Below are 96,936 nucleotides of genomic sequence, written 5' to 3' on the forward strand. Positions count from 1 at the left end.
ACGTTCAACGCCGAGCAGAAGATGACGCTCGAAGACGGCACCGAACTGACGCCGGCACTCGGCATCGGCGCATTCGCAGACAAGACGCTGGTTCACGAAGGCCAGTGCACCAAGGTCGACGCCTCGGCCGATCCGGCTGTCGTCGGACTGCTCGGTTGCGGCGTCATGGCCGGCATGGGTGCCGCGATGAACACCGGCAACGTCGGACGCGGTGATTCGGTGGCTGTGATCGGGTGTGGCGGCGTTGGCGACGCAGCGATCATGGGTTCACGCCTGGCCGGTGCCAATACCATCATCGCCATCGACCGGGATCCACGAAAGCTGGAGTGGGCCACGGAACTTGGTGCCACGCACACGATCAATGCGACCGAGGTCGACGACGTCGTCGAAGCAGTTCAGGAGCTGACCGGAGGTTTCGGCGCCGACGTGGTTGTCGACGCAGTCGGCCGTCCCGAGACCTGGAAGCAGGCGTTCTACGCCCGCGACCTCGCGGGAACCGTAGTGCTGGTGGGAGTTCCGACGCCGGACATGAAGCTGGAAATGCCGCTGGTGGACTTCTTCTCGCGCGGCGGAGCCCTCAAGTCGTCGTGGTACGGCGATTGCCTGCCCGAGCGTGACTTCCCCGTTCTGGTCGACCTGTACCAGCAGGGGCGTCTGCCGCTCGAGAAGTTCGTCAGCGAGCGCATCAAGCTCGACGAGGTCGAGAAGGCATTCGAGACGATGCACCGCGGCGAGGTTCTCCGTTCGGTGGTGGTCCTGTGACATTGCGAGTCGATCGCGTCGTCACCTCGGGCACGTTCAGCCTCGACGGCGGAACATGGGACGTCGACAACAACATCTGGCTGATCGGTGACGACAACGAAGTGGTGATCGTCGACGCAGCTCACACCGCGCAGCCGATCATCGACGCTGTCGGTGGACGCAAGGTGATCGGAATCGTCTGCACCCACGGCCACAACGACCACGTCACCGTTGCGCCGGAGCTGGCCGAGAAACTCGACGCTCCGATCTACCTGAACCCGGCCGACGATGTCCTCTGGGAGATGACTCACCCCGGGGTGAAGCATCTGAGCTTGGAAGATGATCAGCGTATTGCTGTGGCGGGTACGGACATTCTGGCCATCCACACACCGGGCCATTCCCCGGGGTCGACCTGCCTCTACCTGCCCGAGGCGGGGGAACTGTTCAGCGGCGACACCTTGTTCTCCGGTGGACCCGGCGCAACGGGGCGGTCGTACTCAGACTTCCCGACCATCATCGGGTCCATTCGCGACAAGCTGTTCGCGCTCCCCGCCGAGACCAAGGTTCACACCGGTCACGGCGACGGCACGACGATCGGTACCGAGGCGCCGCATCTCGAAGAATGGATCCGCGCCGGATCCTGATGTGGTCAGAAGCGAAGTGGGGACGCCGGTACCGGCGTCCCCACTTTTGTCACAACGCTGATGCCCAACCGGCGGTGTCGTTCTCACCCGGGATTGCCATCAGGCCGTGCCACAGTTCGAGGATCTCGAACCATTCTGTCTCGGATCGGCTGAGGGGACGGACGGATTCGTAGCCGGCGCGCAGGCTCTGCCGTACCGCGATCGGTGTCGGTCGCCAATCGGTGAACAGGGTGCCCAGATAGACGCTTGCCTTGGCCAGGTCGCTCACCCGGTGGTCGATCACCACGTCGTCGAAGTCGAGTACTCCGGTGGTCCGAGAGTTTCGAGTCAAGATGTTGGCTGCACGGAAGTCGTTGTGTACCAGTTGAGTTTGGTCATCGAGCTCGGACGCACGCGCCAGGAGGCCCACGAGCCTACGCGTTGCCTCAGGCGCGAACCCGCGGTCGAAATTCTCGAGCCAACCACCGATGCGCTCCTTCAACCCGGTGCTGCGCGACGAGAAAACCGATCCGTCGACATGGGTGGCGCCGAGCGTTCGGTGTATTTCTGCCAGACATGCTCCTGCCGAACGGACCGCCACGCGGTCCTGCACGTCCAACCAATCTCCCGCCAACTCCGGCAGTACGGTGAATGACACTGCGCACGAAGGCCCTTCCAGTGTTTCCCGGTCCAACAGTGTTTCCCGGTCCAATCCGTTCAGGGACGTGATTGGTGACGGAACGGGCACGCCCTGCGCGGCGAGTGCGCTCAGCAGGCGCGTCGACGCCTCCAGGTTCGCGAAGCGCTCTGTGTCGCGCGACCACTTCACCACCAGCCCACCTCGGTCGCTCGCAACCCACACAATCGCGTTCTGGTGACTGATCGCCATTCGCGAGCACTCGAGGGCCGTCAATCCCCAAGTCTGCTCGAGTACCGCCGAGACCCAATGGGTGGCTGCGCCGAAGCTGTTGAATCCGAATCGCTGCTTCAGAGCGGCTTCCGGCTCCACCGACTCCCAGAGCATGGACAACCCGAGTGGCAACATGCCGTTCGACTCTAGTGGGGGAAGTTCGAATCGAGGTGTCGATCTCGGAAGCACCCGAAGACGCCTTGGCGACAGCTGCAGTTCAGCCGCCTTGACTCAGTTCGCTGAAGATCAGGTTGGTCTGGGTATTGGCGATGGCCGGATCGTTGAGGTGCGCGCTGACGAAATCGCGAAGCCGAGTGGGGGATTCACACGACACGTGCACCAGGAGATCACGGTCCCCACTCATCAGGAACACTCGCTGAACGGAATCCAATCCGCTCAGGTGCTCGGCAATTTCCGTCATCCGACTTCTGGCGTGGGAGTGAATCAGAATCGACACCATCGCCGAGATCTCGAGGCCGAGTAGCTCGAGGTCTATGTCTGCGTGAAACCCCTTGATGACGCCCGATTCGCGTAGAGCGCGCATCCGCGCCAGAGCGGTCGACGGCGCTATCCCGACCTTCTCGGCGAGTGCGTTGTTGGGGATGCGTGCATCCCGGACGAGTTCGCGGAGAATCGCCGTATCGACGTCGTCGAGCCGAACATGATTCGGCCGAGCTGCGGCAGCTGCCCGTTCGATCGCATTTATCATCCGATTTCTCCCTGCCGTCGCGAAAATATTCAGCATCTATTGACCGCGCCCGTCGATGATCCTAGCTTTTGCCAAACACATCGAATTATCAAACGGTCGAGATCTACACAGTCGACTGTTGCGACGAAGGGGTCTGGATGCTTCCGAGGATCGGCCGACACGCGGGCGACGGACACACGGGCGACTGGAGGGCGCGGTTGATCGACATCAGCCCGCCGATCTCCGAATCGACGCCCGTGTGGCCAGGCGATACCGCCTTCACCCGCGATGTCACGTCCGACCTCGGCGGCAGTGACGCCGTCACCATCAACCGAATCACCACCACTCCGCATATCGGTGCTCACGCCGATGCACCGGCGCACACTCGCATCGACGGCGCGACCATTGGTTCCGTTCCCCTCGAGCCCTATCTCGGCGAAGCACTGGTGGTCGACATGACGGGGGTCGACGGTGCCGCCTGCATCAGGCCCGTCGAAGAGACGGTGGAGCGACTCGGCGGCCATCTGCCGCAACGGCTGATTCTGAGGACGTACCCGAAGTACCCACGCGAGTGGGACAACGACTTCGCCGGTGTTTCTCCGGAGCTGACCCACTGGTTCGCCGACCGCGGTGGAGTTCTGATCGGAATCGACGGCGCCTCGTTCGATCCGATGGACAGCAAGACCATGGACGGGCACCACGCGGCAAGCGATCGTAGCGTCGCGATCCTCGAAGGACTTTGCCTCGACGACGTCGACGAAGGCTACTACGAGTTGATCGCACTGCCGCTGAAGTTCCTCGACCTCGATGCCAGCCCGGTACGGGCCGTGCTCCGGACTCTGCCTTCATCACCCTCAACGCCGACACATGCAGGAGAAGAATCGTCATGACATCGACAGCCACACTTTCGTTGGAAGACTGCGTCAAGGCCGACGCAGTGGATCCCCTGAGGGAGTTCCGCCGCGAGTTCGCGATTCCGGAGGGCGTTCTCTACTTCGACGGAAACTCGCTCGGCGCGCGTCCCATTGCCGCGCAGGAATGCGCCGCGAGAGTGATCGGCGACGAGTGGGGCAACGGCTTGGTTCGCAGTTGGAACGAGGCTGGATGGTTCGACCTCCCGGTCCGCCTCGGTGACAAACTTGCCCCGTTGCTGGGAGCAGGTGAAGGCGAAGTGGTAGTGACGGATTCGACGTCGATCAACCTGTTCAAGGCATTGGCCTCTGCGCTGTCCATCGCGGCTGCTCAGGATCCCAGCCGGAAGGTGATCGTCTCCGAGCGCGACAATTTCCCCACTGACCTCTACATTGCGGAGGGCATCATCTCGCTGCTCGATCAGGGATACGAACTACGCCTGATCGACCAACCGGGCGACCTCACCGAAGCAGTAGGACCGGACACCGCCGTAGTGATGTTGTCGCACGTCAACTACCGCACCGGAAACCTGTATGCGATGACGGAAGTCACTGCAGCAGTGCAGGAACGTGGCGCCCTCATGATCTGGGATCTCGCACACTCGGCCGGCGCCGTCACTGTCGATCTGAGCGGTGCCGACGCCGACTTCGCGGTCGGGTGTACGTACAAGTACCTCAACGGTGGTCCGGGTTCGCCTGCATTCATCTGGGTCAACCGTCGCCATCAGAACACCGGAATCCAGCCGTTGTCCGGGTGGTGGGGGCACGCGCGACCGTTCGCGATGGAGTCGGCCTACGAACCCGGCGCAGGAATACGGCGCTTTCTGAGTGGTACTCAGCCCATCACGTCGTTGTCTCTCGTCGAGTGTGGTCTTGACGTCGCGCTCAAAGCTGACATGGCCGACATCCGCAGCAAGTCGCTCGCGCTGGCCGATCTCTTCATAGACCTCGTCGAGGAGCGTTGCGCTGATTACGGTTTGCAGTTGATCACGCCGCGCGAACACGAGCGTCGTGGATCGCACGTGAGTTTTGTTCATCCCGAGGGCTATTCGATCATGAAGGCTCTCATCGCGCGGGGCGTCATCGGCGACTACCGCGAACCCGGAGTGCTGAGGTTCGGCATCACTCCGCTCTATCTCGGATACGCCGACGTGTGGAACGCCGTCGACGTGTTGCGAGACATCCTCGAGAACAAGTCCTGGGATCGCCCCGAATTCCGCGAGCGCGACGCAGTCACCTGATTCTTCCAAGTTTCCGCGGACCGGGAGGTACCGCCTTTCGCAAGGAGCTTTCATGAGTGATTTCAAAAACATTCAGCAGCGAGAATCAGGTCTCAAACGCGAACTCGGCCCCAAGCAGATGAGCATGATCGCGCTCGGCGGTGCAATCGGCACCGGACTCTTCCTCGGCAGTAAGTTCGCCATCGGATTTGCCGGCCCGAGCGTCATCATCAGTTACGCGATCGGCGGGTTGATCGCCCTCCTGCTGATGGGTGCCCTTGCCGAAATGACTGTTGCACATGCGACATCAGGTTCGTTCGGTGCGTACGCAGAATTCTACGTCGGACCGTTGATCGGCTTCCTCGTTCGCTATCTCTACTGGTCATGCATCGTCCTCGCGGTCGGGACCGAGGTCACCGCGATCGGTGAATACATGCAGTTCTGGTTCGCCGACGTACCGTCGTGGCTGTGGATCGTGTTGTTCTCCGGAGTGCTGATCGGCGTGAACATGTTCAACGTCAAGGCCTTCGGAACGATGGAGTACTGGTTCTCGACGATCAAGGTCTTCGCGATCGTGGCGTTCATCGTGATGGCAGCGTACGTCGTGTTCGGTAGCGGAAACCCGGACTACGGATTTCACAATTACACGGCCGGTGGCGGATTCTTTCCGAATGGTTTGTCCGGCATGTGGTTTGCCGTGATTGTATCGATCTTCAGCTACTTGAGCATCGAGATGATCGCCATTGCGGCCGGTGAGGCGGAAAACCCCGCGGTGGCGGTGAAGAAGGCATTCCGTGTGACGATCGTCCGACTGTTCGTCTTCTACATCGCAACCCTTGCTTTGATTCTGGCAATCGCTCCGATGGACAAGATATTGAGTGGCGGAAGCCCTTTCGTTACGGTGATGCAGGTTGTGAAGATTCCGGGCGCAGACAGTGTGCTGAACTTCGTGGTGATCATTGCCGCGCTGTCCGCGATGAACAGTCAGCTGTACGTGTCTTCGCGAATGATGTTCTCGCTCTCCCGTGCTGGTGACGCGCCGGCCATTCTCGGCAAGGTCAGGGCCAACGGCTCACCGGTCAATGCCTTGCTGCTGTCGACGTCGGGTATCGCCGTCGCAACCATCGTCTACGTGCTCTTTCCCGAGCAGGCATTCACCTTGATGATCTCGCTGTCGATGTTCGGGGCGATGGCGACGTGGCTGCTGATCTTCGTGACGCACTGGTTCTTTCGCAAGCGGATGGCAAGCGAAGGACGAACCCTCTCGTTCACGATTCCGTTCTTCCCGGTGGGGACGATACTGGGTGGTGTCCTCATGGTCGCGATCCTCGTCACGACATTGTGGGTCGAGGATTTCAAGATGACCTTGGTGTTCGGGGTGCCGTTTGTTCTTGCCGTGATCGGCATCTACTGCTTCACCCGATCACGTCGGGCGCAGAGTCGAGCGGTAACGGCTGAACAGGTTCAGGACGAGATCACCGGCACGGTGGTCAAGCGGGTTCCCTGACTTACATTGGCAATCACAGGGTTTCGGCGAAAAACTCCATAGTGCGGGTCCAGGCGAGGGCAGCAGAATCCGGGGCGTAGTGGCTGGCCGAAGTGTCGTTGTTGAACGCGTGGCCGGCGTCGGCATAGCGGTACACCCGGGCGAGATCGGACGCGGTTGCGCGCAATTGCTCGACGCTCTCCGGCGGGATACTCGGATCGAGGTCGCCGTAGTGACCGAGCCACGGGACCTGCAGTTGCGCTGCAAGTTCGGTGCCTGCGGCAATCCCATCCCATCGGGCTTCTGCAACGCCGCCACCGTAGTACGTGACAGCGGAATCGACGAGGGGTACGGCGGCACACCACAGGGATGCGGTGCCGCCCATGCAGAATCCGAGGGAGCCGACTTTGTCTGCTCCCTCGGATCGGCTGTAGTCGACGGCGGCACGTACGTCGTGGCCGATGCTTGTGCCGTCGAGTGCCATGAGCGCATCCTTCGCGGACGGGAAGTCGGTGAAGGAGGTCTGTGCGCCGCGATGGTAGAGATGCGGGGCGACGGCAAGGTAGCCGCCATCGGCGAGACGCTCGAGGATGCTCTCGATGTGCTTGTTCACGCCCCACGCTTCTTGGAGAACCACAACCGCATGCTTCGGTTCTCCTGGCGAATCCGGTCGGCTGACGGTCAGCGGCACGTCGTGTGTGGTCGTCGTGAAAGTTCCCATATCCAGACTGTAGGCGAGCCCAGACTGTAGACGGACCGTCGAATTAGACTCGTCAAATGTTGAGTTCCGCCGTACAGCCGATCATCTTGGGCAGTTGGCCGACGCCCGTCGAACCTCTGGCGCGTTGCGCGCAGGCACTCGGATTGGGGCCGGAAGACCTGTGGATCAAACGTGACGACGTCACCGGCCTGGGCGGTGGCGGCAACAAGATCCGAAAGCTGCAGTACACCTGCGCTCAGGCTTTGGCCGTCGGCGCGACGACACTGATCACTACCGGTGCACCGCAAAGCAATCACGCTCGCTTGACTGCGTCGGCAGCAGCCCGTTTGGGATTGCGTTGTGTGCTGGTGCTCGGTGGTGCCGAGCCGGAATCCGCGCAGGGAAATCTCGTTCTGGATGCACTCGCGGGCGCTGAGATCGTCTGGGCCGGTGGGGACACGGCATCCGCGCTCCACGCCGCGGTGCAGGCCGTCGCGGACTCGGGCGGTGTACCTTTTGTCATTCCCTTCGGTGGTACCAGCGCGGTGGCTGCGCAGGGATACGTGGACTGCGCACGCGAGATCGAACAGCAACTCTCCGGCGTCGATCGCGTCGTGGTTGCACTCGGATCGGGTGGAACGATGGCAGGCCTTGTCGCGCATCTGGGCGTCGACAGAGTTGTGGGCGTCGACGTCGGGGCTGTTGCCGACCCGGTGTCGACTGTCTCTGGGTTGTTGGACGAGATGCCTGGTCCGACCGTGCGAGCCGCAGATCTTCAGATCCTGCGAAACCAAGTTGGACAAGGATATTCGACGCTCACGGAAGCATCAGCCGGCGCGATCCGATGTTTGGCTCGTACTGAGGGCATCTTCCTCGACCCGACGTACACCGGCCGAGCCTTTGCGGGATTGATCCAACTCGTGAAGGACAAAGCCATCACGGCGGGATCAAAAACGGTCTTCCTGCACACCGGTGGGTTGCCTGGCCTGTTCGGACATCCCGAACTGTCGACGCTGCGGTGAGCGAGCAGATCGACTACCCGCTCAGCAGTCCGCTCGACGAACTGTCCGAGTGGCAACGCGTAGTGCGACCGCTGCGCGTCAGTGCCGACGGGTATCTGCGTTTGGCGACCAATCGGCTGTCAGTCGACTCCGACTACACCTGGGAGATGCACCGCCACAGCGATCACGAATTGCTGTGGGCGATCGACGGTGTTCTCGAGGTCCGTACTCCGGAGACTGTGTACACGGTGCCGAGCGGGGTCAGTCTGTGGATCCCGTCCTATGTTCCCCACGAGGTGACGGCGCGTAGCGGCACAGAATTGTCGTGCACGTGGTTGGTGGCATCCGATGTGACCGGGTTGGATCGTGTGGTGGCCTTGTCCACCCCTCCACTGCTCGAACAAGTACTCGATCACCTCACCCGAGACGACTTGACGGACGCGGCGCGTCGGCGAGCCGAGGCGTTTGCCATCGATCTCGTCGAACCCGTTCCACGACTGATTTTCGATGTACCGCTGCCGACGACGCCGTGGCTTCGGCAGATCGCAGACCAGTTGGTTGCCAGCCCGGCCGACACCCGATCGGTCGAGGAGTGGGCCACCGACGCAAAAGTCAGTACGAGGACTCTCACACGACGGTTTCCGGCCGAGACCGGATTGACCTTCTCGGAATGGCGTATGCGATTGCGGGCTCATCACGCGATGCAACTTCTGGCACTCGGTCGAAGCATCTCGTTTGTGGCGCGGAAGACGGGTTTTCGTTCCGAAAGCGCGTTCGGTGCGGCTTTTCGTCGAACGATGGGCGTGACACCGGGGGAGTTTGCAAGCCTGATCGATCATCCGCGCGCGCCAATGACCGATTGGCTACAGGACTAGTCCGAACAGCGACTCAAAGCATCTCGATCGGACTTGTGCCGTGCCGCAGAATGAACTTAGGGTTGGCTAAACAATCACCCTGTAGGAGTTCTGCGTGCGCGCAATTCGATCATTTTCTTTCGGTTCCAGAGTCATTGCAGCGGCGGCGGTTGCCGTCGTAGGTGCGATGGTGGTGACCGGCTGTTCCTCGTCGTCGGCCGACTCCGAGCAGACGGACGTCCGGACCGTCGCGTCGGCGTACGGGGACATCGAGGTTCCGGTTTCACCTGAGCGCGTCGTCGCCGCGTCGTACGACACTCCTTGGCAGCTCATGTCCCTCGGAGTGAAACCGGCTGCTGTGCAGGACTACGGCAAGTGGATCAGTGAATTCACGCCGGAGCAGCAGGCCTTCGTCGACGGGCTCCCGACCATCGGGCCTTTCGGGGAAATGAACTTCGAAGCGATCGCTGCGGCGGATCCCGACATCATTGTCGGCGACGCCGACGAGGTGGACCAAGCGGCGTTCGACCGTCTGTCCGGCATTGCACCCACCGTCATCGTCAAGGGAGAGAGCCGAGGCGACTGGAAGAAGATCACCACCGAGCTTGCTGAGGCAATTGGCAAGACCGACGTGCTCGAGTCGACGCGGACTGCTTACGAAGAGAATCTCGAACGTGTCCGTGGCGAGTACGCCGACGTGATCGCGACCAACAAGTGGATTCACATTTCACTCGGAGACGCGCCCGGCGCTTTCTCGGTTCAGCAGCCCACCGGTGCGATCGGCAATTTGGTGGTCAACGAACTCGGATTGGCGTACGGGCCCGGTGTTCCGACCAATTACACCGATGCCGGATACGCGTCCTATCCGATGGAGCAGTTGGCCGACATCCTGAACGGCGTGACGGTCGTGCTGTATCCGCTGAACGCGGACGGGTCGACCAGTGCGGCGGTTCAGGCGGTCCTCGACGACAACCTCTTCACGAGGCTGCCGGCGGCGCAGGCCGGGCACGTCTTCGGATTGCAGTCGAGCGTCACAGACTTCGTGACTGCGAACGGTTGGCTGAACGAAGTGAAAACGAAGGTGTTTGCAACGCTCTGACGCTTGCTCACCTTTTCACTGCGTGCCCGCAACTGACCAGTTGAGGGCGCGCAGTCTTTTTGGTCGCCACTACGAGCGGAAATCCTGTCCTCTGCTTATGATTTCTGTCACTGCCGGTTACCGTTACTTCGACGAGGGCGACGCGGTTCGACCTTGCCTTGGCAGGGATCATCGATCCTCGGCGACGTGCGGAGGTGGTCGCCATCCCCGCAGATCCGTGGGGTATTTTGTCCGTATCTACTGTCGGGGTGAGCAGTGATGTGCGGGGGAGTTTCTGGTGAGTACAAGCGCTCGTGCCGTCTTTCGAGCAGGGCGCTCTGGATTTCGGGACCATACCCGTCCGGGCATTAGTTCTGGTTTGCTGAGCGTGAACGGTGCGTGGGGCGAATCGTTCGAGGGGACGAAAGGCGAGATCGGCGAATGACAGCGACTTCCGACGCACGGCGTACCGAATCGAACGCTGTCCAGAACACCGACTCGCCGTCCGGCGAAAATCCGCGCTGGCGCGACCGCAAGAGGTACCTGTGGCCGCTCGGATTGCTGATTCCACTCAGCCCGTTCATCTCCTGGTTTCTCGTCGACAACCTTCGTCTCGGATTGTTCTGGGCGACCGGCGCGTGGCTACTGGTCATCGTCATCCCGATCATCGACATGCTGGCCGGTGAAGACGGCGAAAGTCCGCCGGACGATGCGATCCCACGACTGCAGAAGGACCGCTACTACCGCTGGTGCACTTACGCGTTCCTCCCCTTGCAATACGCCGGTCTGGTCTTCGCCTGCTGGTGCTGGATCAACGCTCCGATGGGAATCGCGGAGAAGATCGCGATGTCGTTCACGGTGGGCGTCGTCGCCGGCGTCGGTATCAACGCGGCCCACGAGCTCGGCCACAAGAGCGAGAAGATCGAACAGTGGCTCGCGAAAGTGGCGCTTGCGCAATCTCTCTACGGGCACTTCTACGTGGAACACAATTTCGGCCACCATGTGCGTGTAGCTACTCCGCAGGACCCGGCCAGCTCACGGTTCGGTGAGAGCTTCTGGAGGTTCTTGCCACGAAGTGTGTTCGGCGGGCTGCGTTCGGCATGGCGCATCGAGAGCGCTCGACTCCAGAGGAAAGGCAAACGAACCTGGAGCTTCGAGAACAATATTCTCAACGCTTGGGCGATGAGTGTTGTCCTCTTCGCGACGCTGATCGGTATCTTCGGTTGGGAGGTCGCGCCCTGGCTCCTGCTGCAGGCAGTTGCCGGATTCACCTTCCTCGAAGCCGCGAACTACCTCGAGCATTACGGCCTGCTGCGTGGCAAGCGTGCCGACGGCTCGTACGTTCGCTGCAGCCCCGCTGACAGTTGGAACAGCGATCACGTCGTGAGCAATCTGTTTCTCTACCAACTGCAGCGGCACAGCGATCACCACGCCAACCCGAAGCTGCGGTACCAAAGTCTGCGTAGCGCGGCCGAAGCGCCGCAACTTCCGGCCGGCTACGCAGTGATGATCGTGATCGCGTGGATTCCACCGCTGTGGCGCCGGGTGATGGATCAGAGATTGTTGGACTACTACGACGGCGACACAGAACGAATCAACGTCGGCTGATCCGCATCCCTCTCTGAACTGTTCGGAGTTGCCGTCTCAGCGACCGTCGTCCCACACGGTGTTGCCGCTTGCAGTCGTCGACGGGTAGTCCTGGACGGCGTCCCAATGCTCGACGATTTTGCCGTTCTCGTCGAATCGGAAGATGTCCATCGAGCCGCTGCCGGCCGTTCCCTCACCGGACGAAGCGAAGGTCTGAACAAAGACGAAGTCGCCCTCGGCTACCGTCCGTGGAAACTTGGTGGCCTTGTCTTCGGTAACGGGTTCGATCCCGGCCAGTGCGGTGACAAATGCGTCCTTGCCGTCAGCGAACGAGGGGTTGTGCTGCGTGTAGGTCGGACCGACCAGCTGGTCGGCAGCCTCGGCGGCTTTGCCTTCGTTGAAGGCGAGCTGCAGGAACGTCAACGCGTTGGCCGTGTTGCGCTCCAAGACTTCTGACGACTTGGACGGCGACGAGGTGGGTCCGTCGAACATCGTGTTCGGATTCGCGGACGTTTCCGGCACGTCTTGAATGGCATCCCAGTGTTCGACGATCTTGCCGTTGTCGACGCGGAAGATGTCGAATACCGCCTGGCCGCGGTCGCCGGGTGCAGACGTGGTGTGGGACTGGAGGGCAACCAGATCGCCCTCGGCGAAAACGCGAGTGATCTCGGCATGCAATCCGGGTGTGGCCTCGACGTAACCGCCTATGCCGCTGACAAATCCGGCTGCCCCATCGGCGGCGGTGGGGTTGTGCTGGATGTAGACGTCGCCAAGGTACCGGTCGGCGGCTTGCTGAACCTGACGGCCGTTGAACGCCAGTTCGTAGAAGTCCGTGACGACGGTCTTGTTGGATTCGAGTTGATCGCCCTGTTCGGCAACAACGCTCGTGGACGTCGTAGAACTGCTGGGCGTTGCGGATTCCGCGTCGTTGGAGCACGCGGTGAGCAGGAGTGCGGCGGCAGCGGGAACAGTCATCCAGGCTGCGCGCCTACGAAGGTTGCTCATATTCAGTGTGCGACGGTGAAACGCTGGCGACGGTGGGCCGGAGTCTCGATCTCGTCGACAAAAGCGTGTGCGTAGTCTTCGCCCGCGATGGCGGAGTTGCCCTCGGCGTCCGTCAGGAGAATGTCGCCACCCAACTGGAACGATCCCTTCGGGGCGACGCCGGCATGGGCACCGAACGCAGCGGCCGGGCTCACGTAGAACCAGTCGACATTGCTGTCGGTCGCGCGGAGCGCATCGAGGACGTCGGCGTGAGCGAGTGCCTCACCCTTGTATGCGTCCGGGAAGTCGGGGGTGTCGACGACGCGTGGCCCACCCTCGGAGACCAACAGGCTGCCGGCGCCACCGACTACGGCAATGCGAGCACCGTTGCGTGCGGCGGCATCTGCGAGGGGAGTGACGGCGTCGAGCAGGCGCTTGCCGTCGATCTCGCGAGCGGGGATGGCAACGACAACGACGTCGTTGTCTGCCGTGATCTGCTCCACGATCGTGTTGTCGTGAACAGAACCCTGCACGACATTCGTGTCGGTTCCGGACTGCGCGCTGCGAGCGACGACGGTTACCTCGTGGCCGCGTGAAGCGGCTTCTTTCGCGATTGCGCTTCCTGCAAAACCGTTTCCACCGAATACTGCGATCTTCGACATGGGGTGTGCCTTTCCTTGATGTCGTCGTTGTGCTTGTAGTAGTAAATTTATTCACCCCGAGGTGCATTGTCTCGGTCAGATGCGGGCATTCCTTGGTGAAAAACAGACATCATGATGACGATGGGCCGACTGCTTCGGGTCGACGTTGCGAACCGTAGGGTTGGTACATGACTCTCACCGCCGACAACAATGCAGGTCCAGTGGCAATCGAGCGCTCGGACGTCGAAGCTGCGCGGACTCGTATCGCGGGACTGGCGCGGCGTACTCCGATCTTTCGCACTGCGCTACCGACGCCACAGGGTGAGGTACCGGTTCTGTTCAAGCTCGAGTACCTCCAGCACGGCGGTTCCTTCAAAGTGCGCGGCAGTCTCAATGCAGTGGAACGAGCGGTCGCCGACGGCACCATGCCCGATGCCGGCGTGGTGATCGCGTCTGGCGGCAACGCTGCAATCGGGGCCGCGTGGGCAGCGCGGCGACGAGGACTCACCTGCACAGTGGTGGTGCCGGAGACAGCGCCTGATGCCAAGGTGAAGGCTCTCGGAGAGTTGGGTGCAACCGTTCACAAGGTAGGCGACCGGTATGCACTCGCTGCTGCCGCTGCGGCGGACATCGCACGCACCAGCGGTGCGCTCGAACTGCATGCCTACGACCTGCCCGACATCGTCAGTGGGGCCGGCACCATCGCTCTCGAGCTCGAAGACGACGCATCCGGACCGATTACGTATTGCGTTGCAGTCGGCGGCGGCGGATTGGTCTCTGGAATCGTCGCGGCGGCTCGTCCCGAAGATCACGTGGTAGCCGTCGAGCCGACCGGGGCTGCCACCTTGCGCACCTCGCTCGATGCGGGGCGTCCGGTGGATATCGAAGTAAACAGTATCGCCGGAGACTCGTTGGGGGCTACACGAATTGGTGCCATCGCCTGGGAGACACTGCATGAGAGTTCGGTAGACAGTGTTGTGGTCGAAGATGATTCGATCCGGCAAGCGCGGGCATTCCTGTGGCAGGAGTTCCGGATTCTGGTGGAGTTGGGAACCGCAGCAGCATTGGCTCCGGTTCTGAACGGAACGGTGTCGCCGCCGTCCGACGGTGAACTGTGCGTGGTTCTATGCGGAGCCAACACACATCCGACCGACCTGTAATTTCAGCGTATTTGTTTGCCTGCGTGTGAGAAAGTCGCAGGTGGGTACCTCTCGCAGTATGAGTACCAGCAGCATTATCTGGATAATTGTTGCCGTGGTCGTGGTGATAGCGATCGTGGCCGCACTCCTGTGGGTGGCGCGAAACAGGCGTGACGAGCGTCGTCACATCGAGGCAGAACAGATCCGCGAAGACGTCGCAGACAAGTCACTGCAAGTAGGCGAGCGCGAGGCGCGGGCAGAAGAGACAGCAGCCAAAGCGCGCATGGTGCAGGCTGAGGCCGACGCCAAAGCGGCGGAAGCGTCTGCGCTGCAACATCATGCAGCGCAGCATCGGAAAGAGGCGACGAGTTCTCGCGACGAACTGAACCAGCAACGAGATCATGCAGACGCGATCGACCCCAAGGTTCCCAACCCCGAAGAACCGCGGTCGACGCCGGATCAGAACCCTCGAAACCCTTGATCTCGAAACACTTGATGCAGGCGTTCGAGGGAAGCGTCTGCCCGTATATGGTTCGACGATCATGATGAATAAAGAATCGTCACCGCACGACCAGAAGAGCGTCGCGTCCACGGCGGCTGACGTCACACAGAACAATGTCTTCGAGCGCTTTGCCCGTGCCGGATTCGTCGTCAGCGGTGTGGTTCATCTGCTGATCGGATATATCGCGATCCGCCTTGCTCTCGGTGGATCCGGGTCTGCGGACCAATCGGGTGCGATGGCCGAGTTGGCAGGAAAGCCAGGGGGTGTCTTCGCTCTGTGGGTCGGCGTCGTGGCCTTCCTTGCCATGGCGTTGTGGAGATTGGCCGAAGCTGCGTTGGGAAGCTCGTCGTCGCCGTCCTCTGACGACAAGAAGAAAGAGTTCTTCAACCGCGCAAAGGCTCTGGGCATTTCGCTCGTCTATTTCGGTTTTGCGTTCACTGCATTCGGATTCGCCCGCGGTAGCGGGAAGTCCAGCAGCGGTCAGAGTGCGGGGATCACGGCGCGTTTGATGGAGAACACGCTTGGAACTATCGCATTGGTGATCGGCGGGATCGCGATCATTGCCGTTGGTGTGTACCACGTGTACAAGGGCGCGAGCCAGAACTTCCTCGATGATCTGAAAGGCACACCCAGCAACTTCGTGCGCCGACTCGGAACCGTCGGGTACGTCGCCAAGGGCTTGGCCATCGCTGCAGTCGGCATTCTGGTTCTTCTTGCGGTCAACAGTTCCGAACCCGGCAAGTCCTCCGGACTCGACGGAGCGTTCAAGACGCTGGGCGCGCAGCCGTACGGAGTGGCGCTGCTGATCCTTGCCGGATTGGGCATCATCACCTACGGGCTCTACTGCTTCGTGATGGCACGCTCGACGAAGATGTAGCGCCCGTAGGTAAGTGGGTCTATCCGAATGACCCGGTCTGGAAGCCGACGTCGCTGCCCGACGAACTTCCCGTCGAGCTACCGAATATCGGTCGTCTCGGAACCAGATCATGCATCAGGTTCACGGCTGCAGGGTCGATCATCGCCGCATTTCCACCGTTCGCCAGAATCGTGATCGACCAGCCGCTGTCGGGAACCAGCAGGGTGATGCAGTTGGATCCCGAGCTGTCTCCGTTTTTCTTGGCGAACCGTTGTGGGAAGTTCGGCGTCGGGGGTTGGAGCTGCCACGCCATTCCCATTCCGAATGCAGGATTCTCCGGAGCTTGCGTGTCGATCTGCTCGAGCATCGAGGTCAGGACTGGTTTGAGCGGGTTGTTTCCGTAGCCGAGAGTTGTTGCAGCCCAGATCGACATGTCCTCGGCGGTGCTGACCAGCCCACCCCCGCCTGCGATCGCACCCGTGTTGTTCCACAGAGGCGCTCGTGTGCCGTCGAGGTGGTACGGAACGGCAAGGTCGGTTGCTTTGGTCTCGATCACGGTACCCATCATCCCGAGCGGGTCGGTGATTTCGCGGGCGACTGCCGCCGCGAATGGTGGCTTCTCTTGTCCCGGAATGATTTTGTCGGCCATCAGTGTGCCGAGCAGTCCGAACCCGAAGTCCGAGTACAGCCAGTGGCTACCGGGGGCGAACTCCAAGGCGCCGGCGTCTTGGAGTCCTTTCCAGAGCATATTTCTGGTGTACTTCGCCTTCTCGTCCGTGCACGATCGTGTGGGATCGGCACACCCCGCCGAAAGATTGGGCGGGTCGTCGCTCAGGCCGGAACGGTGGGTGACCAGTTGGCGAAGCGTGATCTCCTCGCCGCCGATGCCTTTCGGCAGCGGGTTGCCATCCGAATACTTGCTCGCCAGGTCGTCCAATCCGACTTCTCCCCGAGCGATCAGTTTCGCCAGTAGTGCAGCGGTGAAGGTCTTGGTCTCCGAGGCGATCTCGAATTGCGTTCGTGGAGTGACTCTCACGCCGTTTTCGACGTCGGCCTGGCCGTAGTGGTACGTAGTGGTGACACTCGCCTTGCGGTTCTTCTCATCCGGTTTGACGATAGCGAAGGCAAGGCCGGGAACGCCGCTGTTCAGCAGTGTCTCTGCGACGCGTTGCACCGCTTGGGCTTCAGCAGGATCGCCGACCCGCGAACCTGGATTGGGTGCCGTGGGGCCGGCGGCGCCGGCGGTCGAGGAGGTCGCGAGGGTTATGACCGCGGTTGCCGCCAGCCCTGCAACGCTGATGAACTGTCGTCGTGACGTCCGGGCGGACCCTCGATCCTGGTTATCCATTGTTTGCACATTACAACCAAAGTCGACTGGTTTGACTGTTTTGTCGGAATTGCCAAGGTGTGGTCCTTAGGCGATGGTTTCGCTAAATCACGCCGCCGTTGACGTAGATGACCTGGCCATTGACCCAACGAGCTGGGCCGGCGAGAAATGCGACAGCCTCCGCGATGTCCATCGGTGTGCCGAGGCGTTCCAGGGGAGCCAGCTTGGACAGGTTCTCCACTGTAGCTTCGTCTTTCCCGTCAAGGAACAGATCGGTGGCCGTGGGGCCTGGGGCTACGGCGTTGACCGTGATATCGCGTCCCCGTAGCTCTTTCGCGAGAACCAGAGTGATCGCGTCGACAGCACCTTTGGTGGCGGCGTACGCGGCATAAGTCGGAAATGCCAGCTTCTTCACGGAGGTGGAGAAATTGATGATCGCACCACCGCGCCGGACACGTCTGGCTGCCTGCTGGTCGACCACGAAGGTCCCTCGGACGTTGGTCCGATGCATCCGATCGAAATCGTCGAAGTTCAGTTCTGCGACGGTGGAGAGAATCATGATTCCGGCCGCATGGACGACGACGTCGATGCCCCCGAACTCCTCCTCGACCGTATCGAACAGGGCCGCGACTTCACCTTCGTCGGCGACGTCCGCATGCACCGCTATGGCGCGACCGCCCGCAGCGACGATGGCGTCAGCTGTTTCCTGGGCGCGTTGAATGTTTCCTGAATAGTGCACGGCGACAGCCATTCCGTCGGCGGCGAGCTTCTCGGCACTCGCTCGCCCGATGCCGCCGGAAGCGCCAGTGACGATGGCGATGCGGGTGGTGGTGTCAGTCATGATGTAACTCCTGAACTGGTTTCGGTTGCATCGGACAGCTTGCGAAGCCACTCTCGTAGTAGGCCGACTTCGTTGGCGGAGAGAGAAGTTGAATCTGCGGCGGCCAGTTGGGCGTCGAGAGTAGATGCAACTCTGTTGAGTGAGGTTTCCGGGTGGGCGCCGGATTCGTCGATGATGGACGCGAAGATTCCGTCGCGAACTCGCTGTGACAGCGTCGGATCGGGGTACTGTTCCGGCCTGACGACGAGCATCAGAGCGACGCCCGCATTGGCGGACATCACCATCTGCGTAGCCACGTCGACCGATACGGTCAGAACACCTGCCGCAGCGCATCGTTGGAGAACGGATCGAAGTAGCGCCTGAGCCTGCAGGGCGGTGTCGGCGCTCTGGGCGGAAGGTGAGTGCATCAAGCGGTAGTGAGCGGGATGCGCGAGCGCGAAGGCGGTGTGCGCATCCCAGCCGGCCCGTAGATCGGCAACGGGGTCATCGGAAGGTGTCGCAGCGCGTTTACCTTCGAGGTATCCGAAGAAGCCCGCCTCGACGACGGCTGCGAGCAGACCGTCCTTGTCGCCGAACTGACGGTAGAGCGCGGGGGCGCCGACGCCGGCCATCTCGCACACGGCGCGGGTGGATATGTCGCCGTTGGGGGAGGTGTTGAGCAGCTCGGTTGCCGCGGCCAGAATCTTTGCTCTCGAGCTCATAAAAACAACGCTAACACAACTATGTAATCGTTGCTATCGCCGGTTTGGTCGTGCGAACGAACTACAGACACAGGCGCCAGAACTTGATCAGATGAGTGAGCCGGTCCGGCCACGGTTCTGTGTGGAGTGACGGCTAGAGCCGTTCTGTTCTCACACTCTGAACGAAGGAATCCTGGTGATCGACTCGGAAACTACTGTTGCGCAAAATAATTCGCATTTCGGTTATCTGGGGTGGATTCTGCGGGTCATCAGTGTCGTGGCGTGCGTTGCGGTTGCAACGGTCGTTGTCTCGCTGACGCTCGGGCCGCCATTCGCGCGGGCCTGGGCACAGTGGGTTGCTCGTCATCTAGGTGGGGACTTCGAGACGGGAGTCGTTGTCGGATTTGTGACTGGGCTTCTAGGCGCCGCTGTGACTTTGTTTGCAGCGCTGATGAGTTCGTTGGCGTGGCGGCGTCGCGGTGGCCCGGCATTGTCGCTTGGTGTCGGTGCCATTGCCATGCTTGCCGTTATTCCTGGCGCAGTGAATTTGAGTATCGCGGTCGGTGCAGCAGGATCCGGTGTGAGGGCGGCGGGGAGGATCCTCGACGTCGACGGGCCGGCGTTTCGTGGAGCCTGGATAGCCGGATCTGTGGCGGGGCTGTTGCTGTATATGGCCGCGGCGCTGCTGTTAGGGAGGAGCCTTCGTTCGACGTTCGGGCCTGTCAGGCAGGTGGCGGCACCGCTCCCTGGGGTGGTCGGCTACACCGCCGATGGCCGACCCGTTTTTGCACAAGTGGGCTTCACATCGGACGGGATTCCGGTACTCGCAGATCAACTTGAAGCGCGTTATCCAGCGCGACCAGCGGTCGGCACGAATGCCTTGGCCATCGTCGCACTTGTACTTGGAATCTTCGGTGGAGTTCTTGCTATTCCAGTGGGCCATGTGTCGTTGAACCAGATTCGCCGTTCCGGCGAAAGTGGGCGAGGATTGGCAGTGGCCGGACTCGTTCTCGGTTATCTGTCGCTGGTCGTCGTCGTAGGTGTCGTATTCGTGGCTGTGTCCGCGGCCTATCGATAATTTGGGTCGCGCGTCAGAGTTGGGTGGGCTGGAGTGGCTCGATGTCGGAGGTGCGAGGTCCGAACAGGCCCATAGCCCGGGTGCGAATGGACGGTAGTGCTTCGTGGATGCTCCCGCCGAGGCGGTGGAGAGAGTTGAACGAGCGTGATTCCCAAACCGGAAACTCTCCGTCGGTGTCGCGTGATGCTGTGTCCCACAGGAGGGCGTCACCGTTTTCGCTCCATCCGAAAACCTGCAGCGAGTCGGGGAGTGACCAATCGCCGTCGGGTTCGATCATCCAATCGAACTCGTCATCCTGTCCTTCTCTGTAGACCGAATGAAGATGGGCGGTGAGGTTGCGGGCGCGCCCTTGCCAGCCGTCGGCAAATCCGGGAAGGACGGGCGGATAGATGAGCCAGAGTCCGAAGGTCCGCGCCCAACCTGCGTGCCTGATGAATGCGCGATATGAATCGGGGAAGCCCTGCCGGTCGGGAAATCGATAGGAATCCATAAGGGCAAAATCGATATGCTCGAGCGTCGGTCGGCCGTCTACCGTCAGCGCGTTGGTTCCCTGTGCAAACACACCCTCAACGCTAGCAATAGGGGATACCGTGCCGCCCTTTCCGGCTATCGAAGCACGCCGGAATGGGTCACCGAGGCGTTTGCTCGGTGACCTCCGGGTTCAGAGTCGTGTGGTGGAGCGGCGGGGTTTCCGGTCGGGGTCGATGCCCGGTGGTGGGATGAACCAGGGCAGGTGATCGGTGCCCATTCGGATTTCCCATTTGCCGGTGAATCCGGGTTTTCGGTGCATCAGGGTGTGGTGGGTTCGGCAGAGTAGGACCAGGTTGTCCATGACGGTTGGTCCTCCTTTGGCCCAGTGTTTGATGTGGTGGGCGTCGGTCCAGGCGGGGACGCAGTCGCAGCCGGGGAAGGCGCAGCCTTTGTCGCGGGCGATCAGTGCGGTTCGTTGTGCTGCGGTGACAAGCCTTTTGAGTGGGGTGACGTCGAGTGGGGCACCGTTTCCGTCGAGGAGGACGCTGGAGAGCATGCAGTCACAGGCGATCATGCGGGTGCGGCCGACGCTCAGTGGTCCCATCCAGGGCATGTGGCCGACATCGAGATCTTGTTTGTCGAGATCGTGAAAGTCGAGATCGAGCATGCCGGGATCGTCGTCCTCGGAGGGGACAGGTGTTGAGCCATCACTCGTTGTGGCGCATTCACGGTGGTAGGCCAGGTCTTTGGCGTTGATGTGCACGTTCAGGTGTGGGCGTTGGCCGCCGTCGATGCCGGTGGCAGCGTTGTCGAGGTAGCGTCGGATGAGTTCTGCCATGGCGTCTGCGTTGCGTGTGGCGGCGGGTCGTTTGTCGGGTGTGCCGTCTTCGGCGGGGGTGGGCATGGAGAGGTTGGAGAGGGCGGAGAGAAGCATTTCGCCGGTCACTCCGTCGAAATCGCCTCGGACGGCGACTCTTCCGTTGAGGGTGGGGGAGATGCGCAGTTCGTTGCGGTCGGTGTCTTCGCTTGGTGGTGGGTCGTCGGATTCGAACATGTGCTCGAGGACGCTGATGGCGTAGCGCAGTTTGACGGTGGTTGCTTCGGTTCCCGATGCTGCGGCGAGGAGTGTGTCGCGGCAGTACGGTAGTGCGGCGTCGGGCATTGCCTTGGGTGGGGATTCGCAGAACGCCACGATCAGTGCTGCGTGCTCGAAAGTGAGGTCACCGGCATCGAATTGGTCTTCGATCTCGGGAAATGAGCGTAGCGCTTTGCCCAGGGCTGCGATTCTTCTGCCGGCGGAGATCTGCAGCATGGTGTGGTTCGCGAGCCATTGTCCGGTGCCGCGGTAGCAGAGTACTTGTTCGTCCGGGTTCAACGTCAGGGTGTCGACAGCGGCCACTCGAATGGCTTCCAGGCGAAGGATTTCCGCTGACGCGGTGATGGCGATCTCGCGGACGTCGCTGGGGTGAAGCCGCCACAATCGTCCGCGCACACCCACGGCGGAGTTGTTGACCACGTCGGTGACGGCATCGTCGGTGATGTTGATCGTCATGAGAACCCCCCCGTTTCACCTCCCATCATACTCGAACATACTTTCGAGTCAAGGGCTTTTTCGAGAAGGTGAGGTGGGCCCGGCCGTCGTGATTCTGTTGTTCGAGAACAGGTTCCGTCATTACTCGACTCGTTGGAGGAAGGGGTGAGGCCAGGCGCCGAGTGCGAGAACGGCGAGGATCGTCTGGACTAGTCCGGTGGTGAAGAAGATGCCCTGCAGCGGCGACCAGGCGAGAACGATGGCGATCTCGACGAAGATCCAGATCATCATGGTCAGGCCGGCGGCCGCGTGCAGGCCCCACGTCAGACGGAACCTGTTGTGCTGAGCGAAGAGCGCGGCGGCCTGGATGCCTCCGACGACAACGCCGAGGAGGATTCCGGGCCAGAAATACGAAGGGAAGACGGTTCCCTCGATCCACTCAGGAGGCAGGCCCATCCCGCCGCCGATCGTCAGGCCCGCCATTCCTACGAGCGCAGAGAGCAGGTTTAGCCACGCGATGGCGGACAGACCGATCCGGAGACCCCGTGGAGGGAGCGATGTGGACGTCATGCCTGACAACGATAGAGAGGGTCAGTCGAGCCCGTCCATGTTCCTGCGCGTTGCCGCGCTGGCAGCGTCGGCATCACCCGCGACGATGGCTTCTACTAGATCTCGGTGGGCAGCGGCTTCGTCGTCGATCGATTCGGGGTCTCGCGCCGCGACGTCGGTGATCACGTCCAGGGCCGAGTTGCGGAGCGTTTCGATGAATGAATCGAACACCATCGACAACACGCTGTTGTGCGCAGCATTCACCACGGCGCGATGTAGTTCCATGTCAGCGTCGACAAATTCTGTTGGTGTCGAGGCATTTTCACGGGCTTCGAGTGCTGCGTGTAACAGATCGACGTCGGCCGAAGTTCGGCGCATGGCAGCCAGGCGGCCCGCTTCCACTTCCAGGAGTCTGCGTACTTCGTAGACTTCGCGGCGGTCCGAGCGTTTGAGTTCTCGCTCGAGTTCTGTGACCGGTGTCGAGGACATGACGTAGGTGCCGGACCCTTGATGCGAGTAGAGCTGGCCTGACGCAATCAGTGCGCGAACGGCCTCTCTGCCGGTCGAACGCCCGACTCCGAGGAGTGTGCTCAGATCCTGTTCGTTCGGGATTTTGGTCCCGACCGGCCACTCGCCGTCGCCGATGAGGCGCGCAAGTTCGTCCGCGGCTTTCTGTACCAGCGACTGCTGCTTGATCTGGCGCACTGCCATGTGACTGCTCCTGACTGACTCGGTGAACCGCAATGGAGCGGCTCACCGAGTAATACTTCATGTCCTCCGATGAATCTTCAGACTACGGGGCCGTCTTTCGGTTTATCGAAGGGCGATGACGTCCAGTTCGCGCTCCGTCTCGTCTTCCGGGTCGAGTCGTCGATCGCGCAAGGTGAATGCGATGACGGCGCCGACGAACAGCACTGCAGTTGTCGCCCCGATCGCCATGCGCGGTCCGAAGTGATCTGCCAGGTAGCCGAACAGCGGAGATGCGATGCCCCCCACGGACATCGCGAGTCCGAGCGTCACCCCACTTGCTGTGCCGGGGCGATTCGGTAGGTAGTCCTGCGCCAATGTCACCTGTGGCGCGAAGGGCAGGAACATAGCAAATCCGAGACAGACGATTCCCAATTCGGCAACTGCGACGTGCGGGGCGGCAGCGAGCAGTGCCAGTGAAGGTACCGCAAGCAGGTAGCCGAGTCGGATGGATGCGCGTCGACCACGACGGTCCGCGAGGACTCCTCCCAGTAGCGTTCCGGCCGCTCCTGCCAATGTGAAGGAGGACAACACGATTGCAGCGCTCGAGGACGATCCGTTCAGTGCGTTGAGCACGAACGGTGAGACCAACGACAGAGTGGTCACGTACGGAATTGACCAACAGACCGTTACCAGCACGAGTCGTGTGAACGAGCGCCAATCGTCTGACACGGGACCGTTCGCTGCCAGTTGCGCACTCAACGACTGGGCTGACTCGGCCGCACCCGTGTTGGCCGATCGCGACTGGGCGACCATCCACCAAATAGCCGCCACCACTGCAGGAACTGCGAGTAGATAGCCGCCGGACAAACCGAGTGAGCCAACCACGAGCGTGACAAACGGTGGCGCCAGCGAGGCGCCCAACGTACCGCCCACGGAGAACACGCTCATGGCTTTCTGTGAATGACCTCCAGCCGCGCGTGCCAAATTTGTGGCGGGAGGATGGTATGCGGCGATGCCGATGCCGGCCACGGCAATTGCCAGCCAAGTGACGATGTAGGTGGTGCTCATCGCTGCCACGACAATGCCTGCTGCGGCCGTCACAAAACCTGTGGGTACCAGCCAGTTTCGGCTCTTTCGATCGACCAGCATGCCGAATGCAGGTTGCACGACACTGGATAGTCCGGTCGCGGCGAGCGTGATTCCGGCGACCGCGGAATAGGAATATCCGCGTTCGAGCATCATGAACGGCAACAGCGCAGGCACAGCCCCCTGGTACAGATCGTTCACGACGTGTGTGCCGGTGAGAAATGCAACTTGCCCCTTCTTCATCTCCTTGGGCATCCCTTCGTTCAGCTTTCAAGTCCTCAGGTCCTCTGAGGACTTGAAAGCTATCACGAACCCGCGGGCGCACGGTTGCGTTGGAGACCTGGATCTCATTCGAGACGACTGACTAACTCTCAGCAGTCGCGGCGTTGCGGGCGGCGAGTTGCGCGAAAGCGTGGGTAAGTTCTGCCGGGCCGACGACATCGATGTCGGTGTCGAATCGGTTGAAGGAGGCTGCCAGCGCCGTCCAAGACCATGATCCGGCTTCGAGACTGCACTGCTCGGGGCCAAGATCTTCGACGATGCCTTCCCCGACAAAGGGAAGAACATAACTGGCTGGTCGATGGAGAACGACCTTGCCATGGCACGGCCAATTGTTGATATGTTCCGATCCTTTGAAGCGCGCGGACACGTATTCGCTGACGTCGCCGCCGGGGATTTCCTTCGGCGTGAACCGGGGACCGTTCGGGGTGCGTGGGGTGATGCGATCGGCGCGGAAGATTCGCCAGTCGTCTCGCGCGAGATCCCACGCGACGAGATACCAGCGACGCTTGGAGGTCACCAGATGATGCGGCTCCACTCGGCGCGGGGGTGTTATTTCGCTGTTGTTTGAGTGGTCGTTCGAGTAATCGAAGCGGAACACCTCGCGACCGCGGACTGCAGCGGAAATCGCTACGAGCACCTCTGGGGACACGGAGTCTGCGTCGCCGGAACCGGCCGAAATCGTGGTGAACGTGAGCGCGTCGAGGCGATGGCGCAGACGCGACGGCATCACTTGCCGCACAGTGGTCAACGCTCGAACCGCATCCTCTTCGATACCGACGCCGGTCAGCGTCGCCGCCTGCAGCGCAACTGCCAGTGCGATGACCTGATCGTCGTCGAACAGCAGGGGTGGCAGCTCGCTGCCGGCGTCGAGTCGGTATCCGCCGTCCGGGCCCATGGTCGCCGCAATGCGGTAACCCATCTCCCTGAGCCGGTCGATATCGCGGCGGACCGTGCGATGGCTGATGTCGAGCCGCTCGGCGAGTAGAGCGCCCGGCCAGTCGCGTCTCGTCTGCAAGAGGGACAGCAGATTCAAGAGTCGAGTGGTGGTCGCCATGCGGTGAGACTACGACGAGTCTAGGACGAAAACAGTCCTATACGGCTGTGAGAGTCGACGTCGTCAGGGAAAACCCGAGCGACGTTCGCACCAGGAGCAGACATGAGCATCAAGACAACGACCCACCTCAACTTCCGCGGAGACGCCCGCGCGGCTCTGGAGTTCTACCAGTCCGTCTTCGGTGGCCAGGTCACGATCGCAACCTACGGCGACTTCGGGATGCCCAAGGAGGTGCCCGGCGCTGAGAACGTCGTGTTCGGCCAGGTGGAGACAGAGGACGGCTTCTGTGTGATGGCATACGACATCCCTGGACAGTCGGGCGGCTCGGCCGGCAACGCAGGCTCGACACACCGCGAGAACGGCACCACGATCACCGACCAACCGTTCTTCGTCTCGGTTCGCGGTGAAACCCTCGAAGAGGTGCAGAACTACTGGGCCAAACTCTCTGCTGGTGCATCGATCATCGAGGGTCTTGCCGCCGCGGCGTGGAGCCCCGGTTTCGGCATGCTCACCGATGCGTTCGGGGTGACGTGGATCCTCGACGTCGCTGCCGGCGAAAACCCGGCCTGATCATTCAGACGACAAAGCCGCTGGCACCGAAAGGTGTCCAGCGGCTCCAGCGCGTCGGTGCCCGTCTTGCGCCTCTCGGCAAGTGGCCACTCGAAGTGGCAATTCTGGGGTGGTACCCGGGGCAAAGAACCGAACACCGACACCATCTCCAACGAACCTCCACACGGAGTTATTCCATGCTGACTTGTGCCGCGGTCAATCGTGATCCTGCTCATCGCTCAGCTCCAGCAGAGCTGGCGACAACGGCTTCGATTCTCTGAGGCGCGCGTCGTAGCACCTCGAGGATTGCCTGGGTATGAGATTCCCTGGTCAGTAGGCGAAGCACGAGAACGGCTCAGGCCCTCATCTCGGTGTGAGATGGGGGCCTGAGGTGAGGATCTGAATCAGCCGGTGACACCGGTCAATTCGTTCGGGGCGTGATCGAGAGTGGTCTCGGTCAGGATGCTGCCGTCCTCGAGGTCGACTGCGATCAGCTTCTTCGACGCGGGGTCGGTGACGTAAGCGGTGTGGTCTTCTACGAAGAGCGCGGGCCTGGGCTCTTGCCACTTGGTGGGCTCGGTCCATGCGTCTATGACGGCGATCTTCTTGGTGACGACGCCGGTGTTCGGGTCGATGACGTGGATGGCGCCGTCGGTGCCGAGCACCAGTGCCTCTCCGTGTGGTCCGCGGCCGAGTGAGCGGAAGGTGTAGCTGGTGCCGAGGTCGACGAGCTTGAGTTCGGACGTCGTCGTGTTGGTCAGCGAGACCCGTTGCGGACGTTCGAGTTCGGCGTCCTTGTCGGTCTTGTAATCACCCAGCACGATGTCCGACTCCTCCGAGCCTGCCTGATTTCCGATGCGGCCGTATGCATCCGGACTCTGGACCTTGGTGATCGCTCCGTTCTTGTACACGAGCAACCCGTCCTGGCAGCCCAGCACGATGGCTTCGCCGGCAGCGACTGCTTCGCCGTGGACACCGGGGCACTGTTCGTTGCGCAGGATTTCCTTGCGGTCGGCATCGAGGATGGCAATGCCGTTGCGGGACTCCGAATTTCCGATGGTCGTCAACAGGCTGCCGTCGGCAAGTGCGACCGCAACGCCGTGATGGGGTTCTGGCGTGGTGTACGTCTCGACGCGGGGTTGGCGTTTTGCCAACTGCGCCGGATCGAAGATCTCGACGAGTCCCGAGCCGTCGTTGAAGAGAACGGTTTTTCCGGCATGGCGTACAACGTGTCCGGGTTCGTTGGCTGCAAACTCGACCTCGGACATCGCGGGATCGGCTGTGTAGTAATGAGAATGATCACCGTGAGCCGAAGACCACGTGCCGGTGTCGAGCACCTTGAACGCCTCACCCGACGAGATCATGACGTGGCGACCGTCGCCGGCCGGGTTGAGTCGGGTGAAGCCGTCGATCTCGGTCTCGCCGACCACGTCGAGGGAAGTTGCATCCAGCACCAGGACGCCGCCGTCGTACGACACGGCGAGACGTGGTGTTGCCGAGGCCTGTTCGGTTGGTGCGGCCGACGTCGTGGTCGTGGTTTCGGACTGGGCGGAGTCCTTGTTGTCGGACGAGCAACCCGTAACGAGGGCGAGTGAGAGGCCCACTGATGTGGCAAGGGTGAGGCGCCGCGACATGCGGGTATTGAGGTGCATGGGTATAGATCTACTGCTTAATGTAAATGATTGTCAAAGTCGAGTATGCGAATATTCGCATGTCAGGTGTAGTCGGCTCGTTCGAGCATGCGCGAGGCGATGACCCCGAAGACGAGTCCCCAGAAAGCGGCTCCGATATTGAGTAGTTCGATGTCGGAGATCGTCACGAGGAACGCGATCAAAGCGCCGAAGGTGAATTTCCCGCCGAATGCGGTCACGAAGGCTCCCTGTAAGGCCTTGAGCATGGCCAGACCACCCAGAGTGACGATGAATGCCGTCGGAGTTCCCAACATCATCGCGACGAAAGTCGGGGCGAACAGTCCGAAGACGACGGCGAGTAAGCCGCAGAAGATTCCGGCGGTGTATTGGCGTGTCCGCTCTCCCGACGCCGTGAGCAATGCGTTCGTCGGCCCGGTAAGGCACGTCGAGACACAACCCACCGCCGCGTTCACGAGAGAGAACACACCGCAGGCAACCGTTGCTGCCCCGATCGGCGGTTGATGACCCGCTGCGCGGAGGACTGCGATTCCTTGGCCGTTCTGCACGACGACGACTGTGATCGCCAGCGGTACAACCAGTTCGATCATCGCCTGCCAAGACCAGGTTGGCGTGGTCAGCATCGGATGCGCCAGCCACTCGTGCGCGTCGCCGGCGGAGTTGAATCTTCCGGCCGCGAGTATCACGACCACGCCGACGATCAACGCGCCGAGAACGGGCGGAACGAATCTTCCCAGCTTGGCGAACACGCTCAGAGCGACAAAGGTGGCGATCATCGGCAGGGCGATCACCGCGTCGTGGGCGGGCGCTTCGACCAAATCCGTTCCGAAATGAAGGAAAACGCCTGCCACCATTGCCATTACGATGGGCAAGGGTAATGCGGCCATGATCGGTGTGACCCACCCTGTCAATCCCAACAGCAAGATCAGGGCGCCGGTCGCGAAGAACGCTCCGAGCACTTGCTCCCACGGCAGATGCTCCAACGACGCTCCGACGACAACGGTTCCGGGAATCGTCCAGAAGAAGGCCAGCGGCTGCCGGTACAGCCAGGAAGCCGTGATGGTGAGAATGCCGTTGACGAAGAAGGCACCGAAAAGCCAAGAGGCCAATTGGGCTTGACTCAGTCCACCCGCCAACCCCGCAGCGAGAATGACCGCCACCGGCCCGGTGGCCGAGAAGACGATGCCGATGATTCCGTTGGCAATGGACGTTCCGCCGAAGTCGCGCAAGACCCGCTTCGGGCCGTAGAGCGGTTGGGGGAGTGGCTCGGTGACGACGCGAACGGGCGCGGTCGTCGTAGTGTCCGGCATGTTCTCAGTTCTCCTGATGCGGATCCGAAAGCCCTCGGTCGCGGAACAAAGCCGCGAGTTCGCTCCGTGATCGCAGTCCGAGTTTCGCGTACGCGCGCGTGAGATGATATTGAATGGTCTTGACGGAGAGGAACAATTCGCCGGCAGCTTCCTTGTTGGACTTGCCCGCTGCGACAAGGTCGGCGACGGCTCGTTCTTGCGGGGTCAGGTCGGTGATTCCCTTCTCCGTCCGCGAGAGGTTCAACCCGCCCGCGCGGAGTTCGCGCTCGCAGCGCTCGACGTAAGTAGCGGCGCCCAACGAGTGATACAGCTCGCGGGCGGCGCGGAGGACGACGTCGGCCTCCGCGCGTTTCCCGGCCCGGCGGAGAGTTTGGCCGTAGGCAAAATTGATTCGGGCTCGGTCGTAGGGGAGCGGCAGCGTCTCGATGCCGAGTAGTGCAGCATCGAAACTTTCTCTTGCCAAGTCGAGTTCGCCCCGTGCGCCGTGGATCCGGCCGCGAACGTAGCCGAGACGTGCCGCAGCTGAGCGGTGCTCCCGACGTCGTGCGGTCTGCTCGTGTGGTTGCAGAAAGGCGTCGGCATCATCAGCTCGCCCGACCATGACCAATGCATTGGCGTAGAGATCGACCCACGGCCAGAAGCCCGGCTCGTCGAGCCATTGTTGCGCCTTGCTCGAGGTGAGCGGAGCCAGCGCCACCAGAACTTCGGCGTAGTCGGCGGCGGCCTCGGCAACCTGGGCCCTGGCGAGAAGTGCAGGAACATACATGATTTCGTAGGCGTGAATGCCGGCGTACGCACGTCGCACATGGTCACGGGCCAGTTCCCAGTTGCCGCGCAGAGCGTGAATCTGTGCTCCCGACCAGTGGACCAACGGCCGGATGATCTCGATCTCGAACCGATCCACCTCGGCACCGGCGCCCTCGACGGTCGAGAGCGCTTCGTCCCAGGCGCCGAGAGCGAATTGAGTGCGGGCGAGCCAGGCCTGTGCCCACAGTGAGATTCTTGCCGAACCACTGGAAAACTCTGTGGACACCGCGCTTTCGAGGTCGCGTCTAGCGGACTCCGGGTGGTCCAACGCAAGCTCGAGCCATCCGCGTCCCATCTGGAAGCGCTGTGCTTGGGCTCCGGGGCGGACACGATCGGAGAGTTCGGCGTATGCCGCGAGCGCATTCTCGGTTCTTCCGGTAGCGCCGAGCCCGAGACCCTTGATCGCTTCGGACTCCACTGCTGCGGGATCAGAAGGGCCCACCAATTCGACTGCGCGGTCAACCCACTCGACGAGCGCCGTGCCATCGAGCCGAGCCAGAGAATGCAGGACCATTCGTTGGGCGATCATCGCAGCGATGCCTGGCTCACGATCCACGCTGCAGCTGTCCCACGCTCTGGTCAGAAGATCGGCGGCCTCGGTCGGTCGCCCTCTATGGATGGCGAGGTAGCCGAGGACGGCGTCGCGGAGAGGCCCGCGCGAAATACTCTCGATCTCCGGCACGAAGACCATGGCGCGGGGGATGTCACCCGATCCGGTCAGCGCGTCGACTCCGCGGAGCAGTCGGTCCTCGTGTTCGGTTCGGGCCGTCGTGAGACGGCTTGCCGTGACCATGGCGTCGGCGACTTCCGACCACGCGCCGTCGGATGCTCGTAGTGATGCGTACGCAACGAGTTCGGCGGCGAGGTCCTCGTCATGGGTGGTGCTGGCAGCGGCAAGGTGGAAAAGCCGTTCACCTTCTCCCCAAGCGATCTCGGCTGCGCGTGTGTGCAGCAGATGCAAGTGCGCGGGTCCCAACGCCCCGCGCACTGCGGCCGTGACCATCGTGCTGCTCAGTGACACCTCGGTGCTGCCGCGCTGCTCGTGGACAGAAAGGAGGCCGCTGGCAAAGGCGCTGTCCAAGGCGCCGACCACGTCGTCGATTTCGGCTAGCTGAGCAAGATGCGACAACGTCGTGCTGCGCCCGACAACTGCTGCGGCTTCGATCAACGTTCGTGCTCCCGCCGAACACGTAGCGAGGGCGGCGGCGATCGACACTGCACGATGGCGAGGGACGGGCAAAGTTCGGTGCCACTGGGTCCAATAGGTAGGTGGCAGCTCGTCGAGAAGCGAGACGATGTCGAGTGTGTTGCCCGCGGTGAAGTCCTGAAGGGCAAGCGCGACGCCGGAGCTGAGGTCGATTCCGCTTCGCATGCGCGCGATGTCGATGATGACGGGTGCGTCGATCGGGCTGATGTGCAAACGCGTCGACCAGTGCAGGTCGAGAATCTGCCTGACATCCTCGCGCAGGAACGGCGTTTCCTCGGCGACGAGGACGAACAGCAGTGGTGCCGTTCGGCCTCGATGGAGGGCGGAGGTGATTGCCTGAAGCGAGCTGACATCGCTGTGATGGGCATCGTCGACGACGATCAGGGTCAGTTGCTCCGCTGCGTCGACGATCTCGTGTGCAACGGCGACCGGGTCCGAGTTGGAAACCGGACGTTCGAGTAGTTGTTCGATTACTCCGAAGGCAGTGTTCGATTCCCACTCCAGCCCACGAGCGCGGCGGAGCGTATGAGCGGAAGAGATTTCGGCGAACCGGTCGACGAGAGTGGACTTACCGCTACCGGCATCGCCCTCGACCAGCACGAGAGTCGGCACTCCTGTCTCTGCCGCGGCCAAGGCTCGGCCGAGAACGGCGAGCTCGCGTTCTCGGCCGAGCAACAGGTCACGAAGTGTCACCCGACTACCGTAACGCCGGGCTCACCACGGGTTTCCTTTTCGGCACGGTCTCCATCGGATCGAAGTGCAGTGGCACCCAGGTCGGGTGCTTGCTTCGGCACGAAGAAGGTGACGATGGCGCCAATCACCGCGATGCCGGCGAAGACGTAGAACGCCGATTCGGAACTGATTCCGGCGCTGATCAAACTTCCGCCGATCAGTGGCCCGAATATCCCGCCCAGACGTCCGAATCCGGCGCACCACGCGACACCTGCGGCCCGAGCGGCCGTCGAATAGTAGTTGGACACGAATCCGTAGATCAGAACCTGAGTACCGATGGTTCCGACACCCGCGATGGCAACGGAGGCGAGGAGTACGGGAAGCGGGAACCCGAATGTGAACAGGAGCAGGGCGAGTGCGGCCAGGCCGAAGGTGGTTGCGACAACCCGCTGTGGACCGGTTACGTCTGCGATCTTGGAGGCGAGAAGTCCACCGATGATGGCACCGCCGTTGAGTACCAACAGGAACGAGAGCGAACCCTTCGCGTTGTATCCCGCGTTTTCCATGATCTTGGGCAGCCAGGTGTTCAGTCCGTAGGTCAGGAGGAGGCCGGCGAAGCTCATGAGGCCGAGAAGCGCGGTGCCCCAGACATATTGTCTGCTCGCCAACGCTCGGAAGCCGACCTTCTCGGCTACGGCGTCGTTGGGTCGATCTGTACCGACAGGCAATGGAATTCCGGTTTTCGAGGAAATGGCGCGAGCTTCCTCGACACGTCCGCGAGCAATCAGCCACGCGGGAGACTCGGGCAGTTTGAACCAGGCGAGTGGGAACAGGAACACCAATGGCAGGGCGCCGATGAGGAACAGTCCGCGCCATCCGATGGAATCACGGAGAACGATCGCCAGGACGGAAGCCATGACGCCACCGGCCGGGACACCGCTGTAGACGATGGCGTTGAACAGATTGCGGCGTCCCGGCGGCGCGAACTCGGCAATCATGGCTCCGGCGGTGGCGACAAGCCCACCGACACCGATGCCGGTGAAGAACCGCAGCAGACCGAAAGTGGTGATGCTGGTGGCGAACGCTGCCAGTGCCATTCCGACCGAGAACCAGATGATGTTGACCAGCATCATCTTTCGGCGACCGAAGTGATCGCCGATCGCTCCACACGTCAGTGCGCCGACCATCACTCCGACGAGTGCATACGAACCCAACGCGCCGGCCTGAGATGCGGTCAAGGTGCCGATATGGCTGGGGTCGTCCATGAGTACGGGCAGGATCGTGCCGTACACGACCAGGTCGTATCCGTCGAACAGAATGGCAATGGCGGCGATGGTGACCACCCACAACACTGACGAGCGATGGCGGGCACTGGCCCAGGAACCACGTTCGATCGAGGACATGGCGAATCTCCGTTCGAGAGATCAGGAATCGGGGGAGGCTGGATTCAGCCGAGGTCGCCACCGGCGACGGGCAGAACCGTTCCGGTGACATACGAAGCCTCTTCGGAGGCAAGGAAAGTGATAGCAGCAGCCTGTTCGTCCAGGGTGCCGTAACGCTTGAGTAGCGACGAGTCGACGGTCTGGTCGACGATCTGCTGGTACCAGGCCTTCTCCTCGTCGGTCTCGGCACCCGGTCCGCGTGCCACGACGCGTGGTGGCGCCTCGGTTCCGCCGGGAGCGGTTGCCACGACGCGTATTCCGTACTGCGCGACTTCCATCGCCAGTGCAGCGGTGATCGCGCTGACCCCGCCCTTGGCCGCCGCGTAAGGAACACGGTTGACACCGCGGGTGGCGACCGAGGAGACGTTGACGATGGTGCCGCTCGCCTGCTCGATCAGATGGGGCAGTACGGCGCGACACGTCCAGAGCGTGGGGAACAGTGATCGTGCGACCTCGGCTTGTATCTGCTGCGGCGTGTAGTGCTCGTAGGGTTTGGCCCAGATGGTCCCACCGACGTTGTTGACCAGGACGTCGATGCGTCCGAAGCGCTCCAATGCGGAATCTATTGCATTCTGGGCGCCTTCGAACGTCTCGAGATCCGCGGTCACCGAATGGGAACGCTCCAGCGGTGTCGCAATGTCGTGAACCAATTCAGCTCGATCCACAAGCGCGACGGAACCGCCTTCTGCGGAAACTCTTTCGGCAACGCTGCGCCCGATCCCCTGAGCCGCTCCGGTGACGACCACGACCCGGTCGTCGAACCGGCCGGCGAAGAATCTCGTGCTCACGACGCCACACTTTCCCGAGCGTCAGTGATGGCGCGGTGCATCGTCGACTTGGCGTGTTCGCTGTGCTGGACGATCAGATCACGGGCCGCGGCGCGATCATTCTGCTCGAATGCACTCACGATACGTGAGTGATCCTCCGCGACATGTTCGTCCACCCAATCGGCGGTGCGGAGCACTCGGTTCATCAGTTGTGTGACCTCGAGACGGTGGTATGCCTGCAGGAGCACTTCGTTTCCGGTGCAGCGGAAGAGGAAGTCGTGGAACAGGGCATTGGTTTCGGTGAATGCCGCTGCGTCCGTGAAGTGATCGCGGTCGATGGAAGCAGCCGAGTTCTCCGCCAGAATGCGGTACTCCGTCAACTGTGCTGGAGTGAGGCGGCCGATCGTGAGTTCCATTGCTCCGAGTTCGAGTGCCATCCGAGCGTCGAACTGTGCGTCCGACTCCGCGACCGGCAGATGTTCTTCACCGATCTCGTACGTGCCGGCAGCTGATTCTTCGGCCGAGGCTGCCGGTGAATCAGCCGGTGCTGCCGCATTGTTGAACTTTTCGAAGTAGAAGTTCGTGGGTGTGATCGATACGTCCTTGAAGTGCAGACGTACGGCTTCGACCATCGGCGGCGGGCCGCACAGGTAGACGTCTACGTTGCCGTCGTCGAGGTGATCGGGCTCGATCAAGCCCGTGACATAGCCCTTGTTCGGTGCTGTGCTGTCGGGATCGGATACGCAGTAGTCGAAGGTGAACTGGGGTAGAGACTCCGCGTAGTCGTGCAGTTTGTCGAGTTCGACGAGATCGGTGTCGGAGCTGACGCCGTAGACCAGATGGACGGGCCGAGTGGAGCTTTCGGTACGCATCTTCTCCAGTATGGAGAGCAGCGGGGCCAAGCCGGTTCCGCCGGCAAGCAGTAGGGCTCTCCGTTGACCTGACCGGAGGAAGAAGCTACCCATCGGTCCGGTCAATTCGAGAGTGTCGCCTACCTGCGCGCGCTGACTGAGATACTCGGACATCAGACCACCCGGGGTGATCTTGACCAGGAACGACGCCGACTCGACCTCAGGGCCGGAGCTGAACGAGTACGACCGCGTCGCTTCGGTTCCGGGAACGAGGATGTTCACGTACTGACCGGGGAGGAAGACCAGATCTGCGCGGTTGTCGACTGCGACGGTGAAACCCACCGTGGAATCCGAATGGCGAATGATCTCGGTGATGGTGGACGTGTACGAACCGGCAGTGGTCTTGGCGACCGCCGACGTGGTGGGAATCTGCAGCACGAGATCAGATTCCGGCACCATCTGGCACGGAAGGCAGTATCCCTGCTCGGCCTCGTCGTCCGTCAGGGCCTCCTCGATGTAGTCGCCGGCATCGAAAGTACCTGACTCACAGAGTGATTTGCAGGTGCCACATGCTCCGTCGCGGCAGTCGAGCGGAATGTTGATTCGTGCGCGGTACGACGCGTCCGCGACGGTCTCGTCGGTGTTGCATTCGACGAAGCGGGTGATGCCGTCTTCGAAACTCAGGGCTACTTGAAAGGTCGGCGCAGCTTGAATGCTCATGGGAAACAGCTCGATTCGAAGGGAAGTCGTGTCAGAAGTGGTAGATGTCGACCACGTGATGGATGTAGTCGTTCTTGAGGACTACCTTCTTCTTCATGATCAACGGCTGCTCGCCCGAGAAGTCGATCGTGTAGTGCGAGGTGCCGAAGTAGGTGTCGACTGTGTTGTAGCGGAAGTACAGCGTGAACCAATTGAAGCGGACGTCGACGACGAAGCCGCGTTCTTCGATCACTTCCACGTTGGTGATGTTGTGACCGGTGCGGGGCTCGGGAAGGCTTGTCGCGCTGGAACGGTCAGTCCTGATTCGGAACACGCGGTCCTCGATACCGCCGCGATTCGGGTAGTAGATCAGGGAGATCTCTGCGGCCGGGTCCGTGGTCAGCTCGCCGTCGTCCGCCCATGCGGGCATCCAGTACTCGGAATCGGGGTGGTAGCACTCGATCCACTTCTCGAACTCGCGATCGTCCAGATAGCGAGCCTCACGGTAGAGAAACTGCTGCACTGTTTCGAGGGCGACGGCATTGGTGGTGGTGACAGTCATGGTGATCGTCCTCAGATGGTCCGGTTGGAAGCGGCTTGCTCGGCATCTACGGCCGCAAGCATGGCGTCGCGCCAGTACCCGTGCTGAATGGGATACAAGCCTTCGTCCTCGGTCTTGGCTCCGCTCGAGAGCACGCGATTCATGCCGAGATCCTTCGCGACGTCGTTCGGACCGGGAATCTGGTGTGTGACGCCACGGCTGAGGTCGTTCCACGGGGCGCCGGCTGCCTGGTAGGTCTTCTGGCAGGAACGGAACTCTTCGAGATCGTCCGGGGTGGCCATACCGCTGGCATTGAAGAAGTCCTCGTACTGACGGATGCGGTTGCTGCGCGCTTCGGCGCTCTCTCCCTTGGGCGCGATGCAGTAGATGGTGACTTCGGTCTGGTCCACGGAGATCGGACGGAAGTGCCGGATCTGGCTGCTGAATTGATCCATGAGGTAGACGTTCGGGTACAGGCAGAGGTTCCTCGACGCACCGACCATGAATTCGGCCTTCTTGGAACCGAACTGAGCCTCCAGTTCTGCTTTGCGTTCGAACAGGGGTCGGTCCTCGGGATTGCCCCACCACATCCAGAGCAGGAGGTGGCCGTAGTCGTAGGAGAAGTATCCACCGCCCTGCTTCCCCCAGGTGCCGGCGTCCATGGCTTTGGTCTCGTTGGACGATTCACCGGCGGTGCGGCGAGCGGTGGTAGCGGCGTAGTTCCAGTGCGTCGAAGACACGTGGTAGCCGTCGGCACCGTTCTCGGTCTGCAACTTCCAGTTGCCGTCGTAGGTGTAGGTGGATGCACCGCGCAGAACTTCGACTCCGTCAGGTGACTGATCGACGATCATGTCGATGACCTTCGTGGTGTCACCGAGGTGCTCTTCGAGTGGCAGCACGTCGGGGTTGAGGCTGCCGAAGAGGAAGCCGCGATAGTTCTCGAACCGCGCCACCCTGGTCAGGTCGTGTGAGCCGTCTTTGTTGAACTGCTCCGGATAGCCACCGGTGCGAGCGTCCTTGGCCTTGAGGAGTTTTCCGCTGTTGTTGAAGGTCCAGCCGTGGAACGGGCAGGTGAAGGTGGTTCGGTTGTCGGTCTTACGGCGACAGAGCATCGCACCGCGGTGGCTGCATGCGTTGATCAGCGCACCCAATTCGCCGTCCTTGTTGCGGGTGATCACAATGGGCTGACGGCCCATGTAGGTGGTGAAGTAGTCGCCGACGTTCGGGATCTGGCTCTCGTGCGCGAGGTAGATCCAATTGCCTTCGAAGATGTGCGTCATCTCGAGTTCGAACAGTTGCTCGTCCGTGAAGACGCTGCGCCGCACCTGGTAGCGGCCGGTCTCCGGCTCCTCGACGAGCGCGTCGTCGAGGACGGCGCGGATGTTCGCGAACTGGTCGGTGCCGCGGGCAGCATCCAACATATCCGTCATGGGTGTCCTCCAGATAAGAGTGGGCGCCTACCGAGAAAGCCGAGGGCTGTCGGACCAAATCGGTGGGACCCGCTTTCCGGACGGGGCTGCGTCCGGTACTGAATTCACCTTGACATCGTGTGTCTCGGGTCACACTAGGCAATTGCCTAGTCCTGACCAAGGGTGCAGTGTTCGTCGAATTCTGCTGATGGGCCATGCCTGCTGAAGACGACGAGCAGGGCGGACTCGACATCGCGAGTCCGCCCTACCTGCCGAGGGGATTACCGGTTCTTGAAGAACGAGACGTCGTCGTTGCCGATGAGGTCAGGGACCGTCCAGCCGTCGAGGTCGTATTCACTCAAGCACTGCTCGGCCAGTCCCTTCATGGAACTTGCGTGTCCACGATTCTGGGCTGCGAACAGCAGTTCGGCTTTGACGTTCTCGTGATTGCCGGAGTAGTTGCGCTCGTAGAGTTCGTGTCGGCCGCCGAACTCGGTCCCGATCGAATCCCACAGCGCCTTCATGACTTTCACGCGGTCGACGGCGGTGATGCCGTCGGAACCGCGAACGTACTTGTCGAGGTACGGACGCACGTCCGGGCTCTTGAAGTCGAGTGAACTCGAAGGCAGGTAGATCAAGCCCGACGCGACGTCCTGTTCGATGATCTCCTTGATCCGCGGGTACCCCTGAATCATGAACATTCGATAGGTGAGGCCGTACTCGAGCTTCGGGATCACCGAATCGCCGACCCACTGTTCGGGATCGCGTGCCATCGATTCGGTCAACGACCAGAAGAGGTTTCGCCACCCGATCACCTCACCGACACGGGTCTGGACTCCGCGGAAGCCGCCGGCGCCGGTGGCTTCGAGTGCCTTCATCAACAGTCCGGCGATGAAGTCGAGCTTGACGGCCAGGCGAGTGCAGCCCTGAAAGGTGAAGCGCGGCAGGAAGCCCGATTGAGGGAAGAATGCGTTGATCCGGTCGACGTCGCCGTACATGAAGACGTTTTCCCACGGAACCAACACCTTGTCGAAGACGAAGATGGTGTCGTTCTCGTCCATGCGACTCGACAGCGGATAATCGAACGGACTGCCCATCACCGCAGCATGTTCGGTGTACGAGGTGCGGCAGATCAGCTTCACACCCGGCGCGTCCATCGGTACCGTGCAGATCAGGGCGAACTGCTTCTTCTTGATCGGCAGACCGTAGTGAGCGATGAAGTTGTAGTTCGTGATCGCCGATCCGGTGGCGACCACTTTGGCGCCGCTGACGATCAAACCTGCGTCGGTTTCCTTCTCCACCTTCATGAAGACGTCACCGACCTCGTCCGGTGGAAGTTGGCGATCCACCGGGGGATTGATGATCGCGTGGTTCCAGTACAGAACCTTCTCCTGCGATTCGCGGTACCAGCGTTCGGCGTTGTCCTGGAACGGTGCGTACAACTCCTTGTTGGCGTGGAGGGTGCCCAGGAAACTCGCCTTGTAGTCGGGGGAACGGCCCATCCAGCCGTAGGTCATACGAGCCCACGTCGCTATGGCATCGCGTTCCTTGAGCAGATCGGCCGAGGACGTCGGAGTGCGGAAGAACGGCATGGTGACACCGCCGTTGCCCGTGTCCGTCGGAACGGTCAAGGCGTCCACGTGCTCGCCCGTATGCAGAGCGTCGTACAGCCTTGCGGTCATGCGGATCGGATTCCGGAACGCGGGGTGCGTCGTGACGTCCTTGACGCGATCACCGTGAAGCCAGATCTCGCGGCCGTCCTGCAGGCTCGAGATGTACTCGTCACCGGTCATCGGTCGGGTGGCGAAGTTCTTCGTGCGGTTGGCTTCGCAATCGGCGGCCGGATTGACCTGTGGCGCTCCGGAATCTGCGGGATCGACGCCGGTGGGAGGAATTTCGGTGGTCGTCATGGCAAAGCCTTTCAGATCGTTTGGGGTGCGGGCTGAAGATGAATCGGGGTGAACGAAGTGGTGGCGTCGAACCAGCCGCTGTGGGGGTCGTCCTGACTTCCGTTCCAGACTGTGGTCGACGAGGTAGCGCCTAGATCGTGAAAAGTGCTTCGGTAGAACAGAAGCGGATCCTTGCCACTCGACTGAGCGTCGACGATCTCGCCGATGAAGATGATGTGGTCACCGCCGTCGTACTCCCTCCACGGGACGCACGAGATGGTTGCTGCGGCGCCGTCGAGCAGGGGAGCGGTCGGTCCGTCGATCCACCTCGGTTCGGTGCGCTGCGGTCGGCCGGCAAAATGCATGGCCGTGTCCACTTGGTCGGAGGCAAGGATGTTGACCGCAAACGGCGCGTTGCCGAGGTAGCCGCACGCCTTGGACTTGCGAGTCATCGTGATCTGGCACAGCCGTGGTTCCAGGGAAATGGCCGTGAATGCGGTGACCGTGGCTCCGTGTGGTTGACCGTCGGCATTGGTACAGGTGATGACGGTGACGCCGCTCGCGAATTGACCGAAGATTCCTCGAAGCTGATTTTGTTCCATGACCGGACCTCCTTGTCGGATGGCGGTTGAGTGAGAGTGCCGCGAAGTGCGGGAGGGAAGTAGTGGGCGACTCGCGCCGGGAGTGAAGACGAACGTACGGCGGGCGCAGGCTTCGGTCGATCCGTACAGCGCGGTGGCTATCCGGATTGCGCACCCGATCGCGGCCCGTACCCGTTTTCTCTTGGAAGTGACCGGGGACACAGTGTTCAATGATGTTCAGCGCCCTTGCTCAGCAATGTGGCTGGTCACGGGTTTGGAAGGTGAAGAAGGACGATGGTCGACTCCATGATCGGTACAGCTCCCCGCGACTGGGACGAGGCGTGTCATGCGGTTTCGGACGCCTATTTTCCGCACACGCTGACGCCGTTGTCTCGGCATGCGGCCAGTGGAGTCGGGGTGTGCACCACCGAGTTGGGACCGCTGAGGATCGCTCATATTCGGTGGGGAGCTGACGTCGCCGTCGAATCCGATCATCCCGGTGCCTATGGGGTGAACATCCCGCTCTCGGGCGAGCTCGAGTCGGTGTTCGCGGGCTCGCACGTGCTCTCGACGCAGGGTGTTGCGACGGTATGTCCACCCGACATCACGACGAGAATTACGCGGTGGAGTGCGGACTGCGAGATCGTCGGAGTCCGGATGGACCGTCAGTACCTCGACCGTGAGATGGAAAAGGTTCTCGGTCGACCCGGAATGCACTTGCCTGATCAGGTGGATCTTCGGGGCGACGACGGAGCCAGATGGCTGAAATTTGTTCGCTCACTGTCGGATCAGATACTCGGCCCGGTCGGCGTGCTGCACAACGAACTGGTGGCAGGTCAGCTCTCCGGCGCCGTGGTCACGGCATTCGTCCTTGCCGCAATGCCCGAAAGCGAGGACGCGGTGCGACACGCCAGGCCACGCATCGTCAAGCGGGTGCTCGACGAGATGCACGACGACCCGGCCCGCGTGTGGACCGCAGCCGAGATGGCGGAGGTGGCGGGCGTCAGCGTACGGAGATTGCAGGAGGGATTTCGGCAGTACGTGGGCCGGAGTCCGTCGGAATGCCTGCTCGACATCCGTCTCGAGCGGGTCCATGCAGATCTGGTGGATGCCGACGACTCGACGACGGTCACCGATGTCGCTGTGAGATGGGGTTTCACGCACACCGGACGGTTCGCGTCGTCCTTTCGGCGTAAGTACGGATTGCTGCCTTCCGAGGTGTTGAGGCGCTAGCTCCGGTACCCCATGTCCGCGCTGAGCTGATTCGCCTTCTCGACAAGGAACGGCGCGACGTCGGCGCGGAAAGCTTCCGGGGATGTTCGTCCGGCCGAGGTCGAACACGCTGTCACTCCGACGACGCTTCCACCGGCGTCGCGGACGGGAGCAGCGAGGGAAATCAGGCCGTCTTCCAGTTCCTCCGATGTGAGCGCGTATCCCTGCTCGCGCACCACCCGGAGGGCGGTATGGAATGCGCCTTCGTCGGTGATCGTGGTGGGTGTGAGGGCGTCGAACGTGGAGTTCGCGATGACGTTGTCGACGATTTCGGTTGGCGCCCAAGCTAGCAGGGCTCGACCCATGGAGGTGGCATATGCAGGCACTCTGGTGCCGACGCTGACGTTGATGCTCATGATCCGCCGGACGGGTACGCGCGCGGCGTAGACCACGTCGACGCCGTCGAGCACCCCGAGCGACGCCGACTCGTGGGTGTGTTCTGCGATCTCCAGCAGACGAGGGAGCGCTGCCTCCGTCAAGGCATGTGATGCCGAGAAGTGCTGCCCGATGCTCAGAACGCGCGGGGTGAGCGACCACCGACTGTTGTTGCCGGTGACGTATCCGAGCTTCTGCAGCGTGAGGAGGATGCGCCGGACCGCTGGGCGGGAGAGACCTGTTTCGGCGGCAAGATCGGCGAGCGACGGGTTGGGGTTCTTCTCGTCGAAGGCCGTCAGCACAGCAAATCCACGCTCGATGCTCTGGATGTAATCGCGATCGTTCTGGCTCACGGAATGGCCTTTCATCTGCGGGTATGCCCGATCGACGCCTTCGAAGGTTGACAAACCTTGTGACTGGGCGCACAGTACAAGCGTACGCACAGCGTAACATACGTACGCACAGCGTACAACCCAAACTTGGGGAGCCGACTCAGCCCAGCAGTACGGCACCCACCCGGTAACAGCCACATACGGCCCCGAGGAGGACCACATGACCACTTCCGAGAGCCCCACCGCAGTAGGTTCGGGCACTGCCGCCACCGACAAGTTCCTCCAGGAACGAGTCAGCGCGGACACCCCGCCCGAGCGCGTCTCGGCCATCGCCAAGGACGTTCTCGAGGCACTCGCCGGCGTCATCGACAAGCACGGCATCACCTACCCCGAGTACCGCGTCCTCAAGCAGTGGCTCATCGACATCGGTCAGTTCGGCGAGTGGCCTCTGTGGCTGGACGTCTTCCTCGAGCACAACGTCGAGGAGGTTGCGTACCGCGGCCAGCACGGCACCAAGGGAAGCATCGAGGGCCCGTACTACGTCGCCGACGCCAAGACGTTGCCTGCCAAGTGTGAACTTCCGATGCGTGACAACGAGGTTGGATCGAAGCTGGTCTTCGAGGGCCAGGTTCGCGATCTCGACGGCAAGGGGTTGGGCGGTGCAACCGTCGAACTCTGGCACGCGGACGACGAGGGCTACTACTCCCATTTCGCGCCGCACATCCCCGACGGCAACCTCCGCGGAACGATCGTCGCCGACGACGAGGGACGCTTCGAGATCACCACGATTCAGCCTGCGCCGTACCAGATCCCGACCGACGGCCCCACCGGCTGGTTCATCGAGAAGGCCGGCTGGCACCCGTGGCGTCCGGCTCACCTGCACCTCATGGTGAAGGCTCCCGGTAAGCGCACCATCACCACCCAGCTCTATTTCAAGGATGGAGAGTGGATCGAGAACGACGTGGCAACGGCGACGAAGCCCGAACTGATTCTCGATCCGAAGCCAGGTGCCGACGGAACCAACCGGGTCACATACGACTTCGTGCTCGATCCGGCCTGATCCACAACTGCTCTGAAGAAAGTGATTTGATGACAGACCTGTCGATCGTCTCCATCGAGACGACCATCCTCGACGTTCCGCTGGTTCGCCCCCACAAGTTCGCCACCACGTCGATGACGGCGCAGCCGTTGTTGCTGGTCGCGATTCGCACCTCCGACGGGGTGATCGGATACGGCGAAGGAGTCGTTCCGGGCGGGCCGTGGTGGGGTGGCGAATCGGTGGAGACGATGCAGGTCATCATCGAGAAGTACATCGCTCCCGTGGTGGTCGGCAGGTGCGTGGATCACATCACCGCGATCATGGCCGACATCGAAAAAGTTGTTGCCAATGCACGATTCGCGAAGGCCGCCGTCGACGTGGCGTTGCACGACGCCTGGGCGCGTAGCCTGGGAGTCCCCGTGCACACGCTCCTCGGCGGGGCTTTCCGCGAGAGTGTCGACGTCACGTGGGCACTGGGTGCTGCGCCGGCGGACGAGATCATCGAAGAAGCTCACGAAAAGCTCGAATCCCGGCTCAATTTCAGCTTCAAACTCAAGATGGGGGCACTCGATCCAGCAGTCGACGTCGCGCGCATCGTCAACATCGCGCAGGCGCTGGACGGCCACGCCGGAGTCCGTGTCGACGTCAACGCACGGTGGGATCGCTTCACTGCCCTGCGGTACTTGCCACAACTCGCCGAGGGTGGAGTCGAACTGATCGAACAACCCACTCCGGCAGACCAAATCGAGGTCCTCGCCGAACTCAGTAGGCTTCTACCGATTCCGATCATGGCCGACGAGAGTGTGCAGACCCCACACGACGCTCTGGAAATCGCCCGCCGGAGCGCCGCCGATGTCATCGCCCTCAAGACCACCAAATGTGGTGGTCTCCAGCGCAGCCGCGACATCGTCGCGATTGCCAAGGCAGCAGGTATCGCGTGCCACGGTGCGACGTCCATCGAAGGCCCGATCGGCACCGCCGCTTCGTTGCACTTCGCGTGCGCCGAGCCCGGAATCAACTTCGGAACAGAGCTTTTCGGCCCACTGCTCTTCAGCGAAGAGTTGCTTCAGGAACCCCTGAAGTATTCCGAGGGTCAGTTGCACCTCCCCGCCGGACCTGGCCTGGGAGTCGAACTGAACATGGACGCCGTCAAGACCTGGACCAGGAACTAGAGGATAGAAGAACATGGCACTCTTTCACGTTCGGATGGACGTCGATATTCCGCGCGACCTGGATCCGGAAATACGCGCCGATACCGTCGCAACGGAGAAGGCGTACTCGCAAGACCTTCAGCGACAGGGAAAGTGGGTACATCTGTGGCGAATTGTGGGACAGTTCAGCAACATCAGCATCTTCGATGTCGAGTCGGCTGACGAACTCCATGAGATTCTCTGGAACCTGCCCCTGTTCCCGTACATGACCATCGAGGTCATGCCGTTGACGCAGCACGGATCTTCGATCAAGTAGCCCGCCATGTCTGCCGTGTCTGCCACGCCTGCGAGCCTGCCGGAATCTGTGCAGCAGTGGCACTGCGAGATGGAGGAGACCTTCGGTGGCCTGTGCCCCGAGAGTTCCGTCGATGCCGCGCCTGTCGGTACGGTCAGCGGCGTAAGTCTCGGGGACGTAGGCGCTTTCGACATCTCCGGTTCGCCGCAGATACTGCGGCGGAGCGCACGCGCAGCGAAGCGACACGGTAGTGATCTGCTCAAGATCTGCACGGTCCGAACCGGGAGCGCGATACTGCGCCAATCGGACCGCGAGTTGACGGCCCCGCCCGGCGCGATGATTCTCTACGACGTCGAGCATTCGTACGCGCTGCGTTTCGACGGTCACTGGTCGTGCACCGTCATGACCCTACCGCGCAGTGCGGTGAGTCTGACCGAGCGAGAACTGAATTGCGCGCTCGAGCGCACCCACGACGGTCGGCGTGGGTCCGGTGCATTGCTGGAAAATTTCATCTCGGGCGCTGTTGCATCCCAGGTCGACGGCAGCGCAGCCGGGCTTCTCGGAGATGCTGGAGTCAATCTCGCTTCGGCAGTTCTGATGCAAGGATCTGCGCCCGCGACACCCGGACGTTCGACGCGAGAGGAGATCTTGCGATATGCGCTTCGGAATCTCGACTCACCAGACCTCTCGGTCGCGTCGATCGCCGGTGCGTTGCACCTGTCGCCGCGAACCGTTCAGCGTCACTTCGGTGACGGGGATCTGACCCTCAGTGCGCTGATTCGCCGCGAACGGTTGATCCGCGTACGCCGCGATCTCACCGACGTCTCACTGCGGGGTCATTCGATCTCCATCCTGGCCGCACGATGGTGTTTCCATGACGCACCAGCGTTTTCGCGTGCGTTCAAAGCGGAATTCGGTGCGGCGCCGTCGGAAGTACGTAACTCGCCTGATCCGAACGCCCGCGAACGTCACTGATCTGTCGCATCCGAACAACAAACGTGTCCGATCACGACAACTGGGAGCCCGAATACCGGGGCAGAGTGTGTTTCAGATCGCTTTTTCAGGCTCGCGAAGAGCTCAGGTCCACGAACAGCGAGGACCGCAGCGAAAGCTACGAATCGAGGAACGCATGACGAATCTGCTCGCTCATCAGCAATGGCACGGAAAGATTTTCGACGGCCAATGGATCGACGGAGGCGGTGACACCGTCGAGTCGCTCGAACCGGCTACCGGCGAGGTGCTCGGTGTGATCGGCACGGCGACTGCTGCGGATATCGATCGAGCGGCACACATCGCGTCAGCCGCGCAGCCGGTGTGGGCGGCGACGATCGGGCAGGCTCGCGCTTCGGTGATCCGTAAGGCAGCGCAGATTTTGGAAGCCGAGCGAGCCGACGTGGAGCGCTGGTTGATCCGTGAAGGTGGTTCCGTACCAGGGAAAGCCGCATTCGAAGTTGATCTTGTCATCTCCGAACTGTGGGAAGCCTCGGCACTGCCGACACAGCCGTTCGGGCACCTTCTGCCCGCCAGCCAGGAGGGGCGCACGAGCATCGGTCGCCGGGTGCCCCTGGGTGTGGTCGGCGTGATCAGCCCGTGGAATTTCCCGCTTCTCCTCGCCATGCGCGCTGTCGCCCCCGCCTTGGCGCTCGGAAATGGCGTCGTTCTCAAGCCGGATGTTCAAACCGCGATCAGCGGGGGTGCGGTCATCGCGGAATTGTTCACGTCCGCAGGTCTTCCCGAAGGCCTCCTGCATGTGCTCGCCGGTGACGCGGAACCTGGTCAGGCATTGTGCGAGAGCCCGAGCATCGCGATGGTGTCCTTCACGGGTTCGACCGCCGTCGGCCGTCAGGTCGGGGCAACTGCCGGTCGCACGCTCAAGCGTGTCTCGCTGGAACTGGGTGGGAACAATGCGCTGATTGTCCTCGACGACGCAGACCTGGATGCCGCGAGCTCGGCGGGCGCGTGGGGTTCGTTCCTGCATCAGGGGCAGGTCTGCATGACCGCAGGCCGCCACATCGTGTTGGAATCGGTCGCCGATCAGTACCTGGACCTGCTGGCCAAGCGCGCAGCGGTCCTGCCGGTCGGGGATCCCAATACAGGCGACGTCGCTCTCGGACCGCTCATCAACGCGCGGCAGATTGCGAACGTCGATCGAATCGTCCAGGGCACCAAGGCGGCCGGCGCCGAAATCCGCGCCGGTGGAACATACGAAGGGCTCTTCTATCAGCCGACCGTCCTGGCCGGAGTCACCTCGGACATGCCCGCGTTCCGTGAAGAAATCTTCGGGCCCGTGGCGCCCGTCGTGATCGTCAAGGACGAAGACGAGGCAGTCAGGTCGGCCAATGACAGCGAATACGGTCTGGTTGCTGCCATTCAAACAGGATCGGTTGAACGCGGCGAGCGGATCGCGGACCGACTGCGTACCGGCATCGTGCACATCAACGATCAGACTTTGAACAACGATGCCTATGCACCATTCGGTGGCACGGGTGCCTCCGGAAACGGCGCGAGATTCGGAACTCAAAGCAGTTGGGACGAATTCACCACCTGGCAGTGGCGAACCAGCCGGCCAGCAGCGCAGACCTTCCCCTTCTGAAGTCGAAAGGTACTCCGAATGCACACTATTTCGGCTCACGATCTTCCCATCGTGTTGCAGGACGGCGAATTCGAATTGCGGATGCGAGAAGAAGGCGACATGATCGTCAACTTCGTCAAAATGCCTGCTGGTGCAGACTTCGCCGAACCGTTCGCACAATTGGAAGGCGGGCGCTGTCAATGTCCGCACTACGGATACGTCTTGAAAGGAAGGATCTACACAGATTCCGAAGCAGGTCGGCAAACCTACGATGCCGGCGACGTGTTCTACTGGGCACCCGGTCACGTTCCCGGAGCGATCGACGACTCGGAGTATGTCGACTTTGCTCCCAAGGCCGAATTCCTCGAACTGATCGACGGAGTGCGTAAGGCGATGGGCGGCTGAGCTGTTCGGCCGCCACCGAGGTCAGCGTATTCCGTCGCGACGTAGTGCGACGGACACTGCGGCAGAGCGGGTATCGACACCGAGTTTGGCGTAGATGTGCCCGAGGTGTGTTTTCACCGTCGCTTCGCTGATGAAGAGTGCTTTACCCAGCTCGCGGTTGGTCATCCCCTCGGCGAGCAGGCTGAGCAGTTCGGACTCACGGGCGGTGAGCGCTTCCTGCGGGCGCTGCATCTGCTGGACGAGACGAGAGGCCACGGCGGGGGAGAGGACGCTGCGCCCGGCGACCGCGCCCCGCACCGCGCCGAAGATCTCGTCAGGAGTCGAGTCCTTGAGTAGGTAACCGATGGCACCGGCGTCCACGGCCCGCACGACGTCGGCGTCGGTGTCATACGTCGTGAAAACCAGTACGGAAACATCGACACCGTCGCTTCGCAGGCGTTTGATCGCTTCTGCACCGTGCATGCCGGTGCCCATGTCCAGATCCATCATCACCAGATCCGGTGAGGCCGACGGTATCGCCGTGGCCGCCTCCTCGCCGGACGATGCTTCGCCTACTACTTCGACGTCCGCCTGAGTGTTCAGCAGCGCTCTCAGCCCAGCTCGCACGACCAGATGATCGTCGACGAGGAACACGCGAATGGTGGTGGTCACCTGATCCTCCGTTCGAGCGGGAACTGGGCCGCGACGACGGTGCCGTCTCCCGGTGCACTTTCCACGGTGAACGATCCGCCGAGCTGTGCGACGCGGCTTCGCATCGCACGCAGGCCGTATCCACCGTACCGAGAATGGTCGGCGAGCTTTCCCGGATCGAAGCCGACGCCGTCGTCGAAGATGTCTACGGAGACGGAGTGGTCGAGATACGTGATCGTCACGCCCGCCGTTTCGGCGCGAGCGTGGCGGGCGATGTTGGAGGACGCGCTCGAGACCACTCGCACGACGGCATGAGCTACGTCCGAGGGCAAGATGACGGCTTCACCGACGGTGCGGATCCGAACGGCCGGGACGAACTGGCGGGCGGCGGCCACGACCAAGGCGTCGAAGTCGCCCGTACCGCCCTTGGTCGGCGCCAGATCGTGGACGAGGTCGCGACTCTGCATCAAGCTCGTTCGGATGTTCTCTGCTGCGGCATCGACATCGGCTCGAGACGGCGAACCCGTTGTATTCCACGTTTGTTCGGCTGCCTCGAGCCGTAGAAGGGCGCTCGCCAGTCCCTGGGTAACGGTGTCGTGGATTTCGCGCGCGAGGCGCTCTCGCTCAGCGGCAACGCCGGCAGCGCGTTCGGTATCTGCCAATGCAGATTGCGCTTCTGCTACCTGACGCAGAAGCCGAAGGCGTTCTCGGGCATCTCGTTCCATCTGCCCGTACGCGGCCGCGACCAGTGCCGCGGTGCACAGCGGCCCGAGAAGTGTCACCAATTCGGCACGACCGGTGACCCGGTAGAACGCGATACCGGCGAGGACGCCCAGGATCCCGACGAGGGGGTAGGCGATCTTGCTCGGATACAGACGAATGCAGAGGAAGAGAACGGGAAACGCACACCACGCGAAACTCGGGGCAAGCCAGACCAGCGCTGCCCATGCGCTCAGTACCGGCCACATCCACAGCCGTTGGCGAACCACATCTCGCGAGGACACCGTGGCCATGACGGCGTAGAGCAGGGCGAGGACCACGGCCAGGACGAGTACCACCCCGAACCGACCGCTGGTCCCGTGGACTGTGACGTACCGAACTCCCGATGTAGACAGCAGTACGAAGAACGACGCGTGGATCGCATACGCCAACGGGCCGCGTAGGCCGCGTTCGGCGTCGGCGTTCATGGCTCCGTTACTCATCCCTCGAATGTTACGGAGGGCGCCAGGCCGTCGTATCAACCATTCGGATGATATCCGGGTAGCCGTAGGGGGCACGGTTCGTCACCCGAGCGCCCGATGTGCGCACCCGCCCTCGGACGCGACGCTGTAGTGGACGGTTTCGAACCATTCGATTGAAAGTGTGCCCGACATGAACCACCGCATTTACACACGACTTCCCCGTACGCTCGCTGTCGCCGTTCCGGTTGTCGCAATCCTTGCCAGCGCCGCATGCTCGACCACCGAAACACCGGTGGCGAACGCATCGAGCACGACGTCGATTACTGCCACGCAGCAGCCTGCCACGACCGGTGATTCGGCGATTGTCACTCAGAATCGACTCAGTGCCGACGCAGCAGTGAAGGCTGCTGGTGCGGCCCTGGCGAAATGCCGCGCCGACGGTCTCGGCTTCGTCACCGTCTCCGTCGTAGACCGTGCGGGAAATGTCATCGCCATGGTGCGCGGCGACAACGCAGCCCAGCACACGGTGGAAGCCTCACGCGAGAAGGCATACACCTCTGCAGCTTTCGGAGCCGACACCAGTGACCTCTCGCAGCGTACCAAAGGCGAAGGATCAACCATCGCTGACCTTCCCGGCACTCTCTTCCTTGCAGGTGGAGTCACATTGAAGGCTGGAGCCGGGTCGATCGCCGGTATCGGTGTCGGTGGCGCTCCAGACGGAATGCAGGACCAAGCGTGTGCTGCCGCAGGTCGTGATGCGATCGCTTCGTCACTCGGCTGAGTGAGCGCATTCAGCGTGCTTCGTGAATTGTGCTTTTCGCCACCTGGATTCGCTCGGCACGACAAGTGTCCGATTGTTGCGATGACCTCGACTTTGTAACACCGGAGCCCCCGGAAAGGGACAAACACGTCGACAGTGGAACCGACGATGCACTTACCGAAGCGAGTTTCTTGATGCGCAGTTTCGGGGAAAGACACAACCTTGCAGAGAATCAGATTCACGTTGCCCGAACGCAATACACGGCGGGTGCGGGGGCTCGTAGCGGCGTTGTTGTCGATAATCCTGCTCGGCGGTATGTTCGGTCCGACCGCCGCGAGTGCTACTCCGGCGCGCTCGGCGCCATGGGGTGGGTACGACGAGTTGTGGGTCCCGTCTTCGATGGGAAACATCAAGGTTCAGGTGCAGTGGGCCGCGCGCGGTGGCAACGCCGCGTTGTACCTGCTCGACGGTCTTCGCGCGCAAAACGACAGAAATGCTTGGAGTTTCGAAACGAACGCACTCGATCAGTACCGCAATGACAACATTACGCTGGTGATGCCGGTCGGCGGTGAGTCGAGTTTCTACACGGATTGGTACGCGCCGTCCAATTTCAACGCTCAGCCGATAACGTACAGGTGGGAAACGTTCCTCACCCGCGAGCTTCCGGACTTCCTTGCAGGGCATGGCGTTTCACCAACCAACAATGCGATCATCGGGTTGTCGATGGGCGGCAGTGCCGCGTTGAACCTGGCGGGGCATCATCGGGATCAGTTCAAGTTCGCCGGCTCGCTGTCCGGCTACATCAATATCTCGGGTCCGGGTATGCGTGAAGCGATCCGCGTAGCCATGTTCGACGCCGGCAGGTACAACGTCGATTCGATGTGGGGCCCGCCGTGGTCATCCGGATGGCTTCGCAACGACCCGTTCGTCAACGCGGAATCGCTTCGCGGACTGTCGATGTACATTTCGTCGTCCAACGGCATCCCGGGACCGTACGATCATCCCTCTGCGCCGATCGATTACTTCCACACGGCGACGGGTATGGGGCTCGAGGCGCTCTCGTGGGTGCACGCGCGTGCATTCGAAATTCGCCTGAAATCCTTGGGAATCCCAGCGACGTACAGCTTTCCGCCCGCCGGAATTCACTCGTGGCCGTATTGGTCTGCTGAATTGTGGATGGCCAGAGGACAAATCCTCGACACCATGAATGCCTGGTGAAGCTGTAGTGAGGATCTCTCCGGACTTGCTCTCGATCGAAAGTCCGGAGAGAACTCGCTCAGAAGGTGATGATGCCACGGAGGTTGCGACCGGCATGCATGTCGGCGAAACCGTCGTTGATCTGGTCGAGGGTGTATCGGTTGGTGATCAGTCCGTCAAGTTCGAGCTTGCCGCTGGTGTAGAGATCGATCATCCAGGGAATGTCGGCGGTGGGATTGGATGCACCGAACAGGGATCCCTGAATTCTCTTCTGGTACAGCGTGAGTTCCATCAGGCTCACGGGAATTCCGACGTCCGTCATCTTCCCGAGGCCGGTGACCACGCAGGTTCCTGCCTTGCGGATCGACGAGAATGCCTGCGCGACATGTTCTCCGGTGGTGACACCGACGGTGACGATGGCCGAATCCGCGCCCTGGCCGTTGGTGAACGAGCGCGCTATGTCGGTGGCTTCCTCCATGGTGGCCACGGCATGGGTGGCGCCCAACTTCAATGCACTGTCGCGCTTGAACGCAACCGGGTCCACAGCGATCACGTGGGCGGCGCCGGCATGCGAGGCGCCCTGCACCGCGTTGATTCCGATTCCGCCGACGCCCATGACGATGACAGTCTGCCCGGGATACACCTGAGCGGAGTTGACCGCGGCGCCCCAACCGGTTCCGACGCCGCAGCCGAGCAGACACAAAGCGTCGAGTGGCAGGTGCTTGTCGACTTTCACAGCCGAGAGAGTGCTGACCGTGGTGTATTCACTGAAGGTGGACAGGCCGCAGGTTTGTGCGACGGGCTGACCGTCGAGAGACATTCTGTAACTCGAGGTTTCGCCGGGTCTGCTGCCGGTCATGATGGCGGCGCCGTTGTCGCAGAGGTTCTGGATTCCGCTTGCACACCAACGGCAACGGCCGCAGGCGGCGAGGAACGAGAACACGACATGATCGCCCTCGGACCATCCTTCCGTGTTCGGCCCGACCTCGACGACGATTCCGGCGCCTTCGTGTCCGCCGCAGATGGGGTAGCGGCCGACTCCGTGGTCGCCGCTGGCGATGTGATCGTCCGAGTGGCACAGGCCTGAGGCGACCATTTTGACAGTGAGTTCGCCGCTGCGGGGTGAATCGAGTTCGAGATCGACCACCTCGTATGTGCCTGGTGCTTGGCGAATGACGGCTCCACGAGTGCGCAAGGTATCTCCTGAGGTAAGAGTTGTTCTTCGGCTTCCTCAGTTGTCTACTCGAGAGTTCAGGACGGGCTCGAGGTCTATCTCACTGATCGGACGTTTCGTATCTTTCAGACTCGTCCGGGGTGCGTCCCAAGATGGCGAGTTGTAGTTCGGTGAGCAGTCGCGTATCCGGCTCGTCCAACGAAATGCCCATGATCTGTTCAGCGCGCCGAATGCGGTAGCGCAGCGTGTTCGGATGTACTTTCAGAGACGAGGCGGCCTTCTTCACATCCCCGAAAGCTGTCAGGTAGGCCGTGAGCGTGAACTGCATGTCAGAGGTGTTCTTGTCGTCGTAGGAGACGAGTCTGTCGATACGAGGGTCCCGCAATCGCTCGTGATCAGCAACGAGGTCGAGTATCTCGCCCAGCAACACCGCGGTGCGTGACGCCGCGAGTGTGGTGACCTTCGAGGTTTCGTGATCATCAGTGGTATCGAGCACGCGGTCCACTTCTCGACGCGCCTCGGGTACGCCGTGCAATCGCGCGATCGGGACCGCGACGGCGGCGCGCACGCTGATGCCCGCACGGGCCTCGACTACTCGCACGGTGTCGTAAGCCCAGTCGCTGATCGCGACCTCGTGTTCGGCCTGAGGAAACAGCACGTAGATCCGGTTGTCGATGATCGTTGTGACCGCGTCGCTGCGGAATGCGCTGGCGCGCAGGCGCAAGGCGTTGGTGATTCGATCGAGATTCGATCCGGGCGCGAGTGATGTCGCAAATCCGATGACCGCAGACGGTCCGTCGGTGTTGATGCCGAAGGAGCCGGCCAGCGAGTGCATGTCGACTCCGCCGGAGCGAACGCCGAACAGCCTTTGCAATTGGGCATTCTCGCGGCTGGAGGCGTCCAAGGTTCGCATGAGAATGCGTGCGGCGACTGCCGCTGCACCCCGCAATACCGCTTGGGCGTCGTCGGAAAGAGGTTCAGAGGCGCGCTGCACCCAGATGCTGCCGAGATTGTGTTGGTGTGCAACAGAACCCATCGGCGCTGACAGGTCCGGGCGGGTGATGCTCACAGCCAACCTGTGCGCGGCTCCGATGCTCGGCTCGGAGGGCAGACTGATGACCTCGTCCGATCGCCTGAGATGCTCGAACACGCCTCTGCGCTCTATCCATTCGGTGTATTCGATCGGCCACTCCCGGCCCAGTATGGAGAGCTGACGGAGTTCGTCTTCACCTTCGTGAGCAGCTGAATATGCGATGACATGGAGTGCCGTGTCGTCGATCGTCACGAGTCCGCCGGTCAATTCGGCGATCGTCTCCGAGAGCGCGAACAGATCCGAATCGCCACCGGCCACAGCTCCTGAGACGGCCCGCGAACGGTACATGCTCTGTGTCAGAAGTCGTTGTACGAGTGAATAGACGTGTCCGGAACTAGCCTGCGGATGTACCGCGGCCACTGCGATTCCGATGTTGCGTGCGGCGGTGAGAAGCGTTGTCGCCGCGCGCGCATTCTTGACGAGCAAGAGCTTCGGACGACGCCTCGCCGGCCTGCCTTCGAACTTTCGCAACCACTGCGTCAACGTCGATTCGGGAACTCCCACGGGAAGGTAAATGTCGGAGATCGCACCACGGCTGTCGGTGCCGTCGATATCGGAGGACTCGACGAGGGCGATCGAACGGATTTCGACATCGAGTCCGTCCGGGCTTTCCAGAAGCTCGATCACGGACTTGTCCGTGGAATGCATGAGGGCGCCGAGGGTGGTGCCGACACTCGGCCCGTTACTCCTCGGACCTGTCGACGCTTGCGGGAGGGCTACAGAAAGTGGCTGCACATTTGCTCCTCGGCCAGTGGGTCATTACAGGCTAACCCCGACAGACGAAATGCAGAATAAGGAAATAGGGGACAAATTTATTCGTCAGGCATGGTGATGCCGAGTTCCTGCACCTTTTCGGCGACTGCCTCTGGAAAAACGTTCTTGAACAGATAAAGGTCTTGTCCGATCACCCAACCAGGTGCCAAAGCCGTCGCATATCGCTCGAAGTATCCGAGTTGTTTACCGAAAAGAACCAATTCCTCGGGACTCGCAACGCCCCACTGCTTGCCCAACTGAATCAGTGCCATGATCAATTCACTGAGCTTGAGTTCACCCAGGTCACGGCCGAGAATCGGGGCCAGGGCCGTTGCGACCTGCATACCGAGCTGATCGTCGTCGACCTCGTAGTCGGTTGCATATCCCAAGGATCGAATTCCGCGGGCGACACGGGCGAAATCACCGTCGATGAGGGTGGCTCGGAACATGTCGGAAAGGATGGATCTCCAGGTCTCGGGAAGGACGCCGACGATGCCGAAGTCGAGCATCGCTATCCGGCCGTCGTCGAGGACCCACAGATTCCCGGCATGTACGTCGCCGTGAAACGGACCGTGAACGATGACTGATTCGAGCCAGACCTTCACTCCGCGTCGGATCAGCATGCGGGCTTCGTCGATACCGTCCGGACCGGCGACGAACCGATCGAGCGGAACGCCTCGCATGCGTTCCATACAGATGACTCGGGGGCCGCAGTAGTCCCAGTACACCTCTGGTGTCGTGACTCCCTTGTTGTCGCCGAACGCACTGATGTTGTTCCGGAAAGTGGTTTGCCGGTCGGCCTCGACCGCGCTGTTCAATTCCGTCATCGTGGCGTTGTGCAGATCGCGAATGATGGCGGTGGCATTGGCAATTCGAAGGAACTCGACAAATTTCTCGAGGATGTTCGCGCCCCAGTACGCTGCCCGCAGGTCGATCAGCATCCGCGCATAGATGTCCGGACGCTGGATCTTGATGACCGCCTCTCGGCCGTCGTGCAGAACGCACGCGTGTACCTGCGCTACCGATGCGGCCGCGAGAGGGACGTCGTCGAATTTCGCGAACAGGTCGTCCACGGAGTAACCGAGGTCCTTCTGCACGACGCTTCTGGCCTGCTCGGCCGGGAAAGACGGAACATCGTCGAGGCAGCGTAGGCATGCATTGGCGACGGGGGCCGGGAACAGGCCGGACGACGACGCGACCAGTTGGCCGAGCTTGACGAAGGTGGGCCCCAGCGCGATGAAGCCGTCGACCATCCCGTCGGAAGCAGCGTCCGCCCAGGTGCGTCCACGCTTGCGGAAAGGCCACACGATCAGTGCCAGCATGATCGACGTGGACAACACGACGGCGATGATCGCGGAACGCCACAACTGGGCGAGGCCGAAGCGTTCGAGGTCCGGCATGCGGACTTCGAGGGCAGTGGCGGGCACTCCTGACGAGTACGGCCCGACAGGTCGCGTTGGATCCAGCACAGCTCTCCCTCGTTCAACGAGCGCATCCAGCATTTTGCCGTGAGATCACTTACGCGACCCCTTCCGTTAGTCAGTATGCCAAGTCACACATAACTGCCGGAATCGCCTACGCGTTCAGCCTACGATCGGTGAATGCGTGAGCACTTGATCCCGATCGGCGAGGTTGCAAAATCGTTCGGAATCGCGGCGTCGACCTTGCGGTATTACGAGGGCGAAGGACTGCTGTCCGCGCGGTCGCGAACTGGCGGCAAACGCTGGTACGGGCAGCGTGAGCTGCGACGGCTGGCATTGATCCGGATGTACACCGAGACGGGAATGTCCTTGGAGCAGGTGCGGTCCTTCATCGAAACCGACACCACGTCCGAGCAGTTCTTCACAGTTCTCGCAGATCAAGTGTCGACGCTCGAGGCACAGATCTCCGCAGCCAACCGAGCGAAACTGATACTCGAGCATCACCTGACGTGTCGGCAAGAGCGTCCGATGCAGTGCCCGTGGTTGCTCGAGCAGCTCGACATTCGTGTCGAAGCGGCGCTTGACTTCAAGTTGACTTGAACCTTCATAGTTAGGGCGCACTTACCGCCTTATCCGGAGGTTGACCATGTCGGCACGACGATGGCTGCCGCTCATCGCCGCATGCATCGGAACTTTCCTGTTACTGACGTACGCCACGATCACAACGATCGCGGTGCCGGCCATCGCAGTCGGTTTGGACGGCAGTACGGGCGCGATGTCATGGGTCGTCGACGCCTACACGCTGGCTCTTGCCGCGCTTCTTGTGGGCATGGGCGCACTCGGCGATGCGTGGGGACGCAAACGCCTCTACATCTGCGGACTGGTCGTGTTCCTGGTTGCAACGGCCGTGTGCGCGATTGCTCCGGACGTCACGGTTCTGGTCGTTGCTCGCGGCGCGCAAGGAATTGCCGGTGCGGCGATGTTCGCGACACTCCTGCCTCTGCTCGGCGACGCATATTCGGGCCGCGATCGGCACGTGGCTTTTGCCGCGTGGGGTGCCGTCGCTGGATTGGCGGCGGGAATCGGCAATGTTGCAGGAGGGCTGCTGACGCAGTTCTTCGACTGGCGTGCGGTCTTCTATTCCGGAATCCCCGTGGCCGCAGTGGCGCTCGCAATGGCTGTGTTCTGTTTCGCCGACAGTGAGCGCGGCGACGACAACATCGACTGGGCCGGAATCGTTTTGTTCACCCTCGCTGCCGTTGCCGCGGTTCTCGGCGTGACGTGGGGCGGCGACATCGGGTGGGCTTCGTCGTCGACAGCTCTTGCCTTCCTGATCGCAATCGGTGCGCTGACGGCGTTTGTGTTCTGGCAGCGTCGAGGCAGCAGTCCGATGCTCGATCCGGCATTGTTCCGATCCCTGAAATTCGACGGCGTCCTCGTCGCTGCTTTCGGGTACTACCTCGCGGCCTACGGCCCGCTCGTAGTCCTTTCACTGTGGCTGCAGAACGGGCTGGAACTGTCGGCATCGGCGGCCGCACTCGTGCTCTCGATTCAACCGCTCGCTTTTGTCTTCGTATCGGCCTTGTGTGGATCACGGCTTCAGCGCGTCGACCTTCGACTGTCGCTCGGATTCGGGACGATCCTTTGCGGAATCGGTTGCGTGGCCATGCTGTACGTTCTCGCCGAGCCGGTCTGGCCCGCACTGATCGCCGGGCTGATTCTGACCGGTGTCGGTTCGGCGATGGTGTCGCCGGTGCTGCCGGGTGCCGCGATGTCGGACGCCCCGGCAGAGCGCGCCGGGACGGCTTCGGCAACAGCCAACTCGTCGCGTCAATTCGGGCTTGCCGTCGGAATTGCGTTGTGCGGCTCGCTCTTCGTCGGTCCGGACGAGTTCGCCTTGCTGTGGCCGTTGGTCTTCTGTGCCGGCGTCGGAATGCTCACGGGTTTGGTGTCGATCCTTCTCTTTTCTCGTTCGTCAACTCCTGCAACAGTTCAACCAATCGCCGAAAGGGCACATACATGACCACGCTGTTCACTCCACGACCGCACCGGCGTATCGAGATGGACTGGAATCGCCGCAGGTTCCTCGGCGCTGCAGCAGGATTGGCTGCTGCGCTGGCAGCGGCCGGTTGCTCGCGTTCGGACGCAGACGCCGGGGGCGAAGGCGATGCAGGCTGGTCCTTCACCGATGATCGCGGCAATCTGATCGAATTGGATTCACCACCAAGGAGATTTGTCACCTACACCGGTATCGCGGGTGCTCTGTGGGATTACGGACTGGTGCCTGTCGGAGTTTTCGGGGCACTTACACGATCGCCGGGATCAACGGACACCAGCATCTCCGGCAATTTGGATTTCTCGAAGACCGAGATGGTCGGGCAGCTCTGGGGACAAGTGGAACTCGAGAAGATCGCTGCGCTGGAGCCGGACGTCGTCATCGTCCCTCAGTTGCGCGGGTCGGCATTACTCGACGAGGCGAACTTGGATGCAGTGAAAGGCTTGTCGTCAGTACTTTTCGTGGAAACAGCAACAGGAAACATCGATTCCATCGTGCAGGACATTGTGCAACTGGCCGTGGAACTCGGAGCGGACCAGGATCTGGAGGCGCAGAGAGAGGACTACCGCGCTGCGCGTGAGCGAATCTCCGAAGTTGCTTCCTCCCTGAAGAAATCACCGGTTTTGTTTGTGTCCGCAGATCCGGACACGATTCGTGTCAGTCGTTCGGGGTTCCCGATCCTCGCTGATCTGACGGGTCTGGGCCTTGCCGTCGTCGATCCGGCCGAGGGCTCGTCGGTCTACGTCGAGAAACTGGCCTGGGAGATGGCGGACCACTATCCGGCCGACATGATCTTCCTCGACGATCGCCCGTCCAGTTTGCAACTGGATTCGCTCGGCACCAATCCTGCGTGGTCCAACTTGCCCGCGGTGAAGGCAGGGAAGGTCGGCACCTGGAATCCGGAACCCGTGCTCAGTTATGCCGGGATCGCCCGTACGTACAACTCTCTGGCTGACCAACTGCTGGCATTCTCACATTCCTGACCGCCGCGTCGTCTACGACGTATGGACCTCTTCACCGATCTGCCTGCTCGAGTTGATTCCCTCGATTGGCCTGCGCTGATCGAGGGAATCAACGCCAGTGGGTGTGCACAGGCGGCGCCGATACTCGACGAGTCGGAGTGTCGCGAAATCGCTTCCTGGTACTCGGAGGTCGACCGCCTTCGGAGCACCGTCGACATGGCTCGATACCGCTTCGGCCAGGGGGAGTACCGGTACTTCCTTGATCCCGTACCGGAGCCGATCACGGCTATGCGAGCGGCCTTCTACCGGCACCTGCTGCCCGTGGCGCGGGAGTGGGCGTTCGAACTGGGGGACAGTGCGCCGTGGCCGGACACTTTCGAAGAATGGATCGATCAGTGCCACGACGCCGGCCAGAATCGGCCGACCCCGATTCTTCTGTCCTACGGACCCGGCGACTGGAATGCTCTGCATCGGGACCTGTACGGAGAGTTGGTATTTCCCCTGCAAATCGTGATCGGACTCGACAGACCTCGCATCGACCACTCCGGCGGCGAGTTCTTGCTCGTGGAACAGCGGCCGCGCGCGCAGTCGAAAGCGACGGTGACGGTGCTCGAACAGGGGCACGCGTTGATCTTCACCACGCGGGATCGGCCGGTTCAGAGTTCGCGTGGGTGGTCGAGAGCACCTGTGCGACATGGTGTCAGCGTGGTGCACTCGGGTACGCGTCGAACATTGGGATTGGTGCTTCACGATGCCGAGTAAGACGTACATTCTCCGCGACGCTCGCAACAAACCCTACGAGAGTTCGACGCCCGGTGTGCTTGGCGGGCACCGGAAAACGAAGATCTACGGGCGACTCGACTGTCGAGGGGCCGCGCAGGCAATCGCGCGTGGCGGGTATGTCGCCAGTCGGGTGTTCTTCGCGGACGAGCCGACCGCGATTGCGGCCGGCTATCGCCCCTGTGCCGTCTGCATGCCCGAAGGTTACGCAGCCTGGAAGGTAGTTGCTACGCGCCGAAGCGGTCGCGGTACTCCTTCGGAATGAGCGGCTTGTCGCCGCGGACCTTCAGCTGCTGGACAGCCCAGGTATTGCCGTCCGGGTCGGCGAATCCGAAGAAGGTGCCCCCGTCACGCTCGTCGAAGACGGTGACCTCACTGGCATCGACGCCGCGGCCGATGAGCTCTTGGCGAGCCGCTGCAGCGTCGGCCACGACCAACTGCAATCCCTTCAACGAACCAGGGGTCATCTCGGTCTGCGACGGCAGGTTCCCGATGACGATCGAGCAGCCCGAACCACGCGGAGTGAGCTGGGCGACCGTCATGTGTTCGTTGACGGTGTGGTGGTCGAGATCGAAACCGACCTTGTCACGGTAGAACTCGATGGAGCGGTCGAGGTCACTGACGGGAACGATGACTACTTCGAGGGTCCAGTCCATGAAACTGCCTTTCGCTGAGGAGGTTCGGGCAAACAGGTGGTCAGAGTTGCGCGACGATCTTGTCCAGGCGTTCGTAACCTTCGGTGACGCCGAGCTCCATATTGCTCTCGATCATTCCGTCTCGCGCTTCGAGGCTCGGATATACGGAATGGCCGGAGAGGCGGGTGCGTCCGTTGCCCAGATCCTCGAACGTGATCGATTCGATGCTGACGACGTCGGGAAATCCCTCGTATTCGAAGGTCTGGATGGCAAAGTCGTTCTCGCGAACGACGTGAAATACACCGTTGAACCGGAACTCTTCGCCCTCGGGGTTGCGATGGACGTACTTGTATCGACCGCCGCTCACGAACTCGTATTCGTCGATCTCCATCTCGTATCCGTTGGGGCCGAGCCACTGCTTGACCAGATCGGGATTCGAATGAGCTGCGAAGACGGCACTGACGGGTGCGTCGAATTCGCGGGTGATGTCGATGTACGGCACGCCCTCAGGAGCCGTGATGGTGACGGGATTGGTGGTAGCCATGGCTAAGTCTCCTTCTGTGTGGTGCTGAGTAGGTGATCGAGCTTGCGGAACTGTTGTTCGTGGATCAGTCGATAGCGGTCGATCCAGGCGGTCAAAGCCTCGAGAGTTGCGGCGTTGAGATGTACCGGCCGCCTCTGGGCTTCGCGGCTGCGAGTGACCAAACCCGCGGCTTCGAGTACCTGAATATGTTTGGAGATGGCCTGTTTCGTGATCTCGAACGGCTCGGCCAACTCGTTGACCGTTTGGGGGCCGGTGCTCAGGCGGGCGATGATCCGCCGTCGTACCGGGTCGGCAAGCGCCATGAACGCTTTGTCGAGACGCTCGTCGGCCCCTGGATCCACGATCACTTGTCAACCATCTCCTTTATCAACCAACCTGTTGATTACGGTACGAGCCCATGCCGAGGGTGTCAATGCTTCGAAACCGATTAGCGTGGAAACCATGAACGCTCTGATTCCTCGGCCACGATTGGAAGTGGCGCCGGGGGCGATCCTCGTTCCGGATTGGCTCAGCGTCGAACAGCAACGCTTCTTGGTGGCCGAGTGCCGACGGTGGGCGACCGCACCCGTACCGATGCGCTCCGCTGTTGTCCCTGGTGGGCACAAGATGTCGGTGCAAACAGTCTGTCTCGGTTGGCATTGGCAGCCGTACAAGTACACGCGCACCGCCGACGACGTGAACGGTGCGCCTGTCGCAGCGGTGCCTGACTGGCTCGTCGACCTCGGCCGGGCCGCAGTTGCCGCTGCCTATGATGATCCGACTGCGGGGGAGCGGTACACGCCGGACACCGCGCTGATCAATTTCTACGACGAGGGCGCTCGGATGGGCATGCACCAGGACAAGGACGAGCGCTGCGACGCTCCCGTCGTCTCACTGAGCGTCGGGCAGAGTTGTGTCTTTCGATTCGGGAATTCCGAGAACCGGAACAAGCCGTACACCGACGTCGAACTTCATTCGGGTGATCTGTTCGTGTTCGGTGGAGAGTCTCGGTTCGCGTATCACGGAGTGCCGAAAGTTATCGCCGGAAGTGCAAGCCCCGACATCGGTCTGCCGTCCGGGCGGCTGAACATCACCCTGCGGGATACCGGAATGTCGTGACTGTCTCACCCCTGCTGTGCCACTGGTGCAGCAGGGTCGAAGTCTGCGCTCGAAGGTCCGTCCCCGACCATCTCGATCAACTCGGTCGACGGTGGAGTTGGCAGCGTGCGCCAGCGCTCTCGTTCGAGGTTGTGGGGTTGTGTCTCGTTCATGCCCTCATTATCGACTTCCGGCTCCGATCCACCAGTCGGGGATGGGCCGGGTGCAATTCGGTAGGCCGTTGAGCGCCCCGCTGTCTCGTCGACATCCTCGGACCTCAGCACGTCGACGACAGTTCGGGTCGCGGCACGGGTCTGGGGAGGTTGGTGGGTGGATTCGAGGCGACCGTGGTTCGCTTATCCCAGTGTCTTGTTGCGGCCGGCGAGGGAGCCGAAGACGAGTTGCACGGCCAGCAGCACCAGCAACGCGATCAGCGGAGTCGTCCAGGAATCGACGGCGTCGTGCAGTGCACCGAAAACGAGAGGACCGGTGGCGGCCAGAAGGTATCCGACGGACTGTGCCATACCCGAGAGTGCCGCTGCTTGACCGTGATTGACAGTGCGTATTGCGAAGAAGGACAAGGCAATGACAATCGATCCGCCGATGCCGATGCCGAGGAATGCATTCCACAGCAGGGCCCAGGAGGGGAGGAGGAGTTGGCCGAGAACTGCCACTGCGGCGACCGACACCAGCCCGAGGACGGCTCCTCTCTGATCCTTGGGCAGTTTGTGCAGGAGCACTGCTGTGAGGAGGCTGCCGACGATCGAGAATATTTGCATGATGCCTTGATGCAGTCCGGCGGTAGCCGCGGTAGTGCCGTGTGATTCTTCAATGGTGGGCCACCATGTCAGAACGGTGTAGAAGAAGAGAGATTGGACGCCCATGAATATTGTGATCTGCCACCCGAGTGCTGAGCGCCAGGGGGAGCGATGGCCGCCTGGATGGGAATCCAAAGCCGCAGCATGATCGTGTTTCGGAAGCGTGCGTCGGCGAAGTTGGGGAAGGAACACCCCAAATCCTATGAGAGCCATAGCAGCCCAGATTCCGAATGCGATCCGCCAACCGTGATCGGTGAGACCGGCGATCGGCACGGCAAGTCCGGATGCGGTTGCGGCGACGGCTGCAGAGACCGCCGAGAAGATGCCGGTCAAACGGCCGGCTTCGGTCGGGAAGTCTCGTTTGAGGAGCGCCGGCAGTAGAACGTTCATTGTTGCGATGGACATGCCGAGCGATACGGTACCGATCCACAGCGCAGGCATCCACGGAACAGAGCGGATCACGATCGCTAAGGCGAGCATGCCGAGTGCTGCTGCGAGTGTCCGTTCCATTCCCCACCGAGCTGCGATGACCGGGGCAACGGGGGAGAACACTGCGAAGCACAGCAGTGGAAGGCTGATCAGCGCTGATGCTGTTGTCGACGAGATATCGAGATCGGTGCGTACCTCACCGAGTAGCGGGCCGACGACTGTGATTGAGGCTCGAAGATTGGCTGCGATGAGAAGAATGCCAGCGATAACGAGTCCTCGGCGCATTATCGGTATCGCGCTCGGGGCAGACGCCACGTTTTCGGTGTCGGAGATGACGTTAGCCATAGGTGTGCCCTTCTGAGATTGTCTGTGCGCTGAACCTCTTGTGTGTCAGCTACTTCGGCATGTTTTGCAGAAAGAGGGATCGGCTGTGGTCCATCAGTCGGACCACTGCGGCGGCTGCGCCGTCCGGATCGCGGTCACGGATGGCCGCAAGCAGCTGCCGGTGTGGGTCGTCGTCGGTCCAAGGTCCGATGAACAGCTGTCGAGTCTCCTTGTCGGACTTACCTTGTGGGATGCTCATGGTGTCAGAGCGATCGAGACTGCGGTAGATGTCCGTGATCAGTTGGTTCCCGCTCGCTGCGAACATCTCCAGGTGGAAGTCGAGGTCGTACTCGACGGATTTGGCGACGTCGGGCTCAGCGTCTCGGCCATCCAAAGCCCGAGTCATTCGGTCGATGTCTTCGGGCAGGGCTCGTTCGGCTGCGAGTCGGGCGGCGTAGAGCTCCAAAGCTTCACGGGCTTCGAAGATTTCGAGCACGTTCTCCGCCGCTGCACGTCTTTGAAGTGCAATTTCGAGTTCTGAGCTCGCGCAGACGTAGGTTCCGTCTCCCGGGCGTGCTTCGAGGAGGCCGGCATGGACGAGGCCGCGAATGGCCTCCCGGACCGTATTGCGGCTCGCGCCGGTCATTTCGACAAGTTGATGCTCGCCGGGGATCTTCTCCCCTAATTCCCAGTTGCCAGAAGTGATCTGGGACCGCAGTTGTTCCGCGATCTGCACTGAAAGTGGGATGTTGCGTGCGGTGGGTGCGATACGGGAATCCGGCATGAGTCAAATGTAGGACATTTGGCGATTTGTGAATAGGTTTACCTTTGTGATCTAGGGCACTCGGGTTCGGATCGGCCTGGGCGGGGTACCGCCCTTCCGCATGTCTGCGTGCACGTGAGTGCTCCTGCCGACCGCGCACGGGGCAGTTGACTCGACTCGAAGGGCAACTGCGATCGATTCCTCACGGAACCTCATGCCTAACAGACCCTCACGTGCGGGTCATTGCTGCGATTCCAGCGTCCATGCGGGCTGGTCGGTCACTTCCGGGCCGTCGTGCAGCACCCAAGCACACGGCTCGGAAATGTAGGTGGCAGCATCGGTGAACCAGTATGTTTCGTCGGGTGCCCAGCCCGCGATGACGCTCGCCGTCTCGGTATCGACCTCGATCGCGGTTCCTGCTGCCGCGAGGTATCCCGTCACGGTAAGGTGCACTCCCTCAAATCTTTCCGCGACCTGCACCCAGTCGGGGATGACCCACCTGCCTGATCGGCCGGTAGTCCGATACCAAACCTGCCGCGTTTCTGCGGTGACCTCGAGCGGGAACCGTCTGCACAGCTCCGACCAGGCTTGCGCGCTGTCGATCTCGTAGATGCGTGCGCCAGTCGGTGGCCGCAATGCTCGGACGACGACCCGTTCCCATCCCATGCTGTCTTCGACGAACCACAAGCCCGCCGGAGTCCCGTCGAACAGCGCCCTCGTCGAACCCTGAGTGGGTGGATTCGACCACCAATAACCTGACCAGTTCGCCGCGGGGTCCACCGGGCGGTCACGTTCAGCTCTCGCTTCCGATTCCAGGGTGCTCGTGCGCCACTCGCTGAGGAGTTGTTGCGCAGCAGGCACTTCGTCTGTGTCCGGAGATTCCTCACCTCTGCTCAGAATCGACCATTGGTCGGATGAGGCGAGCGAGGTTGACCACCACCGCGCGCATTCGGAGCCGGCGATGTGCTCGGCGACGCGTCGAAGCTCATCTCGCATAACTTCGGTGGCGACGAGGACGTCTTCTCCGTCGGGATCCTGCCAGTAACGCGCCGCATCGACCGCTTCTGCGAGGGCGGAGCGTAGATCGACGGCGGTGACGTCGGGGAGCGATATTTCCGTGAGGCTGCGCGCCACGCCCTCCGCGGTGACTATGGTCTGCCGGGCCTCTTCGGCGCCCGGGCCGAACAACACTTGGGAGGTTCCTTGTCCGATGTCGAGGTGATACGCCGCCCGGTGAGCGTTGATGCGGAACATGTCGTCGCCTGGCTCGGGACGCAGGGCGCGTTCGGCGTCGATCGCATACGCGAGCAGCATCCGGCGTCCGCGCGGGCCCGACAGCAAAATATCCGCAGTGAGCATCTGTTCTCCCGTTTTCTGGTTCAGATGACGGTAGCCGAGGTCGTTGAGACGGAGAACTTTCTCCTTTGATGTCGGAAATCCCGACGGTCCCGTCGCGCACGACATGATCGCCACACACTGCATTCGGCGGCGAAGGCGGACGGAAGGGAGCCCCAGGCTGCTGCCAGTCGCGTGAACGCCGCTTCTTTGGTGTGCGCGATCACTGCCGTCTTTGTGTAGCCGTGGTTTTCGTCGATCAGAGCTCTCTGTTTGCCTGTAGTGACTGCGAAATAGGTCGTATTGATTGCTGAGGCTGAACAATGGAGAGGGCTGAAAAGGCTGGGAGACAGGTGTTTTGGCGAGAGTGATCCGTGTGCCATCAGTACAGTCTCGACCGGAACCAGTGATCGAGGCTGATCATGTCGATCTGGTGCATGTCGAGACTCAGCTGGGCAGCAGCTTTCACCGCGTCGGCGCGGGGGATAGAGTTCTGGGGCAGAGTCCAGTTGGTCTCCCGTGCATGTTGCTCGAGAAGGTCGATGACTGTCCGCGGGACAGGCTCGTTGACGTGAAGTGTTGAGCCGTAGCGAAATTGCTGTTCTATCGACAACTCGTAGATGGATCGGGCGAGTAGGTCTACGTCGACTACCGACAGGACAGCGCTACCGCCGTCGATGATCGAGTCGAGGCGAGAGACAATTCGCGTCAGTGTCGGAAGAAACCATCTGTCGCCGGGTCCGTACACAAGATGTGGCCGGACGACCAGGCCTCCGGCGTCGCGCACGAACTTCTCGGCGAGAGCGCGCGTGCGACTGGCAGGTGAGAAGGGGCTGAGAGGTGCGCCGTTGACCGGCAAGTCTCGAAACGGTCCCGGCCCGTACACGGCCGCGGTACTGACGTAGAGCAAGCGTTCGACGCCGACGTCGGCGGCCATCGACGCAACGTTCTGTACGCCGTGTTGGTTGACGTGAACGCACTGTTGTTCGTCGTCGCCCACGTACGACACGCAACAGATGACGGTCGACGCCTGACTCATTGCAAGTCGTAGAGAAGCACTTTCGTTGATGTCGCCGATCACGGTGGCGATTCCTTCACGGCCGAACTGTTTGGCTGCGGTGGCCGTGCGAACGAAACCGATTGCAGCGTTTCCGTCGCGGGAAACCAGCTGTTTCATCACTGCGGAGCCGATGAAACCAGTGGCCCCGAGTACCAGAGTCGTCACGGTGTGTCCGTGTCGAGAGCGTTGCTGCGAGCTCTTTCGACGTATCGTTGAGATTCATTCCGTCGGCAACGAGAGCTGGGTAGATCATGCAGGAGCGTGCTGTCCTGACGCGCCAGGCCGTCATTTTGGGTGCTGCGAAGAGCTTCGAGAAGTTCGGGTACTCCGCCAGTTTGGGCACGATCTTGCAGCACGGGGGTGTGTCGAAGGGGGCGATGTATTTTCATTTCGCGTCCAAGGAGGAGCTTGCGCACGCGGTCATCGCAGCGCAGCACGGTATGGCGATGGAGGGTACCCGGCGGGTTGCTGCGCACTCCGACATCGCGGTCGAAACCCTGGTGCTCGTTTCGCAGGAGATGGCTCGGCAGCTTGTGACCGAGCCCATCGCGCGAGGTGGCATGCGGTTGACGATGGAGATCGGCAGTATTCAAGGCCCCATCGAACAGCCGTACCTCGATTGGATCGAGGCTATCAAGCAGGTGGCAACCCAAGCGGCCGAAGCCGGCGATATCGTCCCGGGCACCGATATAGACGCGTTGGCTCGATTTGTGGTGGGGTCGTTCACCGGAGTGCAGATTCTCTCGGAAATGCTGACGGGCAGAACCGATCTGTACGAGCGGTTGAGTCAGATGTGGAACCTGGTGCTGCCAACGATCGTCCGCGAGGACAAGTTGGCGCACGTCATGCAACTGGCGGCGCTTGCACCGAGAGAGTGGGAAGCACCGAGCGCTTGACGTGGTAGACGCGACGAGAAGAACGTGTTCGTTCCCTCTCATGATTGGTCCGCAACTGCAATTTCGAGTTCCGCGGTGGTTTCCAGTTCTTGAGTGAACCGAACTCGGTGCACATGGCCCGACGCGTCAAGGGGGATCGTTGACACCTCGCACGGCGTTTCCCATTCAGTGAACCTCGGAAAGACCGCCGAGAGTGAGGCGATCTTTGTTGCTGGGTTGCCGATGTGAAATCGGAGCGCTTGTCGGGCGGCCTCGAAAAGTATCATTCCTGGGATGTGGTCGACGGGGTGGTCGAAAAGGGAGTGGTTGCGTGGATCGGGAGCGCAGAACATCGCGTGCCGAGCAGGATCAGTGCTGATGAGCACATCTCCATCGGTTAGGCGTCCGACTCGCTCCGATCCGACCACCGCGGCTCCGGAAGGAAGGATGCGCCGGCTCGGGCGGTGGTCTTCTCGTCCTTGCCGAATTCGACGGTATCCCTCGGGGCTGACTCCTCGCGCAACAGCGTTGCATCTGGCGACGTGCCGGTTGCCCTCGCTGAGGATCCCCGACACTTCGACCCCCGAAACCGCTCCGTCGCGATGAGTGAGGTTGTCCACTGTCATCGAGAAACTCAACGGCTCCGCGACTGATTGCACGTCGAGCGCGTCCAGCATCTCGAAGCTGAACGTTTCCATGAGGAACTTGTAGTGCAGTGGAATCTCGTATCGGGTGTGGCACAGAAGCACCACTGCCTGTCGAAATGCTTCTGCCACCCCGAGCGGATCGTGTTGCTCGCTCGATACGTCGAATATCCGGTGCGAGACCGGGAGTTGCACAGCAACCTGGTACGCCGAGTCCGATTCGATCCGGTAGTCCGTCAAGAAAACCTCGGCAACAGCATGTCTGTGGACAAGATGCCGCGGCACTGTGCGTGTGTATTCCATTGATTGAATGCACCTTTCGATGTTCACTCGTGTCTTCGGTGTCGTGTAGGACCTAATATTCGACGTCCGGGCGCGTCATCGAATCGTCAAAATTGACGATCTTTTCGAAGGTCGAGTTCGATCAGGGGCGGCACCCCATCTCGGCGAGTGTGTCTGGGACACTTCCTGCTAGAAGCGTCCGATCCGAAGTTCCAGTGGGTGTCTGCGTGCGTCGTGACCAGAGCGGCGGAGCATCGCGCATGCCTCCAGCTGGGAATGCACCCCCAGTTTTTGCAGGATGCTTCGGATGTGGGCGCGAACCGTGGTCGGTGCGATGTGGGCGGTTCGAGCAATCGAGTCGACATTCGAGCCTCCGTAGAGAAGGCCCACGATCTCGAACTCGCGATCGGTGAGACTGCTGATTCGTGCGAATTCTTCGGTGCGCAACCGGATGCGTTGTACGAGCGAGGACTTGTCGTGTGCAGACCGAGCGGAGTTGGGGTTGATCGCGGCCTGCAGCTCATCGAGCAGGGATGTGAATGGCAGTTGAGAGTTGAGCACGGCGTGGGCGCCCGCTGCGAGCCCCCGAATCATGGAGTTGCCGCTACTGAGATCGCCGACCAGGACCGATCCCTTGAGCGCGGAGAGCTCCTTCACCTGCCAATCGACGCCCCCGAGTGGTAGGAGAACGAGCGCTCTACCGTGATCGCTGGTGTGATGCCTTAACAGGCTCATGTCTGCGGTTTGTGGCTCGGAATAAGCCCTGGCGCTGATTCCGGCAGCGATTGCATTGGCGAACCCTCGATTGCTATGAGTGGTGTACACGGTGACTGTGCTGGAGAGTGTCATAGCGACTACATCTCCGGTGGAGGTCCGCTCCGCCCGCTCTCTTCGCTGCGAAACCAAAACCGTTGCTTTCAGCGTGGTTTCGTCAGCAGGTTAGCTATCGCAGTGACCTTTCCGCTGATGCGCACGAAGGTTACGGCGATATCGCAGTTGCCCGTCTTCCCATGGAAACTCGCGCGTTCGACACCTGATCGTGGACCTTCGAATTATGCTGGGGCGCTGAATATTTGGGCGATGAGTATCCCGTGTAGACGAGTCATTGGGCGTTCCGTCGACGACGTGAACAACTCTCCGGTGTCTCGAGGCATTCAGGCGTCTCGATCGAGTTCCGCGAGGCCGGTGCGTCGCACCTCAATGTTCCGTACGCGGCCGGGTCGAGATATTGACTGTTACCGTCAGTTGCACATACCCTGTTCATTGGCGCTGACCTTAGGGAACCCGGCCTGAACCGGCCGATCGTTCTCGGTCACTGCCGACGCCAGAAGTAGCTTCGCGACGACCGACGAAACGAGTTTCCTCATGACACAGCATGTCGACGTACTGATCATCGGCGCTGGCTTGTCCGGAATCGGCGCGGCTTGCCACCTCATTCGTGAGCAGACCGGAAGCACTTACGCGATCCTCGAACGCCGCGAGAACATCGGTGGCACCTGGGACCTGTTCAAGTATCCCGGCATCCGTTCGGATTCCGACATGCTCACCTTCGGATTCGGTTTCCGTCCGTGGATCGGAACCAAAGTGCTCGCAGACGGCGCCAGTATCCGTGACTACGTCGAGGAAACCGCCAAGGAATACGGCGTCACCGACCACATCAACTTCGGCCGCAAGGTCGTGGCAATGGACTTCGATCGCGCGACTGCACAGTGGTCCGTGACCGTCTTGGTCGAGGCGACGGGGGAGACCGAGACGTGGACCGCGAACGTCCTCGTCGGCGCCTGTGGTTACTACAACTACGACAAGGGATACCGCCCCGCCTTCCCCGGTGAGGACGACTTCCGCGGTCAGATCGTGCACCCGCAGCACTGGCCGGAGGATCTCGATTACACCGGAAAGAAGGTAGTGGTCATCGGTTCCGGTGCCACCGCGATCACCCTGATCCCGTCGATGGCCCCCACCGCCGGTCACGTCACCATGCTGCAGCGCTCGCCCACGTGGATCCAGGCGCTGCCGTCCGAGGACCCTGTTGCCAAGGGTCTCAAGCTTGCGCGCGTTCCCGACCAGATCGCTTACAAGATCGGTCGAGCCCGCAATATCGCACTGCAACGCGCCAGCTTTCAGCTCTCACGCACCAATCCGAAGCTGGCGAAGAAGCTGTTCCTCACCCAGATCCGCTTGCAACTCGGCAAGAACGTGGACCTGCGTCACTTCACCCCCAACTACAACCCGTGGGATCAGCGCCTGTGCGTGGTTCCCAACGGGGACCTGTTCAAGGTGCTCAAGAGCGGCAAGGCCGACATCGTCACCGACCGTATCGCCACGTTCACCGAGAAGGGCATCGTGACCGAGTCGGGCCGCGAAATCGAGGCCGACGTCATCGTCACGGCGACCGGCTTGAACGTACAGATCCTGGGCGGGGCGACCATGAGCATCGACGGCGAGCCGGTCAAGCTCAACGAGACTGTGGCCTACAAGAGCGTGCTCTACTCCGACATCCCGAACTTCCTGATGATCCTCGGCTACACCAACGCGTCGTGGACGCTCAAGGCTGACCTGGCCGCGTCCTATCTGTGTCGCGTACTCAAGATCATGCGTAAGCGCGACTACACGACTTTCGAGGTTCACGCCGAACCTGAGGACTTCGCCGAAGAATCTCTCATGGGCGGAGCCCTGACCTCGGGCTACATCCAGCGCGGCGACGGAGAGATGCCGCGTCAGGGTGCCCGCGGTGCGTGGAAAGTGGTCAACAATTACTACCGCGACCGCAAGCTGATGCACGACGCCGAGATCGAAGACGGTGTGCTGCAGTTCAGCAAGGTCGAGACCCTTGTCGAAACTGCAGACAAGGCCGCCAGCGCATAGTCGGCTCCACCGGGGGATGGACCGGTCGTACCAGTGGGGACGTCGGAGAATGTGCTGGAGATGTTGCGTCGACGTACCCGCGTCACGGGGTTTGCGATCGGTGAGTTCGCTTCCGTAATCGTCGGTTGTGCACCACCACGGGAAGAACATAGGTAGCGACCATGATCACGGCGGGCAGTCCGAGATAGAGATATGGCCAGGTCCATCCCGCTGCTCGTATGGCCAGCAACGATCCGCCCATGATCAAGGGCATCCCGGCCCCGGCGAGCAGGTCGACGTCACGGGGCGAGACGGGTGGGGTTCCGAGCAGAGGTACGCGGCTGCACGAGTTTTCTCTGATCGTGCGCATCACTGACATGCAGTAGAGGGCGGCGCCGGCGATCGCGATCGCCGCGCCAAGTGCAACTTCGACGACGCCGGTTCTCGCGGACATCAATGCGTAGGCAAACACACCCACCGTTCCCAAAGTGACCGGTGCCGACTTCCAGATCGGCGTCGACTTATGGGTGTCGGCGGGAACACTGACCGGGCGCATCGGTTCGAGAGGCTCCATCAGCTCAGCGTGCCATGCGCCGCTCGGGAAACAAACTGCCTGTGCCGTTTCTGGCAGACTCCGACTGCCTGGCCTGGATGTCGGGACCCCTCACTACGATTCTCATCGTGACCGATTACGACGATCTCGACATGTTCGGTGGCCTCGACGCCTCCTCCCTGCCGCTCCGCCAGCAGCAGATTCTGATGACCATCCGGGATCTCGTGGCTGCCAACGGGTGCACGCCGAGCACACGGCAGATCGGAGACGCGGTTGGTCTGCGCTCGACGTCGACGGTGTCCAAGCACCTCAAGAGTCTCGAAGAGAAGGGCTTCCTCCGTAGGGGAGCGGCCATGGCTCGGCAGTTGGACGTGCGGCCGTTCCTCGTAGGCGCGAAGGAACAGTCGTCGTCGAATACGGTGACGGTTCCGGTCGTCGGTGACATCGCGGCCGGCGCGCCGATCCTCGCGGAGGAGCACGCCGACGAGGTGCTTGCGCTTCCTCGCGAGCTCGTCGGCTCTGGCACGGTGTTCGGACTTCGGGTGCGTGGTGAGTCGATGGTCGACGCAGCGATCTGTGACGGTGACGTCGTCGTGGTGCGCCGCCAGGACGAAGCTCATTCCGGTGAGATCGTCGCCGCGATGATCGACGGCGAGGCCACGGTGAAGGTGCTCCGGCGTCGCGACGGTCACGTGTACCTCGAGCCTCGCAATCCCGCATACAGCGTCATCGACGGCGATCGCGCGGTCATCCTGGGCAAAGTTGTTTCCGTGATGCGACGTATCTGAGAGGTGTCCGGTCTCAACGACGTCTGGCGCGGGGACCGCCGTATTCCTCATCGGTGACTTTGTCGCCCCATGTAGTTTCGGTGCCTCCGTCGCCGGGTCCTTCCCACAGTGCGAGGTGGCTCATGAAACGGTCGGGTGCCGCGCCGTGCCAGTGTTCCTCTCCCGCTGGGGTGTAGACGGTCTCACCCGGGTGGACTTCGACGATCTCGCCGCCGCGAGCTTGAACCAGCGCGGTCCCGGAGACGATGTGGAGGGTCTGTCCGAGGGCGTGAGAATGCCAGTCGGTTCGCGCGCACGGTGCAAAGCGAACCATGTTGGCGCGCATCCTCGACGGCTCCTGGCCGGCGTAGATGACGTCCCACCAGACGTCGCCGGTGAACCAGTCGCTGGGTGCTTTGCTGGTGGGCTGGGGCTTCAAGATTTCCATGAGGTCTCCTCGGAATCGAAAGGGGCGGTTCAGTTCTGCGTCAGCGGAACAAGTCGAATGGTGTTGGGTGCGGCGGCGCGGCCGGTGACGGAGCCGACGATCTGCGGGCCGTAGCGGTCGTACTTGGTGTGATAGGCGGAGTCGATCGACGAGTGGGCATCCGGTGCGGCGGACTCGAACGCCACGTCCCGCTCGATTCCTCCTGCTCGGATTCGGCCCGTTCCACTTGCCGTTGCTCGGACGAACCACGGGTTGTCGGTTCCGTAGGCCGAGCGAACGTACAGTTGGTTGTCGGTACGGACAACCCAAATCGTGACGTACGGCCTTGCGGTTCCGTCTCGGCGGTACGAGGAGACCTGCAACTCCTCGGCGTCGCCGATCTTGGTCAGTTCAGCCTCGGTCCACGAGTGCGACATCTCGGCTTCCTTTCTCCTGGTCGAATTGCTTTGCGGTACTTCGCGTTCTCGTAGCCGGGACGATCAGTGCGAGGACGATGACGAGACAAGCGGCGAGCAGGGCGGTGCCTGCGGTGAGAGCCGTTGATACGTGATCGGTGAGTGCCGTTGTAGCGTCGTCGGCAGAGGATCCGGCGCCCGCGGAGACTGCGACGAGGATGCCGAATCCGAGAGCACTGCCCAGTTGATGTGCAGTGTTGACCAATCCTGATGCGGCACCGGCATCTTCGGCCTGTACCCCGGAGATGCCAGCAGAAGTCAGTGGGGCGAAAGCCAACCCCTGTCCGGCGCCGATCAAGATCATCGGAAGTGCTATCGCAGTGAGGTACGTGCTGCCGGGATGGACCAGACTGAGCCACGCCATCCCGGCTAGGGTGACGGCAATGCCAACCGACAGAATTGCGGAATTTCCGAATCGCGGTGTCAGTCGCGGAATAAGCATCGCCACAGCAAAATTGACGATCGTCATCGGGAAGAAGGCGATGCCTGCTTGGAACGCGCTGAAGCCCATGACGCCTTGGAGTAGCTGAGTCGTGAAGTAGAAGAATCCGATCATGGCACCCAGATAGAGCATTCGGGCGGCGTACGTCCCGGATCGCTCCCGGCTACGGAACAACCTCAGTGGCATGATCGGCTGCTCCGCTCTCGCTTCGTTGAGGAAGAGCAAGGTCAGTAGTATCGCCCCGGCCGCCAGTGTCGCAACGGTGATCGGTGAGGTCCACCCCGCTTCGGCCGAGTTGACGGTGCCGAAGACGAGCGCGGTCATCCCGAGTGTGGCGAGAACAGCGCCGGCCACATCGAAACGTCCGGAGTTGGGCTCGGTTTCCGGAATGAACCGGGGAGCGAGAGCGATCATCGCGATACCGATCGGAACGTTGATGAAAAAGCCTGCGCGCCAAGACACCCAGTCGGCAAGGGCGCCGCCGATCACGAGTCCGAGGCTGGCGCCTATTCCCGCAGCAGCGCCGTACCAGGCAACAGCGCGCGTTCGCTCCGGGCCGGGCGGGAAACTGGCGGTCAGCAGTGACAGCGACGCCGGGGCGACCACTGCTGCTCCGACGCCTTGGAGAGCGCGCGCTGCGATGAGCCACCAACCGTTCGGCGCGACCCCGACGAGAAACGACGCAATCGCGAAAATCGCGAGACCGGCCACGAATACGCGACGACGGCCGAAGATGTCCCCGAGACGAGCACCCAGCAGGAGAAGCCCGCCGAACACCAGGGTGTAGGCGTCCTGGACCCAGGACAGCCCGGTTGCCGAGTAACCCATGCTGCTTTGGATGCTGGGTAGCCCGGTGAAGATGATCGAATTGTCGAGCAGGATCATGAAATAGCTGATCAGAATGATCGCCAGGATCGCGGTGGGATTGATGCGACCGGCAACAGGACGGGTGGCAATGTGGGTCACGCGCATCTTCTTCGCAAGTGGTGGACTTTCGCAAGTGGTGGACTACGGGCGGACGAGGACCTTCAACGATTCACGGGAGTCCATGGCTCGGTAGCCTTCCGCTACGTCGTCGAGTCCGACGGTGTGGTCGAAGACCTTGCCCGGCTCGATCTTTCCATCGAGCACATCCGGCATCAGCTCTTCGATGTACGCGCGCACCGGGGCCGGTCCACCGGTGAGTGTGATGTTGGGTCCGAAGAGTGTCCCGAATCCGATTGGAGCTTCTTCGTATTGGGGTACCCCGACTCGGCTGATGACGCCGCCCGGTCGGACAACTCCGAGCGACTGCTCGTAGGCAGGCATGTGACCTACCGCTTCGAGGACGACATGAGTGCCGTCGCCTCCGGTCAGTTCGCGGACTTTCTCGATGCCCTCATCTCCACGTTCGGCAACCACGTCGGTGGCTCCGAACTCGAGACCGAGATCCGTGCGGGTCTTGTGGCGCCCCATGAGGATGATGCGCTCGGCGCCGAGGCGTTTGGCGGAGAGCACTGCCATCAGCCCCACGGCTCCATCGCCGATGACCGTGACCGTCGTGCGTTGGTTGACGCCACCCTTGACCGCCGCGTGATAGCCGGTGCCGAAGACGTCGGAGAGTGTGAGCAGTGACGGTAGGAGTTCGGAATCCTCACCGACCGGCGCCTTGACCAGGGTGCCGTCTGCCAACGGCACTCGGATGGCCTCTGCCTGACCGCCTCCGATCCCGTTTCCGGCCCAGAATCCACCGTGTCGGCAAGACGTCTGCAAGCCTTCGCGGCAGAAGTCGCACGTCCCGTCGGACCAGGCGAAGGGGGCGATGACGAAGTCGCCCTTCTTCAACGTGGACACCTCGCGACCGGTCTCTTCGACCACTCCGACAAATTCGTGGCCCATCGGGGAACCACCGGGCGTGGCCGGCATGTTGTGGTAAGGGTGCAGGTCAGAGCCGCAAACGCACGCCCTGACGACCCGCACGATCGCGTCCGTCGGCTGCTGCAGTGCCGGATCGGGCACGGTCTCGACTCGAACGTCTCCGGCGCCGTACATGATGGTTGCTCGCATGGTGTCCCCTCTTGCTTCTGGTGTCGCGTGCTTCGAAGTCGACGTTTCGGCGTGGACCGGTCGACTGCAATCAGTCAACGCCGCGCCTCGCGGGCGCGGGAGTGTCTGTTGTTCCAGGTAACGGCAGTACCTCCCTCGGTCTTCTCCGCTCGAGTAACGTGAACTGCATGGACAACCGAGCCGAGATCCGCGAATTCCTCAGCTCCCGTCGTGCTCGCATCACACCCGAGCAGGCAGGGCTGCCGGCCTACGGCGGGAACCGTCGCGTCAAGGGGTTGCGCCGTGAGGAAGTCGCTCTGCTCGCCGGTGTGAGCATCGACTACTACGTGCGCATGGAACGCGGAAATCTGGCGGGAGCGTCGGACTCGGTGCTCGAAAGCCTTTCCCGAGCACTGCAACTCGACGAAGCCGAAACTGCCCATTTGTACGACCTCGCGAAGGCCGCCAGTGCAGGCGCACCGAGTAGAAAGCGGCCCGCCCCCAAGGGCGTGAGCCCGGCGATTCAGCAGATACTCGACGCCATCACCGACGCGCCGGCGTGGGTACGTAATGCCAGGCACGACATGCTGGCGGCCAATCGTATGGCGCGCGCGTTGTATTCGCCGGTGTTGGCCGATCCACGTAGGCCGGCGAACAACGCCCGGTTCGTGTACCTGGACCCGGCATCGCAGGACTTCTTCGTGGATTGGGAGCGCGCGGCAGACGACATCGCCGCGATGCTCCGCTCGGAAGCGGGGCGCAATCCCCATGACAGGGCGCTGACCGAGCTCATCGGTGAACTTGCCACTCGCAGTGAGGTATTCCGCACCCGGTGGGCGAAACACAATGTGCGCTTTCATCGGACGGGATTCAAGAAGGTTCGTCACCCCGTCGTCGGCGACCTGGAGCTGAACTTCGAGGCGATGGAACTGCCGTCCAATCCCGGGCTGACACTGCTGGTCTACACCGCGGCGCCGGGGACGCCCACGGCTGACGCACTCAAACTCTTGGCGAGTTGGGCGGCAACCCAGGATCAGCTGGATCCGGCGAACGACAGCGAAGCGGCGCTCTGAATTCGATCGACAGGTAATCGTGTCGATTCAGCTCAGATGCGTTACTGCCCAAGCTACCTGGTCTCCACCTCGTCGTTTCGCCCGATACATCGCGTTGTCGGCGTCGGCAAGAATCCGATCGATGGTTCCCGAAGCGTCCGGGATTGTCGAGGACAGCCACACGCTGGCTCCGACGCTCACGGAAATCGACTGCCGGCCGGCGGGCCGCGATATCGAATTGTGAATGTCCACCACGGTTTGTTCGATGCGACGTGGCTCCACGGGCATGAGAATCACGAACTCGTCGCCGCCAGTCCGCGCAACCAGTCCGACCTCTCCGACCACCGAGTTCAGGCGCCGGCCGACTGTCACCAGCATCCGATCGCCTTCCGCGTGACCCAGTTTGTCGTTGACGCTCTTGAACGAATCGACATCGATCACCACCGCAAGGACTACGTGTCCTTGGAGTTCGCCGACACCGAACAACTGTTGCCAGACATTGTGCAGCCCACGTCGATTCAGGGCAGCGGTGAGTGGATCACGCCAAGAGTGTCGTGCGTCGTCGGTCAAATACAGGACGAGGAAATGCACGGTCATCGAAGCTGAAGCGATAACACACCCGATGACGAATCCAGTGGACACCGACAGCGAAGAGTCGGTATCCGGATCGGTTACAGCTCGAATTGTCAGTAGCGCAACGACGAACAGCGCGCCGGTGATCTGTGCGGTGACTATTCGAGGGCTGTGGAATACCGACGAATAGTTCGCGACGACCACGAACAGGACGGTGCCGGTCAATGCCAGGAAGCTCGAATGGATTCCGGCGAGAAGTATCAAGGACAAGCAGATATTGGTGAGCGAAACGAAACGAACGGATTGATGGTGACTCGGCCAAGACCGTCCGAGTGACCAGCGAATCATGCAGTAGAGCGCGATCATGCATGCTGCGCCCGCCGCGAGCCGTTCAGGGAGCTCGGTTGCGCCACCCTTCACGAATTGAGCCAGTACGGCGAGTGCCACGAACACAGCACACCAAAAGGTGACGACCACCCTGGCTGTCCCCAACATCGATCGAGCAGCCAGGAACCTCGGGAACCATTCGCCGTCGTACGCAAGAGACCACCAGCGACTCAACAGTCCCGTTGTTTGACGAATGTTCTGCCCCAACCCCGCAGCGCCACTGACTCCCATGAAACCCCCTCCGAGATCTTGCGAAAATTCCCGGAAGATTCTTCGTCAAGATTTGATCCCCGAACAAGGTACCCGATAGTTGAACGATGGATTGCCGTCTCGTGGGGTGTGGGCTGCTCTAGGGTGTGATCGGTGTGGTCAGGATCTTTCTGAGTGCCGGAAGGTCCAGGGTTGCAGCAAGATCTGCAATAGTGACCCCCGACAGTGATGCGCGCCAGGCTTTTTCGGCGTCGGCCATGACCTTGGCGATTCCGCAGGCGGAACGGCACTGTTCCGGTGGGGCGGCGAGGATTCCTTGCTGTCGAATCTCCGTGCACCGGAACGCAGGTTCGGTGCCGTCAACGGCCTGTACGACGTCGAGAACGGTGATCTTCTCGGGAGCCCGGGTGAGAACGTACCCGCCGTCTCGGCCCTCGGTCGGATTGACCAGACCGGCGTGCGCGAGCGCTCGCAGATGCTTCGCCAGGTATGTCTTCGACACCCCGTGAAGTTCGGCGAGTCTGGCTGTGGGTACCGGCCCTTCGGACTGGCTCAGAACCACGCAGCAGTGGAGTGACCACTCCACGCCTCCGGAAAGCTTCATGATTGGACTCTATCGACGCCGCGGAAAGCGGTGCGGGCCGGACGTCGCTCGAGTTGTCGACGTCAGGCCTTCTCGGCAAGCCACGCGTCGTATGTTGTCGGCGCGATCCATGCATCTGCACCGGGTGTCGGGGTCAGTGCCGAGTTGTCGAGTTTCGCGCCGAAGTAGCCGGCTTCGGGATCGGAGATAACCGAACGCTTGTCGCCGGTGACGAGGAACAAGCGCCGGACCAGTTCGTCGATGCCCAGCGGTTCGGGTCCGGCAATCTCGACCGTGCCGTTTTGCGGCGCGCCGGTCACTACCTCGGCGACGTGGGACACGACGTCTCGAGACGCGATGGGTTGCAGATGTCCCGGCGTTGCGTGGACGGCGCCGTCGGTGGTTCCCGCGTCGGCGATTCCGGCGACGAACTCGAAGAATTGGGTCGATCGGACGATCGTGTAGGGGGTCGGGCCCGCTTTGACCAGGTCTTCCTGGGCGACCTTGGCTCGCATGTACCCGGAATCGGGCAGTCGATCGGCACCCACGATGGACAGGATGACGTGGTGCCCGACGCCTGCCTTCTCCTCCGCGGCGAGGATGTGGCCGGTTCCGTCGCGGAAGAAGGCCAAGACGTCGTCGTCCGACCATGACGGGGAATTGGTCAGATCCACGACGACGTCGGCACCCTCGACTGCCTCGGCGATACCTGCGCCGGTGGTGATGTCGATCCCGTCGCCGCGACCGAGCGCCTTCACGTCGTGCCCGGCGTCAGCGAGCTTGGCGGCGACCTGGCTTCCGATGAGTCCGCTTCCGAAAATGACGATCTTCATGTTTTTCTCCTTTACTCGGATAAGTAGTGTCCAAGTATACTCGGACACTACTTATCCGAGTCAAGGGTTGCCCGGTCAGTCGAAGAGTTCGGCGGCCAGTGCTTCGTAGGTCGCGATCGGATCACCTTCGGCGGGAAGTGCTTGGATCGCAACGTGATCGGCACCCGCCGCGACATGCTCCCGAAGTCGATCCGCGATGGACTTCGCGGTACCCCGCGCAACCAGGGCGTCGATGACGCGATCGTTCCCCTCGTTGGCCAACTCTTCGGGCGCAAAAACCGAGGCGCTCGAGATTGCTCGTGTAGTTGCGCAGATACAGATACGGGTTGGCGACGGCGGGGCGACCGATTGCTCTGGCCTTCTCCGGATCGGTTTCCAGGACAACCTTGTGCTCGGGGGCCAGGATCTTCGAAGGGCCGAGGATTTCGCGAGCTTCGGCCGTGTGTTCGGGGGTGGTCAGGTACGGATGCGCGCCGGCGGCGCGAGCGGCGGACAGTTTCAACACCTTCGGCCCCAGTGCGGCGAGGACGCGCCGCGCTTCCGGGACCTGGGCCGCGTCGAGTTCGTCGAGGTACGACACGAGCGAGGCGTACGGCTTGGTGTAGTCGCCGGTAGCCTCCGGATGTCCGACGCCTACGCCGAGCAGGAATCGACCCGGGTGCACGGCTTCGAGTCGGTGATAGGACTCCGCCACCTCAGCCGCAGGTGAGGACCAGATGTTGACGATTCCGGTTGCCACGGTGATGTGCTCGGTCGCGTCGAGAAGTTTCTCGGCGATCCGTAGATCGGCGCGTGGGGAGCCGCCGATCCAGATGGTGCCGAAACCGAGTTTCTCGATCGCAGTTCCCAGCTCGGGCGGCAAACCAGCCGCTCCTCGCCAGATTCCGTAGGTTCCCAGGTCAGGTGTTTTCGTAGTCTCCGTCACAGCGGGTGCAACTCGGCTGCTGCCGGGATCTATTCCTTCCGTCGTCATTTGCCCGGCGCGCGGTAGTCGGTCGGTCGCTTGACTGCCTCGTCGATCTGCTCCGGCGTGAGCAGTGTGATCGACTCCGAGCGTGCTGCACCTGCCGCAGCCGTGCGAATGCTCAATGCGGCTGCCGCGACGTCGTCCGGCAGGTTGCCGATCACGAACATGTCGTGACCGCCCAGTGCGAAGTGGCAGGATTCGACAGTGCCACCGATGCTTTCGACCATTCGCGTTATCGCGTCGCGCCGCGCAGTGCCTCCCTCCTGCTGCAGACCGGCGGCGCCGGAGGGTGAGTACGTCACTTGCCAGAGGTATTTCGGCATTTCCACTCCTAGCTCGGGATGGGTACTTCGATCGTGTACCCGTAGGGCGCTCGGTGGCAATGGGTAGGGGACAATCACGGCATGGTTGGAACTCCGGTGATCGTGACTATCGTGTCCGTGTGTGTAGGTTTTGTGATCTTCATGCTCGCTGCCAGTGGTGCACGCGGAAAGTGGGACCGTCGCCTCGTGATCGCGTTGTTCATCGGTGCGGTGGTGTGCCTGACCGTCGTACCGGTATCCGTCGCGCTCAGCGCCGGAGTTTGAAACACGGAGTGCCAAAACGCTCGAGTGCCGCTTAGTCTGAATCGATGGCAGATATTCGGGTAGGTATCTCCGGGTGGACGTATCCCGCGTGGCGCGGAGATTTCTATCCGAAAGGTCTTGCTCACCGCAAAGAATTGTCTTATGCCGCAGAGAGATTGACGTCGATTGAGATCAACGGCTCGTTCTACGCGCTGCAGAAGCCGGAAAGCTACACCAAATGGCGCAGCGAAACTCCCGAAGATTTTGTGTTCGCGATCAAGGGCGGCCGGTACATCACACACATGAAACGGCTGCTCGACGCCCGTGACGGACTCGCCAACTTCTTTGCCGCCGGAACGCTCGCCCTCGGCCCCAAGCTCGGGCCGATTCTGTGGCAACTACCTCCGACGCTGCAGTTCGAATCGCAGCGATTGGCCGACTTCTTCGACGGTCTTCCCCGTACCACGCAGGCTGCAGCCGATCTGGCAGCACAGCACGACGACAAACTCACCGAAGACCGAGTGTTCGCCCAGACCGAGAGGGACGTGCCGATTCGCTACGCGGTGGAAGCGCGGCACGCCAGCTTCGAGACCGACGAAGCCGTGGACCTGATGCGCGAGCACTCCATCGGTTTTGTCGTCGCAGACACAGCCGGCAGGTATCCCCGCATCACCACTCCTACTACCGATTTTGTCTATGTGCGGATGCACGGGGACAAGGAACTGTATGCGAGTGGGTACACCGACGAAGCTCTGGACAAGTGGTCCAAGCGCTTTCGGGACTGGATGGACGAGGGCCTCGACGTGTACGTCTACTTCGACAACGACATGAAAGGCTTTGCGCCGCACAACGCAATGTCCTTGTTGGAGCGGCTGCGCTGACGGATCGCCTGGCCTGTCGGTGGGATGTGGAAGGCTTCCGCATGAACACGAGGACCGAGGAGATACCACGATGACGCCAGAACAGCGGACGCCAGAACAGAGCTGGCCGACGCATTGGCCGAAGGTCGCCCGTGACATCGCCGATGCCACGGCCGACGCACTCGCCGCGGTGCGGGCGGCAAATCGTGACGGACTACTCGTGGCTGTCGAGGAACTGCGCGGGCTCTCTTTCGAGCAGGTCAGCTCGGTTCACGCGGCGATCGTGCGCGAATTGCTCGAGGACACGCATCCGGACGGCTTGTCCAGCGAGGACGTGCAGGATGCGCTCACCGCCTGCGCCAAGTCCACGATTGTGTGGCTGCCGGATCTGGACGTGCAGGCGCTCGCTGCGGTCTACACCGGGGCGCTCGGGATCTCGGATCTGGAAGACGATTCGTTCCGTATCGGGCACGGCGCGTACCTGCGTTCGGCGGTTCTGGTCATCGGGAGTTTGTCGACCGGAGTGAAGAAAGCTCAGAGCGCGTACATCATTCGTGCAATCGGCGAAATCGCACGTGCTCAGACCATCGAGATGCCCTGAGCGTCAGTTCGTAAATCGAATTAGGCTGAGGTCATGTCCAAGATCGCCAGCGCAGATCGTGTGTCGTTTGCCGAGCTCCTCGAATTCGTCAGGCCGCGCCATCGGGCCACGTTCGTCACGGTGAAGAAATCCGGCGAGTTGCAGATCTCTCCGGTGACGTGCGGGGTCGACGACGAGGGTCGGATCGTCATCTCCACGTACCCGGAACGGGCCAAGGCCGCGAATGTCCGCCGCACCCCGGCGGTGTCTCTGTGTATCCACTCCGACGAGTGGAACGGCCCGTACGTCCAGGTGAACGGAACCGCGGAGTTGATCGACCTCCCGGACTCGGTGGAACCGTTGGTCGACTACTACCGATCCATCGCCGGTGATCATCCGGACTGGGACGAGTACCGCGAAGCCATGCGCAAGCAGGGTAAGAGCCTGATCCGCGTCACCGTCGACTCCTGGGGTCCGATCGCAACAGGCGGGTTTCCGCCCGGACGCTGACGCTATCGAGTAGGCGGCGAGAGTTCGACTACATGCGCGTCTTTGGCGGCCAGCGGCTCTTTGCAGTGCGCGCACACAACTTGGGCGTGCAGGATCTCACCGCAACGGTGTTCGACGACGGTTGGCGGTGGACCCGTCGTCGCAAAGGCGTCCCCCCATTCCATGAGCGCCATCAGAATGGGATAGAGCGCCTTCCCTGATTCGGTGGCGACGTATTCGTAGCGCGGTGGATGGTCTTCGTAGCGTCGCTTCGCGAGGACGTCGGCGTCGACAAGGGTGCGTAGACGCGCGGCGAGGATGTCGCGGCTCGCACCCGTGCCCGCGGCGATCTCGTCGAACCGTCGTTGCCCGAGGACGATTTCTCGGAGCACCAACAGTGACCACTTCTCGCCGACGACCTCCAAGGCGTTGGCGATGGAGCAGTTGCGTCCTTTTGTCGCCGTCATCTCTGGGCCCCTGTTAGTTGGAAATGTTAGTTGGGAATTCCAACTTAGCACTTGACGGCATGTATTCGAGGGCGGAAGGTAGGTCGAGAAATCCAACGGAGCAGATGAGGGGTCGTCATGACGGAATTGAATCTCGAGGCAGCAAGCGGATTTGTCAGCGCTGCCGGATTGCAACTGGACGAGGTGTCCGGCACGAAGGTTGTCGGGCACATCGATCTGTCCGAGGAGCATCACACGCCGTGGGGCGTAGTCCACGGCGGTGTCTACACGACCGCCGTCGAGTCCGCCGCGAGCATCGGGGCCAGCACTGCAGTGGCGGACCGTGGCGAATTTGCCGTCGGAGTGCACAACGGAACGGATTTCCTGCGGGCGCGTACGGGTGGGCGCGTGGACGTCGTGGCTGTGCCGATACAGCAGGGCCGGGTTCAGCAGTTGTGGTCGGTGGTCATCACCGATCCGGAATCGGGCAAAGAGGTGGCGCGCGGTCAGGTGCGTTTGCAGAACGTGCCGCTGCCGAAGTAGGTCAGTCCCAGATCCCCGAGTCGATGTTGAGTGAGATGCGTTTGAGCAGTGCCGTCAGTTGGGCACGTTCGTCCTCGTCGAGTCCGGTGAGTACTTGACGGTCTCGCTCGACGCGTCGGGGAAACTCTGCCTCGACCAATGCGCGACCGGCATCGGTGAGTTGAAGCAGAACCACTCGTCCGTCGTGTTCGAAGCGCTGACGCTCGACAAAGCCCAGCTTAGCCAGGCGGTCTGCGTGTTTTGTGGTGGCGGCGCCGCTGACCATCGTGACGGCGGTGACTTCGCTCGCCCGCAGGGGACGGTCACTGCGAGCAAGTGCACTCATCACGTCGAATTCGGCGCGAGAGACCCCGCTGGACGCCAGTGCGCGGTCGAGCTGGTGAAGAGACTGCGCGTTGATGCGGGCGATCCGGCCCATCACCTCGACGGGAGCAGTGTCGAACTCGGGGTAGGCGCGCTTCCATTCGCGACGGACTTTGTCGATGAAGTCGTCTTCGGATCTGTTCGCCGCGCCCATGTCCCTATCTTAGCGACAGAATTCACATTACTTCACAAGTAATTTACTAGTGAAATAAATGTATGCTGATTGGGTGAGCCGAACCGAAACCGCAGCCAGGACGCCCAGCCGTCTCACTCATTCGAGTGAAGCCATTGCACATACCGTCTCCGGGGCGACGTGGCGAGCGGCTTTTCGCGTCGGATCTGCCGACGCGACCATCGCCCCCGCGATCAGGGTCGGGCTCGCCACCGCCGTAGTCCTCGTGGTCGGCGGACTGCTCGGGCATCGGGAATTGGCCGGCTTCGCGGCCTTGGGCGCGCTGTGCGCCGCGTTCGGCAGGTACGAGCCGTATCCACGGTTGGCCGGCAAGCTGGCAATGGTGGGTGCTGCACTGGTGGTTTCGATTGCCTTCGGCGGCGCCATGGGTGTCGCGGGCGTTCCGATGTGGTTGCAGATCGGCATCCTCTCTTTGCTTGCGGGTGCGTCGTACTGCTTCATGTCGGGCTTCCGGATCACCGGACCAGGGCCCGTCATCCTCGTCTTCGCGGCGACCGGTGCAGCCGGATATGCCTCCAGCGTTGATGATTTGGCGCGGTTGGTCACTGCCGGTGCGCTCGGAGTTCTGGTCGGTTGGGCGGCCGCGATGCTCCCAGCGCTCGTACTGCCGATGGGACCTGCCCGCCTGGCAGTTGCCCGTGCAGTCTCTGCGGTGGGGCGTCTCGAACAGTCCGGCGCAGACGGAGTGGAACCGGCGCTCGGATCGATTGCCAACGCCCGCTTGGTTGTTGCGTCGAGTGGCCGGATCAAGTCGACCGTCGATCACGGACGCGAACTGGTGGCGGTGCTCGACGAAGCGGAAGCGGCAGTTCAGGAGTGGCAGTTGCACGGCGACGCCACCCTGATTCGCAGCATTGCTCGGCACGAGAAGGAGCTTCGGAAGCTCAAGCGTTCCAGCATGATCGAACACGATCTCGCACCGGCAAAGAACCTGGCCGCGCCCGAAGGCTATTTTCTCGAAGGATTGAATCGGCTGTATTCGCGCCCGGTGCGGATGAATGCTCTCCGCATGGTGGCAGCGTCGGCTCTGGCCGGTTGGCTCGCGGCGGGAGCCGGGTTGGAGCATCCGCTCTGGGCGTCGATGGGTGCCATCGCAGCGATGCAGGGGCTGAACTACAAGCAGACCGTCCAGCGTGGGATTCAGCGGTTGGTGGGAAATGTCGGTGGCGCCGTCGTCGCTGCTGCTCTCATCGCATTGACGCTCGGCTACTGGCAAGCGGTTGCCGTGGTCGTGATTCTGCAGACTGCTGCTGAGCTGCTCGTGATCAAGAACTATGCACTGACATCACTGGCCGTCACCCCGATGGCACTGCTCCTCATCGGTTTCAGTGCTCCGATCGGGACCGAAGCGGCAGTGGCTCGCGTCGCGGACACTCTCATCGGCGTGGTGATCGGTGTTGTCGTCGCCGCTGTGACGATCAGTCGATCGGATCGCCACCACGTCACCGTGTAACCGGTTCTGCCGTGTTTCCGGTACTGCCGTGTTTCCGGTACTGCTGTGTTTCCGGTACTGCGTAGGCTCCTGCAGGTGGAGGACAGCACGCCGGTCGACGGCCGGAAACTGCGTTACCAGCATCGCCGTGCCGAATTGCTCGAGCAGGTAACCGCGTACGTCACGGCGAACGGCGTCGGTGAACTGTCCATGCGGCCATTGGCCAAGGATCTGGGGATCAGTCATGCGACACTCATCCATCATTTCGGTTCGAAGGAACAACTGCTCACTGAAGTGGTTGCCACCCTGCGAGACAGCTCTTCTCTCGACATCTCTTCCGGGACCGACATCGTCGAGATGTTGACGAGTTACTGGAATGGGCGCACATCAGCGGAATCGTTGCCGAACTTTCGCTTGATGTTCGAGATCTACGGACAGGCGTTGTTGCATCCGGAGCGGTATCGCGAGTTTCTCGACCATGTGGTGGGGGACTGGTTGGGTGGTTTGGCGGAAGCTGCGCTCGCGCACGGATGTCCACCCGATCGCGCTGATCGCTACGCGACGATCGTGTTGGCGCAGATTCGCGGGTTGACGCTCGATCTGGTGACCACCGGTGACCGCGTCAGAATCGACGCGGCGTTCGCCGAATTCGCGGCTGCGATGGGCGCTCTGGCCAGCTCCTGGAAGGCGATCTGACGCTCCGAATGCCGTGACGCTTCAGGCGATCTGCTCGAACAGGGACACGATGATCCCTTCAGGCCCCCGGACGTAGGCCATGCGCACGCTGTTCTCGTACTCGCCGATCCCGCCGATGAGTCCGTAACCGTCCGCAGCCACCGCGTCGACCGCAACCTGGAGATCGCCCACCTCGAAAGACACGTTGCGTATCCCGATCTCGTTGGCCATCGGAGCAGGCGATCCGGGTACGTGCTCGGGCGTGACGAAGGACGAGAGCTCGAGCCGTGATCCTTCGCCCGGCGGGCGCAGCATGGCGATTTCGCACTTGGCTCCAGGGATACCGCAGACGGTTTCCACGAACTCACCCTCCACGGATCCGGTGCCCTCCACCTCGAGACCCAGACCGACGAAGAATGCCGTCGCTGATTCGAGGTCCGCGACGGTGATGCCGATGTGGTCGAAACGCTGTACGTGTGCCATGGACACATCCTCCTACTGTTTTTTCGTGCGGTTCGATGCTAGGTCGGAGTTGGGGCCGGAATCTCGACATATACGTTTCACGAAGCTGCAAGATTTTGCTTGACCGATCGGTTAAACAAAATCTACGATAACGTCCAACGAGGTCGCCCACCGCACGAACCGGAGTCGTCAGACGTGAAATTCCAGTCGAAGTCGTTTGCCCGCATATCCACCGCAGCCCTCTGTGCTGCAACGATCGGCTCCGCCGTTGCTGCGCCCATCGCGTCCGCACAGGCACCGAGCGCGTCGCAAGCCACCGGCACTGTGGTGTCGAGTGAGCCGCTACCGAAAGATCTGTGGATTCCGGGTACCGCCGACGCCAAGCGATTCACGTACTGGACCATCGGTTCCAACGGCGGGCCTGCGCTGAGCAGTGGCGCGTACTACGTCCCGGCCGGTCCGGCACCGGAAGGCGGGTGGCCCGTCATCGCCTGGGCGCACGGCACCACGGGACTCGACGATTCCTGTGCCCCTTCGCTGGTCGGTCCTGGCCTGCCCGAGCGTGACTACCCCTACCTGGGGCGTTGGCTCTCCGAGGGCTACGCCGTCGTCGCCACCGACTACGTCGGTCTGGGTACACCAGGGCTGATGCCGTACCTCGACGGAAAGGTGGAGGCGCACAGCGTAGTCGACTCGGTCAAGGCGGCACGGGTCATCGACTCCTCGATCTCGAATCGGTGGGCAGTGGTCGGGCAGTCGCAGGGCGGCGGTGCGGCCATCACGACGGCCCGCTACGCAACCGAGTATGGAGGGGATTCGCTCGACTACCGCGGTGGCGTGGGTACCGGAGTGCCGGCCAACATCGAGTTGACCCTCCTGCCTGCCGGTCCGGGCTTCCCTCCCATCGCCCTCGGCGGCGGGTTGACGTCGTACGCGCTCTACATCCTCGCGGGCTTGCGGGAAGCGCACCCCGAGATCGACTTGAATTCCTACCTGAACGACTTGGGAAGGGAAAAGGTCGACTCGGCCGAAAAGCTCTGCGCCGCAGACCTGGACGAGGCATCCAAGGATCTGGTCCTCGGTGACATCTTCTCCCGCCCGCTCAGTCAGATCCCGAACTTCCAGGGTCTGCTGAACGATTACATGGGTGTACCGACCAGTGGATACGATCGCCCCATCTTCATCGGCCAGGGCTTGCTCGACGTGGATGTCCCTGCACCGTCTGCGCTTTCGCTGGTTGCAGCGTTGGTGGCCAACGGTGAACCGGTCACGTTCAAGACATACAACACCGACCACAGCGGCGCTTTGGTCGAATCACAGGCTGACACGATTCCGTTCGTCGCGAACCTGTTCCGTTAGACATATCGAGAATCCAACTCATCCGAGGGTTGCTGTCGCACAACTGCGACAGCGACCCTCGGTCATTTCTGTGACTCCTTGATTGCGTTCAGCCGCGCCTCGAGGCCGTCGAGGACACGGTCGAGTGTGTAGCGATAGTGTTCTGCCCGTGTTGCTTCCGCAGCATCCGGTGGACCGGCGAACTTCCCGATCAGTGTCTCCATCGATGAACGAGGATCTGAGGGTCCGTCGTTACTCAGTCGTTCCAGCATCGCGCTGTGATCGGGTGAAGGCTGTCCGCTGGGAATGCGCCTGGCGTCGTTCATGGCGATCAGAGTGATTGTCGAGGTGAAGGCGACGGTGTAAGCCTGAGCGGCTTCTTCCCCGAACCCGGCGTCGATCAGCGATGCCAATCCGGCCTCCATGAGTTCCCGGCTGCGCTGGGTGGCAACTCCGTTCATCAGCAGCCACTGTGCCGCGCCTGGACACTCGATCAAGGCCTCTCGCATCTGCAAGAGCAGATGCGTCAGCCATTGACGCCAATCTTCTTGTGCAGATGGCACGTTCACGGCCGACACCGCACTGTCGACCACCGCAGCCGAGAGTGCGTCCCGATCTCCGACGAGTCGATAGACGACGGAGAACGACGTATCGAGTTCGCCGAGCAGCTGCCGCAGCGACCAGCCCTCGACTCCGTGCTCGCGACTGAGCCCGAACGCCACGGTCAGCACCGCGTCCGCAGTGATCCCGGTGTTGTAACTCCGGCGGCGCTGTGATTTCGCGGCGGACTTCTTGTCAGGTGATGGCGCAGTCATGGTCCGACCGAGCTTAGTGGCGTCGGATCGGTGTGCGTAGTCGACGCAAGCGATTGACGGATGTACTTAGGTGAGGTTTACTTGCCAAATCCGAGCAGTGCTCGGATTTATGCGAACCCCCCGATTTTTCGAAGCTGAAGGACACCATGAAGTTGAAAACGCGACCCGGTTACCTATCGAGGCTGGGTGCTTCGCTGCTGGTCAGTGTCGTTGCCCTGACTGCGGCCGCCTGTAGCTCGAGTGAGGCGGGACCGACGACGGAACCTGCCGAGGGAACGCGTGTTGTGTCCCACGAATTCGGTGAGACGTCGGTTCCGGGCGACCTCGGGCGAATTGTTTCCCTCGACGAATACGCCGCACTCGGTCTCCTTGCCGTCGGCATCACCCCTGACGTGGTCTTCACGTCGTGGGGATCGGAGATCGGCCAGGATATCTTGGCGTCAGCGGGTACCGAGGTGGTCACGGTGCCGCCGCTCGGTGCACCCCCGATCGAGCAGGTCCTCGCCCAGGATCCCGGACTGGTCATCTTCACGTCGATGGGCGATCGGAGCTACTACGACTCCCTTGCGTCGACCGTACCCACAGTGCCGGTCCCGGCCGTCACCACTCCGTGGCGTGAGAATCTTGCCTTCTTCGGACGCGCTTTTGATCGTCAGTCGGTTGCCGACAAGCTGACTGTCGCTTTGGAGGGCAAGATCGCTGACGTCTCTGCTCGGTCCGGTGGTGAAGTGAACACCGTGTCGGTGCTGATGAGCAGTTCTGGAATCCTTGCCACCACCACCGAGCAGGCGCCGCCGTCGTTGCTGTTGGCGGAGAGCGGCTTCGGGCGTCCGGAATCCCAGCGAGCGAATGCCGCTGGAGGACTGCCGTATGCGCCCCTGTCCGACGAGGCGATCCCGGCGCAGGATGCTCGGATCATAGCCGTGTTCGACGAGGGCGTGTACGAGTTCGGCAAGGTTGCCGGTGTTCCCGGGTTCTCGAGTCTTTCAGCGGTGCAGGAGAACCGAGTGGCCAAGGTCAACGGAGACATGTGGCTTGCCACTCATCCCTTCGCCACCTTCTGGATGATCGAGGACATGGATGCCATGGCTGCCGGCAATCTGACCGGCACCGGAACCGAAGCTGTTGCCGCGAAGCGCTATCAGGAATTCACGGCGCTGACGGCATGAGTTCGAGTGCGTTGAGTCGGCGCCTGGCTCTGCGATGGGGAGCGGTGACGCTCGGCTCTGCGGCTGTGGGTTCTGCGGCTTTGGGTTCTGTGGCATTGAGTGCGTGCAGCCGTGGTTCGGCGAACGAAACCGGTTCTGAGATTTCACCGTTCGACGACGAAGTTCGTGCTGCCGAACAGGCGAGATTTCATAGCGGGCGCACAGTCGAACGGAATCTGACAGCTGCACCGGCTCGGGTGAGTCTGGGCGCCAGAGAGGTCGACACATGGTCGTACGGTGCGGAAGCAGTTGGCCCGGAGCTTCGAATCTCCAAGGGAGACCAGCTCAACGTTCTTTTGCAGAACGACCTTCCGACGGAGACCTCGGTGCACTGGCACGGCATTGCGATCCGCAACGACATGGACGGCGTCCCGCCGGTCACCCAGGAACGAATCCAACCAGGTGCCGAGTTCACCTACGACTTCGTGGCCCCGGATCACGGAACATATTGGTACCACTCCCATTCAGGCTTGCAGGCCGATCGAGGGTTATTCGGTGCACTCGTGGTCGAGGACCCGAACGACCGGACCGGAGCCGACGAGGACGTCGTCATCGTGATCGACGACTGGCTCGACGGGCTGGGAACAACCCCGGATGCAGTGCTTCGCGCATTGTCACCGGACGTGCAGGGAGGACACCACGGGCACGGCGGCACTCCACCGGAAGTCGATGGTGCAGAGATTGATTCTGCCGCAGAACTTCTCGGCAGTGGTCACGGAAATTCCGAGGCGCTCGGTGGAATGGCAACGCACATCACGTATCCACTGCACCTGATCAACGGACGGCCTGTGGAAGATCCCTTCGTCGTCAGTGCGACGGCCGGAACTCGGCTTCGATTGCGGGTGATCAATGCCGGGGCGGAGACTCCGTACCGTTTCTCGGTCGCCGGGCACGAGATGACCGTTGTCAGTGCTGACGGGCAGGACGTTGCCTACACAGCCGGAGACGAGATTCTGATCGCACCCGCGCAGCGATACGACGTATTGGTGACGGTGCAGTCCGGCTCGTGGCCCATCGCCGCGAAGGTGGAAGGGAAGTCAGGTGGCGTCGCGTGCCTGCTTCGGACGCCGGATTCGGTAGCGGTCGTCGACCTGACTTCGCCTGCAGTGCTGTCAGGTTCCGGCGGTCGGCTCGTTCTGGAATCGGAGCTTCGCCCGTCAGGAGCGCTGGAGCAGAGGGCACCGGATCGTGCGTATTCGGTGGATCTCATTCAGGCCGGCGATCGATACCTCTGGGGAATGGCGGGCGCCGATGCAGGTCGGTTGAGAATGAAGCAGGGCGAGCGAATACGAATCGTCATGAACAACGACACCGACATGTGGCACCCGATGCACACCCATGGGCACACCTTCTCGGTTCCCTCCTACGGCGGGCTTCGCCGAGACACCCTGATCGTACTTCCGCGTACACAAATGGCGATCGACTTCGACGCCGACAATCCAGGACGGTGGATGTTTCACTGTCACAACGCGTACCACTTCGAGGCCGGGATGACTGCCGACCTCCACTACGTTCGATGAGGAGAGCAGAATGTCAGTTCGCACCGGATTGACCACATTGATCGCTGTTGCAGCGGTATTCACACTGACGTCGTGCGGCAACGATTCGACGGGATCTACCGAGCAAGCGCCGGTCGAGATCTCGGTGAAAAACCTTGCGTACACACCGAACTCCGTCACCGTGCACACAGGACAGACCGTCACGTGGATTTTCGAGGACCAGGGAATGCCGCACGATGTCGTGTTCGCCGAGTTGGGGATCAAGAGCGATCTCCAAGGAAGCGGAACCTACAGTCAGACCTTCGACAAAGCCGGAACGTTCACCTACACGTGCACACCACATCCGAACATGACCGGCACGATCATCGTCGAAGAGTGAGTGCGGCAATGAAAGTGAACGAGTCCGCAGCCCCGGAAGACTCGCCTGGACTCGTCGACCGAGACGCTTTGGGCAGGATGATCGCGCCGGTGAGAAATCAACTCCTCCTAGGGGCGGGTCTGTCGGCACTGTCGGTGCCGTTGCGATTCCTGCCCTACGTTGCGGTGGTCGAGATCGCGCGGGTGCTCCTGACCGGCTCGTCGTTGAACCTGGTCTGGATGTGGGCCGCAATCGGTGCAGCGGGCACAATTCTCGGTTTTGTCGTCTACAACGCAGCACTGACCGTCTGTCACACCGCCGACGCGCATTTCAAATACTCGATCCGCTCGCGTATCGCTCGGCATCTGTCCCGAGTTCCTCTGGGGTGGTTTGCAAATGGTGGCACCGGTGAAGTGAAGCAGGCGATGACGGACGACGTGAAGCGGATGCATCTTCTCGTCGCTCACCTTCCCGCCGACGTGGTACCAGCGATCCTGTCGCCGATAGTGGCCCTGATCTATCTGGTGGCGATGGACTGGAAGTTCAGCCTGGTCCTGGTCGGCTACATCGGAGTGTGTCTCGCTCTCGCCGCGCCGTCGATGCGCAGAGCCTATCGAACGAACGTCGACTCCTGGAATCTTGCAATGTCGACATTGACTTCTGCGACAGTAGAACTGGGCGACGGTATCGAGGTTGTCAAGACGTACGGGAGTGGGAGTCGCGCATTCGCGCGCTACTCGAGCGCTGTCGATTCGATGGTTGCGGTGTGCGTGCGATGGATGTCGGGGATGGGAAGGCCGGTGGTCGCGATGTCGATCCTCCTCTCACCGGCGGTACTCATCGTGGTCATCACGGCGACGGGAACTGCAATGTTGTCCGGGGGTTGGATTACCCCGGTAGCTCTTGTTGCCTTTCTGGTCGTCGGAATCGGTGTTCCGTCGTCGGTTCTGCACATGGGAACGATGGCCAACCTCTACCGCGAAGGCCAACTGGGAGCGACTCACGTCGAGAGCATCCTCGGCGAACCAGAGCTGGCCGAACCTCAGGATGCAGTGCCTGCTCGCAGCACTTTGGTCGAATTCGACAGCGTCGGCTTCGAATACACCATTGGGCAGCGCGTCCTCGAGAACATCTCCTTCGAGATGCAACCGGGCACCGTGACCGCGATCGTTGGCCCCTCCGGCTCCGGAAAGACCACTTTGGCGCGTCTACTTCCGCGGTTCTGGGACGTCACGGACGGGTCTATTCGACTGGGCGGAAGTGATTTACGAGATCAGTCCAGTCGCGAACTCTTGAGATCAATGGCCATCGTCTTCCAAGATGTTGTGCTCCTGCGGGACAGCGTGCGCGAGAATATTCGGCTCGGTCGACCGGATGCAACGGATCTGGAAGTGGAGACAGCGGCGAGGCGGGCGCAGATTCACGACGTGATCATGCGACTGCCGGACGGGTATGACACCGAGATCGGTGGTGGTTCGGGCGGTGAGCTGTCGGGTGGGGAGAAGCAACGCCTGACGATCGCCCGCGCCATCCTTCAGAACCCGCCGATCGTCATCCTGGACGAGGCGACTTCGCAGGCCGATCCCCACAGTGAATCGGCCGTTCAACGCGCACTGGGCGAGATCAGTGCAGACGGCGGCACCCTGATGGTGATCGCTCATCGACTGCACACCGTCCGATACGCAGATCAGATACTCGTTCTCGACGCCGGACGGATCGTGGAAAAAGGTACGCACGAACAGTTGTCGGCGCTCGGCGGAACCTACGCGCGGATGTGGGCGCTCCAGAACCCCCTCGTCGAAGACATCTCTCCGCGAAAGGCGCCGCAATGATTCGAGACCTGGACGAAATCCTCGGGCGCGACAATGGGATGCGAGGTCAGATAGCAGGTTTCACGCTCGCCGGGATACTCGAGGGTGTCGTCTTTGCACTGATGATTCCGATCCTGAAAGCGGTGGTTCGCGGCGATTACGACGCCGCAGTTCCGTGGGTTGTCACTGCTGCTCTCGTGGCGGTGGCCTGTGGCGCCGTACGGTGGATCGCCGAGAATCGGGCGTACCGCATCGGAATCGAGGGTTTTGCCGGTGGAATCATGCATCGCCTCGGTGAGCACTTGGTGCAGGTTCCGCTCGGGTGGTTCAGCAAGGCAAACCGTGGAGCGTTCACTCGCCTGGTTACCGAGGGCACGGCTATCTTGATGAGCATCCCGGGAATGATCATCGCGCAACTCGTCACCGTCACGGTGACTCCAGCGACAGTGGCGATCGCTGTCTTGTTTGTGGACTGGCGACTGTCTCTCGCGATGGTCGTCTTCGTTCCACTGGGGATTCGGGCTTACCTCAACGTGCAGCGGGCGGTTGTTCCCGAATACGAGGCGATCGGCAAGAGCGAATCCGAGTTGGCATCGCGCGTCGTCGAATATGCACAGGCGCAGCAAGTTCTACGTTCGGCCGGTAAGAGCGGCGAAGGCTGGACTCGGTTGGACGAAGCTCTTGTGTCCAACCGGGACGCACACCTGCAGGAAATCGGATCGGTCGACAAGTATCTGCTGCGCTTCATGATCGTCGTTCAGATTGCCTTTCTCACCGTCCTGGTTCTGGCGGCACTGCTGGTCACCACCGGGTCCATCGACACAGCAAGCGTGATCGTTGTTCTCGTGTTGGCCGTGAGGTTCGTGGAGCCGATGCAAATGCTCGCAGGATTCGGTGAAGGTATCTCACTGGCCCGGGTGTCGCTCGGATCTGTCCGCGAGATGATCGATGTACCGGTGCTGGCGGAGCCTGAGGTGCCGAAAGAGCCTACTTCGTATGATATTCGGTTCGATTCGGTTTCCTTCGGCTACGGCCCGGATCGCGTGATTCGTAACGTGAGCCTCGAGTTCCCGGACTGCTCGGTCACCGCTCTGGTCGGTCCTTCCGGTTCCGGAAAGACAACTCTGGTTCGGCTGATCTCCAGATTCTGGGACGTAGACGAAGGTGCGGTAACCATCGGGGGAGCCGATGTTCGCGAGATCGGAACGAGAGCATTGATGTCTCGGATATCGACTGTCTCACAGCAGGTTTACCTGTTCGACGGAACCATCCTGGAGAACGTTCGGTTGGCGAGACCGGATACCACCGAGTCGGAGGTCCGTCAAGCAGTGGTGGATTCCAGGCTAGGCGAAGTGATCGACCGTTTGCCGAGCGGTGAGGAGACCAGGGTAGGTGAAGGCGGATCACTGCTGTCCGGCGGTGAACGTCAGCGGGTCTCGATTGCGCGGGCATTCCTTAAGGACACTCCGATTGTTCTTCTCGATGAAGCGACTTCAGCCCTCGACGGAGAGAACGAAGTCGCCATCACCGAGGCAATTCACCGATTGGCCCGTGGTCGAACGGTGGTGATCATCGCTCATCGCCTGTCGACTATTGAGGGAGCAGATCGCATCGTCTACCTCGAAGACGGTGGGGTGGAGGAGGTCGGTTCCCACGAAGACCTGATCGCGCGAGGTGGAAAGTACTCGGATCTGTGGGCCGAGCGCAGTGGTGCGGAGGGATGGAGGATCGACCGAGCGCTCGAGCCATGAGCAAACCGTGTGGTTTGATCGACGAATGGACGAAGCTGCTGCAGATCCAGTGAAACCGCCGCGCAAGCGCCGGTGGCCTCGTTGGGTCGCAGGCATTGCGGTGCTCGGAGCAGTTGTCTATGCGGGCTCGATCGTGTGGATTTCCGTGGCGTCGGCCGGCCATACGTCGGACGCCGTCGATGCTCCCGATGCTCCGGTAGTGATCGTGCTGGGCGCGCAGATCAAGGACGGTAAGCCGATGGCTTTCCTGAAAGGGCGGCTGGACGCAGCAGTCGAACTGGTGGCAGCGGGAAAGGCTAAAGCGGTCCTCGTCTCCGGCGACGCGAACGGCGGCTCGGGTGACGAGATCGCGGCGATGACGAACTACCTGGTGGAGCAGGGAATAGATGAGCGTCGCATCGTGGGGGATCCGTACGGCCTCGACACCTATGACACCTGCTTCCGGGCCATACATACGTATGGGGTGACCAAGGCGTTGATCGTCACTCAGGGGTATCACGTGCCCCGCGCTGTGGCGCTGTGCCGAGACGTCGGCATCGACGCAGACGGGGTGAACAGCGATTGCGGGTGCGCAACTCCGACGCTGATCAAGAACGCCGCCCGGGAGTGGGTTCTTGCCAAGCCCAAGGCAGCGCTGGACATGCTGTGGAGTCGGGACGCAAAGGTGACGTCGCCGTCGGAGGACTCGGTCCAGGTGGCGCTGTCGATTCCCTGACGCGGGGTGAGTGCGCACGGTTTCTGTCGAGCGAACACACGCTCCGGAGAGTCGGAGCGTGTGTTCACTCGAGGTGAAGGGTGCTCGGTCGAGAGTCAGATCAGTGCTGCGGCGGCGAATGCTCCCAGTGCGATCAATGCCGCGCCGGTGACGCTCTGCACGCGACGGTCCACGACGCACATGATCGAGAGGAATCCCGGCATCGAGCCACCACGCTTGGTGTGCACGATTGCCGCGAGGCTGGGCATGCAGCGGCCAAGGGATACGACCGTGAACAGCGCCGCCCCGAGAGCCGGTGAACCCGAAGCCATGACGCCGAGTGCCAAGAGGTAGTACGCACTCGAGCGGATGAAGATCAGAAATCCCGGACCGATGATCGCGCCGAAGATCAGCGAGACCTTCCAGGGCGCCATCGTGCGGCGCAGATGGCGCGGAAGCTGTTGGCGCCGCATCGGAGTCGGCATGCTCACCGCACCCAACTCGTGCAGCCCGTATGCAACCGCGACGACGGCCCAGACGCCCAGCGCCCAGCCGACCGGCACGTACCCGGACATCGCCGCACCGAGAGCGCCGATC

Annotated in this window: 100 protein-coding genes and 2 pseudogenes (1 of these 102 only partly in view); 47 read left to right on the forward strand and 55 right to left on the reverse strand. The window is 61.7% G+C overall.

All coding sequences use genetic code 11. The annotated features are described in order from the left end of the window. Together YH3_RS14505 and YH3_RS14510 are read left to right on the forward strand one after the other, a co-directional pair. Nucleotides 1–762: the 3' portion of an S-(hydroxymethyl)mycothiol dehydrogenase gene (locus tag YH3_RS14505; protein WP_007730860.1), read on the forward strand. The gene continues 327 nt to the left of window position 1, outside the view; the window shows 762 of its 1,089 coding nt (coding positions 328–1,089); its start codon lies beyond the left edge, outside the window; it ends in the stop codon at nucleotides 760–762. Next, nucleotides 759–1,385, forward strand: coding sequence for an MBL fold metallo-hydrolase (locus tag YH3_RS14510; protein ID WP_007730862.1), 627 nt, complete (start codon nucleotides 759–761; stop codon nucleotides 1,383–1,385). The genes YH3_RS14505 and YH3_RS14510 overlap by 4 nt, the downstream gene beginning before the upstream one ends. 49 nt (nucleotides 1,386–1,434) lie before the next feature. On the opposite strand, the gene YH3_RS14515 is transcribed toward YH3_RS14510, so the two are convergent. Beyond that, complete coding sequence (locus tag YH3_RS14515) at nucleotides 1,435–2,409, reverse strand: phosphotransferase enzyme family protein (protein ID WP_064443626.1); 975 nt, start codon at nucleotides 2,407–2,409, stop codon at nucleotides 1,435–1,437. An 82-nt stretch (nucleotides 2,410–2,491) separates the two neighbouring features. Next, nucleotides 2,492–2,983: an Lrp/AsnC family transcriptional regulator gene (locus YH3_RS14520; protein WP_007730865.1), complete on the reverse strand. Its 492-nt coding sequence runs from the start codon at nucleotides 2,981–2,983 to the stop codon at nucleotides 2,492–2,494. Between the two features lie 137 nt (nucleotides 2,984–3,120). On the opposite strand from YH3_RS14520, the gene kynB reads away from it, so the two are divergent. The 3 genes from kynB to YH3_RS14535 are packed head-to-tail and all read left to right on the forward strand — an operon-like array spanning nucleotide 3,121 to nucleotide 6,600. Then, nucleotides 3,121–3,852 (forward strand): arylformamidase, encoded by a 732-nt coding sequence (gene kynB, locus YH3_RS14525; protein WP_064443627.1) that lies wholly within the window; start codon nucleotides 3,121–3,123, stop codon nucleotides 3,850–3,852. Continuing rightward, entirely contained in the window at nucleotides 3,849–5,114 is a 1,266-nt protein-coding gene (kynU, locus tag YH3_RS14530) for a kynureninase (protein ID WP_064443628.1), read from the forward strand. The genes kynB and kynU overlap by 4 nt, the downstream gene beginning before the upstream one ends. A 52-nt stretch (nucleotides 5,115–5,166) precedes the next feature. Further along, on the forward strand, nucleotides 5,167–6,600 hold the full coding sequence (locus YH3_RS14535; protein WP_042921602.1) for an amino acid permease: 1,434 nt from the start codon (nucleotides 5,167–5,169) through the stop codon (nucleotides 6,598–6,600). A gap of 13 nt (nucleotides 6,601–6,613) precedes the next feature. On the opposite strand, the gene YH3_RS14540 is transcribed toward YH3_RS14535, so the two are convergent. Beyond that, nucleotides 6,614–7,300, reverse strand: coding sequence for a dienelactone hydrolase family protein (locus YH3_RS14540; protein ID WP_064443629.1), 687 nt, complete (start codon nucleotides 7,298–7,300; stop codon nucleotides 6,614–6,616). Between the two features lie 56 nt (nucleotides 7,301–7,356). On the opposite strand from YH3_RS14540, the gene YH3_RS14545 reads away from it, so the two are divergent. The 4 genes from YH3_RS14545 to YH3_RS14560 all read left to right on the forward strand — a co-directional run bounded on the left by YH3_RS14545 (nucleotide 7,357) and on the right by YH3_RS14560 (nucleotide 11,820). Further along, nucleotides 7,357–8,301: a D-cysteine desulfhydrase family protein gene (locus YH3_RS14545; RefSeq protein ID WP_064443630.1), complete on the forward strand. Its 945-nt coding sequence runs from the start codon at nucleotides 7,357–7,359 to the stop codon at nucleotides 8,299–8,301. Continuing rightward, nucleotides 8,298–9,155, forward strand: coding sequence for an AraC family transcriptional regulator (locus YH3_RS14550; protein WP_064443631.1), 858 nt, complete (start codon nucleotides 8,298–8,300; stop codon nucleotides 9,153–9,155). Before YH3_RS14545 ends, YH3_RS14550 begins: the two co-directional genes overlap by 4 nt. 94 nt (nucleotides 9,156–9,249) lie before the next feature. Further along, complete coding sequence (locus YH3_RS14555) at nucleotides 9,250–10,233, forward strand: ABC transporter substrate-binding protein (RefSeq protein WP_030536016.1); 984 nt, start codon at nucleotides 9,250–9,252, stop codon at nucleotides 10,231–10,233. Between the two features lie 420 nt (nucleotides 10,234–10,653). Further along, entirely contained in the window at nucleotides 10,654–11,820 is a 1,167-nt protein-coding gene (locus tag YH3_RS14560) for an alkane 1-monooxygenase (RefSeq protein ID WP_030536015.1), read from the forward strand. 36 nt (nucleotides 11,821–11,856) lie between these two features. Here YH3_RS14560 and YH3_RS14565 read toward each other — a convergent pair whose 3' ends face one another. Next, complete coding sequence (locus YH3_RS14565; RefSeq protein ID WP_225320166.1) at nucleotides 11,857–12,774, reverse strand: nuclear transport factor 2 family protein; 918 nt, start codon at nucleotides 12,772–12,774, stop codon at nucleotides 11,857–11,859. Nucleotides 12,775–12,806: 32 nt separating this feature from the next. Beyond that, entirely contained in the window at nucleotides 12,807–13,445 is a 639-nt protein-coding gene (locus tag YH3_RS14570; protein ID WP_030536013.1) for an NAD(P)-dependent oxidoreductase, read from the reverse strand. A 167-nt stretch (nucleotides 13,446–13,612) separates the two neighbouring features. Here YH3_RS14570 and YH3_RS14575 point away from each other — a divergent pair, with 167 nt between their 5' ends. From YH3_RS14575 to YH3_RS14585, 3 genes are all read left to right on the forward strand, one after another. After that, nucleotides 13,613–14,584: a serine/threonine dehydratase gene (locus YH3_RS14575; protein WP_064443632.1), complete on the forward strand. Its 972-nt coding sequence runs from the start codon at nucleotides 13,613–13,615 to the stop codon at nucleotides 14,582–14,584. Nucleotides 14,585–14,642: 58 nt separating this feature from the next. After that, entirely contained in the window at nucleotides 14,643–15,044 is a 402-nt protein-coding gene (locus tag YH3_RS14580) for a hypothetical protein (protein WP_063315577.1), read from the forward strand. Between the two features lie 61 nt (nucleotides 15,045–15,105). After that, nucleotides 15,106–15,942 carry a DUF1206 domain-containing protein gene (locus tag YH3_RS14585; RefSeq protein ID WP_064443633.1) on the forward strand — a complete coding sequence of 279 codons (837 nt, stop codon included), beginning with the start codon at nucleotides 15,106–15,108 and terminating at the stop codon, nucleotides 15,940–15,942. 19 nt (nucleotides 15,943–15,961) lie between these two features. Here the strand turns inward: YH3_RS14585 and YH3_RS14590 are convergent, their stop codons facing one another. The 3 genes from YH3_RS14590 to YH3_RS14600 all read right to left on the reverse strand — a co-directional run bounded on the left by YH3_RS14590 (nucleotide 15,962) and on the right by YH3_RS14600 (nucleotide 18,790). Continuing rightward, entirely contained in the window at nucleotides 15,962–17,269 is a 1,308-nt protein-coding gene (locus YH3_RS14590) for a serine hydrolase (protein WP_050655984.1), read from the reverse strand. Between the two features lie 82 nt (nucleotides 17,270–17,351). Further along, entirely contained in the window at nucleotides 17,352–18,089 is a 738-nt protein-coding gene (locus YH3_RS14595; protein WP_064443634.1) for an SDR family oxidoreductase, read from the reverse strand. Then, nucleotides 18,086–18,790, reverse strand: a complete 705-nt coding sequence (locus YH3_RS14600; RefSeq protein ID WP_064443635.1) for a TetR/AcrR family transcriptional regulator — start codon at nucleotides 18,788–18,790, stop codon at nucleotides 18,086–18,088. Before YH3_RS14600 ends, YH3_RS14595 begins: the two co-directional genes overlap by 4 nt. 175 nt (nucleotides 18,791–18,965) lie before the next feature. On the opposite strand from YH3_RS14600, the gene YH3_RS14605 reads away from it, so the two are divergent. Then, entirely contained in the window at nucleotides 18,966–19,847 is an 882-nt protein-coding gene (locus tag YH3_RS14605) for a DUF4190 domain-containing protein (RefSeq protein WP_047269436.1), read from the forward strand. Nucleotides 19,848–19,860: 13 nt separating this feature from the next. Here YH3_RS14605 and YH3_RS14610 read toward each other — a convergent pair whose 3' ends face one another. The 6 genes from YH3_RS14610 to YH3_RS14635 all read right to left on the reverse strand — a co-directional run bounded on the left by YH3_RS14610 (nucleotide 19,861) and on the right by YH3_RS14635 (nucleotide 25,510). Next, the gene (locus YH3_RS14610) at nucleotides 19,861–20,409 is read right to left on the reverse strand and encodes an SMI1/KNR4 family protein (protein ID WP_238592618.1); all 549 of its coding nucleotides are present in this window, start codon (nucleotides 20,407–20,409) and stop codon (nucleotides 19,861–19,863) included. A gap of 99 nt (nucleotides 20,410–20,508) precedes the next feature. Next, nucleotides 20,509–21,870 (reverse strand): HNH endonuclease signature motif containing protein, encoded by a 1,362-nt coding sequence (locus YH3_RS14615; protein WP_064443636.1) that lies wholly within the window; start codon nucleotides 21,868–21,870, stop codon nucleotides 20,509–20,511. A gap of 120 nt (nucleotides 21,871–21,990) precedes the next feature. After that, complete coding sequence (locus YH3_RS14620; protein WP_228401410.1) at nucleotides 21,991–22,419, reverse strand: hypothetical protein; 429 nt, start codon at nucleotides 22,417–22,419, stop codon at nucleotides 21,991–21,993. Between the two features lie 21 nt (nucleotides 22,420–22,440). Then, nucleotides 22,441–23,109: a FadR/GntR family transcriptional regulator gene (locus tag YH3_RS14625; RefSeq protein WP_064443637.1), complete on the reverse strand. Its 669-nt coding sequence runs from the start codon at nucleotides 23,107–23,109 to the stop codon at nucleotides 22,441–22,443. Nucleotides 23,110–23,211: 102 nt separating this feature from the next. Beyond that, nucleotides 23,212–24,417 carry an MFS transporter gene (locus YH3_RS14630; protein WP_042447245.1) on the reverse strand — a complete coding sequence of 402 codons (1,206 nt, stop codon included), beginning with the start codon at nucleotides 24,415–24,417 and terminating at the stop codon, nucleotides 23,212–23,214. A 121-nt stretch (nucleotides 24,418–24,538) separates the two neighbouring features. Next, nucleotides 24,539–25,510, reverse strand: a complete 972-nt coding sequence (locus YH3_RS14635) for a YafY family protein (RefSeq protein ID WP_007729795.1) — start codon at nucleotides 25,508–25,510, stop codon at nucleotides 24,539–24,541. Nucleotides 25,511–25,612: 102 nt separating this feature from the next. Between YH3_RS14635 and YH3_RS14640 the strand changes: the two genes are divergently transcribed. Beyond that, the gene (locus tag YH3_RS14640; RefSeq protein ID WP_007729793.1) at nucleotides 25,613–26,080 is read left to right on the forward strand and encodes a VOC family protein; all 468 of its coding nucleotides are present in this window, start codon (nucleotides 25,613–25,615) and stop codon (nucleotides 26,078–26,080) included. A 383-nt stretch (nucleotides 26,081–26,463) separates the two neighbouring features. Here the strand turns inward: YH3_RS14640 and aztD are convergent, their stop codons facing one another. From aztD to YH3_RS14690, 10 genes are all read right to left on the reverse strand, one after another. Further along, a complete protein-coding gene (gene aztD, locus YH3_RS14645; protein ID WP_064443638.1) occupies nucleotides 26,464–27,711 on the reverse strand; it encodes a zinc metallochaperone AztD in 1,248 nt (415 codons plus the stop codon). Between the two features lie 62 nt (nucleotides 27,712–27,773). Continuing rightward, entirely contained in the window at nucleotides 27,774–29,018 is a 1,245-nt protein-coding gene (locus YH3_RS14650; RefSeq protein WP_054188474.1) for a benzoate/H(+) symporter BenE family transporter, read from the reverse strand. Nucleotides 29,019–29,022: 4 nt separating this feature from the next. Continuing rightward, nucleotides 29,023–31,725, reverse strand: coding sequence for a helix-turn-helix transcriptional regulator (locus YH3_RS14655; protein ID WP_050656065.1), 2,703 nt, complete (start codon nucleotides 31,723–31,725; stop codon nucleotides 29,023–29,025). After that, nucleotides 31,722–33,107, reverse strand: coding sequence for an aromatic acid/H+ symport family MFS transporter (locus YH3_RS14660; protein ID WP_050656064.1), 1,386 nt, complete (start codon nucleotides 33,105–33,107; stop codon nucleotides 31,722–31,724). The genes YH3_RS14655 and YH3_RS14660 overlap by 4 nt, the downstream gene beginning before the upstream one ends. Before the next feature lie 44 nt (nucleotides 33,108–33,151). Further along, on the reverse strand, nucleotides 33,152–33,934 hold the full coding sequence (locus tag YH3_RS14665; protein ID WP_064443639.1) for a 1,6-dihydroxycyclohexa-2,4-diene-1-carboxylate dehydrogenase: 783 nt from the start codon (nucleotides 33,932–33,934) through the stop codon (nucleotides 33,152–33,154). Then, nucleotides 33,931–35,484, reverse strand: coding sequence for a benzoate 1,2-dioxygenase electron transfer component BenC (gene benC, locus YH3_RS14670; RefSeq protein ID WP_050656062.1), 1,554 nt, complete (start codon nucleotides 35,482–35,484; stop codon nucleotides 33,931–33,933). Before benC ends, YH3_RS14665 begins: the two co-directional genes overlap by 4 nt. 31 nt (nucleotides 35,485–35,515) lie before the next feature. Then, nucleotides 35,516–36,025, reverse strand: coding sequence for a benzoate 1,2-dioxygenase small subunit (gene benB, locus YH3_RS14675; protein ID WP_003939939.1), 510 nt, complete (start codon nucleotides 36,023–36,025; stop codon nucleotides 35,516–35,518). An 11-nt stretch (nucleotides 36,026–36,036) separates the two neighbouring features. After that, nucleotides 36,037–37,434 carry a benzoate 1,2-dioxygenase large subunit gene (gene benA, locus YH3_RS14680; RefSeq protein WP_064443640.1) on the reverse strand — a complete coding sequence of 466 codons (1,398 nt, stop codon included), beginning with the start codon at nucleotides 37,432–37,434 and terminating at the stop codon, nucleotides 36,037–36,039. A 260-nt stretch (nucleotides 37,435–37,694) separates the two neighbouring features. After that, nucleotides 37,695–39,323, reverse strand: a complete 1,629-nt coding sequence (locus tag YH3_RS14685) for a 4-hydroxyphenylacetate 3-hydroxylase family protein (RefSeq protein ID WP_003939685.1) — start codon at nucleotides 39,321–39,323, stop codon at nucleotides 37,695–37,697. Nucleotides 39,324–39,334: 11 nt separating this feature from the next. After that, nucleotides 39,335–39,904 carry a flavin reductase family protein gene (locus tag YH3_RS14690; RefSeq protein WP_007729773.1) on the reverse strand — a complete coding sequence of 190 codons (570 nt, stop codon included), beginning with the start codon at nucleotides 39,902–39,904 and terminating at the stop codon, nucleotides 39,335–39,337. A gap of 273 nt (nucleotides 39,905–40,177) precedes the next feature. Between YH3_RS14690 and YH3_RS14695 the strand changes: the two genes are divergently transcribed. Beyond that, entirely contained in the window at nucleotides 40,178–41,116 is a 939-nt protein-coding gene (locus YH3_RS14695; protein ID WP_007729772.1) for an AraC family transcriptional regulator, read from the forward strand. Here the strand turns inward: YH3_RS14695 and YH3_RS14700 are convergent. After that, nucleotides 41,113–41,883, reverse strand: coding sequence for an IclR family transcriptional regulator (locus tag YH3_RS14700; RefSeq protein WP_064444194.1), 771 nt, complete (start codon nucleotides 41,881–41,883; stop codon nucleotides 41,113–41,115). The two genes, YH3_RS14695 and YH3_RS14700, sit on opposite strands and share 4 nt — an antisense overlap. A 199-nt stretch (nucleotides 41,884–42,082) precedes the next feature. Here YH3_RS14700 and catA point away from each other — a divergent pair, with 199 nt between their 5' ends. From catA to YH3_RS14730, 6 genes are all read left to right on the forward strand, one after another. After that, nucleotides 42,083–42,922, forward strand: coding sequence for a catechol 1,2-dioxygenase (catA, locus tag YH3_RS14705; protein ID WP_003940427.1), 840 nt, complete (start codon nucleotides 42,083–42,085; stop codon nucleotides 42,920–42,922). A gap of 29 nt (nucleotides 42,923–42,951) precedes the next feature. After that, the gene (locus YH3_RS14710; protein ID WP_064443641.1) at nucleotides 42,952–44,073 is read left to right on the forward strand and encodes a muconate/chloromuconate family cycloisomerase; all 1,122 of its coding nucleotides are present in this window, start codon (nucleotides 42,952–42,954) and stop codon (nucleotides 44,071–44,073) included. A 13-nt stretch (nucleotides 44,074–44,086) separates the two neighbouring features. After that, nucleotides 44,087–44,368 (forward strand): muconolactone Delta-isomerase, encoded by a 282-nt coding sequence (gene catC / locus YH3_RS14715; protein ID WP_042925169.1) that lies wholly within the window; start codon nucleotides 44,087–44,089, stop codon nucleotides 44,366–44,368. A 6-nt stretch (nucleotides 44,369–44,374) separates the two neighbouring features. Further along, nucleotides 44,375–45,322, forward strand: a complete 948-nt coding sequence (locus YH3_RS14720) for a helix-turn-helix domain-containing protein (protein ID WP_064443642.1) — start codon at nucleotides 44,375–44,377, stop codon at nucleotides 45,320–45,322. Nucleotides 45,323–45,476: 154 nt separating this feature from the next. Then, entirely contained in the window at nucleotides 45,477–46,940 is a 1,464-nt protein-coding gene (locus tag YH3_RS14725; protein ID WP_064443643.1) for a benzaldehyde dehydrogenase, read from the forward strand. 18 nt (nucleotides 46,941–46,958) lie between these two features. Continuing rightward, nucleotides 46,959–47,324: a hypothetical protein gene (locus YH3_RS14730; RefSeq protein WP_064443644.1), complete on the forward strand. Its 366-nt coding sequence runs from the start codon at nucleotides 46,959–46,961 to the stop codon at nucleotides 47,322–47,324. A gap of 21 nt (nucleotides 47,325–47,345) precedes the next feature. Here the strand turns inward: YH3_RS14730 and YH3_RS14735 are convergent, their stop codons facing one another. Both YH3_RS14735 and YH3_RS14740 read right to left on the reverse strand, forming a co-directional pair. After that, nucleotides 47,346–47,975: a response regulator transcription factor gene (locus tag YH3_RS14735; protein WP_064443645.1), complete on the reverse strand. Its 630-nt coding sequence runs from the start codon at nucleotides 47,973–47,975 to the stop codon at nucleotides 47,346–47,348. Next, nucleotides 47,972–49,141: a sensor histidine kinase gene (locus YH3_RS14740; RefSeq protein ID WP_030536467.1), complete on the reverse strand. Its 1,170-nt coding sequence runs from the start codon at nucleotides 49,139–49,141 to the stop codon at nucleotides 47,972–47,974. The genes YH3_RS14735 and YH3_RS14740 overlap by 4 nt, the downstream gene beginning before the upstream one ends. A gap of 184 nt (nucleotides 49,142–49,325) precedes the next feature. Between YH3_RS14740 and YH3_RS14745 the strand changes: the two genes are divergently transcribed. Continuing rightward, the gene (locus YH3_RS14745; RefSeq protein WP_064443646.1) at nucleotides 49,326–49,916 is read left to right on the forward strand and encodes a heme-binding protein; all 591 of its coding nucleotides are present in this window, start codon (nucleotides 49,326–49,328) and stop codon (nucleotides 49,914–49,916) included. Between the two features lie 246 nt (nucleotides 49,917–50,162). Next, entirely contained in the window at nucleotides 50,163–51,113 is a 951-nt protein-coding gene (locus tag YH3_RS14750; protein ID WP_193777164.1) for an alpha/beta hydrolase family protein, read from the forward strand. Nucleotides 51,114–51,171: 58 nt separating this feature from the next. On the opposite strand, the gene YH3_RS14755 is transcribed toward YH3_RS14750, so the two are convergent. The 3 genes from YH3_RS14755 to YH3_RS14765 all read right to left on the reverse strand — a co-directional run bounded on the left by YH3_RS14755 (nucleotide 51,172) and on the right by YH3_RS14765 (nucleotide 55,581). Then, complete coding sequence (locus tag YH3_RS14755; RefSeq protein ID WP_003939726.1) at nucleotides 51,172–52,287, reverse strand: NDMA-dependent alcohol dehydrogenase; 1,116 nt, start codon at nucleotides 52,285–52,287, stop codon at nucleotides 51,172–51,174. Nucleotides 52,288–52,366: 79 nt separating this feature from the next. After that, nucleotides 52,367–54,094: a CdaR family transcriptional regulator gene (locus YH3_RS14760; protein WP_238592620.1), complete on the reverse strand. Its 1,728-nt coding sequence runs from the start codon at nucleotides 54,092–54,094 to the stop codon at nucleotides 52,367–52,369. Between the two features lie 77 nt (nucleotides 54,095–54,171). Further along, nucleotides 54,172–55,581, reverse strand: coding sequence for an AarF/ABC1/UbiB kinase family protein (locus YH3_RS14765; protein ID WP_003940433.1), 1,410 nt, complete (start codon nucleotides 55,579–55,581; stop codon nucleotides 54,172–54,174). Between the two features lie 132 nt (nucleotides 55,582–55,713). Between YH3_RS14765 and YH3_RS14770 the strand changes: the two genes are divergently transcribed. Genes YH3_RS14770 through YH3_RS14790 form a run of 5 tightly spaced genes read left to right on the forward strand, consistent with a single transcriptional unit; the run spans nucleotide 55,714 to nucleotide 59,596 of the window. Continuing rightward, the gene (locus YH3_RS14770) at nucleotides 55,714–56,133 is read left to right on the forward strand and encodes a MerR family transcriptional regulator (RefSeq protein ID WP_064443648.1); all 420 of its coding nucleotides are present in this window, start codon (nucleotides 55,714–55,716) and stop codon (nucleotides 56,131–56,133) included. Nucleotides 56,134–56,179: 46 nt separating this feature from the next. Further along, the gene (locus tag YH3_RS14775; RefSeq protein WP_003940475.1) at nucleotides 56,180–57,556 is read left to right on the forward strand and encodes an MFS transporter; all 1,377 of its coding nucleotides are present in this window, start codon (nucleotides 56,180–56,182) and stop codon (nucleotides 57,554–57,556) included. After that, nucleotides 57,553–58,572 carry an ABC transporter substrate-binding protein gene (locus YH3_RS14780; protein ID WP_064443649.1) on the forward strand — a complete coding sequence of 340 codons (1,020 nt, stop codon included), beginning with the start codon at nucleotides 57,553–57,555 and terminating at the stop codon, nucleotides 58,570–58,572. The genes YH3_RS14775 and YH3_RS14780 overlap by 4 nt, the downstream gene beginning before the upstream one ends. A gap of 21 nt (nucleotides 58,573–58,593) precedes the next feature. Next, nucleotides 58,594–59,313, forward strand: a complete 720-nt coding sequence (locus tag YH3_RS14785; RefSeq protein ID WP_064443650.1) for a 2OG-Fe(II) oxygenase — start codon at nucleotides 58,594–58,596, stop codon at nucleotides 59,311–59,313. Further along, complete coding sequence (locus YH3_RS14790) at nucleotides 59,303–59,596, forward strand: Ada metal-binding domain-containing protein (RefSeq protein WP_030536475.1); 294 nt, start codon at nucleotides 59,303–59,305, stop codon at nucleotides 59,594–59,596. The genes YH3_RS14785 and YH3_RS14790 overlap by 11 nt, the downstream gene beginning before the upstream one ends. Here YH3_RS14790 and YH3_RS14795 read toward each other — a convergent pair. From YH3_RS14795 to YH3_RS14805, 3 genes are read right to left on the reverse strand one after another with little or no spacing between them, the layout of a single operon-like run. Continuing rightward, complete coding sequence (locus tag YH3_RS14795) at nucleotides 59,559–59,987, reverse strand: VOC family protein (protein ID WP_007729747.1); 429 nt, start codon at nucleotides 59,985–59,987, stop codon at nucleotides 59,559–59,561. The genes YH3_RS14790 and YH3_RS14795 overlap by 38 nt on opposite strands. Before the next feature lie 40 nt (nucleotides 59,988–60,027). Next, nucleotides 60,028–60,510, reverse strand: a complete 483-nt coding sequence (locus YH3_RS14800) for an SRPBCC family protein (protein WP_003940319.1) — start codon at nucleotides 60,508–60,510, stop codon at nucleotides 60,028–60,030. A 2-nt stretch (nucleotides 60,511–60,512) separates the two neighbouring features. Beyond that, entirely contained in the window at nucleotides 60,513–60,857 is a 345-nt protein-coding gene (locus YH3_RS14805) for a helix-turn-helix transcriptional regulator (RefSeq protein WP_003939956.1), read from the reverse strand. A 94-nt stretch (nucleotides 60,858–60,951) separates the two neighbouring features. Between YH3_RS14805 and YH3_RS14810 the strand changes: the two genes are divergently transcribed. After that, complete coding sequence (locus YH3_RS14810; RefSeq protein ID WP_037128920.1) at nucleotides 60,952–61,608, forward strand: alpha-ketoglutarate-dependent dioxygenase AlkB; 657 nt, start codon at nucleotides 60,952–60,954, stop codon at nucleotides 61,606–61,608. A 5-nt stretch (nucleotides 61,609–61,613) separates the two neighbouring features. Here YH3_RS14810 and YH3_RS36040 read toward each other — a convergent pair whose 3' ends face one another. The 5 genes from YH3_RS36040 to YH3_RS14830 form a co-directional block, all read right to left on the reverse strand. Further along, nucleotides 61,614–61,760, reverse strand: a complete 147-nt coding sequence (locus YH3_RS36040) for a hypothetical protein (RefSeq protein WP_020723613.1) — start codon at nucleotides 61,758–61,760, stop codon at nucleotides 61,614–61,616. A 183-nt stretch (nucleotides 61,761–61,943) separates the two neighbouring features. Next, nucleotides 61,944–63,179, reverse strand: coding sequence for an MFS transporter (locus tag YH3_RS14815; protein WP_050656055.1), 1,236 nt, complete (start codon nucleotides 63,177–63,179; stop codon nucleotides 61,944–61,946). 49 nt (nucleotides 63,180–63,228) lie between these two features. Then, a complete protein-coding gene (locus YH3_RS14820) occupies nucleotides 63,229–63,942 on the reverse strand; it encodes a FadR/GntR family transcriptional regulator (RefSeq protein WP_003940486.1) in 714 nt (237 codons plus the stop codon). 219 nt (nucleotides 63,943–64,161) lie between these two features. After that, nucleotides 64,162–65,280: a hypothetical protein gene (locus YH3_RS14825; RefSeq protein ID WP_050656070.1), complete on the reverse strand. Its 1,119-nt coding sequence runs from the start codon at nucleotides 65,278–65,280 to the stop codon at nucleotides 64,162–64,164. A 358-nt stretch (nucleotides 65,281–65,638) separates the two neighbouring features. Beyond that, the gene (locus YH3_RS14830) at nucleotides 65,639–66,481 is read right to left on the reverse strand and encodes an NAD(P)-dependent oxidoreductase (RefSeq protein ID WP_030536480.1); all 843 of its coding nucleotides are present in this window, start codon (nucleotides 66,479–66,481) and stop codon (nucleotides 65,639–65,641) included. 86 nt (nucleotides 66,482–66,567) lie between these two features. On the opposite strand from YH3_RS14830, the gene YH3_RS14835 reads away from it, so the two are divergent. Further along, nucleotides 66,568–67,212: a ScbR family autoregulator-binding transcription factor gene (locus YH3_RS14835; RefSeq protein ID WP_003940238.1), complete on the forward strand. Its 645-nt coding sequence runs from the start codon at nucleotides 66,568–66,570 to the stop codon at nucleotides 67,210–67,212. A gap of 38 nt (nucleotides 67,213–67,250) precedes the next feature. Here the strand turns inward: YH3_RS14835 and YH3_RS14840 are convergent, their stop codons facing one another. Next, complete coding sequence (locus YH3_RS14840) at nucleotides 67,251–68,138, reverse strand: ScbA/BarX family gamma-butyrolactone biosynthesis protein (RefSeq protein WP_064443651.1); 888 nt, start codon at nucleotides 68,136–68,138, stop codon at nucleotides 67,251–67,253. Between the two features lie 168 nt (nucleotides 68,139–68,306). Then, the gene (locus YH3_RS14845) at nucleotides 68,307–68,966 is read right to left on the reverse strand and encodes a LuxR C-terminal-related transcriptional regulator (RefSeq protein WP_064443652.1); all 660 of its coding nucleotides are present in this window, start codon (nucleotides 68,964–68,966) and stop codon (nucleotides 68,307–68,309) included. Nucleotides 68,967–69,482: 516 nt separating this feature from the next. On the opposite strand from YH3_RS14845, the gene YH3_RS14850 reads away from it, so the two are divergent. Continuing rightward, nucleotides 69,483–70,982: an NAD(P)/FAD-dependent oxidoreductase gene (locus YH3_RS14850; protein WP_064443653.1), complete on the forward strand. Its 1,500-nt coding sequence runs from the start codon at nucleotides 69,483–69,485 to the stop codon at nucleotides 70,980–70,982. 82 nt (nucleotides 70,983–71,064) lie between these two features. Here YH3_RS14850 and YH3_RS14855 read toward each other — a convergent pair whose 3' ends face one another. Then, nucleotides 71,065–71,535: a hypothetical protein gene (locus YH3_RS14855; protein ID WP_064443654.1), complete on the reverse strand. Its 471-nt coding sequence runs from the start codon at nucleotides 71,533–71,535 to the stop codon at nucleotides 71,065–71,067. A 77-nt stretch (nucleotides 71,536–71,612) separates the two neighbouring features. Between YH3_RS14855 and lexA the strand changes: the two genes are divergently transcribed. After that, entirely contained in the window at nucleotides 71,613–72,302 is a 690-nt protein-coding gene (gene lexA / locus YH3_RS14860; RefSeq protein WP_174519486.1) for a transcriptional repressor LexA, read from the forward strand. A gap of 13 nt (nucleotides 72,303–72,315) precedes the next feature. Here lexA and YH3_RS14865 read toward each other — a convergent pair whose 3' ends face one another. The 4 genes from YH3_RS14865 to YH3_RS14880 are packed head-to-tail and all read right to left on the reverse strand — an operon-like array spanning nucleotide 72,316 to nucleotide 75,672. After that, nucleotides 72,316–72,729, reverse strand: a complete 414-nt coding sequence (locus tag YH3_RS14865; protein ID WP_050656052.1) for a cupin domain-containing protein — start codon at nucleotides 72,727–72,729, stop codon at nucleotides 72,316–72,318. A gap of 29 nt (nucleotides 72,730–72,758) precedes the next feature. Then, the gene (locus tag YH3_RS14870) at nucleotides 72,759–73,145 is read right to left on the reverse strand and encodes a DUF2255 family protein (protein ID WP_007729735.1); all 387 of its coding nucleotides are present in this window, start codon (nucleotides 73,143–73,145) and stop codon (nucleotides 72,759–72,761) included. Next, on the reverse strand, nucleotides 73,120–74,592 hold the full coding sequence (locus tag YH3_RS14875) for an MFS transporter (protein ID WP_064444196.1): 1,473 nt from the start codon (nucleotides 74,590–74,592) through the stop codon (nucleotides 73,120–73,122). Before YH3_RS14875 ends, YH3_RS14870 begins: the two co-directional genes overlap by 26 nt. A 42-nt stretch (nucleotides 74,593–74,634) precedes the next feature. After that, entirely contained in the window at nucleotides 74,635–75,672 is a 1,038-nt protein-coding gene (locus YH3_RS14880; protein WP_030536486.1) for a zinc-dependent alcohol dehydrogenase family protein, read from the reverse strand. Nucleotides 75,673–75,839: 167 nt separating this feature from the next. Between YH3_RS14880 and YH3_RS14885 the strand changes: the two genes are divergently transcribed. Next, nucleotides 75,840–76,724 carry a helix-turn-helix transcriptional regulator gene (locus tag YH3_RS14885; protein ID WP_064073862.1) on the forward strand — a complete coding sequence of 295 codons (885 nt, stop codon included), beginning with the start codon at nucleotides 75,840–75,842 and terminating at the stop codon, nucleotides 76,722–76,724. A 27-nt stretch (nucleotides 76,725–76,751) separates the two neighbouring features. Here YH3_RS14885 and YH3_RS14890 read toward each other — a convergent pair whose 3' ends face one another. The 5 genes and pseudogenes from YH3_RS14890 to YH3_RS14910 all read right to left on the reverse strand — a co-directional run bounded on the left by YH3_RS14890 (nucleotide 76,752) and on the right by YH3_RS14910 (nucleotide 80,579). Continuing rightward, nucleotides 76,752–77,894 (reverse strand): diguanylate cyclase, encoded by a 1,143-nt coding sequence (locus YH3_RS14890; protein ID WP_007729732.1) that lies wholly within the window; start codon nucleotides 77,892–77,894, stop codon nucleotides 76,752–76,754. A 118-nt stretch (nucleotides 77,895–78,012) separates the two neighbouring features. Continuing rightward, complete coding sequence (locus tag YH3_RS14895) at nucleotides 78,013–78,477, reverse strand: Rrf2 family transcriptional regulator (protein ID WP_039973110.1); 465 nt, start codon at nucleotides 78,475–78,477, stop codon at nucleotides 78,013–78,015. Between the two features lie 62 nt (nucleotides 78,478–78,539). Then, nucleotides 78,540–79,289 (reverse strand): SDR family oxidoreductase, encoded by a 750-nt coding sequence (locus YH3_RS14900; protein WP_047271926.1) that lies wholly within the window; start codon nucleotides 79,287–79,289, stop codon nucleotides 78,540–78,542. A gap of 75 nt (nucleotides 79,290–79,364) precedes the next feature. After that, nucleotides 79,365–80,262: pseudogene (locus YH3_RS14905) on the reverse strand (LLM class F420-dependent oxidoreductase). After that, the gene (locus YH3_RS14910; RefSeq protein WP_007729728.1) at nucleotides 80,259–80,579 is read right to left on the reverse strand and encodes a GYD domain-containing protein; all 321 of its coding nucleotides are present in this window, start codon (nucleotides 80,577–80,579) and stop codon (nucleotides 80,259–80,261) included. The pseudogene YH3_RS14905 and the gene YH3_RS14910 overlap by 4 nt, the downstream one beginning before the upstream one ends. Nucleotides 80,580–80,660: 81 nt before the next feature. Between YH3_RS14910 and YH3_RS14915 the strand changes: the two genes are divergently transcribed. The 4 genes from YH3_RS14915 to YH3_RS14930 all read left to right on the forward strand — a co-directional run bounded on the left by YH3_RS14915 (nucleotide 80,661) and on the right by YH3_RS14930 (nucleotide 82,772). Beyond that, nucleotides 80,661–80,843 carry a hypothetical protein gene (locus YH3_RS14915; protein ID WP_003940600.1) on the forward strand — a complete coding sequence of 61 codons (183 nt, stop codon included), beginning with the start codon at nucleotides 80,661–80,663 and terminating at the stop codon, nucleotides 80,841–80,843. Nucleotides 80,844–80,887: 44 nt separating this feature from the next. After that, nucleotides 80,888–81,703, forward strand: coding sequence for a DUF72 domain-containing protein (locus YH3_RS14920; protein WP_058226655.1), 816 nt, complete (start codon nucleotides 80,888–80,890; stop codon nucleotides 81,701–81,703). Nucleotides 81,704–81,773: 70 nt separating this feature from the next. Beyond that, nucleotides 81,774–82,283 (forward strand): hypothetical protein, encoded by a 510-nt coding sequence (locus tag YH3_RS14925; RefSeq protein WP_030536492.1) that lies wholly within the window; start codon nucleotides 81,774–81,776, stop codon nucleotides 82,281–82,283. A gap of 33 nt (nucleotides 82,284–82,316) precedes the next feature. Continuing rightward, entirely contained in the window at nucleotides 82,317–82,772 is a 456-nt protein-coding gene (locus YH3_RS14930; protein ID WP_030536493.1) for a PPOX class F420-dependent oxidoreductase, read from the forward strand. 2 nt (nucleotides 82,773–82,774) lie between these two features. On the opposite strand, the gene YH3_RS14935 is transcribed toward YH3_RS14930, so the two are convergent. Next, nucleotides 82,775–83,218, reverse strand: coding sequence for a helix-turn-helix domain-containing protein (locus YH3_RS14935; protein WP_064443655.1), 444 nt, complete (start codon nucleotides 83,216–83,218; stop codon nucleotides 82,775–82,777). A gap of 117 nt (nucleotides 83,219–83,335) precedes the next feature. On the opposite strand from YH3_RS14935, the gene YH3_RS14940 reads away from it, so the two are divergent. Next, nucleotides 83,336–83,740: a PaaI family thioesterase gene (locus tag YH3_RS14940; protein WP_003940256.1), complete on the forward strand. Its 405-nt coding sequence runs from the start codon at nucleotides 83,336–83,338 to the stop codon at nucleotides 83,738–83,740. A 1-nt stretch (nucleotide 83,741) separates the two neighbouring features. Here YH3_RS14940 and YH3_RS14945 read toward each other — a convergent pair whose 3' ends face one another. After that, entirely contained in the window at nucleotides 83,742–84,257 is a 516-nt protein-coding gene (locus YH3_RS14945) for a MarR family winged helix-turn-helix transcriptional regulator (RefSeq protein WP_003940222.1), read from the reverse strand. Between the two features lie 58 nt (nucleotides 84,258–84,315). On the opposite strand from YH3_RS14945, the gene YH3_RS14950 reads away from it, so the two are divergent. Both YH3_RS14950 and YH3_RS14955 read left to right on the forward strand, forming a co-directional pair. Next, nucleotides 84,316–85,749, forward strand: a complete 1,434-nt coding sequence (locus YH3_RS14950; RefSeq protein WP_064443656.1) for an FUSC family protein — start codon at nucleotides 84,316–84,318, stop codon at nucleotides 85,747–85,749. Nucleotides 85,750–85,824: 75 nt separating this feature from the next. Continuing rightward, nucleotides 85,825–86,424, forward strand: a complete 600-nt coding sequence (locus tag YH3_RS14955) for a TetR/AcrR family transcriptional regulator (RefSeq protein ID WP_030536496.1) — start codon at nucleotides 85,825–85,827, stop codon at nucleotides 86,422–86,424. Nucleotides 86,425–86,445: 21 nt separating this feature from the next. Here YH3_RS14955 and YH3_RS14960 read toward each other — a convergent pair whose 3' ends face one another. Further along, nucleotides 86,446–86,886, reverse strand: a complete 441-nt coding sequence (locus tag YH3_RS14960; protein ID WP_007729713.1) for a VOC family protein — start codon at nucleotides 86,884–86,886, stop codon at nucleotides 86,446–86,448. A gap of 174 nt (nucleotides 86,887–87,060) precedes the next feature. Between YH3_RS14960 and YH3_RS14965 the strand changes: the two genes are divergently transcribed. Next, on the forward strand, nucleotides 87,061–88,224 hold the full coding sequence (locus tag YH3_RS14965; protein ID WP_030536497.1) for a S9 family peptidase: 1,164 nt from the start codon (nucleotides 87,061–87,063) through the stop codon (nucleotides 88,222–88,224). A gap of 62 nt (nucleotides 88,225–88,286) precedes the next feature. Here YH3_RS14965 and YH3_RS14970 read toward each other — a convergent pair whose 3' ends face one another. Beyond that, nucleotides 88,287–89,018, reverse strand: coding sequence for a TetR/AcrR family transcriptional regulator (locus YH3_RS14970; RefSeq protein ID WP_030536498.1), 732 nt, complete (start codon nucleotides 89,016–89,018; stop codon nucleotides 88,287–88,289). Between the two features lie 284 nt (nucleotides 89,019–89,302). Between YH3_RS14970 and YH3_RS14975 the strand changes: the two genes are divergently transcribed. From YH3_RS14975 to YH3_RS15000, 6 genes are read left to right on the forward strand one after another with little or no spacing between them, the layout of a single operon-like run. Next, nucleotides 89,303–90,187, forward strand: a complete 885-nt coding sequence (locus YH3_RS14975; protein WP_232816855.1) for an ABC transporter substrate-binding protein — start codon at nucleotides 89,303–89,305, stop codon at nucleotides 90,185–90,187. Then, nucleotides 90,184–91,746: a multicopper oxidase family protein gene (locus YH3_RS14980; RefSeq protein ID WP_030536500.1), complete on the forward strand. Its 1,563-nt coding sequence runs from the start codon at nucleotides 90,184–90,186 to the stop codon at nucleotides 91,744–91,746. Before YH3_RS14975 ends, YH3_RS14980 begins: the two co-directional genes overlap by 4 nt. A 10-nt stretch (nucleotides 91,747–91,756) precedes the next feature. After that, the gene (locus YH3_RS14985) at nucleotides 91,757–92,104 is read left to right on the forward strand and encodes a plastocyanin/azurin family copper-binding protein (protein WP_003940254.1); all 348 of its coding nucleotides are present in this window, start codon (nucleotides 91,757–91,759) and stop codon (nucleotides 92,102–92,104) included. Continuing rightward, a complete protein-coding gene (locus YH3_RS14990) occupies nucleotides 92,101–93,915 on the forward strand; it encodes an ABC transporter ATP-binding protein (protein ID WP_230691761.1) in 1,815 nt (604 codons plus the stop codon). Before YH3_RS14985 ends, YH3_RS14990 begins: the two co-directional genes overlap by 4 nt. After that, a complete protein-coding gene (locus tag YH3_RS14995) occupies nucleotides 93,912–95,645 on the forward strand; it encodes an ABC transporter ATP-binding protein (protein WP_064443657.1) in 1,734 nt (577 codons plus the stop codon). Before YH3_RS14990 ends, YH3_RS14995 begins: the two co-directional genes overlap by 4 nt. A gap of 25 nt (nucleotides 95,646–95,670) precedes the next feature. Further along, nucleotides 95,671–96,360, forward strand: coding sequence for a vancomycin high temperature exclusion protein (locus YH3_RS15000; RefSeq protein ID WP_064443658.1), 690 nt, complete (start codon nucleotides 95,671–95,673; stop codon nucleotides 96,358–96,360). A 95-nt stretch (nucleotides 96,361–96,455) separates the two neighbouring features. Here YH3_RS15000 and YH3_RS15005 read toward each other — a convergent pair. Further along, nucleotides 96,456–96,936 (reverse strand): annotated as a pseudogene (locus tag YH3_RS15005) (methylamine utilization protein); the annotation flags it as partial.

The organism is Rhodococcus sp. YH3-3 (assembly GCF_001653035.1).
GTDB lineage: Bacteria > Actinomycetota > Actinomycetes > Mycobacteriales > Mycobacteriaceae > Rhodococcus_F > Rhodococcus_F qingshengii.

Coding starts and splice junctions, on each gene's coding strand:
- YH3_RS14690 (WP_007729773.1), bottom strand. CDS start 39,904: ATGGAACAAAATCAGCTTCGAGGAATCTTCGGTCAATTCGCGAGCGGC.
- YH3_RS14725 (WP_064443643.1), top strand. CDS start 45,477: ATGACGAATCTGCTCGCTCATCAGCAATGGCACGGAAAGATTTTCGAC.
- YH3_RS14870 (WP_007729735.1), bottom strand. CDS start 73,145: ATGTCGCACTCGTGGACCGAGGCTGAACTGACCAAGATCGGCGACGCC.
- YH3_RS14580 (WP_063315577.1), top strand. CDS start 14,643: ATGAGTACCAGCAGCATTATCTGGATAATTGTTGCCGTGGTCGTGGTG.
- YH3_RS14900 (WP_047271926.1), bottom strand. CDS start 79,289: ATGAAGATCGTCATTTTCGGAAGCGGACTCATCGGAAGCCAGGTCGCC.
- YH3_RS14970 (WP_030536498.1), bottom strand. CDS start 89,018: ATGACTGCGCCATCACCTGACAAGAAGTCCGCCGCGAAATCACAGCGC.
- YH3_RS14865 (WP_050656052.1), bottom strand. CDS start 72,729: ATGGAAATCTTGAAGCCCCAGCCCACCAGCAAAGCACCCAGCGACTGG.
- YH3_RS14995 (WP_064443657.1), top strand. CDS start 93,912: ATGATTCGAGACCTGGACGAAATCCTCGGGCGCGACAATGGGATGCGA.
- YH3_RS14520 (WP_007730865.1), bottom strand. CDS start 2,983: ATGATAAATGCGATCGAACGGGCAGCTGCCGCAGCTCGGCCGAATCAT.
- YH3_RS14745 (WP_064443646.1), top strand. CDS start 49,326: ATGAACCACCGCATTTACACACGACTTCCCCGTACGCTCGCTGTCGCC.
- aztD (WP_064443638.1), bottom strand. CDS start 27,711: ATGCACCTCAATACCCGCATGTCGCGGCGCCTCACCCTTGCCACATCA.
- benC (WP_050656062.1), bottom strand. CDS start 35,484: ATGAGCATTCAAGCTGCGCCGACCTTTCAAGTAGCCCTGAGTTTCGAA.
- YH3_RS14515 (WP_064443626.1), bottom strand. CDS start 2,409: ATGTTGCCACTCGGGTTGTCCATGCTCTGGGAGTCGGTGGAGCCGGAA.
- YH3_RS14850 (WP_064443653.1), top strand. CDS start 69,483: ATGACACAGCATGTCGACGTACTGATCATCGGCGCTGGCTTGTCCGGA.
- YH3_RS14800 (WP_003940319.1), bottom strand. CDS start 60,510: ATGGCTACCACCAATCCCGTCACCATCACGGCTCCTGAGGGCGTGCCG.
- YH3_RS14920 (WP_058226655.1), top strand. CDS start 80,888: ATGGCAGATATTCGGGTAGGTATCTCCGGGTGGACGTATCCCGCGTGG.
- YH3_RS14940 (WP_003940256.1), top strand. CDS start 83,336: ATGACGGAATTGAATCTCGAGGCAGCAAGCGGATTTGTCAGCGCTGCC.
- YH3_RS14945 (WP_003940222.1), bottom strand. CDS start 84,257: ATGGGCGCGGCGAACAGATCCGAAGACGACTTCATCGACAAAGTCCGT.
- YH3_RS14770 (WP_064443648.1), top strand. CDS start 55,714: ATGCGTGAGCACTTGATCCCGATCGGCGAGGTTGCAAAATCGTTCGGA.
- YH3_RS14565 (WP_225320166.1), bottom strand. CDS start 12,774: ATGACTGTTCCCGCTGCCGCCGCACTCCTGCTCACCGCGTGCTCCAAC.
- benA (WP_064443640.1), bottom strand. CDS start 37,434: ATGACGGATATGTTGGATGCTGCCCGCGGCACCGACCAGTTCGCGAAC.
- kynU (WP_064443628.1), top strand. CDS start 3,849: ATGACATCGACAGCCACACTTTCGTTGGAAGACTGCGTCAAGGCCGAC.
- YH3_RS14590 (WP_050655984.1), bottom strand. CDS start 17,269: ATGGATAACCAGGATCGAGGGTCCGCCCGGACGTCACGACGACAGTTC.
- YH3_RS14835 (WP_003940238.1), top strand. CDS start 66,568: ATGCAGGAGCGTGCTGTCCTGACGCGCCAGGCCGTCATTTTGGGTGCT.
- YH3_RS14915 (WP_003940600.1), top strand. CDS start 80,661: ATGGTTGGAACTCCGGTGATCGTGACTATCGTGTCCGTGTGTGTAGGT.
- benB (WP_003939939.1), bottom strand. CDS start 36,025: ATGACTGTCACCACCACCAATGCCGTCGCCCTCGAAACAGTGCAGCAG.
- YH3_RS14585 (WP_064443633.1), top strand. CDS start 15,106: ATGATGAATAAAGAATCGTCACCGCACGACCAGAAGAGCGTCGCGTCC.
- kynB (WP_064443627.1), top strand. CDS start 3,121: ATGCTTCCGAGGATCGGCCGACACGCGGGCGACGGACACACGGGCGAC.
- YH3_RS14855 (WP_064443654.1), bottom strand. CDS start 71,535: ATGGAGCCTCTCGAACCGATGCGCCCGGTCAGTGTTCCCGCCGACACC.
- YH3_RS14620 (WP_228401410.1), bottom strand. CDS start 22,419: ATGACGTCCACATCGCTCCCTCCACGGGGTCTCCGGATCGGTCTGTCC.
- YH3_RS15000 (WP_064443658.1), top strand. CDS start 95,671: ATGGACGAAGCTGCTGCAGATCCAGTGAAACCGCCGCGCAAGCGCCGG.
- YH3_RS14560 (WP_030536015.1), top strand. CDS start 10,654: ATGACAGCGACTTCCGACGCACGGCGTACCGAATCGAACGCTGTCCAG.
- catC (WP_042925169.1), top strand. CDS start 44,087: ATGGCACTCTTTCACGTTCGGATGGACGTCGATATTCCGCGCGACCTG.
- YH3_RS14895 (WP_039973110.1), bottom strand. CDS start 78,477: ATGAAGCTTTCCGGAGGCGTGGAGTGGTCACTCCACTGCTGCGTGGTT.
- YH3_RS14720 (WP_064443642.1), top strand. CDS start 44,375: ATGTCTGCCGTGTCTGCCACGCCTGCGAGCCTGCCGGAATCTGTGCAG.
- YH3_RS14540 (WP_064443629.1), bottom strand. CDS start 7,300: ATGGGAACTTTCACGACGACCACACACGACGTGCCGCTGACCGTCAGC.
- YH3_RS14570 (WP_030536013.1), bottom strand. CDS start 13,445: ATGTCGAAGATCGCAGTATTCGGTGGAAACGGTTTTGCAGGAAGCGCA.
- lexA (WP_174519486.1), top strand. CDS start 71,613: ATGTCGGGACCCCTCACTACGATTCTCATCGTGACCGATTACGACGAT.
- YH3_RS14635 (WP_007729795.1), bottom strand. CDS start 25,510: ATGGCGACCACCACTCGACTCTTGAATCTGCTGTCCCTCTTGCAGACG.
- YH3_RS14930 (WP_030536493.1), top strand. CDS start 82,317: ATGTCCAAGATCGCCAGCGCAGATCGTGTGTCGTTTGCCGAGCTCCTC.
- YH3_RS14625 (WP_064443637.1), bottom strand. CDS start 23,109: ATGGCAGTGCGCCAGATCAAGCAGCAGTCGCTGGTACAGAAAGCCGCG.
- YH3_RS14740 (WP_030536467.1), bottom strand. CDS start 49,141: ATGAACGCCGACGCCGAACGCGGCCTACGCGGCCCGTTGGCGTATGCG.
- YH3_RS14910 (WP_007729728.1), bottom strand. CDS start 80,579: ATGCCGAAATACCTCTGGCAAGTGACGTACTCACCCTCCGGCGCCGCC.
- YH3_RS14985 (WP_003940254.1), top strand. CDS start 91,757: ATGTCAGTTCGCACCGGATTGACCACATTGATCGCTGTTGCAGCGGTA.
- YH3_RS14960 (WP_007729713.1), bottom strand. CDS start 86,886: ATGGCACACGTACAGCGTTTCGACCACATCGGCATCACCGTCGCGGAC.
- YH3_RS14795 (WP_007729747.1), bottom strand. CDS start 59,987: ATGGACTGGACCCTCGAAGTAGTCATCGTTCCCGTCAGTGACCTCGAC.
- YH3_RS14575 (WP_064443632.1), top strand. CDS start 13,613: ATGACTCTCACCGCCGACAACAATGCAGGTCCAGTGGCAATCGAGCGC.
- YH3_RS14825 (WP_050656070.1), bottom strand. CDS start 65,280: ATGCTCACTGCGGATATTTTGCTGTCGGGCCCGCGCGGACGCCGGATG.
- YH3_RS14775 (WP_003940475.1), top strand. CDS start 56,180: ATGTCGGCACGACGATGGCTGCCGCTCATCGCCGCATGCATCGGAACT.
- YH3_RS14710 (WP_064443641.1), top strand. CDS start 42,952: ATGACAGACCTGTCGATCGTCTCCATCGAGACGACCATCCTCGACGTT.
- YH3_RS14660 (WP_050656064.1), bottom strand. CDS start 33,107: ATGTCCTCGATCGAACGTGGTTCCTGGGCCAGTGCCCGCCATCGCTCG.
- YH3_RS14935 (WP_064443655.1), bottom strand. CDS start 83,218: ATGACGGCGACAAAAGGACGCAACTGCTCCATCGCCAACGCCTTGGAG.
- YH3_RS36040 (WP_020723613.1), bottom strand. CDS start 61,760: ATGAACGAGACACAACCCCACAACCTCGAACGAGAGCGCTGGCGCACG.
- YH3_RS14845 (WP_064443652.1), bottom strand. CDS start 68,966: ATGACACTCTCCAGCACAGTCACCGTGTACACCACTCATAGCAATCGA.
- YH3_RS14880 (WP_030536486.1), bottom strand. CDS start 75,672: ATGCGAGCAACCATCATGTACGGCGCCGGAGACGTTCGAGTCGAGACC.
- YH3_RS14685 (WP_003939685.1), bottom strand. CDS start 39,323: ATGACGACCACCGAAATTCCTCCCACCGGCGTCGATCCCGCAGATTCC.
- YH3_RS14785 (WP_064443650.1), top strand. CDS start 58,594: ATGGACCTCTTCACCGATCTGCCTGCTCGAGTTGATTCCCTCGATTGG.
- YH3_RS14840 (WP_064443651.1), bottom strand. CDS start 68,138: ATGGAATACACACGCACAGTGCCGCGGCATCTTGTCCACAGACATGCT.
- YH3_RS14980 (WP_030536500.1), top strand. CDS start 90,184: ATGAGTTCGAGTGCGTTGAGTCGGCGCCTGGCTCTGCGATGGGGAGCG.
- catA (WP_003940427.1), top strand. CDS start 42,083: ATGACCACTTCCGAGAGCCCCACCGCAGTAGGTTCGGGCACTGCCGCC.
- YH3_RS14595 (WP_064443634.1), bottom strand. CDS start 18,089: ATGACTGACACCACCACCCGCATCGCCATCGTCACTGGCGCTTCCGGC.
- YH3_RS14810 (WP_037128920.1), top strand. CDS start 60,952: ATGAACGCTCTGATTCCTCGGCCACGATTGGAAGTGGCGCCGGGGGCG.
- YH3_RS14730 (WP_064443644.1), top strand. CDS start 46,959: ATGCACACTATTTCGGCTCACGATCTTCCCATCGTGTTGCAGGACGGC.
- YH3_RS14925 (WP_030536492.1), top strand. CDS start 81,774: ATGACGCCAGAACAGCGGACGCCAGAACAGAGCTGGCCGACGCATTGG.
- YH3_RS14615 (WP_064443636.1), bottom strand. CDS start 21,870: ATGACGATCAACATCACCGACGATGCCGTCACCGACGTGGTCAACAAC.
- YH3_RS14815 (WP_050656055.1), bottom strand. CDS start 63,179: ATGGCTAACGTCATCTCCGACACCGAAAACGTGGCGTCTGCCCCGAGC.
- YH3_RS14545 (WP_064443630.1), top strand. CDS start 7,357: ATGTTGAGTTCCGCCGTACAGCCGATCATCTTGGGCAGTTGGCCGACG.
- YH3_RS14695 (WP_007729772.1), top strand. CDS start 40,178: ATGGTCGACTCCATGATCGGTACAGCTCCCCGCGACTGGGACGAGGCG.
- YH3_RS14650 (WP_054188474.1), bottom strand. CDS start 29,018: ATGCCGGACACTACGACGACCGCGCCCGTTCGCGTCGTCACCGAGCCA.
- YH3_RS14640 (WP_007729793.1), top strand. CDS start 25,613: ATGAGCATCAAGACAACGACCCACCTCAACTTCCGCGGAGACGCCCGC.
- YH3_RS14790 (WP_030536475.1), top strand. CDS start 59,303: ATGCCGAGTAAGACGTACATTCTCCGCGACGCTCGCAACAAACCCTAC.
- YH3_RS14780 (WP_064443649.1), top strand. CDS start 57,553: ATGACCACGCTGTTCACTCCACGACCGCACCGGCGTATCGAGATGGAC.
- YH3_RS14890 (WP_007729732.1), bottom strand. CDS start 77,894: ATGGGAGTCAGTGGCGCTGCGGGGTTGGGGCAGAACATTCGTCAAACA.
- YH3_RS14950 (WP_064443656.1), top strand. CDS start 84,316: ATGTATGCTGATTGGGTGAGCCGAACCGAAACCGCAGCCAGGACGCCC.
- YH3_RS14630 (WP_042447245.1), bottom strand. CDS start 24,417: ATGAAGAAGGGGCAAGTTGCATTTCTCACCGGCACACACGTCGTGAAC.
- YH3_RS14820 (WP_003940486.1), bottom strand. CDS start 63,942: ATGCCGGATTCCCGTATCGCACCCACCGCACGCAACATCCCACTTTCA.
- YH3_RS14535 (WP_042921602.1), top strand. CDS start 5,167: ATGAGTGATTTCAAAAACATTCAGCAGCGAGAATCAGGTCTCAAACGC.
- YH3_RS14600 (WP_064443635.1), bottom strand. CDS start 18,790: ATGAGCTCGAGAGCAAAGATTCTGGCCGCGGCAACCGAGCTGCTCAAC.
- YH3_RS14885 (WP_064073862.1), top strand. CDS start 75,840: ATGGACAACCGAGCCGAGATCCGCGAATTCCTCAGCTCCCGTCGTGCT.